General features: G+C 67.4%; 105 protein-coding genes, 2 tRNA genes, 7 pseudogenes and 2 CRISPR repeat arrays. Of the genes and pseudogenes, 48 read left to right on the forward strand and 66 right to left on the reverse strand.

Going from position 1 to position 114,945, the window contains the following annotated elements; genetic code table 11:
- From VS93_RS03965 to VS93_RS28875, 6 genes are all read right to left on the reverse strand, one after another.
- A partial coding sequence (locus tag VS93_RS03965; RefSeq protein WP_046468724.1) for a beta-ketoacyl [acyl carrier protein] synthase domain-containing protein occupies positions 1 to 1,390 on the reverse strand: 1,390 nt, incomplete at its 3' end.
- Positions 1,387 to 2,091 (reverse strand): class I SAM-dependent methyltransferase, encoded by a 705-nt coding sequence (locus tag VS93_RS26655; RefSeq protein ID WP_052745506.1) that lies wholly within the window; start codon positions 2,089 to 2,091, stop codon positions 1,387 to 1,389. The genes VS93_RS03965 and VS93_RS26655, both read right to left, overlap by 4 nt.
- Before the next feature lie 154 nt (positions 2,092 to 2,245).
- Entirely contained in the window at positions 2,246 to 3,505 is a 1,260-nt protein-coding gene (locus tag VS93_RS03975; protein WP_046468658.1) for a styrene monooxygenase/indole monooxygenase family protein, read from the reverse strand.
- Between the two features lie 2 nt (positions 3,506 to 3,507).
- A complete protein-coding gene (locus VS93_RS03980) occupies positions 3,508 to 4,434 on the reverse strand; it encodes a DUF742 domain-containing protein (RefSeq protein ID WP_082126604.1) in 927 nt (308 codons plus the stop codon).
- Complete coding sequence (locus tag VS93_RS03985) at positions 4,428 to 4,853, reverse strand: roadblock/LC7 domain-containing protein (protein WP_046468660.1); 426 nt, start codon at positions 4,851 to 4,853, stop codon at positions 4,428 to 4,430. The genes VS93_RS03980 and VS93_RS03985 overlap by 7 nt, the downstream gene beginning before the upstream one ends.
- A gap of 278 nt (positions 4,854 to 5,131) precedes the next feature.
- Positions 5,132 to 5,332 carry a hypothetical protein gene (locus VS93_RS28875; RefSeq protein ID WP_156184662.1) on the reverse strand — a complete coding sequence of 67 codons (201 nt, stop codon included), beginning with the start codon at positions 5,330 to 5,332 and terminating at the stop codon, positions 5,132 to 5,134.
- 231 nt (positions 5,333 to 5,563) lie between these two features.
- Here VS93_RS28875 and VS93_RS03990 point away from each other — a divergent pair, with 231 nt between their 5' ends.
- On the forward strand, positions 5,564 to 6,574 hold the full coding sequence (locus VS93_RS03990; protein WP_052745507.1) for a hypothetical protein: 1,011 nt from the start codon (positions 5,564 to 5,566) through the stop codon (positions 6,572 to 6,574).
- A complete protein-coding gene (locus VS93_RS27635) occupies positions 6,571 to 7,422 on the forward strand; it encodes an NAD(P)-dependent oxidoreductase (protein ID WP_082126605.1) in 852 nt (283 codons plus the stop codon). Before VS93_RS03990 ends, VS93_RS27635 begins: the two co-directional genes overlap by 4 nt.
- A gap of 287 nt (positions 7,423 to 7,709) precedes the next feature.
- Here VS93_RS27635 and VS93_RS03995 read toward each other — a convergent pair whose 3' ends face one another.
- Complete coding sequence (locus VS93_RS03995) at positions 7,710 to 8,111, reverse strand: roadblock/LC7 domain-containing protein (protein WP_046468661.1); 402 nt, start codon at positions 8,109 to 8,111, stop codon at positions 7,710 to 7,712.
- A complete protein-coding gene (locus VS93_RS04000; protein WP_052745508.1) occupies positions 8,108 to 8,473 on the reverse strand; it encodes a hypothetical protein in 366 nt (121 codons plus the stop codon). The genes VS93_RS03995 and VS93_RS04000 overlap by 4 nt, the downstream gene beginning before the upstream one ends.
- 1,432 nt (positions 8,474 to 9,905) lie before the next feature.
- Here VS93_RS04000 and VS93_RS04005 point away from each other — a divergent pair.
- Positions 9,906 to 10,316, forward strand: a complete 411-nt coding sequence (locus VS93_RS04005) for a hypothetical protein (RefSeq protein ID WP_046468662.1) — start codon at positions 9,906 to 9,908, stop codon at positions 10,314 to 10,316.
- Between the two features lie 187 nt (positions 10,317 to 10,503).
- A CRISPR array of direct repeats spans positions 10,504 to 12,976; the repeat unit is 29 nt; unit sequence GGACTCACCCCCGCGTAGGCGGGGAGCAC.
- Positions 12,977 to 13,004: 28 nt separating this feature from the next.
- On the opposite strand, the gene cas2e is transcribed toward VS93_RS04005, so the two are convergent.
- From cas2e to VS93_RS04090, 17 genes and pseudogenes are all read right to left on the reverse strand, one after another.
- Positions 13,005 to 13,325, reverse strand: coding sequence for a type I-E CRISPR-associated endoribonuclease Cas2e (cas2e, locus tag VS93_RS04010; RefSeq protein WP_046468663.1), 321 nt, complete (start codon positions 13,323 to 13,325; stop codon positions 13,005 to 13,007).
- Positions 13,325 to 14,281 (reverse strand): type I-E CRISPR-associated endonuclease Cas1e, encoded by a 957-nt coding sequence (cas1e, locus tag VS93_RS04015; protein WP_046468664.1) that lies wholly within the window; start codon positions 14,279 to 14,281, stop codon positions 13,325 to 13,327. Before cas1e ends, cas2e begins: the two co-directional genes overlap by 1 nt.
- 3 nt (positions 14,282 to 14,284) lie before the next feature.
- Positions 14,285 to 14,926 (reverse strand): type I-E CRISPR-associated protein Cas6/Cse3/CasE, encoded by a 642-nt coding sequence (gene cas6e / locus VS93_RS04020; RefSeq protein ID WP_052745509.1) that lies wholly within the window; start codon positions 14,924 to 14,926, stop codon positions 14,285 to 14,287.
- Entirely contained in the window at positions 14,923 to 15,666 is a 744-nt protein-coding gene (gene cas5e / locus VS93_RS04025) for a type I-E CRISPR-associated protein Cas5/CasD (RefSeq protein WP_046468665.1), read from the reverse strand. Before cas5e ends, cas6e begins: the two co-directional genes overlap by 4 nt.
- A complete protein-coding gene (gene cas7e / locus VS93_RS04030; protein ID WP_052745510.1) occupies positions 15,663 to 16,937 on the reverse strand; it encodes a type I-E CRISPR-associated protein Cas7/Cse4/CasC in 1,275 nt (424 codons plus the stop codon). The genes cas5e and cas7e overlap by 4 nt, the downstream gene beginning before the upstream one ends.
- A gap of 45 nt (positions 16,938 to 16,982) precedes the next feature.
- Positions 16,983 to 17,561 (reverse strand): type I-E CRISPR-associated protein Cse2/CasB, encoded by a 579-nt coding sequence (locus VS93_RS04035; protein WP_162231634.1) that lies wholly within the window; start codon positions 17,559 to 17,561, stop codon positions 16,983 to 16,985.
- Positions 17,562 to 17,619: 58 nt separating this feature from the next.
- Entirely contained in the window at positions 17,620 to 19,275 is a 1,656-nt protein-coding gene (gene casA / locus VS93_RS04040) for a type I-E CRISPR-associated protein Cse1/CasA (RefSeq protein WP_052745511.1), read from the reverse strand.
- 9 nt (positions 19,276 to 19,284) lie between these two features.
- Positions 19,285 to 20,010, reverse strand: a complete 726-nt coding sequence (locus VS93_RS29660) for a hypothetical protein (protein WP_236700336.1) — start codon at positions 20,008 to 20,010, stop codon at positions 19,285 to 19,287.
- A gap of 149 nt (positions 20,011 to 20,159) precedes the next feature.
- A pseudogene (locus VS93_RS30990) lies at positions 20,160 to 20,609 on the reverse strand (hypothetical protein); the annotation flags it as partial.
- 1,089 nt (positions 20,610 to 21,698) lie between these two features.
- A complete protein-coding gene (locus tag VS93_RS33235) occupies positions 21,699 to 22,331 on the reverse strand; it encodes a CRISPR-associated endonuclease Cas3'' (RefSeq protein WP_156184664.1) in 633 nt (210 codons plus the stop codon).
- A 181-nt stretch (positions 22,332 to 22,512) separates the two neighbouring features.
- A CRISPR array of direct repeats spans positions 22,513 to 24,435; the repeat unit is 29 nt; unit sequence GAACTCCCCGCCTGCGCGGGGGTGAGTCC.
- Between the two features lie 178 nt (positions 24,436 to 24,613).
- Positions 24,614 to 25,003, reverse strand: coding sequence for a hypothetical protein (locus VS93_RS04060; RefSeq protein WP_046468670.1), 390 nt, complete (start codon positions 25,001 to 25,003; stop codon positions 24,614 to 24,616).
- The gene (locus VS93_RS26660; protein WP_052745512.1) at positions 25,000 to 25,584 is read right to left on the reverse strand and encodes a hypothetical protein; all 585 of its coding nucleotides are present in this window, start codon (positions 25,582 to 25,584) and stop codon (positions 25,000 to 25,002) included. The genes VS93_RS04060 and VS93_RS26660 overlap by 4 nt, the downstream gene beginning before the upstream one ends.
- 146 nt (positions 25,585 to 25,730) lie before the next feature.
- Complete coding sequence (locus VS93_RS04070) at positions 25,731 to 26,339, reverse strand: hypothetical protein (protein WP_046468671.1); 609 nt, start codon at positions 26,337 to 26,339, stop codon at positions 25,731 to 25,733.
- A 92-nt stretch (positions 26,340 to 26,431) separates the two neighbouring features.
- Positions 26,432 to 27,226: a hypothetical protein gene (locus tag VS93_RS04075; protein WP_046468672.1), complete on the reverse strand. Its 795-nt coding sequence runs from the start codon at positions 27,224 to 27,226 to the stop codon at positions 26,432 to 26,434.
- 220 nt (positions 27,227 to 27,446) lie between these two features.
- Positions 27,447 to 27,938, reverse strand: a complete 492-nt coding sequence (locus tag VS93_RS04080; RefSeq protein WP_052745513.1) for an N-6 DNA methylase — start codon at positions 27,936 to 27,938, stop codon at positions 27,447 to 27,449.
- Positions 27,887 to 28,309, reverse strand: a complete 423-nt coding sequence (locus VS93_RS29665) for a hypothetical protein (RefSeq protein ID WP_046468673.1) — start codon at positions 28,307 to 28,309, stop codon at positions 27,887 to 27,889. Before VS93_RS29665 ends, VS93_RS04080 begins: the two co-directional genes overlap by 52 nt.
- Positions 28,310 to 28,642: 333 nt before the next feature.
- Entirely contained in the window at positions 28,643 to 29,059 is a 417-nt protein-coding gene (locus tag VS93_RS04090) for a hypothetical protein (RefSeq protein WP_046468674.1), read from the reverse strand.
- A 154-nt stretch (positions 29,060 to 29,213) separates the two neighbouring features.
- On the opposite strand from VS93_RS04090, the pseudogene VS93_RS30995 reads away from it, so the two are divergent.
- The 8 genes and pseudogenes from VS93_RS30995 to VS93_RS26680 all read left to right on the forward strand — a co-directional run.
- A pseudogene (locus tag VS93_RS30995) lies at positions 29,214 to 29,912 on the forward strand (ADP-ribosylglycohydrolase family protein); the annotation flags it as partial.
- Positions 29,876 to 30,076 (forward strand): annotated as a pseudogene (locus VS93_RS33240) (hypothetical protein); the annotation flags it as partial. The pseudogenes VS93_RS30995 and VS93_RS33240, both read left to right, overlap by 37 nt.
- Positions 30,077 to 30,196: 120 nt before the next feature.
- A complete protein-coding gene (locus VS93_RS31000) occupies positions 30,197 to 30,805 on the forward strand; it encodes a protein-tyrosine phosphatase family protein (protein ID WP_236700339.1) in 609 nt (202 codons plus the stop codon).
- Between the two features lie 219 nt (positions 30,806 to 31,024).
- Positions 31,025 to 31,858 (forward strand): hypothetical protein, encoded by an 834-nt coding sequence (locus tag VS93_RS04105; RefSeq protein ID WP_156184666.1) that lies wholly within the window; start codon positions 31,025 to 31,027, stop codon positions 31,856 to 31,858.
- 1,041 nt (positions 31,859 to 32,899) lie between these two features.
- Positions 32,900 to 34,831: a hypothetical protein gene (locus VS93_RS04110; RefSeq protein WP_156184667.1), complete on the forward strand. Its 1,932-nt coding sequence runs from the start codon at positions 32,900 to 32,902 to the stop codon at positions 34,829 to 34,831.
- Between the two features lie 57 nt (positions 34,832 to 34,888).
- Positions 34,889 to 35,623: a hypothetical protein gene (locus VS93_RS26670; protein WP_156184668.1), complete on the forward strand. Its 735-nt coding sequence runs from the start codon at positions 34,889 to 34,891 to the stop codon at positions 35,621 to 35,623.
- An 80-nt stretch (positions 35,624 to 35,703) separates the two neighbouring features.
- Positions 35,704 to 36,153 (forward strand): hypothetical protein, encoded by a 450-nt coding sequence (locus VS93_RS26675; RefSeq protein ID WP_052745515.1) that lies wholly within the window; start codon positions 35,704 to 35,706, stop codon positions 36,151 to 36,153.
- Between the two features lie 74 nt (positions 36,154 to 36,227).
- On the forward strand, positions 36,228 to 36,452 hold the full coding sequence (locus VS93_RS26680; RefSeq protein ID WP_156184669.1) for a hypothetical protein: 225 nt from the start codon (positions 36,228 to 36,230) through the stop codon (positions 36,450 to 36,452).
- A gap of 275 nt (positions 36,453 to 36,727) precedes the next feature.
- Here VS93_RS26680 and VS93_RS04120 read toward each other — a convergent pair whose 3' ends face one another.
- Complete coding sequence (locus VS93_RS04120) at positions 36,728 to 37,192, reverse strand: helix-turn-helix transcriptional regulator (RefSeq protein WP_046468678.1); 465 nt, start codon at positions 37,190 to 37,192, stop codon at positions 36,728 to 36,730.
- 1,144 nt (positions 37,193 to 38,336) lie between these two features.
- Here VS93_RS04120 and VS93_RS04125 point away from each other — a divergent pair.
- The gene (locus VS93_RS04125; protein WP_052745518.1) at positions 38,337 to 38,576 is read left to right on the forward strand and encodes a helix-turn-helix domain-containing protein; all 240 of its coding nucleotides are present in this window, start codon (positions 38,337 to 38,339) and stop codon (positions 38,574 to 38,576) included.
- Between the two features lie 171 nt (positions 38,577 to 38,747).
- On the opposite strand, the gene VS93_RS04130 is transcribed toward VS93_RS04125, so the two are convergent.
- From VS93_RS04130 to dnaA, 10 genes are all read right to left on the reverse strand, one after another.
- Positions 38,748 to 38,821: transfer RNA gene (locus VS93_RS04130), tRNA-Ile, on the reverse strand.
- 190 nt (positions 38,822 to 39,011) lie between these two features.
- Positions 39,012 to 39,362, reverse strand: coding sequence for a DUF3566 domain-containing protein (locus tag VS93_RS31005; protein ID WP_236700333.1), 351 nt, complete (start codon positions 39,360 to 39,362; stop codon positions 39,012 to 39,014).
- Between the two features lie 2 nt (positions 39,363 to 39,364).
- Positions 39,365 to 39,634 carry a hypothetical protein gene (locus VS93_RS31010; protein WP_046468680.1) on the reverse strand — a complete coding sequence of 90 codons (270 nt, stop codon included), beginning with the start codon at positions 39,632 to 39,634 and terminating at the stop codon, positions 39,365 to 39,367.
- 175 nt (positions 39,635 to 39,809) lie between these two features.
- Positions 39,810 to 42,371, reverse strand: a complete 2,562-nt coding sequence (gene gyrA / locus VS93_RS04145) for a DNA gyrase subunit A (protein WP_046468681.1) — start codon at positions 42,369 to 42,371, stop codon at positions 39,810 to 39,812.
- Positions 42,372 to 42,426: 55 nt separating this feature from the next.
- Positions 42,427 to 44,364: a DNA topoisomerase (ATP-hydrolyzing) subunit B gene (gene gyrB / locus VS93_RS04150; protein ID WP_082126608.1), complete on the reverse strand. Its 1,938-nt coding sequence runs from the start codon at positions 44,362 to 44,364 to the stop codon at positions 42,427 to 42,429.
- Positions 44,365 to 44,674: 310 nt separating this feature from the next.
- Positions 44,675 to 45,163, reverse strand: a complete 489-nt coding sequence (locus tag VS93_RS04155) for a DUF721 domain-containing protein (protein ID WP_046468682.1) — start codon at positions 45,161 to 45,163, stop codon at positions 44,675 to 44,677.
- Positions 45,156 to 46,289 (reverse strand): DNA replication/repair protein RecF, encoded by a 1,134-nt coding sequence (gene recF / locus VS93_RS04160; protein WP_046468683.1) that lies wholly within the window; start codon positions 46,287 to 46,289, stop codon positions 45,156 to 45,158. The genes VS93_RS04155 and recF overlap by 8 nt, the downstream gene beginning before the upstream one ends.
- 159 nt (positions 46,290 to 46,448) lie before the next feature.
- On the reverse strand, positions 46,449 to 47,354 hold the full coding sequence (gnd, locus tag VS93_RS04165; RefSeq protein ID WP_046468684.1) for a phosphogluconate dehydrogenase (NAD(+)-dependent, decarboxylating): 906 nt from the start codon (positions 47,352 to 47,354) through the stop codon (positions 46,449 to 46,451).
- A gap of 52 nt (positions 47,355 to 47,406) precedes the next feature.
- Positions 47,407 to 48,546, reverse strand: coding sequence for a DNA polymerase III subunit beta (gene dnaN / locus VS93_RS04170; protein WP_046468685.1), 1,140 nt, complete (start codon positions 48,544 to 48,546; stop codon positions 47,407 to 47,409).
- 628 nt (positions 48,547 to 49,174) lie between these two features.
- Entirely contained in the window at positions 49,175 to 51,313 is a 2,139-nt protein-coding gene (gene dnaA / locus VS93_RS04175; RefSeq protein ID WP_082126610.1) for a chromosomal replication initiator protein DnaA, read from the reverse strand.
- A 790-nt stretch (positions 51,314 to 52,103) separates the two neighbouring features.
- Here dnaA and rpmH point away from each other — a divergent pair.
- The 8 genes and pseudogenes from rpmH (at position 52,104) to VS93_RS04200 (ending at position 57,671) form a co-directional block, all read left to right on the forward strand.
- Complete coding sequence (gene rpmH, locus VS93_RS27650) at positions 52,104 to 52,247, forward strand: 50S ribosomal protein L34 (protein ID WP_082126611.1); 144 nt, start codon at positions 52,104 to 52,106, stop codon at positions 52,245 to 52,247.
- A gap of 81 nt (positions 52,248 to 52,328) precedes the next feature.
- Entirely contained in the window at positions 52,329 to 52,769 is a 441-nt protein-coding gene (gene rnpA / locus VS93_RS04180) for a ribonuclease P protein component (protein WP_046468686.1), read from the forward strand.
- A complete protein-coding gene (gene yidD / locus VS93_RS27655; RefSeq protein ID WP_082126612.1) occupies positions 52,766 to 53,083 on the forward strand; it encodes a membrane protein insertion efficiency factor YidD in 318 nt (105 codons plus the stop codon). The genes rnpA and yidD overlap by 4 nt, the downstream gene beginning before the upstream one ends.
- Positions 53,084 to 53,114: 31 nt before the next feature.
- Positions 53,115 to 54,062 (forward strand): membrane protein insertase YidC, encoded by a 948-nt coding sequence (gene yidC, locus VS93_RS04185; protein ID WP_046468687.1) that lies wholly within the window; start codon positions 53,115 to 53,117, stop codon positions 54,060 to 54,062.
- A 165-nt stretch (positions 54,063 to 54,227) separates the two neighbouring features.
- Positions 54,228 to 54,737: a Jag family protein gene (locus VS93_RS04190; RefSeq protein ID WP_046468735.1), complete on the forward strand. Its 510-nt coding sequence runs from the start codon at positions 54,228 to 54,230 to the stop codon at positions 54,735 to 54,737.
- 196 nt (positions 54,738 to 54,933) lie between these two features.
- Positions 54,934 to 55,649, forward strand: a pseudogene (gene rsmG / locus VS93_RS27660) (16S rRNA (guanine(527)-N(7))-methyltransferase RsmG).
- Between the two features lie 233 nt (positions 55,650 to 55,882).
- Entirely contained in the window at positions 55,883 to 56,713 is an 831-nt protein-coding gene (locus VS93_RS04195) for a ParA family protein (RefSeq protein ID WP_046468736.1), read from the forward strand.
- A gap of 25 nt (positions 56,714 to 56,738) precedes the next feature.
- Positions 56,739 to 57,671 (forward strand): ParB/RepB/Spo0J family partition protein, encoded by a 933-nt coding sequence (locus VS93_RS04200; protein ID WP_046468688.1) that lies wholly within the window; start codon positions 56,739 to 56,741, stop codon positions 57,669 to 57,671.
- 304 nt (positions 57,672 to 57,975) lie between these two features.
- Here the strand turns inward: VS93_RS04200 and trxA are convergent, their stop codons facing one another.
- From trxA to VS93_RS04240, 8 genes are all read right to left on the reverse strand, one after another.
- On the reverse strand, positions 57,976 to 58,299 hold the full coding sequence (trxA, locus tag VS93_RS04205; RefSeq protein ID WP_046468689.1) for a thioredoxin: 324 nt from the start codon (positions 58,297 to 58,299) through the stop codon (positions 57,976 to 57,978).
- 82 nt (positions 58,300 to 58,381) lie between these two features.
- Positions 58,382 to 59,314, reverse strand: a complete 933-nt coding sequence (gene trxB / locus VS93_RS04210; RefSeq protein ID WP_046468690.1) for a thioredoxin-disulfide reductase — start codon at positions 59,312 to 59,314, stop codon at positions 58,382 to 58,384.
- Between the two features lie 185 nt (positions 59,315 to 59,499).
- Positions 59,500 to 60,396 (reverse strand): anti-sigma factor family protein, encoded by an 897-nt coding sequence (locus tag VS93_RS04215; RefSeq protein WP_156184670.1) that lies wholly within the window; start codon positions 60,394 to 60,396, stop codon positions 59,500 to 59,502.
- Entirely contained in the window at positions 60,393 to 61,013 is a 621-nt protein-coding gene (sigM, locus tag VS93_RS04220) for an RNA polymerase sigma factor SigM (RefSeq protein ID WP_046468737.1), read from the reverse strand. The genes VS93_RS04215 and sigM overlap by 4 nt, the downstream gene beginning before the upstream one ends.
- Before the next feature lie 8 nt (positions 61,014 to 61,021).
- Positions 61,022 to 62,554 carry a protein kinase family protein gene (locus VS93_RS04225; RefSeq protein ID WP_046468692.1) on the reverse strand — a complete coding sequence of 511 codons (1,533 nt, stop codon included), beginning with the start codon at positions 62,552 to 62,554 and terminating at the stop codon, positions 61,022 to 61,024.
- A gap of 258 nt (positions 62,555 to 62,812) precedes the next feature.
- Complete coding sequence (gene murJ / locus VS93_RS04230) at positions 62,813 to 64,648, reverse strand: murein biosynthesis integral membrane protein MurJ (protein ID WP_046468693.1); 1,836 nt, start codon at positions 64,646 to 64,648, stop codon at positions 62,813 to 62,815.
- A gap of 156 nt (positions 64,649 to 64,804) precedes the next feature.
- Positions 64,805 to 66,541, reverse strand: a complete 1,737-nt coding sequence (gene murJ, locus VS93_RS04235) for a murein biosynthesis integral membrane protein MurJ (protein ID WP_082126614.1) — start codon at positions 66,539 to 66,541, stop codon at positions 64,805 to 64,807.
- 41 nt (positions 66,542 to 66,582) lie between these two features.
- Positions 66,583 to 68,931: a DUF6049 family protein gene (locus VS93_RS04240; RefSeq protein ID WP_082126615.1), complete on the reverse strand. Its 2,349-nt coding sequence runs from the start codon at positions 68,929 to 68,931 to the stop codon at positions 66,583 to 66,585.
- Between the two features lie 632 nt (positions 68,932 to 69,563).
- Here VS93_RS04240 and VS93_RS04245 point away from each other — a divergent pair.
- Positions 69,564 to 70,954, forward strand: a pseudogene (locus tag VS93_RS04245) (CCA tRNA nucleotidyltransferase).
- Between the two features lie 28 nt (positions 70,955 to 70,982).
- On the opposite strand, the gene VS93_RS04250 reads toward VS93_RS04245, so the two are convergent.
- From VS93_RS04250 to VS93_RS04260, 3 genes are all read right to left on the reverse strand, one after another.
- Positions 70,983 to 72,278 carry an MFS transporter gene (locus VS93_RS04250; protein ID WP_046468695.1) on the reverse strand — a complete coding sequence of 432 codons (1,296 nt, stop codon included), beginning with the start codon at positions 72,276 to 72,278 and terminating at the stop codon, positions 70,983 to 70,985.
- 181 nt (positions 72,279 to 72,459) lie between these two features.
- On the reverse strand, positions 72,460 to 73,539 hold the full coding sequence (locus tag VS93_RS04255; protein ID WP_173434252.1) for an inositol-3-phosphate synthase: 1,080 nt from the start codon (positions 73,537 to 73,539) through the stop codon (positions 72,460 to 72,462).
- Between the two features lie 86 nt (positions 73,540 to 73,625).
- Positions 73,626 to 74,252 carry a PadR family transcriptional regulator gene (locus tag VS93_RS04260; RefSeq protein ID WP_082126616.1) on the reverse strand — a complete coding sequence of 209 codons (627 nt, stop codon included), beginning with the start codon at positions 74,250 to 74,252 and terminating at the stop codon, positions 73,626 to 73,628.
- An 873-nt stretch (positions 74,253 to 75,125) separates the two neighbouring features.
- Between VS93_RS04260 and VS93_RS04265 the strand changes: the two genes are divergently transcribed.
- The 8 genes from VS93_RS04265 (at position 75,126) to VS93_RS04295 (ending at position 81,866) form a co-directional block, all read left to right on the forward strand.
- Positions 75,126 to 77,666, forward strand: coding sequence for a transglycosylase domain-containing protein (locus VS93_RS04265; RefSeq protein WP_046468696.1), 2,541 nt, complete (start codon positions 75,126 to 75,128; stop codon positions 77,664 to 77,666).
- A 36-nt stretch (positions 77,667 to 77,702) separates the two neighbouring features.
- Positions 77,703 to 78,482 (forward strand): glycosyltransferase 87 family protein, encoded by a 780-nt coding sequence (locus tag VS93_RS31015; protein ID WP_236700338.1) that lies wholly within the window; start codon positions 77,703 to 77,705, stop codon positions 78,480 to 78,482.
- Complete coding sequence (locus VS93_RS31020; protein WP_052745520.1) at positions 78,479 to 79,054, forward strand: hypothetical protein; 576 nt, start codon at positions 78,479 to 78,481, stop codon at positions 79,052 to 79,054. The genes VS93_RS31015 and VS93_RS31020 overlap by 4 nt, the downstream gene beginning before the upstream one ends.
- Before the next feature lie 137 nt (positions 79,055 to 79,191).
- Positions 79,192 to 79,482, forward strand: a complete 291-nt coding sequence (gene rpsF, locus VS93_RS04275; RefSeq protein ID WP_046468697.1) for a 30S ribosomal protein S6 — start codon at positions 79,192 to 79,194, stop codon at positions 79,480 to 79,482.
- A 62-nt stretch (positions 79,483 to 79,544) separates the two neighbouring features.
- Complete coding sequence (locus VS93_RS04280) at positions 79,545 to 80,105, forward strand: single-stranded DNA-binding protein (protein ID WP_046468698.1); 561 nt, start codon at positions 79,545 to 79,547, stop codon at positions 80,103 to 80,105.
- A gap of 76 nt (positions 80,106 to 80,181) precedes the next feature.
- Entirely contained in the window at positions 80,182 to 80,418 is a 237-nt protein-coding gene (gene rpsR, locus VS93_RS04285) for a 30S ribosomal protein S18 (protein WP_046468699.1), read from the forward strand.
- Positions 80,419 to 80,444: 26 nt separating this feature from the next.
- Entirely contained in the window at positions 80,445 to 80,891 is a 447-nt protein-coding gene (rplI, locus tag VS93_RS04290; protein ID WP_046468700.1) for a 50S ribosomal protein L9, read from the forward strand.
- 180 nt (positions 80,892 to 81,071) lie between these two features.
- Complete coding sequence (locus VS93_RS04295) at positions 81,072 to 81,866, forward strand: peptidoglycan recognition protein family protein (RefSeq protein ID WP_046468701.1); 795 nt, start codon at positions 81,072 to 81,074, stop codon at positions 81,864 to 81,866.
- A gap of 8 nt (positions 81,867 to 81,874) precedes the next feature.
- On the opposite strand, the pseudogene VS93_RS04300 reads toward VS93_RS04295, so the two are convergent.
- Positions 81,875 to 83,226 (reverse strand): annotated as a pseudogene (locus tag VS93_RS04300) (MATE family efflux transporter).
- Positions 83,227 to 83,553: 327 nt separating this feature from the next.
- Between VS93_RS04300 and dnaB the strand changes: the two are divergent.
- Entirely contained in the window at positions 83,554 to 86,757 is a 3,204-nt protein-coding gene (dnaB, locus tag VS93_RS04305) for a replicative DNA helicase (protein WP_173434253.1), read from the forward strand.
- Positions 86,643 to 87,428, forward strand: a complete 786-nt coding sequence (locus VS93_RS30000) for a DnaB-like helicase C-terminal domain-containing protein (protein WP_338022670.1) — start codon at positions 86,643 to 86,645, stop codon at positions 87,426 to 87,428. Before dnaB ends, VS93_RS30000 begins: the two co-directional genes overlap by 115 nt.
- A 119-nt stretch (positions 87,429 to 87,547) precedes the next feature.
- On the opposite strand, the gene VS93_RS31025 is transcribed toward VS93_RS30000, so the two are convergent.
- A complete protein-coding gene (locus VS93_RS31025) occupies positions 87,548 to 87,691 on the reverse strand; it encodes a hypothetical protein (protein ID WP_236700335.1) in 144 nt (47 codons plus the stop codon).
- 312 nt (positions 87,692 to 88,003) lie between these two features.
- Here VS93_RS31025 and VS93_RS04310 point away from each other — a divergent pair, with 312 nt between their 5' ends.
- Positions 88,004 to 88,195 (forward strand): hypothetical protein, encoded by a 192-nt coding sequence (locus tag VS93_RS04310; RefSeq protein WP_046468702.1) that lies wholly within the window; start codon positions 88,004 to 88,006, stop codon positions 88,193 to 88,195.
- Between the two features lie 75 nt (positions 88,196 to 88,270).
- On the opposite strand, the gene VS93_RS04315 is transcribed toward VS93_RS04310, so the two are convergent.
- The 3 genes and pseudogenes from VS93_RS04315 to upp all read right to left on the reverse strand — a co-directional run bounded on the left by VS93_RS04315 (position 88,271) and on the right by upp (position 90,406).
- Positions 88,271 to 88,786 carry a PH domain-containing protein gene (locus tag VS93_RS04315; protein WP_046468703.1) on the reverse strand — a complete coding sequence of 172 codons (516 nt, stop codon included), beginning with the start codon at positions 88,784 to 88,786 and terminating at the stop codon, positions 88,271 to 88,273.
- A 319-nt stretch (positions 88,787 to 89,105) separates the two neighbouring features.
- A complete protein-coding gene (locus VS93_RS04320; RefSeq protein WP_046468704.1) occupies positions 89,106 to 89,330 on the reverse strand; it encodes a three-helix bundle dimerization domain-containing protein in 225 nt (74 codons plus the stop codon).
- Positions 89,331 to 89,753: 423 nt separating this feature from the next.
- Positions 89,754 to 90,406, reverse strand: a pseudogene (upp, locus tag VS93_RS04325) (uracil phosphoribosyltransferase).
- Between the two features lie 332 nt (positions 90,407 to 90,738).
- On the opposite strand from upp, the gene VS93_RS04330 reads away from it, so the two are divergent.
- The 6 genes from VS93_RS04330 to VS93_RS04355 all read left to right on the forward strand — a co-directional run bounded on the left by VS93_RS04330 (position 90,739) and on the right by VS93_RS04355 (position 95,532).
- Positions 90,739 to 91,242: a tRNA adenosine deaminase-associated protein gene (locus VS93_RS04330; protein WP_046468705.1), complete on the forward strand. Its 504-nt coding sequence runs from the start codon at positions 90,739 to 90,741 to the stop codon at positions 91,240 to 91,242.
- A gap of 80 nt (positions 91,243 to 91,322) precedes the next feature.
- Positions 91,323 to 91,823 (forward strand): tRNA adenosine deaminase-associated protein, encoded by a 501-nt coding sequence (locus VS93_RS04335; protein ID WP_046468706.1) that lies wholly within the window; start codon positions 91,323 to 91,325, stop codon positions 91,821 to 91,823.
- Entirely contained in the window at positions 91,820 to 92,317 is a 498-nt protein-coding gene (locus VS93_RS04340; RefSeq protein WP_046468707.1) for a nucleoside deaminase, read from the forward strand. Before VS93_RS04335 ends, VS93_RS04340 begins: the two co-directional genes overlap by 4 nt.
- 10 nt (positions 92,318 to 92,327) lie before the next feature.
- Positions 92,328 to 92,415 (forward strand) — tRNA-Ser (locus VS93_RS04345).
- A gap of 1,634 nt (positions 92,416 to 94,049) precedes the next feature.
- The gene (locus tag VS93_RS04350) at positions 94,050 to 94,802 is read left to right on the forward strand and encodes a class I SAM-dependent methyltransferase (RefSeq protein WP_162231639.1); all 753 of its coding nucleotides are present in this window, start codon (positions 94,050 to 94,052) and stop codon (positions 94,800 to 94,802) included.
- Positions 94,795 to 95,532, forward strand: coding sequence for a LuxR C-terminal-related transcriptional regulator (locus tag VS93_RS04355; protein WP_052745521.1), 738 nt, complete (start codon positions 94,795 to 94,797; stop codon positions 95,530 to 95,532). The genes VS93_RS04350 and VS93_RS04355 overlap by 8 nt, the downstream gene beginning before the upstream one ends.
- 36 nt (positions 95,533 to 95,568) lie before the next feature.
- On the opposite strand, the gene VS93_RS04360 is transcribed toward VS93_RS04355, so the two are convergent.
- Genes VS93_RS04360 through VS93_RS04380 form a run of 5 tightly spaced genes read right to left on the reverse strand, consistent with a single transcriptional unit; the run spans position 95,569 to position 100,354 of the window.
- Positions 95,569 to 96,285, reverse strand: coding sequence for a CPBP family glutamic-type intramembrane protease (locus VS93_RS04360; RefSeq protein WP_046468709.1), 717 nt, complete (start codon positions 96,283 to 96,285; stop codon positions 95,569 to 95,571).
- Complete coding sequence (locus tag VS93_RS04365) at positions 96,286 to 97,113, reverse strand: SagB/ThcOx family dehydrogenase (RefSeq protein WP_046468710.1); 828 nt, start codon at positions 97,111 to 97,113, stop codon at positions 96,286 to 96,288.
- Between the two features lie 15 nt (positions 97,114 to 97,128).
- Positions 97,129 to 98,520 carry a YcaO-like family protein gene (locus VS93_RS04370; RefSeq protein WP_046468711.1) on the reverse strand — a complete coding sequence of 464 codons (1,392 nt, stop codon included), beginning with the start codon at positions 98,518 to 98,520 and terminating at the stop codon, positions 97,129 to 97,131.
- The gene (locus VS93_RS04375) at positions 98,517 to 99,566 is read right to left on the reverse strand and encodes a TOMM precursor leader peptide-binding protein (protein ID WP_046468712.1); all 1,050 of its coding nucleotides are present in this window, start codon (positions 99,564 to 99,566) and stop codon (positions 98,517 to 98,519) included. Before VS93_RS04375 ends, VS93_RS04370 begins: the two co-directional genes overlap by 4 nt.
- Positions 99,563 to 100,354, reverse strand: coding sequence for a Rossmann-fold NAD(P)-binding domain-containing protein (locus tag VS93_RS04380; RefSeq protein WP_046468713.1), 792 nt, complete (start codon positions 100,352 to 100,354; stop codon positions 99,563 to 99,565). The genes VS93_RS04375 and VS93_RS04380 overlap by 4 nt, the downstream gene beginning before the upstream one ends.
- A 330-nt stretch (positions 100,355 to 100,684) precedes the next feature.
- Here VS93_RS04380 and VS93_RS30005 point away from each other — a divergent pair, with 330 nt between their 5' ends.
- Both VS93_RS30005 and VS93_RS04385 read left to right on the forward strand, forming a co-directional pair.
- Positions 100,685 to 100,822, forward strand: a complete 138-nt coding sequence (locus VS93_RS30005; RefSeq protein WP_173434255.1) for a hypothetical protein — start codon at positions 100,685 to 100,687, stop codon at positions 100,820 to 100,822.
- Between the two features lie 96 nt (positions 100,823 to 100,918).
- Complete coding sequence (locus VS93_RS04385) at positions 100,919 to 101,743, forward strand: O-methyltransferase (protein WP_046468742.1); 825 nt, start codon at positions 100,919 to 100,921, stop codon at positions 101,741 to 101,743.
- Between the two features lie 13 nt (positions 101,744 to 101,756).
- Here VS93_RS04385 and VS93_RS04390 read toward each other — a convergent pair whose 3' ends face one another.
- A complete protein-coding gene (locus VS93_RS04390) occupies positions 101,757 to 102,389 on the reverse strand; it encodes a response regulator (protein ID WP_046468714.1) in 633 nt (210 codons plus the stop codon).
- Complete coding sequence (locus VS93_RS26695) at positions 102,386 to 103,552, reverse strand: sensor histidine kinase (protein ID WP_052745522.1); 1,167 nt, start codon at positions 103,550 to 103,552, stop codon at positions 102,386 to 102,388. Before VS93_RS26695 ends, VS93_RS04390 begins: the two co-directional genes overlap by 4 nt.
- 118 nt (positions 103,553 to 103,670) lie before the next feature.
- Between VS93_RS26695 and VS93_RS04400 the strand changes: the two genes are divergently transcribed.
- The 4 genes from VS93_RS04400 to VS93_RS04415 all read left to right on the forward strand — a co-directional run bounded on the left by VS93_RS04400 (position 103,671) and on the right by VS93_RS04415 (position 106,859).
- On the forward strand, positions 103,671 to 104,627 hold the full coding sequence (locus VS93_RS04400; protein ID WP_201776549.1) for an ABC transporter ATP-binding protein: 957 nt from the start codon (positions 103,671 to 103,673) through the stop codon (positions 104,625 to 104,627).
- Positions 104,624 to 105,430 (forward strand): ABC transporter permease, encoded by an 807-nt coding sequence (locus tag VS93_RS04405; RefSeq protein WP_046468715.1) that lies wholly within the window; start codon positions 104,624 to 104,626, stop codon positions 105,428 to 105,430. Before VS93_RS04400 ends, VS93_RS04405 begins: the two co-directional genes overlap by 4 nt.
- 91 nt (positions 105,431 to 105,521) lie before the next feature.
- Entirely contained in the window at positions 105,522 to 105,725 is a 204-nt protein-coding gene (locus tag VS93_RS04410) for a hypothetical protein (RefSeq protein WP_046468716.1), read from the forward strand.
- Between the two features lie 387 nt (positions 105,726 to 106,112).
- Positions 106,113 to 106,859, forward strand: coding sequence for a DUF3558 domain-containing protein (locus VS93_RS04415; RefSeq protein ID WP_046468717.1), 747 nt, complete (start codon positions 106,113 to 106,115; stop codon positions 106,857 to 106,859).
- Between the two features lie 27 nt (positions 106,860 to 106,886).
- Here VS93_RS04415 and VS93_RS04420 read toward each other — a convergent pair whose 3' ends face one another.
- The 6 genes from VS93_RS04420 to VS93_RS31030 form a co-directional block, all read right to left on the reverse strand.
- The gene (locus tag VS93_RS04420; protein WP_046468718.1) at positions 106,887 to 109,055 is read right to left on the reverse strand and encodes an ATP-binding protein; all 2,169 of its coding nucleotides are present in this window, start codon (positions 109,053 to 109,055) and stop codon (positions 106,887 to 106,889) included.
- Between the two features lie 9 nt (positions 109,056 to 109,064).
- The gene (locus tag VS93_RS04425; protein WP_052745523.1) at positions 109,065 to 109,640 is read right to left on the reverse strand and encodes a DUF6879 family protein; all 576 of its coding nucleotides are present in this window, start codon (positions 109,638 to 109,640) and stop codon (positions 109,065 to 109,067) included.
- Positions 109,640 to 109,858 carry a hypothetical protein gene (locus tag VS93_RS04430; RefSeq protein ID WP_046468719.1) on the reverse strand — a complete coding sequence of 73 codons (219 nt, stop codon included), beginning with the start codon at positions 109,856 to 109,858 and terminating at the stop codon, positions 109,640 to 109,642. The genes VS93_RS04425 and VS93_RS04430 overlap by 1 nt, the downstream gene beginning before the upstream one ends.
- 86 nt (positions 109,859 to 109,944) lie before the next feature.
- The gene (locus VS93_RS30015) at positions 109,945 to 110,106 is read right to left on the reverse strand and encodes a hypothetical protein (protein WP_173434256.1); all 162 of its coding nucleotides are present in this window, start codon (positions 110,104 to 110,106) and stop codon (positions 109,945 to 109,947) included.
- A gap of 180 nt (positions 110,107 to 110,286) precedes the next feature.
- Positions 110,287 to 110,553, reverse strand: a complete 267-nt coding sequence (locus VS93_RS04435; protein ID WP_046468720.1) for a hypothetical protein — start codon at positions 110,551 to 110,553, stop codon at positions 110,287 to 110,289.
- Positions 110,554 to 110,769, reverse strand: a complete 216-nt coding sequence (locus VS93_RS31030) for a hypothetical protein (RefSeq protein WP_052745524.1) — start codon at positions 110,767 to 110,769, stop codon at positions 110,554 to 110,556.
- 399 nt (positions 110,770 to 111,168) lie between these two features.
- On the opposite strand from VS93_RS31030, the gene VS93_RS33245 reads away from it, so the two are divergent.
- The 3 genes from VS93_RS33245 to VS93_RS04450 are packed head-to-tail and all read left to right on the forward strand — an operon-like array spanning position 111,169 to position 112,150.
- On the forward strand, positions 111,169 to 111,324 hold the full coding sequence (locus VS93_RS33245) for a helix-turn-helix domain-containing protein (protein WP_156184672.1): 156 nt from the start codon (positions 111,169 to 111,171) through the stop codon (positions 111,322 to 111,324).
- An 18-nt stretch (positions 111,325 to 111,342) separates the two neighbouring features.
- Positions 111,343 to 111,987 (forward strand): DUF5753 domain-containing protein, encoded by a 645-nt coding sequence (locus VS93_RS04445; RefSeq protein ID WP_269082800.1) that lies wholly within the window; start codon positions 111,343 to 111,345, stop codon positions 111,985 to 111,987.
- Positions 111,971 to 112,150 (forward strand): DUF397 domain-containing protein, encoded by a 180-nt coding sequence (locus tag VS93_RS04450; RefSeq protein ID WP_046468721.1) that lies wholly within the window; start codon positions 111,971 to 111,973, stop codon positions 112,148 to 112,150. Before VS93_RS04445 ends, VS93_RS04450 begins: the two co-directional genes overlap by 17 nt.
- A 77-nt stretch (positions 112,151 to 112,227) precedes the next feature.
- Here the strand turns inward: VS93_RS04450 and VS93_RS04455 are convergent, their stop codons facing one another.
- On the reverse strand, positions 112,228 to 113,544 hold the full coding sequence (locus tag VS93_RS04455) for an ABC transporter substrate-binding protein (protein ID WP_046468722.1): 1,317 nt from the start codon (positions 113,542 to 113,544) through the stop codon (positions 112,228 to 112,230).
- 715 nt (positions 113,545 to 114,259) lie between these two features.
- Between VS93_RS04455 and VS93_RS04460 the strand changes: the two genes are divergently transcribed.
- Entirely contained in the window at positions 114,260 to 114,811 is a 552-nt protein-coding gene (locus VS93_RS04460; RefSeq protein WP_394298790.1) for a GNAT family N-acetyltransferase, read from the forward strand.
- Positions 114,812 to 114,945 lie beyond the last annotated feature (134 nt).

Genomic DNA, 114,945 nt, shown 5'->3' on the forward strand with positions numbered 1-114,945 from the left:
CCGAGGCCCAGGCGTCGGCGGTGGTGGCCAGCTCGGATTGTCCGGCCGCGGAGATCGGGACCAGCTGCGCCCCTGCCCCGGGCGCGGCAGGCTCGCCCGCGGCTTCAAGTGGGGGCGGGGGTTCGGCGAGGATGGCGTGGGCGTTGGTTCCGGAGAACCCGACCGCGCTCACCGCCGCCAGGCGCGGCTGGCCGTCCTGGCCGGCGGGCCAGGGCACCGACTGGGTGGGCACCCGCAGCGCGCCGTTGTCGTGGAGTTGGGGCATCGGCCTGGTATGGCCCGCGGTGGGCGGGATCGTCTCGTTCTGCAGGGCCAGCACAGTGGCGATCAGAGAGGCCAGTCCGGCGGCGCCTTCCAGGTGGCCCACATTGGATTTGACCGACCCCAGCCACACCGGCTGCTGCGCCGATCCGGCGCGGCCCAGGACTGCGTCCAGGGCGGCGCGTTCAGCGTTGTCCCCGGAGCGGGTGCCGGTGCCATGGGTTTGGACGTAGTCCACCGCAGCGGGGTCGATTCCGGCCTCGGTGTAGACGCGGCGCAGCAGTTCGGCTTGGGCGCGGTGCGAGGGCGCCCCCACCCCGCCTGGGGAGGCGCCGTCGTTGTTAGTGGCGCTGGCCAGGACACAGGCCCGCACCGGGGCGCCCGCCCGATGGGCATCACTCAGGCGCTGCAGGATCACCACCGCGGCGCCCTCGCCGCGTATGAACCCGTCGGCGTCGGCGGCGAACGGGCGGGTGCGGCCGGTGGGGGACAGGGCACCGGAGTTGCGGAACATACGGGTGTGGGTGTCCAGCACCAGCGCGTTGGCGCCGCCCACGACCGCCAGATCGACCTCGCCCAAGCGCAGTGCCTGGCAGGCGCGGTGCAGTGCGACCAGCGAGGCCGAACACGCGGTGTCGACCAGCTCCGAGGGTCCGCGCAGATCAAAGGCCCGCGAGATGCGGCCGGGGGCCATGGACGGCAGCGCCGCTGCGGTGTCGACCATGGTCATCGCCGCAGAGCCCGCGCCCAGGTGGGTAATGGCCTGGTCCAGGAAAGACGAACCCCACCACACCCCGGTGCGGCTGCCGCGCAGCGTTGACGGGGCGATGCCGGCGTGCTGCAGCGCTTCATCAACCAGCTCGGGCCCCCACCGCTGCTGGGGGTCCAACGCCGCTGCCTCCTCGGCGGTGAGAGCGAAGTGGGCATGGTCGAACCCGGTCAAGACGTCGTCGCTGAGGATGCCGGCGGGCAGGATCGCCGACCGGGGATGCTCAGGCGCGGCATCGGTGATCACATCGCGCCCGTGAAACAGCACCTCCCAGAACTCTTTCGGGCTCGTGATGTTGCCGGGCAGGCGGCAGGCCATCCCCACCACCGCCACCGCATCGCTGCAGGCCACGGCGCTCATTTGGTCACCACCCACACCGCCACGCAACCGAACACGCGCACCTCGACCCGGGTGGCGCCGAAAGGTTCAGCCAACAGCGCGCGCAACTTTTCGACGGAATCGGTGGCGTTGAAAAACACCCCAGAAGCGTTGTAGTGCTCGATCAGCCTGCGTGCGCGCCCGGTGACGTGCACCCCGGCGCCGTGGCAGACGATGGTGCAACCGATGAAACGCCCGCCGGTTTTGAGCACACGGTGGGCTTGGGCGACCAGCGGCGCCAGCTCGGCCATGCTGGCGCGCTTGATGGCGTGCAGCGTCATGAAGCACCCCACCGAGTCCACGCTGGCCTCAGCGATGCTGTCCCAGGGGTTCACCGCGTTCTGCGCATGCTCAACCAGGTTGAACCGGCCGCGCAGCCGGCGGGCTGTAAGGCTCATGCAGGCGGGGTTGACGTCGAGGAGGTGCAGGGTGCGCAGTGGGCTCCAAGACGGCAGCCGGGCCGGGAAGTAGCCATTACCAACCCCGACCTCCACGTGCTCCTCACCGGCGTGTGCGGCCAAGAGGGTGTGCAGCAGGCCGTTGGGCACCCCCCACACACACGGGTGGCGCCACCAGATCACCTGCGGGGTGTAGCGCAGCCGCATCGTCAGGTAGGTGTAGAGGCTGGGGTTGGCGCCGTTTGCAGCCGTGGGGGGCGAGGAGGAGACGGACTTCGCGGACATGGTGAACCTCATCTCGGCGCACGAGAACCAACTGGGGGTGGAGTGGTCACGGGATTCGCAGACGGTTCATCGAAAGGCACTGCTCCCCCGTGGTGCCTCCGCTGGCGACACAAGCGGGAGACACCACGGGGAGCGCAACGCAGGGGTGCGAGGGCTAGGCGGCAGTGACCTCAGCGAGGTAGGCGCGGGCCTTGCCGGGGTCATAGAGCCAGTTGGCGAAGTCGGAAGGGTCATCGAAATCATCGATCCAGCGCTGCTGGATCCGCGGATACTTCGGCGCGGCCTGGGCCAGCTCCAGGTAATGGGGTTCGGCGCTGCCGTCCCAGAAGCGGTCGATCATGGTGGAAAACGCCGAGGAGTGAATGCCATAGAGGCTCCAGAACCGGTGGTAGGTCTGTTCCATCCAGGCCCGGTCGAAGGGCCGCATGCCGTGTTTGACGATTGCCTCGAAGTAGATCTCGGCGCAGCGTGTGGAGTTGCCCCAGCCTTGGCAGCTGACCGGGTCCGAGGTCAGCACGGCATCGGCCATCCCCAGCACGAGCCCGCCCGAGGGCAGGACACCGACCGGGGTGCGCGCCACCGGGTCGATGCGCTTCATCAGGGTCGCCGGTCCCTCGACAAGCTCAGCTTGTCGGCACATCTCAGCGAAATCGGGCACGTGTTCGTCCAGGCGGGCGCGGATGCGCCTCCACACCTCCTTATCGGGCTGCACCGCGCGCGTGTCTTGTGCGGAGAAGCAGTCGAACGAGGAGCCAGGGCGCCCGGCCATCATCACACTGGTCACGGCCCCGACCGTTGTCAGCACCGGGATCAGATACACCTCTCCCGCCGGTGAGGAGGTCGCGCGGATCCGATTCTTCAGACCGGTGACGCCCTCCACGAACGCCTGGGCATAGCAGCGCGTGCGGGCACCGGCCGAACGTGAGGGGTCGGCCTCGAAGAGGTGGCCCAGTTCGCTGTCGCCCGAGGCGACCACGATCAGGTCATACATGCCGGCCCTGGCCATGTAGTCCAGGTCTTCGGTGGTGAAAGCGGCGGTGACCGCTTGCCCTTGGTCCACATCGCAGTACCAGGCCAACCAATCGGCGATTTTTACACTGCGGTCAATCGAGAGTCCCGGGCCGCGACTCCAGTCGGCGGCGATGTCCACCGCGTGTGCCCCCGGGGGACGCAGCGACAACTCGACTCCTTTAAGTTCGGGTGCTTGCGAGCGCCATGCGAACGAGAGCAGGCCGGCCTTCTCCTCCATCGCGCGGGTAAGCGGAAACGACATCTGGGTAATGGCCGGTCGGCCATCACGGATCTCCTCAGGGGTGTGGCCCCCCACCAGCCGCACGTGATAGCCGGCCTGGCGCAGGCAGTGGGCCAGATACATCCCGGACTGCCCGGTGCCCACGATCAAAATGTTGCGCACCTTTAGGGCCCTTCGTTCACGGGTTCACCGGCACGGTCGAGCATCTGATCGAGCACAGCCCGCAGCACACCGATGGCCGAATCGCTGTCGCGGCTCTGCCACCCCACCACCGGGATCGCCGCATCAAGACCTGCGACCTGGCGGACTACCTCGGTCGTTGCGCCCCCGCCGCGCCCCTCGTGCAGAGCCGCCACAGCGGGCAGGTCACGCTGCTGGATGTAGGAAACGGCCTGTGCGCAGGCCGCGGGTCGGTGCGCGTCGATGAGGATCACCGCGCCCGCGGCCTCACGCACCAGGTCATCCCAGATCACCTCGCAGAATGGCCCCGCGATGCTCACCAGGTGCACCAGCGCCGAAGCACCGGCCAGGAAGCGGGCCCCATAGCCCACCGTCACCGTGGCCAGGATCTTGGATCCCTGCGCATCCGTGGTGATCATCAGCTCCTCTGAGCGCACCGCAGGCGCGTGTGCGGCCGCCGTGATGAAGGAACACTGGTGTGCGCTGGCCCCACCGACAAGGAAGACCTTCACCGACGGTGCTTCCACCGGCGCTTCAGGCGGTGCTACCGACCCCTCAAGGGCGCTGATCATCCGTTGCAGCATGGCCGGATCAGCGTGCTCGGGACGCCCGTCGGGCTCCACACGCACCAGCCCGGCATCGCATAGATCGCTCAAGAACAGCTTGACCGCGGCCCGCGGCGTCGTCAGCTGGCTGGCGATATCCACCACCCGCAGCCGCTGGCCATGCGCGCTGGCCGCGCGGCACAGGTCATAAATCTGCACGGCCCGCTCATCGAGGTCCGGCGAGGGCTTGACCTTGGCATCACTGACCTCCACCGGGTAGTGCTCCAGCAGCGACGCTCCTCTGTACTGCTCTGTGGAGGCCGCTGTGGATGGGGACGTTACGCAATCAGCATGGGCGTTCAGCATCGGGCTTCCTCGTTGCGAAGTAGTTCCGTGCGCAGCTGGGGGGTCAATGCGTGTGCGACGCTGTCGATCAGCAGGCTCATCTGGTGCCCGATGATCTTCATGTCGGCCTCGGGCGCGGTCAGTACAGCCAGGGACGAGCCACCACTGACGGACATCACCACCAGATGTCCTTGGCGCATGCGCAGCAGGAGTTGCTCCACCTCGCCCTTGGCGAACATCTGGGCCGTGCTTACCGACAGGCTCTGCAACCCGCTGACGATCGCTGAAAGCTGCTCGCCATGCTCACGTACCTCGTCTGAGGAGGCCATCAGCACGCCATCGGAGGAGACGACGATGGCCTGGCGCACTCCCGATGTCGCATCCGCGAACCTGCTGATCAGCCAGGTGAAATCCTCGGCGTTGCGCACCGGCGTATGCATGCTCGTGTACTTCCTTCGAACGGCGGTAGCTCACAGGAGCCGTGAGATCGAACCCGGTTGAGCGTCGCACCAACAAGAGTTCGTATGGGAACAGCGTGGAATCCCAGCAACGCGTGTCTCTAGTGGGAGTTTCTTTCGCCCTCCCTGGAGCCAATGACCGACTTCGCGGACGGATGCTTTCCGGGGTGGGGAAGAAAAGTTTCCGTCGCGCCTGACCCGCCCTGATCGCCTGCTACGCCGTTACCGTGGGAGTGATGGCGTCCTTGGAAGGTGGACACCTAATGCCCTCTGATGTCGCTCCCCACGGCATCCAGTGCGCTCTTGACCTGCGAGAAGCCTGGCTGGCCGAACACGGTCCCCGAAGCGACCTGCATCAACTGGCCGAACAGATACACACCCATTGCGGCCACGCCCGCTTCAAGGCCCTGCGGCTCGCCCACGGGTGGCGTCGTGTCGAAGACGCCGTCACTGAATTCCACGCCTGGACCGAGGTGCAAGGATTAAGTCGCACCGGGATGGACGTGCGTAGTTGGCGCAACTGGGAAGCAGGAAGCCGCCCCGGCCCCAGCTACCTCGATCTCCTCTCGAGGTTCCTATCCAGCAACGCTGTGTGGATGGGGTTTGCTCCCGACTATTCAGCGGGAGCGGCGCCGCCCGCAAGATCGCTCGCCACTGCTGACTCGGCTACAGCTTTAAGCCCGGAGGAACTCGTGGCCTCCTGCGCCATTGAGGCGGCGCGCCGCGGCGCCCAGCTGGACACACCGGTCGGCGCCTACACCATCGACGAGCTCACCGCAGCGATGTATGAGGTCGCCGACGCCTACCCCTACAGCCCGGTCCTGCCGTCTTTGCTGCGCGCACGAGAACTGCGCGATCAAGCCTGGCGACTGCAGGAGCGCTGCCAGCGTCCCAACCAGCTCAGGGATCTCCACCACATCGCCGGATGGTTGTGCGCCATCCTCGCCAACGCCTCGTTCGACCTCGGCAGCACGGCCTCAGCACAGACCCACGCCCGTGTAGCTGACCTGCACGGTGAACTCATCGACGACCACGGACTGCGTGCCTGGGTGGCCGGTCTCCACGCACTCATCGCTTACTGGGACGGACGCCCCCACGACTGTGTCGCCTACGCCGAATCCGCACGCCGATTCCACCCCACCCGCGGGACCACGCTGGTGCGTGCCGCCAGCATCCACGCCCGAGGGCTCGCGTTGCTCCGCCGCCACGATGACGTCGACGCCGCACTGCACGAGGCCGAACGCCTCAGAGACAACGCAGGCGAAGACCTCCCAGGAGTGATCGCCTTCCCCCACGCCAAGCAGCTCTACTGGGCCTCCTCAGCCCATCTGGGTTTGGGTCTCTCCGAACGCGCTCAGGCAGCCGAGAACGCAGCCGCTAGTGCGATCACCCTCTACGAGGCCGACCCGCCCCAGCTGCGCCGCGACGGCGAACTCGGCCACGCCCGCCTGGACTATGTCACTGCCCGTCTCGCAGGCGACGAGTTCGACGGCATCGCCGAGGAGGTCAACACGGTGCTGGTCAGCATGCGCCAGCGGCGCATCGAAAGCGTCATGCGGCGACTGCGCCAACTCACAACGGTTCTACAGAAACCAGCGTTGCGCTCCAATCGGCACCTGCGCGAGGTACACGAGGCCATCGATGCCGACCTGCGCTATTCCCCGCCCATCGCCGCCCTGCCGACCGGAGACACCGCCCTATGAGCACACCCACCGTTGCGATCCTGCACCCGGGCCGGATGGGGACCGCCATCGCACGCCAGATCGACAGCGCCTCCACAAAACTGTGGTGCCCCCAAGGGCGCAGCCCAGCCACACACCACCGCGCCAATGGTGCCGGTCTTGAACCTCTGGGCCTCAACGAACTTGCTGCGGCTAGTGACATCGTGATCTCACTGGTGCCCCCAGCAGCGGCCGAAGACACCGCGCACGCCCTCTTGGCCGAAGGCTTCACCGGGCTCTACGTCGAGGCCAACGCGATCCGCCCACACCGCGCCCACGCTCTGGCCGAGATGACCCGCAAAGCAGGCGCGGACTTCGTCGACGCCTGTGTGATTGGCCCGCCACCAGCACCGAACACCCAGACAACACGCTTCTACCTGGCTGGCGACCGCCAGCTCTGCAACCAGGTCACCGCGTTGCTTCCCACCGGAGCCCCCCAGATCCACTATCTGGGAGCCGAGGACGGTCAGGCCTCCGCGCTCAAAACGGCCCAAGGTATCGCGCAAAAAGCGACACGCATCGTGAGTATTCTCGCTCATGCCCTGGCTACTAACTACGGGGTCACCGACGAGCTAGCCAGTCTCACCAGCACCTGGCCCCACCCCGCCTCCGAACCCGAGAAATTCCCCAGCGTAGCGGCGCGAGCCTGGCGCTGGGAATCAGAGTTCCACGACATCAGCCAGGCCCTACACGAAGCAGGACTCCCACCAGGGATCACCACCGAAATCATCACCCTTCTTCGGAAATGGGAAAATCTTAAGGATGATGACAACACAGGCTTAGATGAAGTCATTTCCCAAATGATAGATATCGGCAATTCTAATCCTTGATGGTGTCACTTGTCGGTAGTTTTTGACATAATCGACGGACCTCATCCGTCAACACGGTTTCGCTGAGCTGGACCGATTCCATGAGGTAATTGTCTAGTTCTGCGGGCAGTGATTCTTTCCCCAGTGCGGCGATATCGACGATGGTGCGAAGCCTATGCTCGGTGTCAGTGTCGATTCGTGCGCGGCATTCGTGGCGGGTGAGGATGTGCGGGCAACGCTAGGTGTCCTCACGGGTGCTCACCAGGCCCCTCCCCGCCGTGGACCGCGGCGGTAACGCGTTCACGCAACTATCCGCGCAACTGTGGAATGAGCACGTGGCCGGCGTTTTCCACCAGCCGCGCCACCTGATGGCCCACGATCTTCCCCTCGGCCTCGGCGGAGGTCAGTGCTGCCAGTACCGACCCGTCACTGACCGGCGTGATGAACAGGCGTCCGCGCCCTAACTGCATGATCACCTGCTCGGGCTCGCCCTGGCCAACCACACGCGCGGTTCCCCCGGCCAGGCTCTGGAACCCACTCACGATCGCGGCGAGCTGCTCGGCTTGCTCGCGTGATCCTTCCCGGGAGGTGAGCACTAGGCCGTCGGTGGAGACCACGAGAGCCTGCACCACACCGGGCACGTCCTCGACGAAGTTCGAGACCAGCCAGGCGAATTCGTCTGCCTCGGTTACTTGAGCAAGCGCGGTCATAGCTGCCATACGTCGTAGCGTGCTGCGACGTCGTCGGGGCCGATGTGGCGTTTTCCGGGGTGCGTGGCGGTGTTGAGCACTCGGACGTGCTTGTCGAGCGGCTGGTAGTAGTCGCGGCTGAGGGAGAAAATCCACGCAGGCCGACTGTGACGGCGGGCGCGGCTGATCAGGGTGGCGATCACGTCGTCGGCCTCGGCGGTATCGATCTCGACCCAGGCCAGGCCGTAGAGGTCGAGCCCGCGCTGGACGATAGGGATCGCCTCCAGCTCCTTGCGGGCGTCGTCATCGAGCACCCCGGTGGCCTTGTAGTCAGCGTCGACCTCCTGGCGTTCGGCCGAACTGTGCTCGCCGTCGAAGACCACGATGACCTCGGGACCGTGGGCAGCTCGTCGCGGATCGCGACCCGCAGCAGGGCGAAGAACCCGAAGAGGGCGATGAGATCATGGGGCTTGTCCCGCGAGCGGATCTCAGCCGGGAACCCAAAGGCCGCCCTCCAGAGCAGGTTGTGACCATCGACCAGCAACAACGGAGCTTGAGGCATCACCGCACCGCCTTTGCGAACCATTCGGCGACTGTGGTGGGCCGGAAGTCCCGCGATCGGTAGTACGCAGCCCTGGACAGGTGCCGGTAGCCTACCGGCTCCCCCAGCACCTCCTAGGGAGTTTCCAGAGGGCGTGCTCCCCGCCTGAGGTGAACACGCCACGTCGCCGGCCAAGGGGCTGCGCCGACGAGGAAGGAAGGTGGTCGATGTCGAAGCAGACCACGGGCGTGCCCACGGACACGGTCTCCATCGCAACCAGGCCGAAGGACTCACGCGGGGAGGGCGGGACCTCACCTCGCCGGAGGGCACTATCCCATACTCCAAGGCCCGCAGGAAGTCCTCGTCGAGCTGTATCGCTTCGAGGTCGCCCCCAGCGGGGAGCAGGGACTGCTCGGTCAGGCGGCGGCGCCCACTCGACCGGGTCGACGAGCTCGTGATCAGGTGCGTCCCAGGGTCGATCGGATAGGACTCACCCCCGCGTAGGCGGGGAGTAGGTCGTGTCACTTGGTCCAATTTAGAACCGAACTGACTCACCTCCGCATAGGCGGAGAGGTATGTCGATCGTGTTAGGCGACCTTAAGTGTATGGCGCTCTTCTCGGCCTGTGTTGCTGTTGTAGTCCACTCTGCTGAGAGCGCAGTCCCGTCCGGACAGGGGTAGCAGCTTCGAGTGTGGGCTCCCTATACCAGACACTCCGCCGAAGGTTGAGTATTCCATCTAGAAAGACGTGGCCGGAAGCGGCCTCAGAGCGAAAACCAGCGCTGACCTGGATTAACGACGGCGTTAAGCCTGAGCTCTCCCAAGAGAAGCCTTTAGAATCGAACGTTATGCGCGAGATCTGGATTGAGAGCGCCCGGCCAGCGAACCGGGGTATGGCATGTGCTGGTTCCAGAGGAAAGCGCAGGAGGGCAAGGTCCCTTCGACCGCCTAGCTGGAACCCTGGTTTGCGCCGTGGTGTGGGCAGGGGACGAGCGAGTGAGCGCGTTGGTGCCGGCGTGGGGCAGGACGGGTCCACGAACGTCGGTAGCAGCCGAAGTCGCCACCGCTAGATGGAGAGAAGGCGAGGTCAAGCTCAAGCAAGGACGCGAAAAAAGCCATCCGCCAGGCACACGCCGATGACTGGACACAGACCGAGATCGCGAAGGCAACCGACCTGACCCGAGAAAACAGTGCGTCTCGGCCCCACCCCGGAGGCCGCTGAAGCGGTTCGGAAGGCTCAACACCGCAACACGAAGAATTATAGGAGCCCAGCGAATGACTCACCTGCGCCTCGATGGCGTGGAGACTTACGCGCAACTGCGCGCCATCGTGGCCGACCGCGGCGGCTACGGCGTCACCGAAATGGTGCATCTGCGTGACCTGACCGGGAAGCAGCGCCTCAAGAGGCTCGTGTGCGAGAAAATTGCGGATTCGCTCTACAAGCATGGCATTGGGCACGTACCTGCCGACCTTCCAAGGTACCAGGATGCCGAGGTCCGGCTTTACCTGCGCGAGACCCTGATCGGAGGGATGATCGATGCGGTCCTGTTCCCGGACGAAGAGGGCGACGAGGTGCTAATCCATGCTGCGGCGGCTGAGAAAGCGGCGTGGGATGCACGGGAGAGGTTGCGCAAGATCAAAGAGATCGTCGACGCCGACGGGGAGGCCCGGGCTGAGCGCGGGTGAGATCGTGGAGTTTCTAAGAGCGCGGCTGGACGAGGATGAGCAGGTGGCAGCCGAGAGCCTGGACGTGAACGTACTCGTCGACAGGGTAGGCGGAACCGAGCCGCCCCGATGGGCCCAGGCTGGCGTCGGACTCACCCCGCGTGGACGGGGCACTCAGGTCGTAGGCGACATCGAGGTCGTAGCCGTTGGACTCACCCCCGCGTAGGCGGGGAGCACCGCACGGCCGACCACGTTGTCGGAATGAGTGGTGGACTCACCCCCGCGTAGGCGGGGAGCACGGCTACCTCAAGAAGGACGACGACGGATCGGACTCACCCCCGCGTAGGCGGGGAGCACCTCGGCGCCCTGCGCGATGGCCGCGAGATCCGGGACTCACCCCCGCGTAGGCGGGGAGCACTCGCCTGCACTTCGGGCACGCCCGATGAAGTTGTGACTCACCCCCGCGTAGGCGGGGAGCACGGATACTTCGCCTTATAAGCGAGAGGTCGCGGGGACTCACCCCCGCGTAGGCGGAGAGCACACCTCCGGCGGGGTGAGCTCGTAGGAGTAGGAGGACTCACCCCCGCGTAGGCGGGGAGCACGGCACGCGCCGGTACCCGCTTACCCCAGCCGTGGACTCACCCCCGCGTAGGCGGGGAGCACCGGACAGATCGCCGGGTACGCCGTCGCCGCGGGGGACTCACCCCCGCGTAGGCGGGGAGCACGGTCCTGGGCGGGGTGGCCCAGGGCCCCTTTCTGACTCACCCCCGCGTAGGCGGGGAGCACGAGGCGAATGCCACCGTCCAGGAGATGGTGGCGGACTCACCCCCGCGTAGGCGGGGAGCACCTCGAACGCTTCGGAGATAGCGATGTCGAGGCGGACTCACCCCCGCGTAGGCGGGGAGCACTCGTAGGTCGCCGCCTTCAACACCTCGGCGAGGGACTCACCCCCGCGTAGGCGGGGAGCACGGCCCGGACGCCTGCAGCGAGATCCACACGTCGGACTCACCCCCGCGTAGGCGGGGAGCACCGGATCTCCAGCGGCAGCTCCAGCACGTCCACGGACTCACCCCCGCGTAGGCGGGGAGCACGCCGAGCGGGAAGGGGTCTCAAAGGGGGGTCCGGACTCACCCCCGCGTAGGCGGGGAGCACCCGCACCATCTACCGGATGATCGCCGCCGGTGAAGACTCACCCCCGCGTAGGCGGGGAGCACCACCCTCGCCGTCACCGCGGTGTCGGGGGATTGGGACTCACCCCCGCGTAGGCGGGGAGCACATGCCGTTGTCGCCGGCCACGTCCTCAATGACGGACTCACCCCCGCGTAGGCGGGGAGCACAGGTACGCGCGTTCTCGCTGCGCCGGTAGGAGGGACTCACCCCCGCGTAGGCGGGGAGCACCCCGGGAGGTCCCCACCGGCGAGACGTATATCGGACTCACCCCCGCGTAGGCGGGGAGCACAGGGATTGCAGCGAGATCGGGTAGGTGCGCGCGGACTCACCCCCGCGTAGGCGGGGAGCACCGCGGCACCGAGTACCCCAACGGCACGATCGTGGACTCACCCCCGCGTAGGCGGGGAGCACTTTGGCCAGGTCAGCGAAGTACTCACCATCGAAGGACTCACCCCCGCGTAGGCGGGGAGCACGACTGCTTGACGAACACCCGGCAGTTCAGCGTGGACTCACCCCCGCGTAGGCGGGGAGCACCGCCCGATCCCGGGCACCCGGTCAGCGACCTTGGACTCACCCCCGCGTAGGCGGGGAGCACATGGTCGCCCCTATAGCGGCACCTCCAGTGAAGGACTCACCCCCGCGTAGGCGGGGAGCACTCCTCTTGACCGTCACACGATGGCTCGCCCATGGACTCACCCCCGCGTAGGCGGGGAGCACAGTGAACTGGATCCCATGGATTACGACCATTTGGACTCACCCCCGCGTAGGCGGGGAGCACCTTCCAGGAACTCCACGATGGTCATGAGGCCAGGACTCACCCCCGCGTAGGCGGGGAGCACTGCGCCCGGTGGGCGCCCTGGTGGTGCCGCTGGGACTCACCCCCGCGTAGGCGGGGAGCACCCGCACCACGACCTGCAGCGGCTGCGCGAGATGGACTCACCCCCGCGTAGGCGGGGAGCACGAGTCCGGTGGTGCGTGGCCGTGGTCGCAGGCGGACTCACCCCCGCGTAGGCGGGGAGCACGATGGATTCCCCAGCGGGCCCTTCCGGTCCACGGACTCACCCCCGCGTAGGCGGGGAGCACGTGTTCACTGTCGCCCCGAGCCGGCCCATGACCGACTCACCCCCGCGTAGGCGGGGAGCACTGGCCTTTACGCCACTTCAAGGCGGTCACGGGGGACTCACCCCCGCGTAGGCGGGGAGCACCCTGCTGGCCGGTGAGGTGCAGCCGAGCAGCGGAGACTCACCCCCGCGTAGGCGGGGAGCACATACCACCACCCTTTGAGGAACCCCCGGTTGGGGACTCACCCCCGCGTAGGCGGGGAGCACGAAGGAGGCGTGCGGCCACTCCTCGCCTTTTCGGACTCACCCCCGCGTAGGCGGGGAGCACCCCACGACGTCGGCGCTTCGCAAAAGGGGTGCGGACTCACCCCCGCGTAGGCGGGGAGCACGTTTGGTTCCACTCCGGGGCGGCGATTTCCTTGGACTCACCCCCGCGTAGGCGGGGAGCACCCTTCGCGATCAGCGCCAATGCGGCACGTTATAGATTTTTGACCTCTTCTAGTGTCTCCTTCGGCCAGCCGATCAACGTCAGACCATCGATCGTCCGGGGAGTGCGGCTGCCCTCGCCGTACGTCAGTACGCGGTAGCCCTGCTCGGTGTCGGCGCCATGCACCATGACCGCCCAGCCCTCCTGAGCGTCGATGGCTTCTCGCAGGCCCGCCCACAGGTGCTCGCGCACCCTTCTGGTCAGGGTGCCCACATAAACTCCGGGCGCCGGCTCCAGCATCCAGCGGGTCAACGCGCCGCGCGTGCCATCGGCGATCGCGGTCGTGGAGATGACACAGAATCCGCCAGCCATTACCGGTCTGCCTCCGTGGCGTAGTTGACGCCCGATGGCAGTTCCCCGTCGGGATCCCAGAGGTTGATCACGTCTGGGGGGCCTGGACTATCCGAGCTGGGCAGATCCAGCACCTGGTAGATATCGGAGACCATTCGCGGGATCAGGCGCAGCAGCCGGAATTCCTCACGCAGGCTCAGACGTGCCGCGCGTTCAGGGTCGGTGCTCTTGTGCAGTGAGAATGCTAGGGGAACCGTCGTCTCAGCCTTGTACAGGTCGGCGATGTCGAGAGCGAATGCCCGCTGCTGGCCATGGTGGAGTATGCCCAGCGCGGGCGAGGCCCCCAGGCTGAGGATCACTGAGGTGGCGATCCCGTACAGTGCCTGATTTCCCGAGGTCAGCGCCTTGTTCACGGGGTCCTGTGCGTCGAAGTCCGCCGGGTCGTAGCTTCGTTTGAAGCGTGGGATTCGGTGCTGCTGCGCCAGCGTCCGGTACAGCACCTTCATTCGGCGTCCTTCCAGGCCCCGGAGCTTGTCCAAGGTCAACCCCTCGGGCAGTGGTTCGGAGAAGCGCATGGTGAACAGCCGCTTGGCGGCGGCCAGGCGGCGTTCGGTGTCGGATACCACTTCCACTTGGCGGTCCAGTAAGCGGGTGCTGGTGCTGTCGTTGAGGAAGGCCGAATAGCAGCGCACTCCGCCGTCGCCGACGTGGACGATGACCGCGCCGTCGCTGGTGAGCCTTTTTACCGCTGCGTGTGTGGTGCTGGTGCCCGGGCCCAGGAGTACGCAACCGATGCCAGCGGTGGGTAGGTAGACACGTTCCTCTTCGCCGTCGTCGAATTCCACCAGTGCGCAGACACCGTTACGGTCTGCTTTGATCTGCACCGTGTCCAGGTAGAGAAAACCGAGGCGGTCGGCCACCCGGGGTAGGGCTACGGCGGTCGGCGCGCCCAGGGTTTTGGGGAGGCGGCGGGCCATGCCTCACCGCCGCGCGGGAACGACGGAGAGCAGCCCGAGCCCGTAGGCACGCCCGCGGCCGATGCCTTCGACGATCGCGGATGTTAAGCGCTGCTGGTCGGTGACCTCGGCCACCCCGTCGAACTGGATGCCGTGGTTGAGCAGCCGGTCGTTGTCGCCGTGTCGGCGGACATCAGAGCCGAAGGCGTAGCGGCTGCTGTCCAGTGTTACCGGGGCCAACCCCGCGTCATGGGCCTTGCGCCGCCACCAGTCGTTGGCCTGGTCGCCGTAGAGGGCTTTGCGTGTGCCTCGCTTTTTTGGGTTTTCGGGGTCGCGCACCGCTTTGGTGGGGTTGGCCGCGATCCGGTAGTACACGGGTGTTCCCTCGGTCAGGTGTTCGAACAATGGAAGCAGCGAGCGGCTACGCGCGCTGGGGAACGCCGAGAGGTCGGGGGCAATCTGTGATTGCACCAGCAACTGCAGTGCGCAGTCGTCGGGCTCGACCCGGTAGAGCGCACCGGCCTGGCGACGGGGTTGCGGGCCGAGCCCGTCAGGAAACATCCTCATCAGTTTTTTGTGCAGGGCTGAGGCGGTGTAGCGAAGGTGCTCGCTCTGGGGGCCGGTCAGCGTGGTGTGGGTGAGCCAGAGTTGGGCGGGCAGGGTCAACGCTCCTCCTCGATGGCTTTCGCGATCGTGGCGTAGCCGTGCATGCCGGTGCCCGCACTCCCCTTGGCGGGCGGGTCGATGGGCAGTTCTACGGCTCCTCGTGTCAAAAAGGCGCGGTTATGTGGACTGCGCGCCACGGGCACGTCGTTGATGCGAACGTCGGGGGCACCGCGTTCCTCGGGAGGGACGTCGTGAAGGGCGGTGATCTCCCACATGCCCACCTCGCGGGGTGAGAGGTATAGCGGCGTGGTTTGGGCCATCCGCAGCGGGGTGGAGGTGCCGGTGCCCAGCAGTATTGGCAGCGCTGGTGGGCAGCCACGCCGGCCGAGGTAGGGTGCCCAGCGCGGGACGCGCAGCGCCTGGGCTAGTTCGTCCACCAGGGGGGAGGGGCCAGCGAGGAAGGCGGTGAAGGCTGCGTCAGCCAGGTAGGCGCGACGGGTGATGACGGCGCTCTTGCGGCGTTTGCGTTCGGCGGTGACCATCTGTTCTTCAGAGGAGCGGCCTCCGCCCACGGTGTGGTAGTCGGTGAGCACCCGCCCTGGGCGGTCGCGGCGCACCAGCAGCTCCAGACTCGCCCACTGCTCGGGCAGCGGTTGGTGGCGCTCGATGCCGCGGGCCGCGGCGAGCAGCCCCAAGATGCCTGAGCGCGTGGGGTAGGGGTAGGTGTCGCGCTCATCGAATGTGGAGCGGACCCCCCATGACTGCAAGGGGCCGGTCAGCAGTAGCGCCAGGGTCGTCACTGGTAAGCCCCCGCCACGGTGTGCTCGGTGACGGCGGCGGCGAGGTCGGGAAGCGGCAACCGGTCGCCAAAGCCTGCTGCGTCCTTGTCTACTCCTTGAGCGATCTGGTCGGCGCTGATGGTGGCGGCGTGGGCGTGCCACACGCGCCCGGTGGGGCCGAAGAAGTTCTCTACCTCGGTGACGTGCTGGCCCAGTGCCTTCAGGCTGGCCGGCAGGTGGCCCCCGACCCCTGGTTGTACCGCGCCCTCGAAGGCCGCTGCCAGGCTGACCGGGTGATCGGAGCGCATTGAGGCATACACCAGGGCCGGTGGGGTGTGCGGGGCGGTGGAGGTCCGCTTGCCCGAGGGAACCGCCAGCGCGAAAGCGCGTAGGAAGAGCCCGGCGAGCTCGGCTGCGGCCCGGATGCCGTCCGCATTTTGAGCCATGTATGCGGCGAGGTCGCCCAGGTCCAGGGTGGCGTAGCGGTAGAAGACCCCGCTGGCGTACTCGGCGGTGCCCAAATGGGCGCTGCCGCTGCTCTCCTTTCCGGTGAGCAGGTCATCCACCGCGGTGAAGTAGTCGACCTCGAACTTGGCCTCGTGGGTGGTGAAGGCGTGGGCGACTTGGGAGGCGCCGTCGATGCGGCCTTCGGGGAGGGCGGCGATCATCCGCCCGAACAGCGCCAGCCCGGCGCCGGTGCACTCTTTGAGGACTTTGAGCAGCTCCTTCTGCCACTTTTTGTCCTTACGGCCGTGGACGGTAGGCAGTTCCTCGCCTTCGGGGGCAGAGTCGGCGGCGCGCTGGTAGTCCTCGCGGTGGGCCTCGGCCAGGTCAGCCAGGCGGGGAATGTCGCTGTCGTTCAGGTAGAGCAGGACGTTGGTGAGCAGTTTGGAGGCTTCGTCCTCCTCTGCGGTGTGTTTCTTGCGGGGCTGCTTGCGCCCGCCGTCCTCTTCTGCCTCTGCCTCGGCCTCGTCGTCCTTGTCATCAAGCATGGTGAACAGGTCGCGGGCGGCGATCTGGGCGGTGCGCTCGGGCCAGCCGCGGTGTTGCAACTCCTCGGCGATCTGTTCGCCGTGCGCCCGGGACCTCGATCCGAAATCCCAGTCGGCGCCGTTGGTCAGCTCCTGCAGCTTCGTGCGTGTGGCGCGTTTGTAGCACTGGCTGGAGACCCGCATCCGGGTGGCCCCGCCATAGGAGAGTTCTTTGGGCGCGCCCATGTCGTCACGGTTGAGGTTGGCGAACGGGACGGCCTGGACGATGTGCAGGTCGAGAAAGCGCGGCGTGGCAGGCATATCGGTCCTTCACTTCCTAGGTGGTGGGTGGGAGGGAGATCGGGCTCAAGCCCTGGTGCTGCGCCACGGTGGCCGGCGCAGGTAGGACTCCTGCCAGCGTCGGGCGACGGCGTCAGGGGCGCGCAGGCGGTGCTCGATGTCGATCGCCAGTTGCGACCATTCCGGCAGGGGGCTCTGCTGGCCGTGCAGGTAGGACAGGACCGTGAACAGGTGGCGGGGCAACCGGTCGCGGTCGCTTCGGCACAGCTGCAGCAGCCGCTTCTCCCGGGGCGTCATCTTGTCCGGGCTGCTACCGCCCGGTGTTTTGCCGTCCTTGCGGTCGGCTTCGGCCAGCGCCAAGCCCAGGTCCAGGCGGGGGCGGCGGGGGGTATCGGAGGCTTGCCTGCGGTGGCGTTCCCACCGCTCGGCCAGTGTCGTGGACTTAGGGAAGTGGGCCATCAGCCCCGCGGTCAGCAGCAGCGTCTCGCGGACCCTGCGCCAGTTGAGCAGGTCGGCGTAATCCGCGCCCTCGTTGTGGGCCCACCGCAGGATGTGCCGGTTGGCCGCCAGCGCCTGGTCGGGGCCCTTGCGCACGGCCGGGCGCAGGTCGGAGCGCACGCCGCCGTACTCCAGCAACGAAGCCATATGGTGAGTGAACGCCTTGAACATGGGTGTGCGCTGTTGCCAAAGCGAGGGGCCGGTTTCAGAGGTCATCGCTGCCTTCCGGGCTGCGTGCGGATACGGGCCAGGGGCGGTGTTTGATGATCGAGCGGTGCAGCATGAAGTCCTGCCGCGAGGGCGGGTGGGGGGAGCCGTTTCCCTCGTGCGCGTTCCCAGTGACCTCGTCGTAGACGGTGAGGGTGAGCCCGCGTGCGGCGACCCGCCCGTGGTGCTCCTGCGTTGGGTCGTTGGGTTCGGCGGCGCCCAGGTCCGCGGCCAAACGGTCGCCGAACACCTTTTCGGCGCGTTCCCAGAAACGGGCAGCCCCGCGCGAGGGCCAGGCTTGGTTCAGCTTCTCTCGCGGGCCGCTGCGAACGCCGTTGCGCCACGCGGAGCGCAGCCGGGCCTTGAGTAGTTCGCACTCCTTGGCCAGCAGGGCCAGCAGCCGCCGCGCGGCCGCGGCGTTCTCCTCCTCCCGGAGGCGCTCTATGAGCACTGGGGGCACGGCCGACAGCCACCAGGTGTGGTCAGTCGTCATGGGGTCCTGAGAAAACCCGACCGCGGTGATTCCCGCCGGGCCGGGCTGCTCGCCGCCCAGATGCAGGCGCTCCTCCACAAACCGCGGCGGGCGGTAGGCGCTCGCCGCGACGTGCCGACCCGAGGCACCATCGGCGGTCTCGGGAAGCAGCGCGTCCAAATCGCGCCAGAGCGCCCGGGACGGGTTGGCGCGACGCTGGGTGCCCTTGCTGCGTTCGTAGCTGAGGAACGGGTTTTCCCTCTTCAGCCCAGGCCAGGGCTTGCGGTAGGCCCAGGTGCGGTAGGCATCGACCACGTGCCCGCCCTCGCCTGGCACCAGCAGCAGGGCATGGGTGTGCACCGCCGTCAGCAGCGCGCACATCCCTCCGGGCGGGGAGGGAGGAGCATCGGGGTCGGGCAGCTCCTCCTGCTCCCACGGGCACAGGTCAGGGCCGGGGCGAGAGGCCGGGTCGGGGATAGCCGGGTTCGGTGGAACCAGCGACAACAGGAGCGAGGTGAACAGCGACGCTCCGCTGGGGAAGTAGGTGATCGTGTTGCGCAGCATCCCGGCCTTGGAACTGGACGAGCGTGTGCCGCCGACCGTGCGCGCGGTGATCTGGCCCGCCGCCCCGTAGTACCACTGCACGATCAACCACCACGCGGCCTCCTCAAAGGCGATCGCGCCCTGGTTGGAGGCGTGGTGGCGGGTCCACCAGGTCGCCGCGTTGTCTCCGGTGGGACGGCCCAACACGAACTTGTTGATCCCCGAGGTCTCCGCTTCCTCAACAAGGCGGGGATCCTGCAGGAACGGCCGCTGGCCGAACAGGCAAAAGCGTCCCTCGGGCACCCGGGCGAAGTAGCGCTCCACAGGGGTGGCCCCCTCACTGGGCGGCGGCTCGCCGGACAACCCGGGCGGGCAGGAGGCAAACGTGCCGTGGGTGAGCCAAAGGTCCCGCCGGCGGCGCCATTCGGCCACCCCCTCTTGGCGGTCCAGCCCGGTGATGCGGTAGGCCAGCGCGGTGAGGATGTGCCACAGCCCCGCATACCCCGGCGGCAGAGGCGCCTCGATGCCGCTGAGCCGGTGCGCGGTGCTCAGCAGATCGGCCAGTCCCGTCTGCGCCACGTCTCCGTCCAGGGTCCGCGCACGAATCCACGGGCGCTTCGCCAGGTCGAAACAATCCATTCACTCTCCTTAGCGAGGGCTGGAGCTCAACGGCGCGGTGAACAAGCCGTAATCGGGGCTGAACGCCACCCTGTGACGCTGCGGCATCGTCGAGGGCCAATAGCCCGCGCTGTCGCCGACACCGGGAATGACCGTCGGCTCGACAGCATCGCGGAAGGGTACGACAAGGACGTTGCCAAGCGTCGGGTGGTCGGCGAACCAGTCGGGGGGATCGACGGCCACCGCCTCCTGCCAGCCGGCCGGCCGCACGGGGATGCTGTGCTCCATCACGGTTCGCACCGCCGCGGGGCTGGGGCGAGCACCCGCCGGGGGTGCCTCCGGCAGGCGGGCGGTACCGTGCGGGTGCAGGTGAAACGCCCCGTCGCGCCGCCAGACGGGAAGCAGGCGCAGCGTGTCCACGCCCAGCCGGGTCGCCAAGATCCCCTCGACGTCGGTGTCGGCCTCGGTCAACCGGTGCAGGTCTCCGCGGGACAGGTCACGCCCGGGAGTGGGAATGATCGCCTGGTCGCCCCGGCTCGCGCTCACGCTCTCCTCGGCCCACCACGACATCAACGCCTTCTCGAAGGCGCCGTCCACAGTGCCGAGGAGGCACAGGTCGGGCTCGGCGTCCTCGACGAGGCCTTGGACGTCGCCGGGGACGTCGATCGTTCGGGTCCGTTCCCCTTCGCCGAGCGCCTCCGCGGAGGTGCGCAGCGCACGCCATGTCTGAACAAGGGCGGCATGCGGGTAGGGCACGGCCTCGGCCGGGATGCTTGATCCTCCTCGATGTCGGCGAGTACGTGCACGGTCCAGTTCCGCCATGGCGGTGGGACCTGTGCACTGGCCCGGTGCCGGTGGGCCCGCCCGGCCCGCTGCAGCAGAAGGGAGGCGGGGGCCAGTTCACTGAGCACCACGTCGAAATCCCAGTCCAGGGACTGCTCGGCCACCTGCGTGGCCACGACCACGCACCGATGCGGGCGCTTGGGCCGCTCAGGCGGATCCTTCTCGCCGCGCTTTCCAAACAGCGCCTCCAGGTCCTCGGTGCGCTGCTCGCGGTCTGTGCCGCGCATGCGGGCGTGCAGCAGGTGGATCGCACAGCCGTCTGTCGCCTCGGCGCGCAACAGGGCGGCCAGGACCTGGGCGGTCGTCACCGTATTGACGATCACCAGCGCGCACCCGCTCCCCTGCCCCGTGCCGGCCGAATCGAAGATGGGGGTCAAGATGTCCCGGCAGAGTTGGGCCAGCCATCTCCCTCGCTCGACCAGGTCGCGGCGTTGGCCGGCCGGGAGGGTGTAGGCGTGGGTGGTCACGGTGAGCCGGGTCGATTTTTCGGGGGATGAGGCCCGCACCGTCATCGCCCCGGTCGCGGAGTCGTAGTAGCACCAACGGATAGGGGGGAGTGAGAGGGTCCGCGTCTTCGCTGCGGCGAGAGTTGTCGACCTCTGTGTGGCCCACGATCGAGCCCCGCCGGTAGGCCTCTAGGTACTCGCGCGCCATCCCCGCCGGCAGGGTCGCCGACAGCAGCACCACCGGCACACCAAAGGCCCCCAGCCACGTGAGCACCGTGCGCAGCAGCACACGCATGTAGACGTCATAGGCGTGGCATTCGTCGATGACGACGACCTTGCCGAACAGCCCCGACAACCGAAACGGCTGATGCCACCCCGGAAGCGCGGCAGCGAGCAGCTGGTCGATCGTCGCCACCGCCAAGGGGGCATGCAGGCGCAATAACTTGTGGGTGTCCCGGTCAGAAAGGCCAAAGCGCGCCTCGAACGGTTCGGCATGTTCCTCACTGGCCACCGGGCCCAACGCGCACGCCTCGATGCCGGTGTCCAGCAGAGAGGTGTCGGCGGGATCGCCATAGAGATCGCGGAGAACACGGTCGGCTTCGTCGGAAAAGGCCGCCATCGAATGCAAAAGCTCCACGGTGGCACCCCGGCCCAGCAGCGGGGCCAGGTCCCCCACCGTGCGCCCGAACATGGCATTCGTGGTGGCCATGGTCGGCAGGCAAAACATCAAGCCCAAATCGCGCCCAAGGCGCCGGCGAAAGACCTGCAGGGCTTCTTGGGCGACTTCGGTCTTACCCCCACCCGTGCGCTCGGTGACGATGAGCAGCCCAGGACCGGTCACTTGCTTGTCCAGCTCGGAACAGATCGAGAGCTGAACCCCGCGAGGCGAGTAAGGGTAGCGCTCAGTGAAAGCGGCGTTCCGCAACCGCAGAGGGGTAAGCCCGAGGCGCCGCAGCTCGGCGCGTGCGGCCTCAACACCGGATGCGAGGAAGACAGCGGCGGATTCGGGCGTCCACTCGGGCGGCAGGTGAGGGCGCCGATGCCGTTCGATGAACGCAGCCTGCGAGACGATCCAGTCTGCGAAGGGCACCAAGCCGCAGGCAGCAACCGCGGCAAGCACGTTATCAACGGGATCGGGCAGGAGCCGGGGACGGCTCAGGGCCTGCCACACAAGTTCGGCAAAGTCGCGGCGAACGCTACCCAATCCGCAGCGCCATCGCGGGCTTCCTCCAACGCGGTACGCGCCTCGGCCCTGCTCATTGCCGAGGTGATTCGACCGTGGTGGGCGCCGATCACCAACCCGATGAACTGCCGAAGCTCCTCAGCCTCGGACTTCCCCAGCGGTTGTGTTGAGCCGGACAGCATCGCAGGCCACTCCTCCAGCACGGCGCTCGCCTGCCCCGGACGGGCATGCCCGGTCGCAGCACCCCCTGCAGAGGGAGGAGCGGCCCTCCACATGCACCTCCAGGTACCAAGATCCCGAGCGGCGAAACCAGTGGTCGCTTTCCCCAGGTCATGAAGAGCCGCAAGCAACGCCAAGCACGTAGCACCGTCAGCCCCCAGCCCACGCAATGCAGCACGCGGAAGAACCGGAGAATCGAACGCCTCAAGCGCAAGGATGCAACCGGCCGAGTCAAGCAGATGCGCGATCAGCGGATAGGCACCGTTGGGCAACCGCTCCGCAGATTTTCCCCACACCCAGCCAATATCCACCGGGCGCTCCCTTGACCCAGATCCCGCAGAGGAAGGCCCTGGACGGGAGGCAGGCGGAAGACGGCGGTAGCTCATGGGACTAGTCTGAAGAGCGGCATGGATGACCTCGCATGTTTCACGAACAATGGCCGGTTTAGGCCACAAGTCGAAAACTGCTGCAGTTCCGGGCGCTTCAATCCGGAGGCAACCATCCCCAATGAGCAGCAAGCAAAGGTTAACTTTCAATAACACGCCACGTTTTTGCAGCTGAGAAAGGGAACTCCCCGCCTGCGCGGGGGTGAGTCCTGCGGGGCGTCCCCTCTCTGACCGGCTGTGACGAACTCCCCGCCTGCGCGGGGGTGAGTCCCTGCGCCACCACAGTCCCGCGCCGGCTCAACAGAACTCCCCGCCTGCGCGGGGGTGAGTCCCCCCACCCGGCCTCGACGAGGACGGGGACGGCGAACTCCCCGCCTGCGCGGGGGTGAGTCCAGTCCTTCTTCTTCGAGCTTGAGCGCGGCTTTGAACTCCCCGCCTGCGCGGGGGTGAGTCCATCACCATCGAATCCGACCTCGCCGAAGACACGAACTCCCCGCCTGCGCGGGGGTGAGTCCCCCCCGTCGAGAGGACCACCCCCCGTGGCGTAGAACTCCCCGCCTGCGCGGGGGTGAGTCCGTGATGCTGCAGGACCAGGGCGCCGGGAAGGGGAACTCCCCGCCTGCGCGGGGGTGAGTCCGCGGTCGGCCTCAGTCCACCCGCCGGGGGGTTGAACTCCCCGCCTGCGCGGGGGTGAGTCCTTGCGGGCAGACAGGGTGACGATGTCGTTGGCGAACTCCCCGCCTGCGCGGGGGTGAGTCCGACTGGAAACCGCCCCGGTGGCTGCCGCGCCGGAACTCCCCGCCTGCGCGGGGGTGAGTCCAGACACGCCCCGGTGCAACGGGACCGAGCAGCGAACTCCCCGCCTGCGCGGGGGTGAGTCCATGCCCCGGAACATGCCCGCGACCGGGGCAGAGAACTCCCCGCCTGCGCGGGGGTGAGTCCGCGCGCACCACCTTGCAACGATGCGGTCGCATGAACTCCCCGCCTGCGCGGGGGTGAGTCCGTCGGGGACGGTCAGCGCGAGCAGGATAGCCAGAACTCCCCGCCTGCGCGGGGGTGAGTCCGAGCTTCTGACGCTTCCCTCCTGCGACGCCTGGAACTCCCCGCCTGCGCGGGGGTGAGTCCGGCGCCGAGATGTGGGACTGGGCGTAGTCCAGGAACTCCCCGCCTGCGCGGGGGTGAGTCGAACGGCACCGCGCAGGACGGCCCGACCACCGCGAACTCCCCGCCTGCGCGGGGGTGAGTCCACGTGCTGCAGGCAGGGCCCTACGGGGCGGTGGAACTCCCCGCCTGCGCGGGGGTGAGTCACATGGCCCTCAGGTAGTGCTCGGACCCGGCCACGAACTCCCCGCCTGCGCGGGGGTGAGTCCTGGGCCAGGCCCAGGCCGAGGCCGAGCGGGTCGAACTCCCCGCCTGCGCGGGGGTGAGTCCGGTTATATGCCTGTGACCTGATCATTCCTCCGAGAACTCCCCGCCTGCGCGGGGGTGAGTCCTGCACTCTCACCCGGTGCGGCCCCTCGACGACGAACTCCCCGCCTGCGCGGGGGTGAGTCCGCAGGTATCTCTACGAGCCCCACGCCCCCGCGGAACTCCCCGCCTGCGCGGGGGTGAGTCCTCCGACAGATGCCCGCAAGATCGGAGCCCGCAGAACTCCCCGCCTGCGCGGGGGTGAGTCCCCGGATTCGAGCACCTGCACCTGTACCGCGACGAACTCCCCGCCTGCGCGGGGGTGAGTCTGGAGAGTGGACCCCTACCTCACCACGACCGGGCGAACTCCCCGCCTGCGCGGGGGTGAGTCCACCTTGTCTTTCCAGAAGTTCAGCGCGCCGCTGAACTCCCCGCCTGCGCGGGGGTGAGTCCCCCATGGACACCGCCACCCCGCATGACCTGGCGAACTCCCCGCCTGCGCGGGGGTGAGTCCACGTACTGGCACGTCCACCACGCCTCGTTGCTGAACTCCCCGCCTGCGCGGGGGTGAGTCCGTTCCTCGCTGGCGATTCACGAGCGGGGTGTCGAACTCCCCGCCTACGCGGGGGTGAGTCCGCGCCCGACAGTCCGGCATGAGCGGACCACGGGAACTCCCCGCCTGCGCGGGGGTGAGCCCCTGCGGGTCAATGGGTCGGGTCTGCTCGGGTTTCGATGAGCGTTTCGGTCATAACCTTCTCCGCTCATCCCGCGTTGCACGCGGGCTTCGTGCGCACATCCACGTTGAGCACATACACACTGGGTAGAACCGACCAGTTGCCCCATCCTCGATTCCGGGACGGTAACGTACGGCGGTTCTACGAAACCCGCGTCGCCGGGGTGCTGTCGATGCCGCACATGCGTGCGTGCAACAGGCTGGCCTGGGGAGTCGGGCAGTCCAGATGAGGTCGGATACACCAATGCTTGCCGACGAAGGTGACTCCGCCGGGCGTGAACGCCAGGGCCGCCAGCCCGCGCGCCAGCATGGTGTAGGCCGCGGCGCAGTGACGGCCTCCATAGAGCAGGTCATCGCCGTGTTCGGCTACCCAGGCGGCGCTTTGGCCGGCCAACTCCCTTCGCTCGTGGTCGGTAAGGCCGGCGATCTTTCGCATTGCGATGGGAACGGCCATGTGCAGGGTGGTGACCAGCACCGCCAGGTTGCGGGGCGGATCGGCGGAGTCCGTCGGAGAAGAGACATGCGTGGTCATCGCCGTTCCTCGGTCCTGCGCTGTGCGGCTTGGATGCTGGGCTCACAGCAAATGTCGATGTGGGTGGTGGGAACGGCGTAGCGGCAAGCGATCTCGTGGATGGTGGCGGCGCGGTCATCAGGGATCAGTTGTCGCTGGTCGATGTCGAGGGTGTCCTGTTCCAGAGTCATCGGCAGCATCAGCCGTGATAGCGGTGCGGCGATGCCCAGGCGCTGCATCCACAGCTCTCCGAGCACGGTGCGCCCCGAGCCGATGCCGAGTTCTCGGCCGGTGCGGTGGCGGTGTATCTCCTTGGCTGTCTGCCACAGTGCGGTGGCGATACCGGCGCGTCGAACGCCGGGCTCGACATAGAGCATCGTCACCACGTCGAGTTGTTCGCTCCAGCGCAGGCTTCCGTAGAGTAGTGCGCGGTCGAAAGCGGCTTCGGCCTCCTCGGTGAACGCGACGATCTGGCCAGCCTGGATGCCGAGGGGATTGCGTGGTGCAACGGCGATGAGGTCGCGAACGGTGCTGTGTGCGCCGGAGTCGGCGGGTTGTTCATCGAAGAGGTAGCCGAGTGGCATGATCAGGTTCTTGGGCATGTCTCCCCCTGCGGTGTGGTGCTGTGTCCGGGATCGGGTGGTCGAGTTCGACGCTGGCGTGTAGCGGCTGAGCCGTTCCTCACGTGAGACGAGACGGGGGATCAGCGGTGAGGAATCCAAGGACGCCGGGTCACTGGTAGGTCGGGCTAGCGGAGCGCGGGAGCTCGCCCGGTCAGCCATTCGGGCGCCGGAACGAGCTGCAGGGGCCTGGGCACAGCCATGTAGAAGTCCAAGACGCCGAGATGGGCCTGCGGGTCGCCCAAGGGAAACCACACGGAGACCGGCTGCGGTTCGTCGGAAGGCGCTTCTTGGACCTTTACGGCCCGGCGCTCACCCAGGTCGTATTCACGACAGATGAAGACGAACGCGCGGTCGTGCAGGTCGACGAGTCGCGGACAGACGCGCATCGCAAACGCCAAGCACCGGGGATGGGTGGGAGGTTCTGCGACATGGGCTTGGGGGGTGCAGCCGGTGAAAACGCAGGTGCTGGTGGGTTTGATGGGGGTGCCGCACACGCCGCACCGGCGTTCCAGCATTGCGCGTCGCTGGCGTAGAGGGCACTGCTCACCGAAGCGGGGACTGCCTTCGCCGAGCGTGCAGTCGCAGGTGATCGTTGGCCCGGTGGTCGGGTGGTGGATGATGCGCTCTTCGCCGCTGGTCCACGGGGTGGTCCAGGGCACCGGCATGCCGCCGCGGGTGTGCGGCAGGCGGTTGACGCGGGGCGGGACGGGGATGTCGCGGTAGTGCTGGGGCACAGGAGTTCTCCAGCGGATGTGGTCGACGCATCGGGAAGCGGGTGTTGGGCAAGGGAAGGACATGGCGGCGGGCGTCCCCGTGCGAGGGGCGGCTAGCTTTGGTCGAAATCGCCCAGCAGGGCGGCGGTGCGCTCGTGGTGAGCTTCCTCCAGCCACGTCTGGTCGTCGTCGCTGATCCCGATGACGGCGCTGCGGTCGATGCCCCACAGCACGCAGTTGGTGGCGAGCACGGCGGCGGCCAGTTCATCGATCACGCGGAGTTGCCAGGTGAGGCTGGCGGGATCGATCCCGCGCTGGCGCAGACGGGTGGCGATGTGCATGATGCGGGTGCCGCTCCACACCTGGAGAAGCGTCAGGGTGGCTCCCGGGTGCAGGGCGGCGATGCGCTGGGCGTCCAACGCGGGTGCCTGGGAGAGCAGCGGGTCGGTGCCCATCGCATACACCTGTGCGTAGAGGCTGTGCAGGATGTGTCCCAGCGCATCGACAGTGCTTCGTGCGTTGGCGTCGTCGATGAGCTCGGGAAGGCCGGCCTCGATGCAGGCGGCGGCGACGCTGCGGGCACCTGCAGCCAAGGGCCGCCCTATCGTGGGGGAGATCCCGGGCATCCATTCGCTCAAGCACGTCCAGCGTGGGGAGAGCTCGGGCCAGAGGTCGGTGCTCAAGCCCCAACGCGCCCACAACTCGTTGATGAACTCCGGGGTGGGCAACTGGGGAAGTGACTCCTCGAGAACCCGTTCGGGTTTGTCTTCCTGGGGCACGGTGCGCAGCAGGCAGATTGAGGCCGCCACGCTCATCGGGACTTCGAAGCGGGAAGGCCCATATGTCTTGTCCCAGGCCTGGGTGATTGCGGTGGCGATGTGGCGGGCGTGCTGCTGAGGGGTGGTCATCGGAGTGACCTCTCTGTGGTTCGTGGGGCGGTCATCGCAGGGAGGGATCAACGCACGAGTCGCCGGGCGGCGCGGGTTGATCGGGGCAGGGCTTTCGTTTGCAGGCGTTGAGCACGCCTCGGGGTGCTGTGGCCAGGAGCGGCTGTCCGTCCTCGCTTGTTTCATCCGCTCATCGGATGTAAGTGCTTGCATAAGGTCGGATTTCTGCGGCGGCGGGGCGCTATGCGGCGGTGGCGTAGGTGAACAGGTCCTGGACAGCGCGCAGGATCTGCAGGTTCGACGCGGCGTCGCGGGCGCGGATTCCCAGGGCCCGCTCGTGCAGCGCCCGGGCAATCCAGTCCTCGCGCAGGGCGTCACCGCAGCCGATGAGCACGTTGGTTCCCAAGCCCCACCGGTGGGCCTGGACGGCCGTGCAGGCAGCGAGGACTGGATCGATGTCACAGGCGACCCAGGTCATGGACGCCGGATCGTTGCCGCGTTGGCGTAGGACCTCGGCGGTGGCGAGCAGCATGCCTCCGGCTCCGGCCGTGGGCTCACAGAAGCTCGTCCCTGGTTCGACCTGCGTGTCCCCGAGCAGGAGTTCGGCGTGCAGGCGGGCGACGTCGGCGGGGGTGAAGAACTGCCCGTCGCGGTCCCGGGTCTTCTTGGGACGCAACGCCATCACCAGCGGGCCGAGTACGTCGATGTGTGTGAGGTGGCCGTTGATAGCCATGTCCACCAGCCGCTCCTGGCCGCTGCTTCCGTGACAGCGGCGATGCCGTCTCGTTCGTTCGCATAGAGCGTGTCGTTCTGGGTCCACTCCAGTAGCGGGAGAACGCGATACATCAGGTCCGGTCGGGCCCGGCAGAAGGCCGTCCAGATTTCGGTGATGCATCCGGCGACCTCGGTGCTGTCAGCGCTCATGAGTCGCTGGTCCGGGTCGGGGCCATCAGGGGCGGCTTTGTCGATGAGGGTGAGTGCGGCGACGACGCTGAGGGGGATGGTGCTCGGCCCAGCGAACTGGGCCCGCCATGCCTTGTCGACACGCTCGGCAAGCTGGACGATCCGTCTATTGGCCTGCCAGTCGAAGGAGTCATGTGACACGTTGACCTCCGTTTTGATTGCTTATTGGAATTATTATTTTAAGTAGTCATCGGTTGTCAAGCCGAGGCCCGCGCCTTGGGGTGGCACTCACCCCCGCGGGCGTCATCCCCTCGCTTCCGTGGGACTGAGGGAGGGGAACGTGGAAGACAGGGCGAGTTGCAGGAGTGGCTTCTTGTCCGCATACAGCGGTGAACTCGCGCCTCTGTGGGGCTGGTGGCACGACCGGAGGGGATGGTCAGGCTGCTTAACACCCCCTGCCTGAAGGTGTCTGCCCTGGCGGGAGCAGACACTTCAGGCAGGGGAACGGCTTTCTATCCCGCTGCGTATCGCGCGTTAGTCGAGAAGGCCGGGCTTGTCTGGAGTGCCCTGGTAGGCCATGGGCGCCTCCGGCGACTCGGGAGACGGCTGCTCGTCACGTGCGCCGGGTTCGGTGGGGGTGTGCCACCGCTGGAGTGCCTCGAAGTAGCGCAGGCAGGCGTGGGCGAGTTCCCGCGCGAAGTCGAGGTCCTGAGCCGATACGCACTCTGGAGTGCTGACGCTGACGTGGGCATGGAGTGCCCCCTGGTCGATCGCCAGGATCGGCGCTCGGTCGGGGTAGACGAAGCACTCCGCGCTGGGCTGCGCAGAGTCAGACTCGCTTGCCTGGCCTGAGTGGAAAGAAACGCTCACCACCGGGTCGAGCCCTCTCTGCGAGATGGTCAGCATCGCGAACGACTGTGGCGACGGAGCCGAAACCTGCTGGTCAGACACGGGTTCACCTTCCCCTTGGGGTCCTGGATGCAAGGGGTAAGCGCGCTACCGCACGACTTGTGACACCAAAAATAAATATTGATAAGCAACTTATCGAACTCTATATTGGTGGCTGTCCCCCTCAACCCCGATGTAAGGACTTATGACTATGACGATGTCCCTGGCCCGTGACGCGGGCCGGTTCTGGTCCGACCGCACAGCCGGCGTGCTGCTGGGAGCGGCCTGCGGCGACGCTCTGGGCGTGCCTTATGAGTTCAGCCGCCGACTGGCCGATACCGAGACCCCCGAGATGATCGGGGGAGGGCTGGGCCCGTATGCGCCTGGCGAGTACTCCGATGACACGCAGATGGCGGTGTGCCTGGCCCAAGCCGCCCTTGAGCACACCGACATGGGCAGCGGGCCCGCACGTCAACAGGTGGCCGAGGCGTGGCTGCGCTGGCGCCGCGAGGGAGCCAGCGACATCGGGGCGCAGACCTCGAGCGTGCTGTCGGCCGCCGAGCACGCCGGCGGAACCATCCTGGTGGCCGCCACGATGTTTGAGGCCTCATGGAAGCGCTACCAGGCTGGGGCGCCAAGCGCGGGCAACGGGTCGTTGATGCGCACGGCCCCTCTCGCGCTGGCCTACCTGGACGACCCGGAAGGGCTTGCCGACATCGCCGCGATGTACAGCGCCCTCACCCACGCCGACCCGCTTGCCGGCGAGGCGTGCGTGCTGTGGTGCGAAGGAGTCCGCCACGCCGTGATGCACGGCGACTTCACCGGCGTCCAGGCGGGCCTGCGGCTGCTGGAGGAGGACCGGCGCGCCCAGTGGCAGGCGTGGCTGGACGAAGCCGAAACCAAACCACCGCACGCCTTTTCTCCCAACGGCTTCGTCGTCTCAGCCTGCAGGCAGCTTGGTCAGCGATCACCCGCACACCCATCCCCCCGAACCGCCCCGGGGAGGGAAGTTTCGCTGCCGATCACTTCCGGCTCGCCCTTGAGGCCGCGGTACGTGCCGGAAACGACACCGACACCGTGGCCGCGATCGCGGGCGCGCTGCTCGGCGCCCGCTGGGGCGCATCCGCAGTTCCCTGGCACTACCACAGGGCAGTGCACGGTTGGCCCGGGTACCGCGCACGCGAGCTGATGGCTCTGGGCGTGCGTATCGCCGGAGGCGCCGACCAGCAGGGCTGGCCCACCGCGGCCCGCCACCCGCGCCTCGTCGATGCCAGGAGCCCCTTCTCGGCGACACACCCCCATGATGACGGGGTCGTGCTGGGCAATCTGGCACTGGCCGATGCGTGGAGCACCGATGTTGACGCGGTGGTATCGCTCTGCCGGGTCGGGGCTGCCGACTTCGCAGAAGTGCCCCGACGCGACCATGTGCACATCTGGCTCATTGATGCCCCAGGCACCAACGCCCACGTCCACTATGCGCTGGACCAGGCCGCCCGCGCAGTGGCCGGACTGCGCGCCGAAGGCAAACGGGTGCTCCTGCACTGCGCCGCCGGACGAAGCCGAACCCCCACAGCGGCTGCCCGCTACTCGACCCTGACCCAAGCAATCCCACCGTCTGAGGCGTTGAAGGACGTCATGGCGGCCATCACCCCCAACCGGCCCGCGCCGAGCCCCGAGCTCGAGAGTGTCCTGTACCACCTCAGCGGCGAGCCCGCCCCCGCACAGCTCGAGCCCCTCTACAAGGCACCCCGGATGGGGGTGCGGCACAATCAGAACCCGAGTAAGCCCGAGCCCTTGTTCGAGGAGTAGGGAGAGGATGTGTCGCGCAGTCAGCGACGCCTAGACGAGCGAGTCCGGGCAGCTCTGCCGCCCGAACTCGACGCCTGCCTCGATCGGGTACACCCCCCACCGGAAGGACGACCCAGAGGGCCTTCGGACCGGAAGAAGGCCCCAGAGACGCTCCTCGAAGGAGAACAGGAGCTCCAACGCCACCTCCAGGACCGCCCGGAGAGCACCCAACGCGCCTACATGGCCGACTGGCGCCGCTGGTGCGCCTGGTGCGAACGGAACCAAAGAAGCCCGCTGCCAGCGCATGCCGCCGACGTGGCCCTCTACCTCGCCTCCGCCTCGGTGCAGGACCCAACGACCGGCCAACCCGCCCCCTCCACCATCGAGCGCTGGAGCGCAGCGATTGCCGCCGCGCACACCGCGCGCGGCCTTCCCACGCCCACGACCCAGGAACCAGCCGCGGCCGTCCTTGCTGCCTTGCGGCGGCGGGCGAACAGCGGCCGTCGGCTGCTCACCCGAGCACTCAACGATGACGAATTCACCCGGCTCCTCGGCGTCCTTCCCCTCGACACCTGGCCACAAGCCGCGATCCGCCGGCGCGACCGCCTCATCCTGACCCTCGGCCGCGCCACCGGCCTGCCCCCCGACGCTTTCCTCGGCCTGAGTGTCAACAGCATCAGCCAACAGAGCGAGTCCACGCTTGGCGTGGCCACCGACGCGGAGAACCTCCTGCTGAAGCTCGAGGAAGCGCCGGTAGGTCTTGCTTGGGAATCCTTCCTCCAGTGGAGGACGCTGCTGGACCTGGCTGACTCTGTTGGAACAAGCGGCCTGCGACAACTGGCCGCCAACGGCGACCTAGAAGCACTCCTCGCCCAAGAGCCGGACCCGAGTAAGCCACCCGAGCAGCGGCCGGATGCGGCGGCATGGCTTTTCAGAAGCGTGCGTCGCGGAGGAGCCATCCAGCAAGAACGCCCGCACAGCTCGCTGGTCATGCGGATAGTTCAGAAGTACGCACACGATGCCGAACTGGACAGCGACGGCCTCAACGCCTTTTCTCTTCGGCCACCCAGCTGAGTACCGAGGACATGGCCGTCACCACCCGCACCGACTGCGTCGCACTTACGCCGCCGAAACCAGCCATGAGGGAAGGCATTCAGACAGTCGCAATATCTGACGTCGCCAGAGCGCTCTGGCGACGCGGAGAGTGCCGCCATGGTCGAGGACTTCTTCGAGCAGTGACCAGAGCCCAGCAGTTACCCGCCGGTCAGTTGGTATCTGGTGACACGGTCCTTGGCTGCGCCCCGTGCCGCGGTAGATCGAACACTAAGCGTCGGTTTTCCGTGGAAACTACCGGGACCTCCTGGGGCGCGAACAGCTCGGTGAACATCATCTGCGGTCGCCCCTGTTCCGGAGGATGCGGGCCGTTCTGCCAGGGCCTCGTCAATCATCTGTCACGGGCCGCACGGCCCCTGGCGCGTGCGTGGCGGAAAGAAATTAACAGGGGAATCTGCACAGTCCGAAACAACCGGATTAAACTCACCCGAAATACACGCATAGGTGGCCACGAAATCACGACTTCCACGTTCATGTCGGCGGTGAGAGAACACCACCCACATCCGATGATGAGACCTCTTGTCACCGTCGCCAGATTCGTCTTTAGGACCAGGTGGTCCACGCCCAACCGGACCATATGCCCATCCGATGAATCCGGTGAGGGATGCCTGGCGCATCCCGCTGACGTGGCACTGCCAGCGAAAAGGGACTCCGGGCAACCAGACAAGAATCGCGTTCGACAACAAACAACGGTAATCACACCGCCGAGAACACCGAACCCAACCGGAAGATTATGTTCAGACTCCAAGATCAGACCCTCTTAATTGACGGGAAATATGCCATGTCTGATAACTTCGGATTCGCTGCGTGAATGAACGCAAGACGGTTATTCCTGGACTGTGCCTGATCGGATCCCCCTCCCCCTTGACCTCGCGGGCACTCACGGCGACCTCGCGAACGCCACCTACCGCGCGAGCCGTGACCGGTCTTCCCAGCGCGACGACCGAGACGGGGAACGGCGGGCGTCGGGAGCATGCGGGGGCTGCGGAGGGGCTGGTGTCTATGACGACGACAGGACGGGTTCTTGGCCGCGAGGAGGCGAACCGCGCCCTGGCCAGATACGCCGAGCGGGCGGGGCAGGGGAAGCGACCACCCATCCTCGTGTTCACTGGGACGGGAGGCAGCGGCAAGACCGCGGTGCTGCGGATGCTCGGCGAGCGGATCGACCAGATTGTCCCCTATGCCCGGGTCAACCTCGCCACCACCGGTCAGCAGGACGGCATGGCGCAGCTGCTCTCCGCCCTGGCCTACGGGCTCGGCCGCAGGTGCCCCGGTTACGGGCGGTTGCGCTTCCCTCGCCTGGTGATCGGTCGCCTGGCGATGGAGGAGAGCATCGACTTCACCGATCCCGCCGTCGCCAGCCAGAAGATGGTCGACCGGATACGTCGGCACCGCGGGCTCGACAAGCTCTGGAAGGTCACCCGCGAGTTGGCCGGCGATCTCATCGGACTTATGGGGGTTTCGCAGGAACTGGGCACACTGCTGGGTCGGATCCTCGGTCTCGTTGCCGAGTTCCCGGGGGCACCGACGCGAGCGAATTCCCTGCTGCTGGGGGCAGCCTACCGCTGGTACGGGCACCGGGACCAAAGGCTGGCCAACACGCCGATTGATGTTCTCACCGACCTGAACCGCTACGCGCGCAACCTTGAGGACGAGGTGAGCCGCCGCTACGTCGAGGAGCTGCTGGTGGACGCGTTCCTCGCCGACCTGCGCGAGGCGTTCCAGCGAGGAACCCGCAGCCAACCAGGAATGTATGGCGCGGTCGTCCTGCTGGACAACGCCGACACCGAACTCGGCCAGGGCTTTCTCGATCACTTTGTGCGGGCGCGGAGCCGGGCCGCGGCGCTCGGCCTGCCGGCCGAGCCGCTGGCCGTGGCCGTAAGCAGCCAGCGGCAGCTCTCCGGTCCCGTCAACACCTACTTCACCCACCACTGCCTGCGCGATCTGACTCTCGACGAGGTCGATGTGCTCGCCCGTGCGGAGCTGCCCAGCGGTGTCGACCACCGCGCCTGCCACATGGTCCATCAGCTCACTGGCGGCCACCCGGGCGCGACGGTGCTCGTGCTGGCCACGCTCGCCGCCTGGCCCTCTGCCGCACAAAGCGGGATCGGCGCTCTCCTGGCGCACGGGGTCCCGGGCAGCGGCGCGCCTGATACGCCGTCGCCGGATGTGACCGTGGAGGCACAGCTGCTCAAACGGCTGCTTACCGGTGTTCCGGAGCTTCCCGATTCCCTCGGCCCCAGCGAGAACCTCATCGAGGCACTGACCATCGCAGCGATCGCCCGCACCCGGGAGGACATCCAGCGGATGCTGGCCGACCACGCCGATGATGCGCTGATCGATGCCACGACCGTCCACAACGTGGGGCTGTGGCACGAGGGGGAGGTTTCCGGAGGGCGGGGCCTGCTGCGCTGGCTACTGCTGCGCCGTGCCCTCGCCCGCGAGGGCGAGCACCTTCTAGAGCTGTATCGCGGACTCAGCGAGCACTGCCGCAAGAACGAGGAGACCGGGAATACTGAGGAGACCATCGGCCGGCTGTACCATGCGCTGTGCGCCGGTGACCTCACCCAGGTCGCCGGCCGGCTGGACTATCACCTGCCCGGACACGACCTCGACCGGCCCTGGGTCGAGGTGCTGCGCGCGGTGGCTACTGCACCCCGGCTGACCTCTGATGGCCAGACGCACGAACCGCACGACCTCCTCACCGACCTGACCCGTTCGATGACCCAGGGGGGATCGCGCCGCATGGCCAGCGTGGCCCGTGTGGTGGCGGGCGTGTGGATCGCCTCCGATCCCCGCACCGGACCCAACCGCAACGATCTGCACACCCTGGTCGCCAACGACCTCCGGCGGCTCGCCCCCGAGGCGGACCGGCCGGCCGACCTGGTCCGCGAGGCGCAGAGGCACGACCAGCTGGCGCGGCTGTGGTCCTAACCGACCGGCGGGCGACACGCGTATCACCACCTTCGAAGCGACGACGAGGAGGAAACTGTGCCAGAGGACGAGCAGGGATGGCGCCCGCCACGGCAGGGGGGCGCGACCAGCGCGGCACCGCAGCCGGGCGGCATGCACACACCGGCCCCGGTGCTGAGGCGGCGCCGCCGGATGCGGCTTTTGGCCTGGGGCGCGGTTCTTGCGGCGCTGATCCTGCTCGCGGGCGGCCTGTGGTGGGCCATCCCCCCGCTGCGGTGCGGGGACCTGACCAACGGCGTCCGCCGGGTGGACGGTGAGTGTGTCGGGGTGACCGACGGCTCCTTCGTCTTCGACCCGGCCTTCCGTGAGGTCCAAGAGGACATCGTCGCCGAGAACGCCTGGGCCGCAAAGAAGGCCGCCGAAGAGGACGTCCCGTTGGTCAAGGTCGCGCTGCTGGCCACCCTCACCCCGACCGACAGCAGCGCGATGACCCACGAGCAGGTTCTGGGCGCGCTCGAAGGCGCCTATGTCGCCCTGCACCGGGCCAACCACACGCCGGAGCTGCGCGATTCCCGCCCGTTCGTCCAGCTCTACCTCGCTAACGAGGGCAGCCGGCAGCAGCAGTGGGAGATCCCGGTGAACCAGATCACGGGCATGACCGACGACGACGTCCCCTTGGTCGCGGTGTTCGGACAGTCGATCAGCACCGACCGCACCGAGCAGGCCGCCCGCCGCCTCTCCCAAGCCGAGATCCCAGTCATCACCGGCTCGACGACCGCTGACAGCCTCGACCACGACAACATCGAAGGCTGATCCGCACCGCGCCGAACAACACCGACTTCGCCACCGCCCTGGACCGCTACGTCGACGACCACAACGACCTAGACACGGCGATGATGGTGTTCGACCGCGTGAAGGCCGACATCTTCGTGAGCTCGCTGCGTGACGCCTACCAGGAAAAGCTCGGTGAGGACCACATCGACTTCCCCGACCAGCCGTTCGCCGGTGACACGATCAAGGAGGGCGGCGTGGACGTCTTCTACCCGATCACCCAGAACATCTGTGACGCACAACCGGACATGGTGCTCTTCGCCGGACGCGCCCGCGACCTGCGGGTGTTCCTGGAAGCGCTGAGCGAGCGAAGCTGCCGCAACGACCCCATCTCGGTGCTGTACGGCGAGGTGGGCCTGTTCCCCTGGACCGACGACGAGACCATGACCCTGCTCGAGATCGGCAACATCACCCTGCTGAGCGCCGCCGGCACCGACCCCCGCTGGGCGCGAAACGAAGTACCAGCCCAGAGGGATTCACCGAGTTCCACTCCTCCTACCGCAAGCTGGTAAGCGACGACCCGGCGAAGCTGGACAACGGCTACGCCATCACCTACCACGATGCCCTGGCCATCACGGTGAGCGCCGTGCGCATCACCGACCCGTGGGCGCTGGTCCCGCCCGCGCCCAAGGACATCCGCGATCACCTACTCCTCCTCAACAGTGAGAACGAGGTCACCGCGGCGAGCGGCACGCTGAGCTTCACCGAGAACCGCAGCGGTAACCCCGGCGGGAAGCACATCCCAGTGCTCGCCCTCCCCGACTCCTCAGACTCCACCAGCGGCAAGCCCTACATCACCCCCCACACCTGATCCGGCGCGGGGCTAGCAGACCAGTCCAGGTACTGGCGGAATCCCCATCGCTGGCCAGCGAGACGGGTCATCAGGTCGCGCAGCATAGTCATCCAACGGCCCCAACACCAAAGGACACGTACAACGAGCGGTCATGGCACCATCCCTCTCCCCGTCCCTCTACATGCCAACCGGCTTCGATTGTCAACAAGGGGGTCTGTAGGTGCTGGACGCGATCGTGTGTGGCCATTTCGAATTGCACAGGTGCTAAATTCTCCCGGCGTAGCGAAAAAGCTTTAAGACGCTGGCTCCTCCGTAGTGCTCACTTCCCGTCGACGAATGTCATGGCCGTGAGCTTCGATGACCTCATCAACTGAGACCCCCAAGACACGGGCGAGGTCTTCGGCGTCGGCGCGTCGCAGCCGACGCACCCGCCCCTGCTCGAGCTTTTGGTAGGTGGACAGGGTCAGATCGGAGTCCAGGCGCTCAAGCACGTCCTTCTGCGACAGGCCAGCCAAGGACCGAAGCACGCTCAATCCGCGGCCGCTCTCGTCCAGGAAATCCTTGGGGCGGCACCCAAGGACACGGGAAAGATCGCGCAGCACCGGCGGGGGAGGGGCGGCCCGCGAGTGTTCGTAGTTCGCGATCGTTGACCGCGAGACCCGCATTCGTTTGGCCAACTCCTGCTGCGTCATCCCACTCCTTTCGCGGGCTACTCGCAGCACGTTCGGGTCCCAGCCGGGCACTCCGCCCTTTGCCATGTCTCTCCCGTTTCACCCAGTCGCCGCCTCCATCGACTATGCCGCACATCGGGAGGTGAACAGGTCAGGGGTGTGGACACCACCTGTGTTTACTTAACAGAACTATTCCAATAAGCTGCCTTTGCTGTGGGGTCGAGCTTCAAAAGGCCCAAAGTCGGCCGCCGTCCAAGACCTCACCCGCCGGCCAAGACCGTCGACGGCATCCCTCTGCATCCGCGTTTTACAGGAGATCATTCCCATGACCCCATCCCATGGTTCGCCACGGACCGATGGTGGTCCGCACCGGACCACCGCAGACCAGGCCATCGGTCAGATCCATGCCCTGCTCACTCAGGCCGGCTTGTCCGGCATGCTGATGGGCCACCGCCAAGGTGTTTCCGTGCTCTCCGTCAACAGCGAGCTCACCATCTGGGCCTACAGCGGGCGGATAACCTGGCGCCACAGCAACACCGACCGCCACGCCCCGGTCTCCATCCACCCCCTCGAAGACGCTGAGGGAGCGGCACAAAGAATCCTCGAACACCTAGGGCGAAAGCCCGCCTCAGACGAAGCCGGGCACTCGCCTCAGGTTGAGGAGGCAGGTGCGGAGAACAACCGTCCATCGCAACGAATCGATTGGCGTCGGCCCGTAGGGCGCTGGGCGCCGCGGCAAGGCAAAACGAGACCCCTGGAGGAGACGGCACTGACCGCCGCGCCAGCCAACATCCACCCCGCAAGCGACTCTCAAGGTGCTGCCCGTCAGCTTCTCCCCCACCTTGGCTTGGATGATGAGCACGGGGAGGAAGAACTCTCGAAGAACGAGTCGAGCGCGCGTGAGGAATCGCGTATTCATCCACAATCGCACCTCGCACCGACAACAGGTGGGCGGCGTGAGCAGCCCGCTGCCACTCGATCGAGGTTCTTCTGGCCAGGTTTACCTGGGACAGCTACTGACATTAAGACGGCTGAGCTCGTCACGAGCCGGCTGCCGGAGCCTCTTCCTTCTTGTGCGCGAGGAACTCGAACCGGACATGCCTCGGCGCAGAGGAGTGAAGTCCATGAATCTCAAGCAGCCAGGCCCCCGCAGCGGCATCCCATCAACAGCCAGCCAACTCAAGCAGCATGATCATCTCTGCTGGGTGCTCCTTCGTCGAAGGAGCCGCGGATGAGGCCACTGACCATCACCGAACTCTACGCGCTTCCTGCAGCGGTGGACCTGATGACGGCGGCACAGGCGTTGAACATGGGACGGACCACCGCCTATGAGCTGGCGAAGAACGGTCAGTTCCCATGCAAGCTCATCCGCTACGGCGATACCTACCGCGTCCCGGCAGCGGAGATCCTGCGACTACTGAACGTTCCCATCCCGAGCAAAGAAACGCCGACAGCAACGGAAGTCGAATGACGAGCCACGCACCCAACAGCGAATCCTTGATCCGTCTGATGCCGCCTGGACACGTCCTTGCCCGTGGCATGAAAGACATGACCGTGTCATCCTCACGGTCAAACGACGGTCAAGCCTCTGAGCTCCTAACCCTCAACCCCGAAATCCGAGGCTCTGACCTGCGTGAATGGGTGGGCGTACCAGGACTTGAACCTGGGGCCTCATCCTTATCAGGGATGCGCTCTAACCGTCTGAGCTATACGCCCTCGTTCCGGTGGAACTCTACCGTATGCGGCGATCCGGAGCGAACCGGTTCACCTGGGCGGTGGAGGGAACCGAACTCCTCTTCCGCTCCTAGTCTAACGTGCTCCGGCCGCCGCGCGGGCCTGTACGGGGTACGTCCGGACGGGTACCGGTCCGGCTCCACCGCCGGGAGCCGGACCGGAGGGGACGGGCTTATTCGGACTCGCTGAGGGTGATGTCGATCCCGCCCACGAGGTCGGCCGCGAGGTTGTAGAGCATCGAGGCGACCGTGGCCAGCGCGGTGATCAGGATGATGTTCAAGGCTCCGACGAGGCCGGTGTAGCCGAGGACCCGAGCGGGGGAGAACCAGGTCTCCGGATCGACCTGCAGCTCTTCGTCCTCGCTTTCGGTGAGTGAGGTGATCAGCTCGGTCAACGCGTCGAAAACGCCGAGGGTTGACAGGATCGTGTAGATCACTGCGATCGCGACGAACAGGACGATGAAGCAGACGAGGGAGACGACGAAGCTGAACTTCATCACCGACCACGGCTCTACCCGGCTCACCGTCAGGTGGGCCTTGCGGGTGGCTTCGTAGCCTTGACCGCTGTGGGCTGCTGCTCCTGCGGTTGCTGCGGCGCCGTCATCGCCGGCACTCCCCCCTGCTTGGCTTTGGCCGCTTCGGGGGCCTCCGCGTCGCTTTCGGGCGTGTCGTCGAGCGGTTCGCCGCTTTCGGTCGACGTAGCGGCGGCGTCGACCGCTTCCGCTTCTGTGCCGTTGTCGCTGTCGGCTGCGGCCGACTCCTGAGGAGCGGAGTCCCCTTGCTTACTGTCAGACATAGCCACGTTACCGCTGAACTCTCCAGTGACGAGTGAAAACCGGACCAAGGAGATGGGGGGCGCCCTCCACCGCGCGGAGCGGGGGAGAGGGTGGAGCCAAGCCTACGGTCTGGTGGCAGGTCGAGGGCAACAGCGCGGGGCGGCACCCCGCGACTCCCGCCCTCCACGCTCCCGCTCAGGCCTCCGAGACCGGAGAGTCCTCGACACTCTCCGAGAGGGCCTCTTCGGTGTCCTCCTCGCCGACCTCGGTTTCGGCGTTCCGGGCGATCGCCACCACATAGTTCCCGTTGTCGAGGTTCATCAGCCGGACGCCCATGGTGGCACGTCCGGACCGCTTGACCTCAGCGCAGCGGGTCCGGATGATACCGCCGTTCACGGTGATCGCGAAGACCTCGTCATCCTCGGGCGAGACCATAACCGCGCCGACGAGCTTTCCACGCGCCTCGACGACCTTCGCGGTGAGCACCCCCTTGCCGCCCCGGTTCTGCACCGGGTACTGGTCGGCCGGGGTCCGTTTGGCGTAGCCTCCCTCAGTGGCCACGAGGACGTCCATCGGCCCGTCGACCTCCCGGATCACGTCCATGCTGAGGAGGTAGTCGCCCTCCAGGAAACGCATCCCGATGACGCCGCTGGTGGCGCGTCCCATTGGGCGGAGCGACTCGTCGGAGGCGGGGAACCGGATCGCTTGGGCGTCGCTGCTGATAAGCAGCAGGTCGTCGGTGGGGAAGACCAGCCGCGCGGCGATCAGCTCGTCGTCCTCGCGCAGGTTGATCGCGATGATGCCCGCCGCCCGCGGAGAGTCGAACTCCTCCAGCCGCGACTTCTTCACCAGGCCCTCGCGCGTGGCCAGCACCAGGTACGGCGCCGCGTTATAATCGCGCAACGCCATGACCTCGGCGATCTCTTCGTCGGGTTGGAAGGGCAGGATGTTCGCCACATGCTGACCGCGGGCGTCGCGCGCGGCCTCGGGGAGCTCGTAGGCCTTCGTGCGGTACACGCGTCCCTTGTTCGTGAAGAACAGGATCCAGTTGTGCGTCGTGGTCACGAAGAAGTGCTGGACGATATCGTCCTGCTTGAGCTGGGCCCCGCGCACGCCCTTCCCGCCGCGCTTCTGCGCCCGGTAGCTGTCGATCCGCGTGCGCTTGGCGTAGCCGCCGCGGGAGATCGTGACCGCGACGTCCTCTTCGGCGATGAAGTCCTCCATGCGCATATCACCCTCGGACGGGATGATGTGCGTGCGGCGCTCGTCGCCGTACTTCTGGACGAGTTCGGACAGCTCGTCCCGGACGATGCTCCGCTGCCGCGCCGGCGAGGCCAGGATGTCGTTGTAGTCGTCGATCTGCGCCATCAGCTCGTCGTACTCGTCGGTGAGCTGGCGGCGCTCCAGGGCGGCGAGCTTGCGCAGCTGCATGTCGAGGATCGCGCGGGCCTGGACGTCGTCGATCTCCAGCAGCTCCATGAGGCCGGTCTTGGCCGCTTCCGCGGAAGCGCTGCCCCGGATGAGCGCGATGACCTCGTCGATCCGATCGATCGCCTTGAGCAGCGCGCGCAGGATGTGGGCGCGTTCCTCGGCCTTGCGCAGCAGGTAGCGCGTGCGCCGCACGATCACCGTGATCTGGTGGTCGACCCAGTGGCGGATCATCTGGTCCAGGCGGAGCGTCCGGGGCACCCCGTCGACCAGGGCGAGCATGTTGGCGCCGAAGGTCTCCTGCAGCTGGGTGTGCTTGTACAGGTTGTTCAGCACGACCTTCGCCACGGCGTCGCGTTTGAGGACGATGACCAGGCGCTGCCCGGTGCGGCCGCTGCTCTCGTCCTTGACGTCGGCGATGCCGTTGACCTTGCCGTCCTTGACGAGCTCGGCGATCTTCAGTGCGAGATTGTCCGGGTTGACCTGGTAGGGCAGCTCAGTGACGACCAGGCACTGACGTCCCCGGGTGTCCTCCTCGACCTCCACGACGGCGCGCATGGTGATGGAGCCGCGACCGGTGCGGTAGGCCTCCTCGATCCCGCGTTTGCCGACGATCAGGCCCTTGGTGGGGAAGTCCGGCCCCTTGATCCGCGCGATCAGCGCGTCGAGCAGCTCCTCATCCGACGTCTCGGGGTGGTCGAGGAACCAGGCGACGCCGTCGGCGACCTCGCGGAGGTTGTGCGGCGGGATGTTGGTGGCCATGCCGACCGCGATCCCGGCGGAACCGTTGACCAGCAGGTTCGGGAAGCGCGCCGGCAGCACCACGGGCTCGTTGGAGCGGCCGTCGTAGTTGGGCCGGAAATCGACGGTCTCTTTGTCGATATCGCGCAGCATCTCCATGGCCAGCGGCGCGAGTTTGCACTCGGTGTACCGCATGGCCGCCGCGGGGTCGTTGCCGGGCGAACCGAAGTTGCCATTGCCGTCGACCAGGGGCATCCGCATGGACCAGCTCTGCGCGAGCCGCACCAGGGTGTCGTAGATCGCGCTGTCGCCGTGCGGGTGGTAGTTACCCATGACGTCGCCGACGACGCGGGCGCACTTGAAGTACCCGCGGTCGGGCCGGTACCCGCCGTCGTACATCGCGTAGAGGACGCGCTGGTGGACGGGTTTGAGCCCATCGCGGACATCGGGCAGGGCCCGCCCGACGATGACGGACATCGCGTAGTCGAGGTAGCTGCGCTGCATCTCGACTTGGATGTCAACGGGCTCCACCCGGTGGGCGCGAGGGTCGGTCTCCTCCGGAAGATCCGGGGTATTCGCATCCGTCACTGGATGTCGATCCTTTTCTACCTGGGTCGTTCGCTGCCGTCGGGGTGCCCGGGAATCAGATGTCCAGGAAGCGGACGTCCCGTGCGTTGCGCTGGATGAAGGAACGCCGCGACTCGACGTCCTCGCCCATGAGCACGCTGAACATCTCGTCGGCCTGCGCGGCATCATCCAGCGTGACCTGCATGAGCACGCGCCGCGCCGGGTCCATGGTGGTGTCCCAGAGCTCTGTCGCGTTCATCTCGCCCAACCCCTTGAAACGCTGGACGAGGTCACGGGGGCGCGGATCCCGCTTGCCCGCGGCGAGACCCGCGGCGATGAACTCGTCGCGTTCCCGGTCGGAGAAGGCGTAATCGGCGTCGCTCCCGCGCTGGTCCCATTTGATCTTGTAGAGCGGGGGGTGGGCCAAGTAGACGTACCCGGCTTCGATCAGCGGCTTCATGAACCGGAACAGCAGGGTGAGCAGGAGGGTGCGGATGTGCTGACCGTCGACGTCGGCGTCGGCCATGAGGATGATCTTGTGGTACCGGAGCTTCTCGATGTCGAAGTCGTCGTGGACCCCGGTGCCCAAGGCGGTGATGATCGCCTGGACCTCGTTGTTCTTCAGGATCCGGTCGATCCGCGACTTCTCGACGTTCAGGATCTTGCCCCGGATCGGCAGGATCGCCTGGTAATGGGGGTCGCGCCCGCCCTTGGCGGATCCGCCCGCGGAGTCGCCCTCGACGATGTAGACCTCAGAGTGCTCCGGGTCGGTCGACTGGCAGTCCGACAGCTTCCCCGGGAGCGAGGTGGACTCCAGCAGCGTCTTGCGCCGGGTGAGGTCGCGGGCCTGGCGGGCCGCGATGCGGGCGCGGGCGGCCTGGCTGGCCTTGGTGACGACGTCCTTGGCTTCACCGGGGTTGCGCTCGAACCAGTCGCGCAGGTGCTCGTTGGTCACCCGCTGCACGAACGACTTGGCCTCGGTGTTGCCCAGTTTGGTCTTGGTCTGGCCCTCGAACTGCGGGTCGGCCAGCTTGACCGAGATGATCGCGGTGAGGCCTTCGCGGATGTCGTCGCCGGTGAGGTTGTCCTCCTTGTCCCGCAGCAGCCGCTGGTCGCGCGCGTAGCGGTTGACAAGGGTGGTGAGGGCCGAGCGGAACCCCTCTTCGTGTGTACCGCCCTCCGCGGTGTTGATGGTGTTCGCGAAGGTGTGCACGGAGGAGGTGTAGGACTGGTTCCACTGCATGGCGATCTCGACCGAGAGCCCGTCGCCCTCCTCCTCGAAATCGATGATGGAGGCGTGCGCCGGGTCCTTGGTCGCGTTTAGATGCCGGACGAAGTCCGAGAGACCCTCTTCGTAGTGGTAGGTGTGCACGGCGGGGGAGTCGCCGGTGAACTCGGGACGCTCGTCGCGGATGGTGATCGACAGCCCCTTGTTCAGGAACGCCATCTCCTGCATCCGCCGGGCCAGCGTCTCGAAACTGTAGGTGGTGGTCTCGAAGATGCCCTCGTCGGCCCAGAACGTGGTCTGGGTCCCGGTCTCCCCGGTCTCCTCGCCCTTGGCGAGGTCGGCCACGGGGCGGGTCATCTGGTAGTTCTGCCGCCAGACGTAGCCGTCGCGCCGGATCTCCACCTCCATCCGCGAGGACAGCGCGTTGACGACGGAGACCCCGACCCCGTGCAGACCGCCGGAGACCGCGTAGGACTTGCCGTCGAACTTACCGCCCGCGTGCAGGGTGGTAAGGACGACTTCGACGGCCGGACGCTTTTCTACCGGGTGCAGGTCGACCGGAATACCGCGGCCGTTGTCGGCGACGCGGACACCGCCGTCGGCCATCAAGATCACCTCGATGGCATTGGCGTGGCCCGCAAGAGCTTCGTCAACGGAGTTGTCGACCACCTCGTAAACCAAGTGGTGCAAGCCCCGCTCACCGGTGGAACCGATGTACATGCCGGGGCGTTTACGTACCGCCTCGAGCCCCTCAAGAACCGTGATCGATCGAGCGTCGTAGGCCAAGTGTGAACACCCTCCTGATGGGGACGCTGCATGCCGCCATCGACTCTTGGGGCGAGCTTTACCGGCGGAAGCGTCCGAAGAACCATCTTCATGATACCGCGCGTGGCACCTGAAAGTGGCATCCACGGCCCTGTGCCGCCCGACAGCGAACGCGCAGGACGGGAGCCGACTCCCTACACGCACCCGACCCCGCGATCAATTCCCCGCGCCCTTCAGTGGCCGCTGCGGGGGTGTGGAACGTGATGCGCCGGTAAGCGCATGGTGATCCTGTAGTCACCAAGATGTCATGTCCGTATCCCCGCCGGGGAACTCAGCCGGCCCTACGCGGTCCTGGGCCGCGCCCGCGGCTGGGCCCCTGCACCTTGATGCTGCGTACCGTGCCGTCTCCGAGTTCCTCGTTGAGCCTCCGCAGCAGGTCGCGCAGCATCGCGCGCGCGTGCGCCGCCATACTCGCGGAGTCCGCGGCGATGACCAGTTCGCCTTCCTCGTAGGAGACGGGCCGCAGGTGCTGGGCGTTGAACTCGCCGACGATCTCGGTCCACCGGCCGAAGACGCCGCCCACCGCCACCTGCTCCTGCCAGCCGTGCTCGACCAGCCAGGCGCGTACCGCGTCGCCGAACATCTGGGGTTCGTTCCGGGACCGGAGCCGGCCACGGCGCATACGCCGGGGAGGGCCATCGGGGGAGGCGCCGCGCTCCTTGGCCGCGGCCTTCGCCTGGGCGAGGGCCTGGCGGGCCAGATCCACACCGGTCGGTCCGGATTCCTCCCCCCCAGCCTGTGGATGACTTCGGTCACTCACGTTCCACACCCCCCTCGTGCACCCGGAAACGGGTTCCCTGCAGCTCGTCCGGAACATCGGCGGCGACCGCCGCACTCACCAGGACCTGTTCGGCGTGGCGGACGTGCCCGGCCAGCCGACGCCGACGTCCCGCGTCGAGTTCGGCGAAAACATCGTCGAGGATCAGCACCGGATCGTCGCCGTCAGCGCGGAGCAGCTCGAACCCGGCCAGCCGCAGGGACAGCGCGTAGGACCACGCCTCGCCCTGACTCGCGTACCCCTTCGCCGGAAGGTCATCGAGATACAGCCGGAGATCGTCACGGTGCGGACCGACCAGGCTGATTCCGCGCTGTAGTTCCTGCTCGCGGGACTCGCGCAGCGCCGAATGGAGTACGTCCACAAGCTGGGGAGACCCGGTTGGGACATGCGCGGCGTCATCGGGAACGGCCGAGCAGCGGTACTGCAGGACCGGCGGTCCCCCTACCGAGGTCAGTTCGGCATAGGACTTGGCGACCAATGGCTGCAACTCCGCCACCAGAGCCAGCCGACCTGCGATCAGTTCGGCGCCGGCCTCGGCGAGATGCTCGTCCCATACATCCAGGGTCGACAAATCGGCATCACGTCGCTTGGCCAGCCCGGCCGAGGCCGACTTCAACAGGGCGTTGCGCTGCTTGAGGACACGTTCGTAGTCGGAACGCACACCCGCGAACCGGGGTGAGCGGGCGACCAGCAAGTCGTCCAGGAAGCGGCGACGCTCCCCGGGATCCCCCTTCACCAGCGAGAGGTCCTCCGGGGCGAACAGGACCGTACGCAGAACGCCCAGGACTTCGCGGGGACGCGTGGCGGGCGCCCGGTTGAGACGCGCGCGATTGGCCTTGCCCGGATTGATCTCCAACTCAATGACCGCCTGGCGGTCGCCTTTGACGACGGCCGCTCGGATAATCGCGCGTTCAGCGCCCTTGCGCACGAGAGGAGCATCGTTGGCCACCCGGTGACTGCCGAGGGAGGCGACGTATCCGATGGCTTCGACGAGGTTGGTCTTCCCCTGGCCATTGGCCCCGACGAACGTACTGATTCCCGGCTCCAGCTCCAGATGCACTTGAGGATAGGAGCGGTAGTCGGCCAGTTGCAGGTGCGATACGTACATCTGGCCTCTCTCTTCGACTGCGCGACGGTCGTGGTCGTCTGGTTTCAGTTTCACGTGAAACGACGACCATTTCTGCGGACGAACGACCCCAGCGACCCTGGATCGGCTCATGGGAGACGATACTGCCGCGAAACGGATGGATCCCGGAGGCTGCTGGGTTCAGTCTCCGGCAGCCTGGTCGGCGCCGGTTTCAGTCCCGGTGACGGCGTGTCCGCCGAACTGGTGGCGCAGGGCCGCGACCACCTTCATGGCGGGGCTGTCCTCTTGGCGCGAAGCGAAGCGGGAGAACAGAGCGGCCGTGATGACCGGAGCCGGAACGGCATTGTCAAGCGCGGCTTGCACGGTCCACCGGCCTTCACCGGAGTCCTCGGCATAGCCGTGCAGCCCCTTGAGTTCAGGGTCTTCCCGAAGGGCCCGGACCAGGAGATCCAGCAGCCAGGACCGCACGACCGTGCCTTCCCGCCAACTGTCGAACGTGCCCGGGATGTCGTCGACGATGTCCGAGGCGGCCATGAGCTCATACCCCTCGGCGAGCGCCTGCATCATCCCGTACTCGACGCCGTTGTGGACCATCTTCACGAAGTGTCCCGCGCCGACCGCTCCCGCGTGCACATAACCGCCGCCGGTGTCAGGGGCGAGGGCTTCGAAGATCGGGGCGGCGCGGGCGACATCCTCGGCCGTACCGCCGACCATGATGCCGTAGCCGTTCTGCCGCCCCCAGACACCGCCGCTGACACCGGCGTCAACATAGGCGATCCCGCGTTCCCGGAGCTGCTCGACCCGCTGGCGATCGTCCTCATAGTGGGTGTTGCCGCCGTCGATGACAAGGTCGCCGGGGTCCAGGAGCGGGGCGAGGTCGCGGATGGATCCGGCGGTGGGCTCTCCGGCCGGGAGCATCAACCAGACGACGCGAGGGGCCTCAAGGCGGTCGACCAGCTCGGTGAGGCTCGCCACGTCCCGGCGCTCGGGACTGAGGGCGAACCCCACGACTTCGTGTCCCTTGTCACGCAGCCGTCCGGCCATGTTCCAGCCCATTTTTCCGAGGCCGATCAGACCCAGTTGCATGCTCATGCTCCCCCTGTGCCGCCTCTATGGACATGTGCGCAAGCCGAGTCGGTCAGCTCGAAAGCCGGACCGGCATGATCAGGTACCGGTAGTCGGCGGTGGCCGCCTCGTCGGCGGGCTTACCGGTAATGATCGCGGGCTTCGTCGACGTCGTGAACTGCAGCCGGGCGATGTCGGAGTCGATCGCGTTGAGCCCGTCGAGCAGGAACGCGGAGTTGAAGGCGATCTGGATCTCGTCGCCGTCCAGGGAGGCGTCGAGGACTTCGACGGCCTGGGCCTCGTCGCCGGTGCCGGCTTCCAGGACCAGGCGATCGTCGCTGAAGGCGAGGCGCAGCGGGGTGTTCCGCTCGGCGACGAGGGAGACGCGCTTGACCGCCTCCATGAACTCGGCCTTCTGCACCTCGGCAACGGAGCTGAACGAGTCGGGAAGCAGTGCCCGGTACTTGGGGAACTCGCCGTCGAGCAGGCGAGTGGTGGTACGGCGGCCGCCTCCCTCGAAACCGATCATGCCCTCGCCGCTCTCGGTTTCCGAGAGTGCGATGGACACCTCGGCCCCACCGGTCAGGGACTTCGCGGTCTCGGCGAGCGTCTTGGCCGGGACCAGGGCGACCGCGGACAGCCCGGAGTTCTCGGGGCTCCAGCTCAGCTCGCGCACGGCCAGGCGGTACCGGTCGGTGGAGGCCAGTGTGACGGTGTCGCCCTCGATCTCCACACGGACGCCTGTGAGCATCGGCAGTGTGTCGTCGCGCCCGGCCGCCACGGCGACCTGGCTCACCGCGGCGGCGAAGACATCGCTGCCGACTGATCCGGTGACCCGCGGCATCTCGGGCAGGGTGGGGTAGTCCTCCACAGGCAGGGTCAGCAGTGTGAACTTCGCGCTGCCGCAGGAGACGACGACCTTGCCGGCGTCCGCACTGATCTCCACGGTCTGTGGAGGAAGGTTGCGGGTGATCTCGGCGAGGAGGCGGCCCGATACCAACGTGGTGCCGGGGTCCTCGGCGTCGATGTCCACCGAGACCTGCGCGGAGACCTCGTAGTCGAAACTGGACAGCTTCAGCTTCTGCCCGCTTTCGCCCTCGCTCGCGTCCAGCAGGATTCCGGCCAGGACGGGGACCGAAGGCCGGACCGGCAGTGCACGAGCGGTCCAGGCAACGGCGTCGGCAAGTACGTCGCGTTCGACCCGGAACTTCACTATCCGACTCACTTTCTGCGAAGAGACCTACGGACCCCTGCGGATGGCGGCGCGCTGCGCTGTCCTCTCGGTCACCCGGCGGAAGCTCCCGGGACACCTCCGGGGCCCGGCACCGTACCGGGATACATCAGGGGGCAGGGTTCACACCGTACCCCGATCCGGCCCTTGGCGCTGCCCCACCACACCTGATCGTCGCCGACTGATTCGGCTCCCGGAGAGGGCGAACGGTCCGTCCACAGATTGGGCGCGAAGCTGAGTGAGAAGCCATGTGGGGTCTTAAAGGTGGCGTCGTAGTAGTAGGGGGTGTGGACAGTGTGGACAACCCCTCTTCCCGCAGGTGACTCCGGAATTCTTTTCCACCGAGGCTGTGGGCGGTCGCTGGGGAAAAGTGCGACGACTGTGGATGTGCCGGCCGGCCCCACACGTCGTCCACGGGTTGTCCACCGGTTATCCACGGACCGCCCACAGGGGAGGGACGGCGATGCTTCGACGGCCGGTGGATCCACCCACAGCTTGTCCCCAGCAGGCCCCCGGTTCCCCACAGGAAAACGGCGGTTATCCGCAGGAGGAGCGGGGTTTTCCACGGGGTGTCCACAGAATGAGTGCCCGGCTGGGGACAGAAGACGTTTCAAATGTTGCGCGATTGCTGCTTGATCCGGTTGGTGAGCTCGGTTACCTGGTTGTAGATCGAGCGTCTCTCGGCCATGAGGGACCGGATCTTGCGGTCGGCGTGCATGACGGTGGTGTGGTCCCTGCCACCGAACTGCTGTCCGATCTTGGGGAGAGAGAGGTCGGTGAGTTCCCGGCAGAGGTACATGGCGATCTGCCTCGCTGTGACCAGGACCCGCGAGCGCGAGGTTCCGCAAAGGTCCTCGGTGCTGAGCCCGAAGTACGACGCGGTCTGAGCCATGATCGCCGAAGCGGTGATCTCCGGTCCTTCGTCGTTGGGGATCAGGTCCTTCAGCACGATGCCGGTGAGGTGCAGGTCTACCGATTGCCGATTGAGGCTCGCGAATGCGGTGACCCGGATGAGGGCCCCTTCGAGCTCGCGGATGTTGGTGGCGATCTTGCTGGCGATGAACTCCAGGACCTCCGGTGGAGCGGCGAGGCCTTCCTGGGCGGCCTTCTTCCGCAGGATCGCGATCCGGGTCTCCAGTTCCGGAGGCTGGACGTCGGTGATCAGGCCCCACTCGAAGCGGTTGCGCAGCCGGTCCTCCAGTGTGTTGAGCTGTTTGGGGGGCCGGTCACTGGAGACCACGATCTGCTTGTTGGAGTTGTGCAGCGTGTTGAAGGTGTGGAAGAACTCCTCCTGAGTCTGCTCCTTGTTCTCCAGGAACTGGATGTCGTCGACCAGGAGGACGTCGATGTCGCGGTAGCGGCGCCGGAAGCCGTCGGCCTTCCCGTCGCGGATGGAGTTGATGAACTCGTTGGTGAACTCCTCGGAGCTCACGTAGCGCACCCGGGCGCCGTCGTAGAGGCGCTGGGTGTAGTGGCCGATGGCGTGCAGCAGGTGGGTTTTCCCCAGGCCCGATCCGCCGTAGATGAACAAGGGGTTGTACGCCTTGGCGGGCGCCTCGGCGACGGCGACCGCGGCCGCGTGGGCGAACCGGTTGCTGGACCCGATGACGAAGGTGTCGAACGTGTATTTGGGGTTCAGCCGCGCCGGCTCGGCCGAGGTGTGCGGTTGGTTGCCGCCCGTGGTGTCGGGAGCGCTGGGCAGGGGAGGGGGCGGTACCTGGCCGGAATCGTCGTCCGACTGGAGCGGGATGTTGCCTGTCCGGTCGTCGGCCCCGTCGTTGCCGCGGGGCGCCGAGTCCGGAGCCTCCGGTGCCTGTTCGTACGGGAGGTGAGTCTCCTCCCGGGCGGGTGTCTCCCAGTTGTTGGGAGCGCCCCACTGATTGGGCTCCTCCCAACCCGCGTGGTGCTGCTCCTGGGGCCGCTGCTGTCCCGGCGGACCGTACTCTCCGTGCCCGGGAACGGTTCCGTAGGCCCCGTAGTCCTCGGAGCGCCTCGCCCTGCTGTCGGCAGGCGAAGCGAGCAGGTCCTCGCCGTGGCCGGGGGGAGAGGCATACGGAGGGGCGGTGTGTCCATAGGACTGTGAACGGTGCGGGGGGCGCGGCTGGGGGTGGGCCGGGCCGGACTCGTGGGGGGATGCCTCCCTCTCCCCACGCTGTTCAGGGGAAGGGAAGCGGTCACGTGCGCCGGAGCCCTCGGATGGGCGCTCGGCGGGACCGGGGTACCCCGCGTGTCCGAAATGGCCATCGGGCAGTGCCTCGGAGGTGGCCGGAGGGCCGGGGATGTCCTCGCGTGCGACAGGGAGCTGGGGAGAGCCTTCCTTCGGCGGCTGAGCGCCGGGAGGCGCTGGGTCGGATCCGTGCCGCGGTGTCTCCTGGCCGGCGGGTACTCCTGGCCGGTTTCCCTGCATAAGCGGCTGGCCGCCCGGTGCGGGGGGCGCAGGACCGTAGCCCGCCGTCGGCGCGGTGCCGGGGGGCATGGGCTGGACCGCTGTCGGATCGACGGTGACCGCCACACGGATCTCCCGGCCCAGCTCGGCTGACAGTGCCTGGCTGATGGCCGGGCGGAGCCGGGTTTCGAGGATCTCCTTCGCGAATTCGTTGGGTGCGGCGAGCAGAGCTGTGTCCTCGATCAGGCCCAGGGGGCGGGTCTGCGGAAGCCATGCCCGTTGCTGCGGGGGCAGCGCGCTGTTATCGAGGCTGTCCAGCACGCTCGTCCACACCATTGCGAGGTTGACCTGTGCCTCAGACACGGTGACCTGCCATGGTTCGTCCCCTTCTCACGGTGTTCTGCTGCGGTCGGCCGGCGCCGCGTGGTCGCTGGTGTCAGACGACTCATTCTCTCGGCTGCACCGGTCGTTCTGGGCCGGACCGGCCCCTGGGGTGCCCCTCGGGGCCGATGCGCTCAACGAACGATGTTCTGTGGGTAACTAAGCGTGTGTCTGTGGACTAGCTGTGTACGATTTCGCCGCGCGTTCGCGCCGCGGAGCCGGTGGAGCGGCTCCGCACTTCCACAGTGGACCGAAGTTCATCCACATGTTGTGCACAGCCTCTCAGATTCCGGCGGGGACCGAAGAGTTATCCACAATCCCCAGATCAAAGGGTGTGATCGCTAGTTGTCTCGATGGTTGTGCCGGGGCAGGGGTAGTCGCACGAGGAGCGGTGTCCCCCTCTGAGGTTATCCACAGCTTAGGGATGGCTGGGGAAGACGCACGGCTTGTGAATAACGTGGTGTCCACAGGAGGCGGATCTGTGGACTGCGGTCCTCGTAGCTGCTGGTAACGTGTCTGGCCGATTTGACCGGCGTCCTGACAAGCCGTATCTTCCCTTATACTTGCGACGGTATCTTTGTGTGCGAAGGTCGTGGTGCCGCGATCGCAAGGTCGGTGGGTGGAGAATCCGCCGTAGGGCGCGGACCTCTCGACGAAGTCAACGAAGCGCCAATCCCTGAGGAAGGAACCGGCGGACAGGCCGGCCAGCCAAGGGGACCTCCTGCCTGTCGGGCGGGAGAGGAAGTCAATCACACGCCCCTGGAGCCCAGCAGTGAGCAAGCGTACGTTTCAGCCGAACAACCGGCGTCGCGCGAAGGTCCACGGTTTCCGGCTGCGCATGCGCACCCGTGCCGGGCGCGCGGTCATTGCTTCGCGCCGGAAGAAGGGGCGCGTACGGCTGACCGTGAGCCAGTAGTCGCCACGCGTCGAACGATACGGTGGGCCGGTCTGCCGCTTGCGGCGGCCGGTCTTCTTATTGTGTCCGAGGACCCATCCCATGTTGTCGCCCAAGAACCGTATGCGGCGCAGTGCCGACTTCGGGCTCGTCATGCGTAAAGGACGCCGCGGCAGCCGGGAGGCCTTGGGAGTCGCCTACCTGGCGCCGCCCTCCGGAACCGGCGGGGAGTCCCCCGGCCCACCGAAGGTGGGATTCGTCGTGAGCAAGGCTGTCGGGGGCGCGGTGACACGCAAGCGGGTTCAGCGCCGCCTCCGCCACCTCATGCGCGAGCGGCTGCCTCTTCTGCCTGAAGGTAGCCTGCTAGTAGTGCGGGCCAAACCCTTGGCCGCGTCCCAAGAACACGACGCGCTGGCCGCGCAGCTCGAGGGTGCACTGGCCACGGCGATGAGCTCCCGCACGAAGGCGACACGCCGCCCCTGGGGGCGAGAAGCCGACGCATCCAACGGCGCGCGGGCCAGCGGGGAGCGGACGGGCTCATGATCGACGGCAGACCGAATCCGGTAGCGCGGCTGCTGATCCTGCCTATCAGGGGTTATCAGCGGTTCATCAGCCCTCTGTTCCCGCCAGTCTGCCGTTTCTATCCCTCATGCAGCGCATACGCGGTGCAGGCGCTCCAGGAGCATGGCGCGCTGCGAGGACTATGGCTTGCGGTCCGGAGAATCGCCCGGTGTCATCCGTTTCACCCGGGAGGGCTCGACCCGGTACCACCGCGCAAGGGCGTACGCGCGCAAAGAGCGAACGACGCGGGCCACGGGAACGGGGGCGACGTCGCTCCCGGCCCAACAGGCCTGTAGCTGAACTGGAGCAAAAAGAGGGAGTTCGCCGGTGCTGGACTGGCTATACAACATCGTCGGCTGGGTGCTGATCCACATCCACTCCGGCCTGACGTTCCTTGGGCTGAACCCGGACAGTGGGTGGGCGTGGGGCCTGTCCATCGTCGCTCTGACCATCCTAATGCGGCTGATCATGGTTCCGCTGTTCGTGAAGCAGATGCACACGCAGCGGAAGATGCAGGAAATGCAGCCGCAGATGATGAAGGTGCGGGAGCGCTACAAGAACGACAAGCAGCGCCAGCAGCAAGAGATGATGAAGCTCTATCAGGAGAGCGGCACCAACCCCGTCATGGGCTGCCTCCCTCTGCTGCTGCAGATGCCGGTCTTCTTCGCGCTGTTCAACGTGCTGCGCAACGTGGCCGAGGGAAGGGCGCGCTACGGATTCACCGAGGATCTCGTGGAGAGCGCCCAGAACGCGCAGATCTTCCACGCTCCGCTGGCCGCCCAGTTCACCAGCTCAGCGCAGGAGCTCGCGCAGTACAACGCGGACCCTGTCATGGCCAGGATCGTCATCGCCATCGCCTGCGTGATCATGGGAGCGACGACCTTCCTGACCATGCGGCAGAGCATCAAGCGGAGCACGGCCCAGATGCCGGACAACCCGATGATGCAGACCCAGAAGATCATGATGTACCTCGCCCCGGCCTTCGGTCTGTTCGGCCTGGCCATGCCGATCGGTGTGCTCATCTACTGGGTCAGCTCGAACATCTGGACCATGGGTCAGCAGCACTTCCTGTACCGGAAGCACCCCGTTCCGTCCCCCGGCGAACCCGTCTCCACTGCGGCGAAGGATGCGAGCCCGAACGGGTCGGCCAAGGGATTCCTGGGTAAGCGCAAGGAACAGGAATCCGAGCCTGAACCGGCTGAAGAGCCTAAGATCGAGCGTAAGCAGCCGAAGAAACAATCGCGTGCGAAGCGCACTGGTGGGAAGAAGCGCTAGCCGCGGCGGCGGCACAATGGGGAATCAGGGGCCATACGGGCCGGATCGCGCAGGCGAGAATCAGCCCCGGAAGCGTGGAGCCGGCCGGATCGCGATTAAAGGAGACAGCTCGCTGTGAGCAACGGCAACACCGAGAACGCGGAGGAGAACCGCGGCAGCGTGGCGGTGGCGGACGAGCCGGGGCAGGACGAAGCCACGGAACCCGGTATCGACGTTGAGACGCTGGAAAGGGAAGGCGATATCGCGGCCGACTACATCGAAGGGCTGCTGGATATCGCCGACTTCGATGGCGACATCGATATGGACGTCGAAGGGGACCGCGCCAAAGTCTCGGTCGTGGGAACCACCCTGGAGGAACTCGTCGGCGACAAAGGGGAGGTGCTTGAGGCGCTGCAGGAGCTGACACGGCTGGCGGTGCACCGCAAGACCGGAACCCGGAGTCGGCTGATGCTCGACATCGGTGGGTACCGGGATTCGCGTCGCAAGGCGCTCAGCCGGATCGGCGCTGAGGTCGCCGACGAGGTGAAGCGGAAGGGCGAAGTGAAACCGATGGCGCCGATGACCCCGTTCGAACGGAAGGTGGTGCACGACGCCATCGCCTCGGCCGGACTGCGCAGTGAGTCGGAAGGTGAAGAGCCAAACCGTTATGTGGTGGTGTACCCCGCCGACCACTGATGGTTTCACGTGAAACACCCGGCGCCTCCCACACGTAGGATCGTGGGGGGCGCTTTTATTGTTCGGCCCCGGACTCCCCTACCGAGTACGTCTGTAGGCGGGCTGCGCGCTGCTCAACTCAGGCGTGATCTTCTCGACGTCGCTGTCGAGATGTCGATGTGTCGATGAGCGAACGAAGAGACCAAGGTGGTGACTGATGACCTCGGGCGCTGGCGGGCGTGTGGCGCCGCCCGAGCACGCGCATGCGCTGTTCGGTGATGCCCTACCCAGGATGGCCCGGTACGCTGATCTCCTTGCGGATGCCGGGGTAGTGCGCGGCTGATCGGTCCAAGAGAGGTGCCTCGGTTGTGGGAACGGCACTTGATGAACTGTGCTGTTGTTGAGGAGTTGATCCCCGAGGGTGCCGAAGTCGTTGACGTCGGAGCCGGAGCGGGTCTTCCCGGTGTGGTGCTCGGTGTCATGCGACCGGATCTCTCTATAGTCCTCCTTGAACCTCTTCTCCGTCGGACGGTCTTTCTGCGAGAGTGCGTTGAGACTCTCGGCCTGAAGAACGTGACCGTGCATCGGGGACGAGCCGAAGAGATGAGGAAGGAACTGCGTGCAGACGTTGTCACGGCTCGCGCAGTCGCTCCTCTGACTCGCCTCGCAAGGTGGGTACTTCCTCTGCTCCGTAAGGATGGCATCCTGCTCGCGCTCAAGGGAGAGCAAGCGGAGAGTGAGTTGGAGGAAGCGCGCGCAGATTTGTACGCACAACGCCCATGCGTTGCCAATGTTGTTCGGGTTGGCCACGGTAAGGTCGAACCGGCTACGACGGTCGTTCGCGTCAGGGTCACATCCGAGAGCGGCCAGCTCACTCCGTCCAGGTCGAGACGTACGCCGGGCGGCAGAAAGAAGCGTGGACGGAAGAGGTGAACTCATTCGTGCCCCAGAACCAGTTCGATGGCACCCATGTTTCACGTGAAACAGATCTGGTGTTCAGCCCGGGAGACACTCCGGAGCCAGGAGCCCCACGTGAAACGCCCTCCTGGGAAGACCAGTCGTGGCACGCCGCCGATGTTTCACGTGAAACGGATTTCGACGCAGAGGACCACCCCTCTGCCGACGTGGAGCTTGATACGCCGATCGCGCGCGCGGCACGCGCGGCCATGTCGGGACGAGGCTCCGGCGATGATTCGTGGCCGCGCCCCGCTGAGTGTCGGGTGCTGAGTGTCGCCAATCAGAAGGGTGGGGTCGGTAAGACGACCACCACGGTGAACCTCGCCGCTTCACTGGCCATGCACGGAAACCGGGTCCTCGTCGTGGACCTCGACCCTCAAGGGAATGCCTCCACGGCATTGGGGATCGAGAAGGAAGAGACCTCCCGATCCATCTACCACTGCCTGGTGGAAGACGCGGAAATCCGCGATCTGGCGCAGTCGGTTCCTGATATCCCGAACCTGTGGTGCGTGCCGGCCACGATCGACCTGGCAGGGGCGGAGATCGAACTCGTGTCCCTGGTCGCCCGAGAGTCCCGACTCAAGCGCGCGTTCTCAGCCTTCGACAGCAGCGAACTGGACTACATCCTCGTCGACTGTCCGCCATCCCTCGGACTGCTGACCGTCAACGCGATGGTCGCGTGCGATGAGGTGCTGATTCCGATCCAGTGCGAGTACTACGCGCTCGAAGGACTCGGCCAGCTGCTGCGCAACGTCGAGCTGGTGAAGTCGCATCTCAACCCGTCGCTGGAGATCTCCACCATCGTGCTCACCATGTACGACGGTCGGACCAGGTTGGCTTCACAGGTCGCAGATGAGGTACGCCAGCACTTCGGGGATCTGGTACTCAAGACATTGGTGCCTCGGAGCGTTCGCGTCTCGGAAGCGCCGAGCTACGGACAGTCCGTCATGACCTATGACCCCGGTTCCACTGGGGCGGTGGCCTATATGGAAGCGGCCCGCGAAATGGCTCATCGGGCGAAGACGGGCGTCGGTAACTGACCATGGGACGTGAAGGGAGACGTCGGTGAGCCAGCAGCGGCGCGGTCTAGGGAAAGGCCTGGGGGCTCTCATTCCGCAGGGGCCGGCGACGGTCGATGTGGAACAGATAGCCCCCACGGACGGGGAAGCCCCTCCTCCAGCCCTTGATGGCGCTTATTTGGAGGAGATCGAGGTCGGTGCGGTGACTCCGAACCCGCGCCAGCCTCGCCAGCACTTCGACGAAGAGCAGTTGGAGGAGCTGAAAGCCTCGATCGCCGAAGTCGGCCTGTTGCAACCCATCGTTGTGCGCAAGCTCGGCGATGGGCGCTACGAGCTGATCATGGGGGAGCGTCGTTGGCGGGCCAGTATGGAGGCCGGCCTGGAGCATATCCCCGCCATCGTGCGCGACACCGGCGACGATGCTATGCTCCGCGATGCGCTGCTGGAGAACCTGCACCGCCAGCAGCTCAACCCCCTGGAGGAGGCTGCGGCGTATCAGCAGCTCTTGGACGACTTCGGTGCGACACACGACGAACTCGCAAAGCGCATTGGCCGCTCGCGTCCGCACATCACCAACACGCTGCGATTGCTGAATCTGTCGCCGGCGGTGCAGCGCCGGGTGGCCGCGGGAGTGCTCAGTGCCGGCCATGCGCGTGCGCTGCTCTCGGTGGACGATATGGAGACCCAGGAGCGGCTGGCGCGACGCATTGTCGAGGAAGGACTGTCGGTCCGGGCGCTGGAGGAGATCATCACGCTGGGGGAGACGGACGGCAAGCCTTCCAGCCAGCGCCGCGCACCGGTTTCGCGGGAGACACCGCCGGAGATCGAGGAAATGGCGAGCCGCCTCTCGGACGCCTTCGATACCCGGGTAAAGGTCAACATGGGGCAGAAGAAGGGCAAGATCGTTGTGGAGTTCGCGACGAGGGAGGATCTTGAGCGCATCATCGCCGCCATGGATCCCGTGTCGAGAGAGAACTAACGGCAGCGGTCGCCATGTCGACATGACCGTATATCGGTCGGGCGCTACACCCCCTTGGCACACAGGGGCAGGGACCAAGCCCCGTCTCCGGGGAACACCACCGGATCCGGCCAAGCTCGTGGTCTGACCCGAGGCACAGCCCCAGCTGTCCGCAACACCGGGCCTGCTCTCAGACGAAGCGGGAACCGGCTCTACAAGGCAAGAGGCTCCCGACATGCGAATGGTCCCCGAGGACGTCCTCGGGGACCATTCGCATGTGCTCTACGGTTTCACGTGAAACAAGGATGCGAGGCAGGGACCGCGCTCAGATGTATTCCTGCAGGTCCTCCAGCAGCTTCCGCTTGGGCTTGGCGCCCATGATCTGCTTGACGACCTCGCCATCCTTGAAGAGATTCATCGTCGGGATCTGCATGACCCCGTACTCACGCGGCACGTTCGGCTGCTGGTCGATGTTGAGCTTCACGATCTCGATCTTGTCGCCGTGCTCGTCGGCGATCTCTTCAAGAATCGGGGCGATCTGGCGGCACGGGCCGCACCATTCGGCCCAGAAGTCGACCAGCACCGGCTTGTCATTCTTCAGGACGTCGGTCTCGAAGCTGGCGTCGGTGACTTCCTTGAGCTTCGCCATATGAATACTCCTCGTGAATGAGACTCGGGCATATAGTCGGCCCTCCCGGTGTCTCCGCTAGAGGACCGTGACGATATGAGCGTCAGTTCCCCTGCTCGGCGAGGTACCGTTCGGCATCCAGAGAGGCGGCACAGCCGGTGCCGGCGGCGGTGACGGCCTGCCGGTAGACGTGATCCACGACATCGCCGCAGGCGAACACGCCGGGGATGTTGGTCTTGGTCGTGGGGGCGTCGACCGTGATGTACCCCTCCTCGTCCAGGTCGAGCTGGCTCTCGAATAGCTCGACCCGCGGGTCATGACCGATCGCGATGAACAGGCCGGTGATGTCGAGTTTGCTTTCCTCGCCGGTCTGGGTGTTGCGCAGCTGGACCCCAGTGACCTTGTTGTCGCCCAGGACCTCGGTTACCTCGGTGTTCCAGAGGAACCGGATCTTGTCGTTGTCGAACGCGCGCTCCTGCATGATCTTGCTGGCGCGCAGCTCCCCGCGGCGGTGGATCACGGTGACCGAACGCGCGAAGCGGGTGAGGAAGGTGGCCTCTTCCATCGCGGTGTCGCCGCCGCCGACCACCGCGATGTCCTGCTCCCGGAAGAAGAAACCGTCGCAGGTGGCGCACCACGATGTGCCGCGTCCGGAGAACTCCTCCTCGCCGGGGACACCGAGCTTGCGGTATCCGGAACCCGTGGCGACGATCACGGTACGGGCATAGTGAGTCTCGTTGCCGACCTTGACGACTTTCGGAGTCGCTTTCAGGTCGACCTCGGTGACGTCGTCTGGCACGAGTTCGGAGCCAAACCGTTCAGCCTGCTTCCGGAGGTTGTCCATGAGGTCGGGCCCCATGATGCCGTCAGGAAAACCGGGGAAGTTCTCCACATCGGTGGTGTTCATCAACGCGCCACCGGCGGTGATCGAGCCTTCGAACACGAGCGGCCGGAGTTCGGCACGCGCCGCGTAAATAGCCGCGGTGTAACCCGCGGGGCCAGACCCGATGATGATCACGTTACGGACGTCGCTCACGCTCGTCGGCCCTTCGGTAACTCGGGCGGCCACTCAGAGAGTGACCCGCTGGGGAGGTCGTTCACTACCAACAGATGGTAGGCGTCCGCCATTCCCAACCAGTGCTGACGCTCGTCAAGGGGCGTTTGACCTGGTTTTCCGTCCTTGCCGTGGTGAGTCGGGGCTCTTCTACCGGGAGCGGTTGGCTACGGTCCGGCGACCGTGGTCTCGGCCAGAACGGAGTCCTCAGCCGGTCCTGTGCCGGCGCACCGCGGCGAAACGACCACGACGTCGAACTCGTCCTTCGGCTCGGAACCGTAGTACATCACCCAGGCGTCCTCAGCGGCGCCGCCTCCGCTCGGTTGGAAGGATCCGACGTCGATCAGCGCGGGCTGCTGTCCACCGTTGGTGCTCCCGAGCTTGTGAACGCACGAGGAGACGTCGGACGGGGCCTCCGAGGGGGTTGGGTGGGACGAACCCTTCCGCTCCTCTGCGTCGCTCTCAGGGGCGCCGGGGAGGGCGTCGGGGAGGGCGACGGGGGAAACGGAACCGAGAACCTCCGAGGCCTGGGTGTCGAGTTCCTCCTCTGTGTACTCGACGTCGCTGTTCAGCATCACGGGCCGATAGGCGAGGGCGGTATCGGGGTTCTCGTCCTTCTCCGCTTCCTCATAAGTCGCCCCGACCGGCTCATCCTGGAAGAACATTCCCTGCACGATGGCGCCGGCACCGCCGATCACGAAGATGGCCGCTGCGGCGGCGACGAGATAGGGCATCCAGTGTTTGGGCCCCTTGGGCCGATGAAGCGGGAGAGGAGCACCTCCTCCGGAGCCGCCGTCCGACCGCGGGGGCTCCGGGCCCGAAGGCCGCTCATGGCGGTGTTGGACCTCGGCCTGCACGGCATCCTCGATGCGCGCGGCGACATCAGCGGGAAGTGGGGGGGCCGGTACCTCCCCCAGTGTCCGTGACACAGCGGCCAGGGCGTTGAGCTGTTCACCGCACTCGTCGCATCCGGCCAGGTGCTCCTGGACGGAGCCCTCCTCGTCCGGATCCAGCAGGCCTTCGGCCGACAAGGCGAGGATCTCCGCGTCCACGTGAGACGTCACGATCTCCGGTCACCTCCTCTCGGGGATGTGACGTCCCGGGAGTCCTCAGGGTTCCTGAGATGAGCGAGATATGGCAGAAGCCTGGCGCGTCCGCGGGCGCAGCGGCTCTTGACGGTACCTGAGGCGATTTCCAGTATCTCGGCGGCCTCGTCGACGCGGTATCCCAGCATGTCGACGAGGATAAGAGCGAGACGCTGCTCCGGCGGCAGGTTCTCCAGGGCCGCCTGCACGTCCAGGGAGGAGTCGCTGCGGCCGGTGGGGTCGGGAGTCGTTCCCTTGGTGCGCTCGTTGGAGAGCACATCGAGGGTGGCGTCGTCGGTGGGAACAGAGGGGCGTACCAGCTTGCGGCGCATCCGGTCGTGGCAGGCGTTGATGACGATGCGGTGCAGCCAGGTGCTGACCTGCGCGTCCCCGCGGAAGCGGTGCGCTCCGCGGAAAGCCGAGAGGAAGGCATCCTGGAGAGCGTCGGATGCCTCCTCCGGGTCGCCCAGAACACGGACGGCGACAGCCCACATCCGCTCACGGTGCCGTTTGACCAGCTCGTTGAAGGCTTGGTCATCACCTTGAGCGTGTCTGGACAACAGCTCCTTGTCGGGGAGCTCCTGAACTGCGTCCATCACCGTGTTCACATTTTCCCGCGCAGCTCGACCTCATGGATTGTTCCTCGGTGTTCACCTTCGTCGGGCAGTTGAGTGAACCAGATCACCACATACTGTCCTTCGACCGGATCAGCCAGCTTAACGTTAGTTTCTCCGCTGGCCTGCTCGGCCTCTCCCGAAGTGGCCAGCGCACCCGGCTCGGGTTCGTCTCCGACGAGGATCTCCAGGTTCGCGGGGCCGGCGTTCCCCAGGTTCAGGTCGACCTCGTGCAGCTCGGCGGGTTCGCCCAGGTCAACGAGGATGCCGACCCCCTCCTTGAGGTTGCCGAACTCGGCGCTGTTGTAGCGCTGGGTGTTCCAGTGTGTGGAGGCGTCGCCGTCGAAGGCGTTCGGGATCCGGTCGTTGTGTTCCTCGCCACTGCCCCCTGGGTCGAAGCTCTCGGTGTTCTGCGGTTCGAGCGTGTCCAGGTCCTCGTCCGGTTCGACCGCTGCCTCTTGGTTTCCGGTGCCGTCGGCGCCGGTGCCGTCGGAGTCGCCGCCTCCTCCTCCGATGTTGCTGCCGACGACCCAGGCTCCGGCGACCACACCGACGAACAGGACGAGGGCGGCCGCGCCGATCAGGGCCTGGCGGAGGCCCGGGGAACGCGCGGCGCCTTTCTCGCTCTTCTTCGGAGGGTGGCTTTCCTGTGGGCGAGGGGGGCTCGGAGGGCGCGGGGGCGTGACGATGCCGAACTCACCGCTGCGGCGGGAGGTGCCGTGTTCCGGCGGAGGGGCGTTCGCCGGGGTCGCCGGAAGTGGCACCATGCGCGGGACGTCGGCCAGGGCTTCGGCGACCTCTCGGGAGCTGGCCAGCGGTGCCTGGTTCCCGGTGTCGCGGAACACGGCACGGTTAACTATCTCGTCGAGCTTCGGCGGGATCCCGGACCGGACCTGACTGGGCCGACACGGGCGGCCGGAATCGGTGGGGGCCGCGGGAAGGCCGCTCTGCTCGCTGTCGGGCCAGTGGCCCGTGAGCGCCGCATAGAGAAGCTTGCCGAGGCCTTGGGCGTCAGCGGCCGCGGGGTCGGGGGCGGAGACACCGCGCAGGGCGGCATCGACTCCGACGCCTGTCACCTTGACCGCACCGCCGACACTCCACATGAGCTTGTTAGGGGTGAGATAAAGGTGGAAAAGGCCGGTGGCGTTGGCCGCCGAGAGCGCCTCGGCCGCCTCCGCGACAAGCCCGGCCGCGCGCTCGGGTTCGAGCGGCCCCTTCGCGAGCAGTTCGGCCAGCGACTGGCCGACAACCCATTCCTCCACCACGTAGGGGGTAGGGCCGGAGTCGTCGGCGTCGAAGACCTGCGTGACACGGGAGTCCGACACACGGCTGGTAGCCCGGGAGGCGTGCACGACCTCGGTCGTACGGGGGAAACCGTCGGCGAATGTCCAGACCGCGACGGGGCGGGCGAGCGTTTCGTCGGTCGCTTTCCAGAACGTCGCCCCTCCGGTGTCGCTCACCGGTTCTTCCAGCCGGTAGCGACCGGCGAGGCGTGCTCCTGGCTCAATCATGAAGGTGCTCATGCCGGGAGTGATGGACGCGACGACCAGCCATCAATGAAACGGGGGCGTTGCGCCCACCCTGAGAGTCACAGATGCATCCGGCCACGTCGCCTGTCCCTGACCTCCCTTCAGGCAGCTCAGACAAACACGGGTGTTGCGGCAGAGGACTGCTGCTCCATGCTAGGACGCCTGGAAACTGTCTCCGGAGGACAATCACACCTGGCTCGGCACACATAGAGGCCCTTTCAGTGGTTACGCGCTGTCATGTCTTGCCGGTGATCAGCGGCGCAGTAAACGGTTCCGAACCATATCCAAGAAGGTTGTGACTTCAGTCACTCCGGCGCGCCTGGCTACGAGGATGAAGAGCGCGCCGCCGATCAGGCCACCCACGATGATGGCGAGCAGCGGTGGCAGCACGGTCCCCGGCATCAGCCCGAAAGTAAGGATCATTGCCACGCCGAAAATAGCGCTGGGGATCGCGGCCAGATGCAGTTTGACCAATGTCAGCAGTACCCGGCGCCCGTCCAGACCGTTCAGGCGCCGGCTCAGCAGCCGCCAGGCCAGTAGTGAGCCCACCACGTAGTACAAGCCGTAGGCGATGGGGAGCAGGATGACGACGAGGCGCGGCGGTACGAGGAACAGCAGGCTCACCGCGAGCACAGCATGGGTGAGTTCAGCGGGGATCGCGATGAGCGAGGGGGTCCGGGTGTCCCCGAGCGCGTAGAAGACGCGCTGCTGCAACTGGAACAGCGTGAACGGGATCAGCATGATCGAGAAGGCCATCAGGATCATCCCGATGCGCTGCGCGTCCTCCACCGATGTGCTGCCACGCGCATAGATCAGCACGCAGAACGGGATGCCGAAGACCACCATCGCGATCGAGATCGGCGCGATGAGCACGGACGCCAGCCGGAACCCGCGGGAGAAGTCCGAACGCACCAGGTCCTTGCGCCCGTCGGTGACATGCTCGCTCATACGGGGTAGCAGAGCGGTGATGACCGAGACCGCGATGACCGCGTAGGGAAGCTGGTACAGCATCGAGGCGTACTGGTACGCGGTGATGCCGGTCCCTGCGGCCGACCCTCCCGCTTCGGCGGCGCGCACACCTGCCCGCGTGGCGACGTTCGTGGTGACCAGGAGCCCGGCCTGCACGATGCCGATGTAGAGCATCATCCAGGAGGCGGTCCGCGCGGCCTCGCCCAGGCCGGAGCCGCGCAGGTCCAGCCGCGGCCGCCAGTGGAATCCGGCCTTCCACAGCGCCCAGAGCAGCACGGCACACTGCAGGACCTGGCCTGCTGCCGTTCCGGCGCCGAGGAGGGCCAGGCTGTCCTCGGTGACGCTCTCCGGGGTGCTTCCGGGACCCGCGACCGCAAGGAAGAGTATGCCGACGCCGATGATGATCAGATTGTTCAGGATCGGCGCCCACATGGGAGCGGCGAAGTGGTTCCGGCTGTTCAGCATGGCGCTGGCGATGCCGCTCGCCCCGACGAAGAAGATCTGGGCGAGCAGGAACCGCGCCAGGTACACCGAGGCCTCGTGCTGTGCGGTGGTGAACTCACCGGCGTACAGCCGGATGAGCCACTCCGCGACGAGGATGCCCACTGCGGTGATCAGGACCAGCACGAGCAGCATGGTGGTGAACAGCCGCTGCTCGGTGGCGACTCCCCCGTCGGCGTCCTGCTTCTTCCGTTTCACCAGGAACGGGACGAAGACACTGGCGAGCAGGCCGCCGATGAGCAGGTTGTAGACGGCGTAGGGCACCATGTTCGCCGTCTGGTAGGCGTCGCCGAGGAGGTGCGTGCCCAGCGCGGCGGCGAGTACGACCGTCCGGAGGAAACCCGTGGCCCGGGAGCACACCGTTCCGAGCGCCATGATCGCGCTGGAACGCATGAGATTCGGCGGAGCCGCGTGGGCGGCCCCGCCGATCTCGTCGCCTTCCTCGCCTGCGCGGTCGGCCGTACCGAGGTCCCCGAAGTCTTTCGGATCGTGGTCGGTTACCAGACCGGACTCGGGTTCCGTGGAAGGGTCGGTGCGCTCGACCTCGTCGAGCACCTCCTCGGGCAGGGGGAACCGGCTCTGGGGCCTTTCCTGGCTGTCGGGGTGATCGTTCGGCACCGTTGGCGGATCTTCCTGTTCAAGGGGCGCCGTGCTCACGGGGGCAGGGACAAGACGACGGCTACCGGGAGAGGACTGACGGGGGCAGTGCCGCTGACACCGGGATCGGTGGAAGAGGTGAGCACGCGGCGGTTGTGCCTCCGATGAGGCAGCGGGTCACCGCCTCAGTCGGGAGCGTATGAGACCCAGCGCAGCGTTGAGCTCCTCAATCCGCAACAGCCGGGCGAAGAGCAGGAACAGCAGCGCGCCGACCACACAGCCGGTGACGGGAGCGCCGATGTTGGTGGCCAACCCCTCACCGAACCGCGCCACGAAGAACCAGAGAACGCCGATACCAGCGACGACACTCGGAACCGCGGCCAGGTGCAGCCGCAACAATGTTGCAAGGATGCGGCGTCCGTCAAGCCCGCCGAGACGGCGGCTGAGGATCACACCCGCGATGGACAGGCCGGAGGCGAACGAAAGCATGAAGCCGGCGGCGACGCCCACGACGACCAGGTTCGGCGGGAGCACGAAGAAAGCGGTGAAGGCGAGCACCCCGTGCACCGCGACGTTGGCGATGCTGATGAGAGCGGGGGTCCGGGTGTCGCCCATGGCGAAGAACACCCGCAGCATCAGCTGGAAGACGGTGAACGGCACCAGGCCGAGAGACATCACCGCGAGAACGGTGCCGACGTTCTGCGCGTCGGCGACGGAGGTACTGCCCCGCGCGAACACCAGAACGGACAACTGGATCGAGTACATGGCCATCGCCAGGGCGACCGGTGCCAGGAGCAGCGCCGAGATGCGCAGGGTACTGGAGAATCCGGCGCGCACCTCGTCCCAGCGCTCATCGGCGGCGTGTCCGCTCATCCGCGGCAGCAGAACGGTGATCAGCGAGACCGCGATGATCGCGTAGGGGAGCTGGAACAGCTGGTAGGCGTAGTTGTAGGCGGTGATGCCCGCGCCGACGTTGTGCCCTTCCTCCAGACTCGCGACGTTCGCGGCGTTGGCGAGGTTGGTGGTGATGAGCAGGCCCAGCTGGGTCATCAGGGTGTAGAGGAGCATCCACCCGGCGCTGCGCAGCGCTTCACCCAGGCCGGAGCCGCGCAGGTCCAGCCGGGGCCGCCAGCGGAATCCGGAACGCCACAGCGAGAACACCAGGACAGCGGTCTGCAGCACCATGCCCAGCGTGGTGCCGAGCCCGAGCAGGGTGAGCTCGCCCTGCGACACGGTCTCGGGGGTGTGGCCGGGGCCGGCCACCCACAGGAACAGCCCGCCCACCGCGATGATCACCAGGTTGTTCAGAACGGGGGCCCACACCGGGGCACCGAACTTGTCGCGGGTGTTCAGCATCGCGCTGATCAGGCCGCTCAACCCGATGAAGAAGATCTGGGCGAGCAGGAAGCGGGCCAGGTACACCGAGACGTCGGACTGGACCGGGGTGAACCTGCTGGCGTAGAGGCTGATCAGCAGCTCGGCGAAGAGGATCGCCGCCAGGGTGATCCCGAGCAGCAGCACGATCGCGCCCGTGACCAGTCGGTTCTCGGTCTTCACCCCGCCATCGGCGTCGCGCTTGCGGCGCTTGACCAGGAACGGGATGATCACGCTCACCATCAGGCCGCCGATGAGCAGGTCGTTGATGATGAACGGGATGGTCTGGGCGGTGTTGTAGGCGTCGCCGAGGAGGTGTGTGCCCAGCGCCGCCGCGAGCACGACCACCTTGATGAAGCCGGTCACCCGCGACACCATCGTGCCGGCGGCCATGACCATGCTGGAGCGCATCATGCCGTCAGAGGACCCCGATTCACCTCCGGAATCCACGGGCTCCTCAGGACCGCCCGGATCACCGGGGCCACCCGTGCGAGTGGAGCTGGGGGTCTCTTCACTGCCGTTCGTGGTCTCGGTCGCCACCGGAAATCGGCTCCCTCTAGATCGATCAGGTTCGGGGCCCGTCAGTGTTCTCGCTCCTGGTTCTCTCCGGCGGCGGGATCCTCGGGCGCGGCGCCGGAGTCGTCCGGCTGATCGCCGGATGGGCCACTGTCATTGTCCTGCATGGCATCTGGTGTGCTGTCATGTCCGCCCGTGCCGGACGGCGGATCGGCCTCGGACTGCGAAGCGCCCTCCGCCGACGTGCGCGTGCGGGCCCACCTGCGCAGCGCCCGCGGTGCGAGCACTATGACCAGTACGAGGGCGCCGCTCGCGCTGATGATCAGGGCTTGGGCGCCCATCCCCGTGGCGTTCACCGGGATCGGCGTCTCCTCGACGGAGACCGGCTCGCCATCGGCGTTGTGGAGGCTCATGTGCAGCACGGTGCGGCCGTTGACCCGGGCGGTGAGCGGTACGTACACGGTCGTCTTCCCGCCCGGCCCGATCTCCATGGAGTCCTGGTACTCGCCGATACTCAGCCGCTCGGAGTTGGAGGAGAACATCGACAGGTGGACGGAGACCGGTTCGTCCTCCAGGTCGTTGGCGACCAGGACCCCGATGGTGCCGGTCTTGCTGGCCAGTGTCACCGGCTCGGATTCGATGATCCGGACCTTGCCCCTGGTGTCGGTGACCGACTGGTCGAGGAGGGACCGGGTCTGGTTGCCCAGCGCCTCCTTGTCGCGCCACGCAGCGGATTCCAGGCGCAGGATCGCGGGGCGGAACGGGTCGCTGTCCTCGGTCAGGATGCTGTTGAACAGCCGGACCTCGCGTCGGACCTCCTTGACCTGCTCCAGGTACGGGCTGCTGAGCTCGTCCTCGGCGGCGGCCCCCGTGTAGGTGAGCCCGTGGCGTTCCGGCTCGGCGTCGGAGGCGGCCTCGACGTCCTCGAAAGCGACCGGTTCCAGCCACGGCAGGTCCTCTGAGGACTGCAGGACGTCCTGAGCCAGCTCAGGGGCGGGATCCCAGCCGGAGGGGGGGGAGGCGACGATCGTGCGGTCGGCGCCGGCCTGCTCCGCGGAGATCAGCGCCGTCTCGGCCGCGAACCGCTGCTGGGCGAGTGCGGCGTCGCCCGGCCCGCGGCCGGCCTTGCCGAGAACGCGGGTCAGTCGGCTGTCGGCCACCAGCGCGGTGGCGGAACCGTCGTCTCCGTTCGGAAGCTCGACCTGAGCGGTCGGGGTGTGGCCGACCCAGTCCTGGCCGGGCATCGCGGCGTCGCGAAGGAGGAACCGCTCGGCGCCGTGCTCGGTGAAGAAGTCCTGAGTGTCCTCGTTCATGACGCCGTCTGGGGGCAGAGCGACCTCCGGATCGGCAGGGCGCTCCAGAACACGCTGGACGACCTCGTCCCCGAGGAACATCGCCGCTTCGGCGTCGCTCTCCAGGTCGTTGCGGAGCAGGGCCGCGATGTCGGGAGAGGCGTAGGGGGTGGAGATGACGGGCTGGTCGCCGATGATCGTCCGCGCCTGCTCCAGCCATGCCGCCGCGTCGGGGTTGGGTTCGTAGGTTTTGGCGGTCGGCTGCGACTCCGCCGGCACAGCGAGCGGGTCCTCGAGAACGTGGTACGAATCGGTGGTGAGGCGCTCGATGTCGCTCAGCAACCCGGGGTCCACGGCCCAGGTGAGCGGGACGCGATCACCTGCGTCCGCGTCATCGGCCTGCCGGGCGTCCTCGTCCCCGGTGCCGTTCTGGGGCGACGAGGGCAGTTCGGGCGGCTCCAGCGCCACTTCGCCGTTCTGGGCCCCCACGGCCAGCAGCCGGTTGAGCCGCCCCTCGGGCCGCAGTTCGTTCGTGAGGTCCTCTCCGAGGTAGGTGTCGTCGTCAGCGCGCTGGGGATGGTTCATGAGCGGCCAGACCCAGGCGATGTCGACGGGGTCGGAGCCCTTGCCGTCGCCTTGGTAGGGCAGGAACGTGTACTGGATGCCCAAGCCGTCGCCGGAGCCGTCCACGGCGTCGATGGCCATGGGGTACACGCCGAAGCCGTCGAGGTCGAGATCCTCCGCGTCGGCCTCCAGTTCGAACCCGACGGCATCCCCCGGATGCAGCGGATCGTCCAGTCCGACGCTCTGTCCGGTCTTCGGCGGCTGGGCCTCCGCGCCTTCGGCGTAGCCGTCGAGCTCCGAGCGGTCGCTGACAGCGTAGGGGGAGTAGCGCAACCTCACCGTGACGTCCTCGATTACGTCGTCGGTGGTGTTCGTGACTCGCCCGGTGACCGTGAGCGTGCTGTCCTCGTCGACCGCGCGCGGCGTGATCTCCTCGACGATCACGGGCTCGTCGTCGGAGGAGGCGTTCGCGGGTGAGGAGACCCCCGCTGCCTGGACAGGAAGGAACACGGTCAGTGCCGGGGCCAGAAAGACGGCCGTGGTCACGACCGTGGTCAAATGAGCAATTCGACGCACGCCAGAAGGTTTTCCGAGTCGAGTTGACGGTGGTCGACGCCAGTACTGCATAACGAACTACACCGTGCCCTCCGGGCGGACCACCGGGCGTCCGGAGGTGGCGGCAACACAAGGGAGGCCCAAGGAAACCGCCGTGCACGAGCGCCGAAGCGCGGTACCGGCGCTCTTCAGCCGGACATCTCTGCTGATTGGGCGGCACAGCGCATGGCGGTCTCGGAGGGGCGGGAGCCGGATGCACTGGCCGGATCCGACGATACCGTCTTGGAGGTCCGCTCCCGAAGCATTCTCCGTCCGGTTGGGGTGGGAGACCCGGTTTGCGGCCGGGAGCGCGTGTCGCGGCGCGCCGCGGCCCCCGTTGGGGCGGGCAGCGTGGGGAGCGCCGATGGCCTGTCGATCCGGCGCTTTGCCGACAGGTCCACGAGGCGATCCGCCGCCTCACGCGATGGTTCCGGCGCGGCGCGGTCGATTCGCACCATGTGGGAACGAGACCTACGCTCTGGGGTGTGCCGAATACTGCGCTTCCAGGTGAATCTCCCCGTCCAGGTCCGAAAAACGAGTCGGTGACGGCTACCGCAACGGAGCTGACGAGGGAGCAGCAGGCCGCGATCGGCGGCATGTTCTACTCGATCGAGACGATCGCGGACGAGCTCGGGGAGCGGTTCCTGGTCGGCGGCCACGAACTGGCGATCGTGGGCGGCCCTGTGCGCGATGCCCTGCTGGGCCGTGAGGTACACGACCTGGACCTCACCACCGACGCGTCCCGCAGCGCATCCTCGAGCTGGTCAAGGGGTGGGCCGACGCCGTGTGGACCGTCGGCATCGAGTTCGGCACGGTCGGGTTGCGCAAGAACGGCCTGCAGTTGGAGATCACCACCTACCGCAGCGAGTCGTACCAGCCGAAGTCCCGCAAGCCTGAGGTCCACTACGGCACCTCCCTGGAGGAGGACCTGGTGCGGCGGGACTTCACGGTGAACGCCATGGCGGTGCACCTGCCCGGCCGCGAGTTCGCCGACCCGTTCGGCGGGCTGGCCGATCTGAGCGCGCAGCGGCTGCGCACCCCGGGCACACCCGAGGACTCGTTCAGCGACGATCCGCTGCGCATAATGCGGGCCGTGCGATTCGCGGCACAGCTTGGTTTCACGATGGCTCCCGAGGTCAGAGAGGCGGTCTCCGGTATGGCCGAACGCCTTGGGATCGTCTCCGCTGAGCGTATCCGCGACGAGCTGGTCAAACTCATGCTCAGCGCCAACCCGCGCACCGGTGTCGAGCAGATGGTGGAGCTCGGTGTGGCGCAGCACGTGCTGCCGGAGATCCCCAAGCTGCGTCTGGAGATCGACGAGCACCATCGGCACAAAGACGTCTACGAGCACTCCCTGACAGTGCTCGATCAGGCGATCGAGCTTGAGAAGAAGCGCGGACTGGAGCCCGATCTGGTGCTGCGGCTGGCCGCGCTGCTGCACGACATCGGCAAGCCCAAGACCCGCTCCTACGAGCCCGGCGGCCGCGTCACGTTCCACCACCACGAGGTCGTCGGGGCCTCGATGACCCGGAGCCGGCTCGGCGCGCTGCGCTTCTCCAAGGACACCGTCGCCGATATCAGCAAGCTCGTCGCGCTCCATCTGCGGTTTCACGGCTACGGCAAGGGAGAGTGGACCGACTCCGCCGTGCGCCGCTACGCGCGCGACGCCGGGCACCTGCTGGAGCGCCTGCACATACTCACCAGGGCCGACTGCACCACGCGCAACCGCCGCAAGGCCGCGGCCCTGGCACGCGCCTACGACGACATCGAACGCCGGATCGAACGGCTCGCCGAGGAGGAGGAGCTCAACAGGATCCGTCCCGACCTGGATGGCAACGAGATCCAGAAGATCCTCGGAATCAGCCCCGGTCCGATGGTCGGCAAGGCGTGGCGGTACCTGCTGGAGCTCCGGCTGGAACACGGCCCTATGAGCAAGGACGACGCGGCGAATGAGCTGCGCAGGTGGGCCGAGGAGCACAGCGACTGACGGGCCCGACCCGCTCTGTCAGTGGCGGTCACCGGGGCTGCGGCTCCCCGGTCGCCGAAAGGGCGCGGGAACGTATGGTCCAGGCCGCGCTCATCAGGGCGAGCCCCGCCGCCATGGCCAGGAGGACGCTCGCACTCACGCCTGATGGCGGGACCACGACGGTGGAGAGCCCCGCCCCAGCGACGAAGAGGCCGTTGAAGAGCATGTCGTAGACGGTGAAGACGCGGCCGCGGAAGGCGTCGTCGACATGTCGCTGAACCAACGTGTCGACGGAGACCTTCACCCCCTGTGACACGACGCCCACGGCGAAGGCCGCGGCGGGGAACAGGCCGGAGGAGAACGGCAGTCCGAACAGCAGCAGAGCCGCGCTTCCGGAGCCGAGCAGCGTGGCGATCCAGGTGCTGGCGGTCATCCGCTGCGTCGCCCACGGCGTGGCGATCGCCCCGGCGAGGAAACCGGCAGCGGAGGCGCCCAGCGCTGCCGAGAACCCGGCGAAGCCGGCGACCCCGCCTTCGGTGAAGGTGTTGTTGTACAGCAGCAGGGTCATCAGCGTGCAGATACCGAAAACGAAGCGGAGTCCGCCGATCGTCGCCAGGGCGTATCGGGCCGGGCGGCGCTCCCAGACGTGCCGCACGCCATCGGCCAGCCCGGCGGCGACGTTGCGCACCGCCGCCCGCATCTCGGGGGGCTCGCGACCCAGGTCCGGTCCGAGTTCCCGGCGCCGCAGCGCCAGTGAGGCCCCGGCCGCCGCGGCGAACCCCGCGCCGGCCGCGAGCAGGACGGCGGGGGTGCCCATGGCGCTGTCTCCCGTGAGCAGCCGCAGTCCGGCTCCAGCTCCGGCGCCCGCGAAGCTTGCGAACGTCCCCGAGGTGGGCGTGACGGCGTTCGCCATCATCAGTGTCTCCCGGGGCACGACGTGCGGCAGTGAGGCTCCCAAGGCCGCCAGGAAGAAGCGGTTGACGCTCAGCACGCACAGTGCGGCCGCGAAGAAGAGGACCCCGTCGGAGCTCACGGCGACGAGCGCGGCGGTGATCATTGCCAGGGCCGCTTTGCTCAGGGAGGAGAACAGCAGCACCTGCCGGCGCGGCCACCGGTCGATGAAGACCCCGGCGAAGGGGCCGACAAGGGAGAAGGGCAGCAGCAGGATGGCGAACGCCGCGGCCACCTCACCGGCCGTGGAGTGCTGCTCGGGGGTGAAGAAGATGTAGCCGGCCAGCCCTGCCTGGTAGACCCCATCGGCGAACTGGGAGAGGAGTCGCGTACCGAACAGGCGACGGAAGCGCGATCCCTGAAGCACAGCGCGAAGATCGCCGAAGAAGGACACCTGGCAAGACTACGGGGATGTTCCACGTGAAACGTCTCCCCTTCCGCGACGGCCGACGGTGAACACGCGGTGCCGCCCGCCCGCCGGGCACAGCCGCCGGAGGGCCGGATACGGGAATGGGGCCGCTCGGGGGCGACCCCATACGCCGACAACTCGCCGTATCGCTGTGTCGATATGCCGCTCAGCGCTCGATCTCGCCCGTGATGAAGCGTTCGACGAGGTCGTGGGCTTCGCTGTCGCTGTACTGTTCCGGCGGGGACTTCATGAAGTAGGAGGAGGCGGACAGGATCGGCCCGCCGACACCGCGGTCCTTGGCGATCTTGGCGGCCCGGATGGCATCGATGATGATCCCGGCGGAATTCGGGGAGTCCCACACTTCCAGCTTGTACTCCAGGTTCACCGGAGCGTCACCGAAGGCGCGGCCTTCGAGCCGGATGTAGGCCCACTTGCGGTCGTCCAGCCACGGCACGTGGTCGGAAGGGCCGATGTGCACGGATCCGGCCTTGAGTTCGTGTGGAATCTGAGAGGTGACCGACTGGGTCTTGGAGACCTTCTTCGAGTGCAGCCGCTCGCGCTCCAGCATGTTCATGAAGTCCATGTTGCCGCCGAAGTTCAGCTGGTAGGTCCGGTCCACGACGACGCCGCGGTCCTCGAACAGCTTGGACAGCACGCGGTGCGTGATGGTCGCGCCGATCTGCGACTTGATGTCGTCGCCCACGATCGGCAGGCCGGCCTCGGTGAACTTGGCCGCCCATTCGGGATCGGAGGCGATGAAGACGGGGAGGGCGTTGACGAAGGCGACGCCCGCGTCGATGGCGCACTGCGCGTAGAACTCGTCGGCCTCCTCGGAGCCCACCGGAAGATAGGAGACCAGGACGTCGGCTTTGGCGGTCTTGAGCGCGGCCACGACGTCGACGGCGTCCTCGGCGGACTCTTCGATGGTCTCCTGGTAGTACTTGCCCAAGCCGTCGAACGTGGGGCCGCGCTGTACGGTCACACCGGTCGGTTCGACGTCGCAGATCTTGATCGTGTTGTTCTCGCTCGCCCCGATCGCGTCGGCGAGGTCGTGTCCGACCTTCTTGGCGTCGACGTCGAACGCCGTGACGAACTCCACGTCCCGCACGTGGTACGGGCCGAACTGTACGTGCATGAGGCCGGGAACCCGGGTTTCTGGGGCGGCGTCTTTGTAGTAGTGAACGCCCTGGACGAGCGACGCCGCACAGTTGCCGACGCCCACGACGGCTACGCGTACCGAACCCATTGGTCCTTGCTCCTTCTCATCTGCTGACTCGGATTCCACGGCGCTCCAGGCTGATGCCGCGCCGCACGGCGACAGGAGGCCGCCGTTCACATCTGTTGGTCTGTGGCTGACGGATCGCCTCGCAGGGGCGGGGCACTACCGCTGATATTCGCATCGGCGACGCCCGCGTTCTCTGCGCGACGCCGCTCTTGCTTGATGAGGTCTTCGAGCCAGTCGACCTCGCGCTCGACGGACTCGACGCGATGCCGGTGCAGTTCGTAGATGTAGGGATCACCGCGCTCAGTGGCACGCGCCACGCGCTCACGGAGGAAGTCGAGCCGTTCGAGAAGCCGGTGGCGCCTGCCGCGGAGGATGCGCATTCGCACCTCGGTCCGGGTACGGCCGAACAGGGTGAAGTGCACGCCGAAGCATTCGTCGTCCGTGGCCGCCGGTGTGCTTTCGGACAGGAGCGCGCGCAGGCGTTCGCGGCCCTCAGAGGTGAGCTGGTACACGATGCGCGACCGCCATCCCGCGGCGCCCTCCTGGGGCGAACCGGAGACCAGATCCAGGCGCAGCATCTCCTTCAGGCAGGGGTAGAGGGAGCCATAGGAGAACGCGCGGAAGGCTCCCAGCTCGGAGTTGAGGCGTTTACGCAGCTCGTATCCGTGCATGGGGCTCTCCTCAAGGTGGCCGAGGATGGCGAGCTCAAGCACCCTTGTTCTGCGCGGCCTCATCCGGAACCCCCTTGTTCGCCCCGTCTCCGGTGTCAGCCGCGGAGGCGCCGACTCTGTACCTGGCCGGATGTCCGGCTGAGAAGAACGTGAGCGTCCGCGTGCTTTATCCGATTATGAGGATATCGCTTTGATATAAATAGCGACTCCACGGGGACCGGCCGGGACTCCCGCTCACCCCGGAAGATGTTGGATTCCCAACATTCCGCGGGAGCGTCAGGTGAACGGAGAGGGACGGGATAAGCGCCTCTGAGCTGGTAAAACTCGGCTCTGTGCGAACTTGTGCGGATCCTGGCCCCACGCCGGTGAAGAGAGGTCGTACCCTGGACTGCCAGGCGCAACCGGTAGCCGAATGTGATCAACGAAGTCGCATCGGCCAGTACGCTCGCGGCTGGGTTGTGCTATATGGTGCCGTCGCTTTACCGTGACACTTGCTTGACGAGTGAACGCCCCCGCTGTCACTCGCGTGTCAAGGTCCGAACCCCATGCGGTACCGGAGTGAACGGCCCGTAAGTGTTTCAGTAGCGACCGAGGAGATAGGAGTGGCGACACGGCCGCCCTAGTCGGCGGTTCCCCCGATGGTGTGCTCCATACACGCGGTCCGTGGTCATGGATCGCCGTGCTCGCCAAGGTGTCGTGCCCCGAGTTTTCGTCACGGTAGGCCATCGACGGGAGGAAGCAGCGGACCACGCCTTCGGCACGCCGGGAAAAACCTTACGCCCCCGTAAGGCGTGCAAGTCGGCGAACCCCGGCGGATACCCCCTGAATCAGCCGGATCCTTGTGGTTCGGTAGCCGAAATCGTTTCCCCTGGGGAAGCTTTGCGCCCCCCACCCAGTCGATAGGCCGATCGGCCGTATTACAGCAAACGAGGACGCGTGAGTACCGAAAGACGACGGAGCGCCGGCGGTCGGCGCCGGGCCACTGGCCCCGCCGGGGACGAACGCACTGCCGGTCGCCGCAGGCCGAGAGAGGACGACGAGGGCGGCTTCTGGGACGATGGGCCCGAGCGCAGCCCCCGCCGCTCCAGGGACGATCACGACCACGAGCGCCCGCAGCGGCGCCATACCGACGCCGCCCGCTCAGGTGCGGCGGCGGAGGGCGGTCGGCGCCGGGCCGAGGGCGAGGGAGGCGGCACGCGCCGCGCAGCCGCCCACGGCGCGCGTTCCGAAGGAGCGCGCCGTGCGCCCGGGGGCCGCGGTGGTGGAGGGCGGCGCCGTCCGCCGTCCCGCGAGGGCGAACACGACGACCGCGGGCCGTTCAAACGCTTTCTCTCCAAGGCGTGGAAGCCCGCTCTCGTCACGTGCGGGCTGCTCTTCATCGCCGGCGTGGCGATCTTCGGAGTGCTGTACGCCAAGACGCCGAACCCGGACGAGCTGGACGAGCAAGCCCAGGCCCAGTTGGCCTCGACGAGTATCCAGTTCGCCGACGGTTCGGAGGCGGTCACCACGGGTGAGCTCAACCGGGTCCCGGTGACCCCGGAGGACATCCCCCAGTCCGTGATCAACGGCGTGCTCGGGTCGGAGCAGCGCAACTTCTACGAGGAACCCGGCATCTCGATCACCGGCACCATGCGCGCGGTGCTGACGGGCGGCCAGGCCGGCGGCGGTTCCACCATCACCCAGCAGATGGCCCGGAACTACTATGGCGGGCTCTCCCAGGAGCGCTCGTACGTGCGCAAGCTCAATGAGATCCTGATCTCGATCAAGGTGGGGCAGCAGCTCCAGCCCGACGACATCCTCACGCAGTACCTCAACACCATCTACTTCGGCCGCGATGCCTACGGGGTGCAGGCGGCGGCGCAGGCGTACTTCGACAAGGACGTCAGCGAGCTCGACGAGGCCGAAGGCGCGTTCATCGGCGCGATCATCCAGCAGCCGAGCAACTTCCAGAACGTGGAAGCCGGCTCCGAGCTGGAGGAGATCCTCCATGAGCGGTGGGAGTACGCCGTCGGCGGCATGGTCGAGATGCACAACGACAATCCGGAACTTGGTATCCCCCAGGCCGAGGCCGACAAGCTGGAGTTCCCGGAGACCATCGCGTACGAGCCGGGCGAGAGCCTCACCGGGTACAAGGGCTACATCAAGACCGCGGTCGAGAACGAGCTCGAGGAGCGCTACGACCTCGCGCCCGAGGAGGTCGCCACCAACGGCTACCGGGTGACGACCTCGCTCGACGAGAACCTCATGAATGACGCGCAGGACGCCTTCGCGGAGACGCTGCCCGACATGCCCGAGGAGACCCTGATGGGTCTGGCCGCCGTCGACCCGAGGACCGGGGAGATCCGGGCGTTCAACGGCGGTGCCGACTTCACGTCGCAGGCGAACAACTCGCTGACCCACCGCGCCCAGGCCGGATCGGCGTTCAAAGCGCATGTGCTGGCGACCGGCCTCGAGCAGGGTATCGGTCTGCGGAGCACCTTCGACGGCGACTCCCCGCAGCAGTTCCCCGGCGTCGAAGGGGAGATCCAGAACAACGAGAACAAGTCGTACGGAGAGGTCGACCTCATCGAGTCGACCGCCAATTCGATCAACACCAGCTACGTGGAACTGGCCACCCAGGTGACGCCCCAAGCGGTGGTGGAGACCGCGAAGAGGAGCGGCATCGAGGAGAAGCAGTTCGAGACCGCGGCGCTGGGGCCGAACATCGCACTGGGCACCTACCAGCTCACCGCGCTCGACCAGGCCGCCGCGTATGCCACCTTCGCCAACGAGGGTGTGCACATGCCGCAGCACATGGTCACCGAGGTCCTGGACGCCAACGGCCAGGAGATCGAGCCCAACGACGCCCAACAGCTGGAGCAGGGCGAGACCGCGTTCAGCCCGGATGTCGCGGCCGACGCCACCCACGCCATGACCCAGGTGGTCGAGAACGGCGGTGGTAAGAACGCAGCTCTGAGCGACGGCCGTCCGGTGGCGGGCAAGACCGGTACCTCCAACGACGCCAAGTCGGCCTGGTTCGTGGGCTACACCCCGCAGCTGTCCACCGCGGTCAGCCTGAGTCGCGCCGACGGCGAGCAGCTGGTGATCCCCGGCGTCAACGACGTGTTCGGCGGTACTACCTCGGCCCGGATCTGGAAGGCCTTCATGGACGAGGCCATGGAGGGCGAGGAGGTCGAGCAGTTCCCCGAACCCGCGTTCGTCGGAAGCGATCAGGACTTCCGGCCGGAGCCCTCGCCGACTCCCGAGCCCTCGGACGAGCCGTCGGAGGAACCGTCGGAGGAGCCGTCGGAGGAACCGAGCCCGACCATCACGCCGAGCCCGCCGTCCGACGAGTGCAACCCCTTCTTCGACCCCGAATGCGAGGAGGAGGAAGAAGAGGAGGAGAGTCCCGGCAACGGCAACGGTAACGGCAACGGACGCCCGGACGAGAACGAGGACGAGGACGGCGGTTTCTTCCCGTCGTCTCGTAGAGAGTGACGGGCCGTTCGGCCCTGGAGGAGTGATGTGACCTCCATGTCCGGCAACCCCGGACGGGTGCGTGCCGGCGACGATCTCGTCGCCGGCACGCGGCGTATAACGGAGCCTATGAAGACGCCCTGGGGCGAGCTCACCGTCGTGGCATTTGCCGGAGCGGTCCTCGGCTACCTGGTGAAGGTCCCCTGCCGGTTCGGCGGCGGGTGGATGTACGGGACGCAGTACGAGTACGGCTGCTACAGCGACGTCTTCCCCCTGTACTACCGCGACGGCCTGGACACCGGCACCGTCCCCTACCTCGACCAGCCGGTCGAGTACCCGGTACTCACCGGCGGCCTGATGCATCTCGTCGCGCGCGCGGTCTCCTGGCTGCCCGATACGGATTCCCGGGCACTCGGCTACTTCGACCTCACCGCGGCCGTGCTGGCGGCGGCCCTGGTGATCGTGGTACTGGGAACCGGGCACCTGGTGGGGCGCGGCGGGATACGCCCCGGCGGGCGGCCCTTCGACCGGCGGGCGGCCCTTCTCGCGGGCGGCTTCGTCGCCCTGGCGCCCGCCGCCTTCCTCACGGCCTACATCAACTGGGACCTGCTTGCCGTCATGCTGATGACCGGCGGGCTCGTTTGCTACGCGCACGGGCGGCAGTGGCTCGGCGGCGGGCTGATAGGCCTGGCGGTCGCCGCCAAGTTCTACCCGTTCCTTTTCTTCGGCCCGCTGTTCGTGCTGGTACTGCGGAGGCTTCTGGCAGGGAGGGCGGCATCTCTCCCGGGGATCTCCTCCGCCCGCTGGCCGGTGCCGCTGCCGCGTGGACCGCGGTGAACCTTCCCGTCTACCTCGCGGCGCCCGAGGGATGGGCCATGTTCTTCGAGTTCAGTCAGGAGCGCGGTGCCGACTGGGGGTCGGTCTACTACATCCTGGCCGGGTTCGGGCTGATCGATACGGCGGACCCGGACCTCATCAACCTCGTGGGAACGCTCGCCCTGGCAGCGGCGTGCGCGGGCATCGCGGCCTTGGGGCTGTTCGCGCGCCGCGGACCTTCGCCGGAGCAGATGGTGTTCCTGACCGTGGCGGCGTTTTTGATCACCAACAAGGTGTGGTCACCCCAGTTCGTGCTGTGGCTGCTGCCGCTGGCTGTACTGGCGTTCCCGAGGATCGTGCCTTCCGGGCCCGCCGTCGCCCTCTACGGCCTGTGGCAGTTGGCCGAGGTCGGTTACTTCTTCGGCATCTGGCAGCATCTGCGCTATGTCGGCCTGCTGGGCGTGGGGGCGGCCCCCGCGGGGCTCGACTTCGCGGCCTACGCGTTCGTGGCGTTGGGGCGGTTGTTCTCGCTGCTCATGGTGTGTGCTCTTGTGGCTGTGGACAGCCTGCGCAACGGCGATTCGCGGGCTTGACGGCTGGTAACCTTGACAATCGTCTGGCTCTAGAGCCCCTGTGCCGCCGGCCGAACCGGCTCCGAAGAAAAGGGGCTCTTGCCCTCCTGCCGTGGAAAGGCCATGGCCGCAGCAGTCCAGAGGAGGTATGCACGTTCATGCGTCGCTACGAAGTAATGGTCATCCTCGACCCCAGCCTTGACGAGCGCACGGTGTCCCCGTCGCTGGAGCAGTTCCTGGGTGTCGTCCGCAACGACGGCGGCTCGGTAGAGAAGGTCGACGTCTGGGGCAAGCGTCGCCTCGCGTACGAGATCGACAAGAACTCCGAGGGCATCTACGCGGTGATCGACCTCACGGCCACGCCCGAGACGGTCAAGGAACTGGACCGTCAGTTCCACATCGCCGAAGCCGTCCTGCGCACCAAGGTCCTCCGTCCTGAGGTGCACTGACGCTTCCCGCGTCGGCCGCCCACGTATCTGCCTGATTCCGACTACTCAACCCGGAGCCGACCATGGCAGGCGAAACCCAGATCACGCTCGTCGGCAACCTCGTCGACGACCCGGAACTGCGATTCACCCCAAGCGGGGCCGCGGTCGCGAACTTCCGTGTGGCCTCCACCCCGCGCTACTTCGATCGCCAGAGCGGTGAGTGGCGCGATGGCGAGGCCATGTTTCTCAGCTGCTCTGTCTGGCGCCAGTACGCGGAGAACGTGGCCGAGAGCCTGACCCGCGGCATGCGCGTCATCGTGCAGGGCAGGCTCAAGCAGCGTTCGTTCGAGACCAAAGAGGGCGAGAAACGCACGGTCTTCGAAATCGATGTCGACGAGGTCGGTCCCGCTCTGCGCAGTGCCACCGCGAAGGTGACCAAGGTGCAGCGGCAAGGGGGCGGTTTCGGCGGCGGTCCCCAGCAGGGCGGTGGTCCTCAGCAGGGCGGCGGCTACGGCAACCAGGGTGGTGGCTACGGCGGCCCTCAGGGGGGCCGCTCCGGTCCGCCCGCCGACGACCCGTGGGCGACCAGCGGTGGCGGCGGTGGTTTCGGGGGCGGAGGATTCTCCGACGAGCCGCCGTTCTGACTTCGCGAGTCCGACCAATCTGACCGAATTGACCATCCCCGGGTGATCCGGGGCTCTTAACTCAAGGAGCACCACGATGGCGAAGCCGGCAGCGCGCAAGCCGAAGAAGAAGGTTTGCCTGTTCTGTCAGGAGAAGTTGTCCTACATCGACTACAAGGACACGACCCTGCTGCGGAAGTTCATCTCCGACCGCGGCAAGATCCGCGCGCGCCGGGTGACCGGCAACTGCACGCGGCACCAGCGCGACGTCGCCACGGCGATCAAGAGTGCCCGTGAGATGGCACTGCTGCCCTACACCAGCACCGCTCGCTAACGGGGAAGTCCGAGGGAGGTTTAATCGTGAAGCTGATCATGACCCAGGAGGTCAGTGGCCTCGGTGCCCCGGGCGACGTCGTTGAGGTGCGCGACGGCTACGGTCGCAACTACCTGCTGCCCCGCGGGTTCGCCATCCGGTGGACGCGCGGCGGCCAGAAACAGATCGATCAGATCCGGCGCGCCCGCGACGCTCGTGACATCCGCAGCCTGGACGAGGCCAAGCAGATCGCCAACCGGATCCATGGCCTGAACGTCAAGCTGACCCAGCGCGCCGGCACGGGTGGCCGGCTGTTCGGTTCCGTGACGGCGTCCGATGTCGCAGAGGCCGTCAAGGCCGCAGACGGCCCGGCGATCGACAAGCGCCGGGTGGAGATCCGTAACCCGATCAAGTCCGTGGGCGACCACAAGGTCGAGGTCCGCCTGCATCCCGAGGTCTCGGCGACGATCTCGCTGGAGGTCGTCGGCGCGTAGTCCCGGTTTTCCAGAGCAGACGGGCCCGCCCCTGACAGGGGCGGGCCCGTCTGTACTATTCGGGCGGCTACTGCGGTGTGTGGTGAGACACGCCCGATTACTTAGAGTCGTTCCTTTATTACTATTTGCAACTTATCTTTTCCAGTGGGACTGCTACTCCACCGGAAGGATGAGGCTGGTATGTCCACGCATGATCGACCTGTGATGCCCGGATACATGAGCCGACGGACGATTCTCCGCGGAGCCGCTTTCGCAGCCGGCGGTGTGCTCCTGGGAAGCGCGATCGAGGTGGGGGGCGCGCAGACGGCCCTGGCCTCCTCCGAACCCCAGGTCTACGCCCGTGCTTACTGGGGAGCCAGGAGTCCCAGGAGGTCAGCACAGGTGCTCGGCAGCGGCCCCAGTTACATCGTTGTGCACCACACCTTCACCGCCAACACCAACGACCACTCCGTGAACCACGCAACGGCGCTGTCGAGGGCGATCCAGAGGTACCACATGGACGTCAACGGCTGGGACGACATAGGCCAGCAGCTCACGATCAGCCGCGGCGGGCACATCCTGGAGGGGCGCAACACCTCGCTGGCCTCCATCCGCAACGGTCAGCACGCTGTGGGGGCGCATACCGCCAACCACAACGGCCACACCGTCGGCATCGAGAACGAGGGCACCTACACCTGGGCGTCGCCGCCGCAGAGCCTGATGGACGCCCTCGTCAGCACCTGCGTCTGGCTGTGTTCGGCCTACGACCTCGACCCGGGGGCGGCCATTGTGGGACACCGCGACTTCAATCCGACGAACTGCCCCGGTGACCAGCTCTACTCGATGCTCCCGCAGCTGCGCAGGGATGTCAGTGCGCGACTCCGTTCGAGCCAGGCGGCCGAGCCCAAGAAGGAAGCCCCGGAGGAGCGGCCCACGTACCCTGATCTTCCGGAGAGGGAGCGGGAAACGGAGCACTACCACGGGCCGGCGGCCTGACGCGCGGTTCACGGGCGCGTGGCTCCCACGACGAGCCACGCGTTTCCGCGAGCGCGTAGTCCCAGTGTCAGGCCGCGCGCGGCGATCCAGACGGTGAACGCCAACCAGAGCCCCACCAGCCCGAAGTCCGATCCGTCAGGGGTCGTCCACAGTACGAGCAGGGCGCAGGGCAGGAAGGCCAGCATCGTCCACAGGCCGGCCCAGGCAAGGTAGCGCTGATCGCCGGCACCCATGAGAATGCCGTCGAGCACCATGACGATGCCGCTGAGCGGCTGCATGAGCGCCACCACGACCAGCGCCGACGAGATCAGGCCGGCCACCCGGGGGTCGGAGGTGAACGGGAGCGCGGCCCACGGCAGCACCGTGAACACCAGGACGGTGAACGCCAGGCCGATCATGACGCCCCACTCCGCCATCCGCCGGGTGGCCGCCCGGGTGCCGGGCACATCGGAGGCACCCAGGTAGCGGCCGATGATGGCCTGCCCGGCAATGGCTATGGCGTCCATCGCGAACACCAGCAGCGTCCACATCTGGAACGCGACCTGGTGCGCCGCGATCTCATGGTCCCCAAGGCGGGTGGCCACCGCCGTGGTCACCAGCGCCACGATCCGCATCGAGACGGTACGCAGGAACAACGCGAATCCGGCACCGGCCGCGGATCTCAGGCCGGCGATGCTCGGGGCAGGCGACACCCCGTGCCGCCGCGCCGACCGGCCGACCATGACCACGTAGACGGCAGCGCCGGCGGTCTGGGCGATGACCGTGGCCCAGGCCGATCCGCCGATTCCCATGTCCAGGACGAGAACGAGCGTTACGCACAGTGCGGCGTTGCCGATGTAGGAGGCAACGGCCACGGCGAGCGGGGTCTTGGCGTCCTGCAGGCCGCGCAGCACCCCGGTACCCGCCATGATGACGAGCAGGGCGGGAGTGCTCAGCAGGCTGATGCGCAGGTAGACGAGGGCCTGCGGTGCGACCTCGGGCGACGCGCCGAGAATGCTGATCAGCATGGTGCCAGCGGCCACCCTGCGAGGATCGCACCGATCCCGAGGAGGGCGGCCAGCCACAGCCCGTCGGTCCCGTTCCGCACACCCCCCGCGATGTCGCCCGCACCGTACTTCCGGGCCACCGCAGCGGTGGTGCCGTAGGCCAGGAAGATGCAGACGGCCGCGAACGTCATCAGGAGCTGGCCGGCCACACCCAGCCCGCCGAGCGCCGCCGTGCCCAGGGTGCCTACGACAGCGGAGTCGGTCAGCAGGAACAGCGGTTCAGCGATGAGCGCGAAGAACGTGGGGATGGCGAGCCGGAAGATCTCGTGGTCATGGCCGTGCCGGAAGGGGGGCGCCGAGAGCAGAGGAGGCATGATCTTGCTACGATATCGTACAGAGGTTCGAATGAGGTGTGGGGTCCACAGTGCATCCACCAGGGTTGTGGATAACTTGTGGAAACCTGGGCGCAAACTTTCTTTCACCCACAGCCGGTGTACAACGTTTTTGCAGTTCAAGTCGGGTTTTTAGGGCTGTGTAGATAGTTATCCACAGGCGTTGTGCACAAGCTATCCGCAGAAACGGTGGATTCGTCCACAAGATATCCGCAGTTCCATCCACAGGCTGCTTTGCACCATGGTCCGGGGAGTGGCGAGAATCCAACCCAGGGGGTGCTATGCAACCGTGTGTGCAGGGGGGAATCCGTGAGCGTTACTGAACGTCCGCCGGAAGAGGGCGGCTACGAACGCACACCTCCGCATGACATCATGGCCGAGCAGAGCGTCCTCGGCGGCATGCTGCTGTCCAAAGAGGCGATCACCCAGGTTGTGGAGATCGTGCGGTCGGTCGATTTCTACCGGCCGGCGCACCAGACCGTTTTCGACGCCGTTGTCGACCTCTTCTCCCGCGGCGAGCCGGTCGACGCCATCTCCGTCAACGCCGAGCTCACCAAGCGCGGCGAGATCACCCGCGTCGGCGGCGCCCCTTACCTACACACCCTCACCGAGTCGATCCCCACCGCGGCCAACGCCGGATACTATGCCCGCATCGTCGCCGACCGGGCGGTGCTGCGCCGCCTTGTGGAGGCGGGAACCCGGATCGCCCAGATCGGCTATTCCGGCGACGGAGAAGTGGACGACCTCGTCGACCACGCCCAAGCCGAGATCTTCCGCGTCGCCGAGAAACGCACGGCCGAGGACTACCTCGCTCTGAGCGACATCATGCCGGGCGCCCTCGACGAGATCGAGGCCATCTCCGCGCACGACGGTTCCATGACCGGAGTCCCCACCGGCTTCACCGACTTCGACCAGTTGTCCAACGGACTCCACCCCGGACAGATGGTGATCATCGCGGCCCGGCCGGCGGTGGGCAAAGCCCTGGCTCTCGATACGCCATTGCCGACCCCCAGTGGGTGGACGACGATGGGGGAGGTCAAGGTCGGCTCCGAACTGATCGCGGCCGATGGTTCGCCGACCAGGGTGGTCGCCACGAGTGACGTGATGAACGACCGCCCGTGTTACGAGATCACCTTCGACGATGGAAGCAGGGTCGTCGCGGACGCCGAGCACCAGTGGCTGACCGATACTCGGGCTTCCCGGAAGTCCGCGCAGGCCGTGGCCGCCGACTATGAACGTTACCGCAACCAGCGGACGTTCCCCGAGGTTCGGACGACCCGGGAGATCGCGCGGACCTTACGGTGCGATACCGCCGACAAACGGCTGAACCACTCCGTTGTGAACGCCGATCCGCTGGAACTCTCCGACAGAGAGCTCACCGTACCTCCCTACTTCCTCGGCGCCTGGCTTGGCGATGGCCACTCGACCGCCGCGTGTATCACCACTGCCGATCCCGAACTGCTTCTGCATATCGAAGCCGAGGATCTGGTCACCAGGCCTGTGGGGTCGACGGAGACGACCTACGGGATCTTCCTGCCGGATGAGGGCCGTGAACCCTCGGGGCCTCGGGAGTGTGTGGTCTGCGGTAAGAGCTTCACGCCGAAACTTCCGCACGTGCGGGGTTGTGGACAATCGTGTGGAGGCGAAGCGCGTTTCGTGTCCGAGCCCGTCCCGCAAACGGCTTGTGTCGATTGCGGTCGCCCCCCCTTCGGGCAGTCGCGCTGTCGCGTCTGCGTCGATGACCACGGAAGTCTTCAGGGAATGCTCCGTGAGATCGGTGTGCTGGGCGATAAGCACATCCCTGCCGAGTACCTTCGGTCTTCCGTCACGCAGCGCAGGGCGCTCCTCGCGGGCCTCCTCGACACGGATGGGACGATCAACGCGAACGGATCCATCCGGTTCGCTGTGACGAATGAACGGCTGGCGCGGGACTTCCGCGAGCTGCTCCACGGCCTGGGCTACCGCTCGGGGATGTCGGCGAAGCGGGTAAAAGGACGTAGCGCACCATCTTCCATGCGCTACACGATCACCTTCGGATCGGAGGAAGACCTCTTCCGGCTGCACCGAAAGAAGTCGATCCACAAGGAGCGGAGTAGAGGCCGAAGCCATCGGAGGATCGGTTCCCGCTTCATCACGGCGGTGCGTCCCGTGAAGAGTGCCCCTGTTCGGTGCGTTCAGATCGACCATCCGAGTCATCTGTACCTTGCCACCCGGTCGATGATCCCGACGCACAACTCCACCCTGGCCCTGGACTTCGCCCGGGCCGCTTCGATCAAGAACCAGCTGACCAGCGTCATCTTCAGTCTGGAGATGGGGCGCAACGAGATCGTCATGCGGCTGCTGTCGGCCGAGGCGCGGGTGCCGCTGCACACGATGCGGTCGGGGCTGATGACCGATGACGACTGGGCGCGGCTGGCGCGCCGGATGGGGGAGGTCGCGAGCGCACCGTTGTTCATCGACGACTCCCCGAACATGTCGATGATGGAGATCCGAGCCAAGTGCCGGAGGCTGAAGCAGCAGCACGACCTCCAGCTCATCATCGTCGACTACCTGCAGCTGATGAGCGCGTCCGGCCGGGTCGAGAGCCGCCAGCAGGAGGTCTCCGAGATGTCTCGCTCCCTCAAGCTGCTCGCCAAGGAGCTGGACGTCCCCGTCATCGCGCTCTCCCAGCTCAACCGCGGTCCCGAGCAGAGGACGGACAAGAAGCCCCAGGTCAGCGATCTACGTGAATCGGGGTGTCTGACGGCGGAGACAGGTGTCCTCCGGGCCGACACCGGCACCGAGACCACCATGGGCGAGTTGTTCGCGAGCGGCGAGCGGAGCATCCCCGTGTGGTCGCTCGACGAGCGGCTGCGTCTTGTCCCGCGCACCATGACCCACGTCTTCTCCAGTGGGGCCAAGGAGACCTTCCGGCTGCGCCTGCGCTCCGGCCGCGAGGTGACCGCGTCGGCGAACCACCCCTTCTGCGGCTACGATGGCTGGAAGCCGCTAGAAGAACTCGCACCAGGTGACCGGATCGCGGTCCCGCGGCATGTGCCCGCGCCGGAGAAGGTCACCACGTGGCCCGACTCCGAGGTGATCCTGCTCGCCCACCTCCTCGGCGACGGCTCGTCCGTGAAACGGCGGCCGATCCGCTATACGAGTGCCGACGAGGAGAACCTCGCGGCGGTCACCGAAGCGGCACGGCATTTCGGGATCACCGCCGTACGCGACGACTCCGGGACCGCACTGCGGCTGCTCGACCCCCACTGCCTCGCGCGCGGCGGGCGCAGCTCCGTCGCCGCGTGGCTCGACGGACTGGGGCTGCTCGGCCCGCCCGACTGCGAGAGGTTCGTGCCCGGCGACGTGTTCGCGTTCTCCCGACGGCAGGCGGCCCTGTTCCTGAGGCACCTGTGTCCGTGGGCGGATGCGTCCGATGGGACGCGGCGACCGGTCAGGCACGCGTCCACTACGCCTCCACCAGCCGGCGTCTCGTGGACGACGCAGCGCGCCTGCTCCTGCGCTTCAACGTGATGACCCGTGTCAGAACGGTCCGGAAAGGGCGGCACCGCGTTGGCTACCGCCTCCTCGTCCACGGCGCCGACAACCAGCAGCGGTTCCTGGAGGAGATCGGGGCCCGCGGGACGCGCGCCACCGGGGTCGAGCGGTGCCTGGCCGAGCTGCGCGGCGGGCAGGGCGGCACGCATCCCGACACCGCTCCCGTCCAGATGTGGGAACACGTGCGGCACACACTCACCGAGCGCGACACGGCGCATGGCGGGTCCGCGGCCACCGTGGAGACACGGTCCCGCGGGAGCGCGGTGCGGGAACGCGTTCCCGGCCGGGCGGGGCTCGGCCGCGTCGCCGAACTGCTCGACGACGCCGATATGGATATGCTCGCGACCAACGACGTCTTCTGGGACGAGATCGCCGAGATCGAGCCGCTCGGCGTCCAAGAGGTCTTCGACGCGACCGTCCTGGAAAGCCACAACTTCGTCGCGAACGGGATAAGCGTCCACAACTCGATCGAGCAGGACGCCGACATGGTCATCCTGCTCTACCGGGAGGACGTGCATGAGAAGGAGTCCCCGCGGGCCGGCGAGGCCGATCTGATCGTGGCCAAGCACCGCAACGGTCCCACCGCCACGGTGACCGTCGCGTTCCAGGGGCACTACAGCCGTTTTGTCGACATGGCGCCAGGGTGATTCGTCCACGCGCTGTTCGGGCCGGAGCGTCGAAAAGCCCGTGCCGCGGCGTACACACGTGAGGAGGGGCGTCCGCAGACCGCGGACGCCCCTCCTCACGTGGTGTCATATCGCTCTGTTCAAGAACTCCAGCGCGCCTCGGGGCGGGTCCGGCCATTCTGGTCGGTGACCAGGACCCAGCTCAGTGTCGGGCGGTCGGAGGACGGGGCGGCCTCCGGTGAGCGGCGTGGCTGCGGCATCGCGTCGTCCAGGGAACTGCGCACGCGGCCCGATGCGCGACGGATCGCGGACGGGCGGGAGCGGCTGGACGCCGCAGCGGAACGCTTGGTCTGCGATGCCGTGCCTCTCACCTTTCGAGTCATGGCAACCCCCGTTGTTCGTCTAGCAGAGAACCATAGTTAACCTTCCGTTCACCGTAAAGTCAATCTGGATTCGCCCGGCTGTGAGCGCTTCCTCTCCCGCATGCTGGGCGAACGCACACAAAAATCGCCCGCCTCCCGGCGAGCGCTGTGCGGGACGGCGACCGCGGTCAGCCCGCTCCGATCGCCCGTCCTGCGTAGTCGGGGGCGGGCTCAGTGAGCGGCACCGATCCGGTCGGCGACCTCGCAGGGGAACGGGATGGCCCGGCGTTCCCGCTGATCGTGATCCTCAGCGTGGTCGTCCTGTCCCTGGTGCGCCGGCTCCGCGGGCACGAGGGCGCCGGAGCCGGGAGCGACCCGGCGGAAGAGCGCGCACCGAGGGCCGCAACCGACAGCGGCAGGCCCTGAGTACGCGGGCCGGCAGCCGTACGGGCCGCGTGGGGCCGCCCAGATCTCCGGACGACCCCACGCGTATACCCGGTACTAGGAGTTGTCGGGGAAGATCAGCCCGACGACCTCAAGGTAGAGCTGTTCCGGGTAGGGAACGAAGTGGATTCTGCTGAGTGCCTGGTCCTGACCCGCTGACTCCATGATGAAAGTCCCGTAGCCAAGGAAGCGGCCGAGGATGGAACGCTCGAACCGCATGTCCGTGACCTTGCTGAGCGGCATCATGTTGACCTGGCGGGTGATCAGACCGGTCGTGAGGAGCAGTCGCGCCGAGGTGATGACGAAATAGTCCACCGACCACTCGGCCACACGCCACACGAACCACACCAGGACCAGAAGCCACACCCACCAGATGACTGCCAGAGCCGCTGCGTTGCTGGCCAGCGCGGTGTTGCTCAGGAAGCCGGCGAATATGAGGGCGCCGAGCACCGCTGAAACGGGGCCCATGAGCACAGCGGGATGCCGCCTGATGGTGACGACATCCTGCTCATGCGGCAGCAGGTAGCGATTGACCGACGCAGGCGCCCGGTTTGTCGGTGCTACGAGCTTCATAGCTGCACAGCCTTTACGGCATCAGAGCGTTGACGAAGCGGGAGAGGGATTCGGCGCCGGCCATGAGTCCTCCCAGGCCGGCCTCGATAACCCCTGCGGCGCTTTCGGGTTGTGTGAGTAGATAAAACGCTACGAAGCAATGAGGCATACCCCAGCCATTTTTTCAGCTTCGCCATGACCGTCTCCCGAACGAATGCAGCTGACCCACCAACCCATGTTGATTGTTACACCGACCCTCACGCGCGTAAAGCCGGAGGCGCCCTCTCGGCGTGGCGTCCGATGAAATCGAGTGTGTGGTTCTGGTCACGCTCCGGAACGGTCAGCGGCGTTCCGCGAGAGCCATAGCGAGTACCTGCAGGTGCTGCCGTGCGATGCGTTCGACGAGGTCTGGTGTGGCCCGGCCGGTGACGTCCTGGGCGCCGTGCCGGGCGGCGTCCACGCATTTGGTCACGGTGGCACGCGGGTGGACCTCGGCGAATTCGGTGCTCAGGCGGTCGATGAGGGCGGCGAACTCCCGGTGCGGGGTTTCGGTCTTCTCAGGCATCTCACTCCTCGGGAGGGGAAGGGTGATTCGCTGGTGTTCCGTACCCGCGGCTGGACGCCGCGCGAGTGCTGGTGGGGACGGGGGCAAAGGGGTCGAGCTGTGCGGGGCCGCTTGCCGGTCGTAGCGGCGTCGCTGGGGCCGTCACCCCTGGTGAAACACCTGCCTCGTTTTCGGTTGGTCGGGGCGCCCGAATGTAGGGGCAGCCTCCAACTAGGATCACCCTAATGTGTTACGTCTCTATCTCGATATGAATTCGTCTACTGCGGTCCGCGTCGTCCTCTGAGGGGCCGCGCAGGCTCTCGCGAGCCGGGGCGCGGTCGCATGCCCCTTCAGTTCCCCGATTTCGGACATCCATTCACGATGATCGGAAAAGATATTGAGACGGCGTTCGACCGTGACGGATCAGGAGCGGAAAATTGCAGGTCAGAGACTTCCGTAGAGCCGGTCACCGGCATCACCGAGACCCGGGAGGATGAATCCGTGCTCGTCCAGCCGCTCATCGACGGCAGCGGTGACGACGCGCAGCGTCGCGCCGTGATCGGCGTCCAGGGTTTCGGTCAGTTTCCTCTCGACCGCCTCCAGCCCCTCGGGCGCGGCCAGCAAGCAGATCGCGGTGATGTGGTCGGCCCCTCGGTCGACCAGCATCTTCAGCGCGGCGGCCAGCGTTCCGCCGGTGGCGAGCATCGGGTCGAGAACGTAGCACTGCCGACCGGAGAGGTTCCGCGGAAGGCGGTCGGCGTAGGTCGCGGGCTGCAGGGTGCGCTCATCGCGGGCCATGCCGAGGAAACCGACCTCGGCCGTCGGCAGCAGCCGGGTCATGCCGTCGAGCATCCCCAGGCCTGCGCGCAGGATCGGCACCACCAACGGGGTGGGGCGCGTTAGCTGGGCGCCTTTCGTGGCCATCAGCGGAGTCTCGACCGTGACATCGGCCACCCTTACATCGCGGGTGGCTCATAGGTGAGGAGGGTGACCAGCTCGTCGGTGAGTCGGCGGAACGTCGGGGAATCGGTGCGGGTGTCGCGCAGAGTCGTGAGCTTGTGTGCGACGAGCGGGTGGTCGACGATCAGGGTTTCCATTGCATACTCCGGACGAGCTGGGAAAACGAGGGAGCCGGCGCCCGAGTCTAGCGGCGTGACCGGCCTGCCTCGGATGAGCGGCCAGGGACGAAACGAACGGCACCGGGAAGTGTTTCGGCTCTGCTTTAGGAGACGAATCGGAGTCAACTTCGCAATCGCGTTCTGTCCGGAACCTCGTTTCCGTTCTAATAGGACGTGTGAGCGCGGACTTCTATCACGGAGACAGCCCCGTTGGGGGAGGCCCTGTCGTTGGCGAGGGTGGTCGTTACGATGACGCCGTCACAGGCGATCTGCGATCCTGGCCGCATCAAGGCCAGCCGGGTGGGGTGACGATGACGGGACTCGAACAGAGCGACGACGGCTCCGGTGACTTCGCGGCCGTCGCCTACCGGGAGGAGGACTACTGGGATGTCGACCTTCTTCCCGTAGCGTTGACGGAGGATCTCAAGGGCCTGCTGCACGCACTGCGGCAGCAGCCCAGTATCAGTGGTGCGATCGGCCTGGTCTCGGTGGGCGACGACTTCTTCATCCTCGCCCGCGTCTACGGCCGCGACAATGTCAGCCTTTTCCTCTCTGACGTCACCGCCTCCGTCGACTGGCCGGTGGCCCGCCAGGTACTGGAGTTCCTGGAGATCGACCAGCCCCACGAAGACGACCTGGACCAGGTGCTCCCCGCGGGTGACCTGTCGATCCTCGCCGACCTCGGGCTGGACGAGATGGAGCTCGGCGCGCTTGCGGGCGACCTCGACCTCTACCCCGACGAGGTGCTGGCCAGCATCTCCGAACGACTGGGATTCCAGCAGGGGTTCCAGCGTGCGCTCGACGGGATGGGGTAGGGAATTCTCCGGCCTGGTCTCATGATCAGCGCCGCGGCCTCCACCTGGCCACCCCGCTAGAGAGGACGGGAGAACGCACGGTGTCGATCTTCGCAGTGGTCTTTTTCCGCTCCGCGGACACGTGGGTGGGGATCGAGGTCGACCTGACAGAGTCCGAGAGCATCGACGATGTCGCCGATCTCATGCGCGACGTGGCGGGGACCCATGGGGCCGATGCCTCCGAGGGGACCATGCTGCTGCTCATAGAGGCAGACGACGAGTGGTTCGGGGTCGTCCGCGTCGACGACCACGCCGATCCGCAGGTGTTCCTCTCCGACGCGCGTGTGGTGCGCGAGCATCCGCTTGCGGCACTGCTGCTCGAAAGCGGCGAGATCGAACCTCCGGAGCAGCAGGAGGAGGGGACCGGCCAGAAGCCCTATCCCGATCCCGGGGGCACGGCCGAGCTCCTGAGTGACATCGGCACCTCCGAACAGGACTTGCTCTCCCTGACCCTGAGCGAGGGCACCCTGCCCGGGGACGTGCTCTCCATCATCGCCGCCCGTGCCGGCTTCGCCGACTACCTGGACTCGCTGCGGATATGACAGAGGCGCGCCCGGGCACGCGAGAGGAGATCGACGCGGCGCTGCGGCTGGCGCTCGCCGAGAGCGAGCGCACGCACACGAGCGAGGACGTGCCCGTGGGGGCCGTGGTGTTGGATCCCGGAGGCCGGGTGATCGGAGCGGGCCACAACGAGCGGGAGGCCACCGGCGATCCCACTGCCCACGCCGAGATCGTCGCGCTACGCGCGGCGGCGCGGAACAAGGGAGAGTGGCGGCTCAGCGGCTGTACGCTCGCCGTCACCCTCGAACCCTGCACGATGTGCGCGGGCGCGAGCGTGCTGGCCCGGGTGGCCCGGTTGATCTACGGCGCGCGCGACCCGAAGGCAGGTGCGGCGGGTTCGCTGTGGGACGTGCTCCGCGACCGGCGGCTGAACCACCGCCCTGAGGTGATCCCTCCTGACCTGGTGAGCCCGGACCTGGCGTCGAGATGCGGGGACGTACTCGCCGAGTTCTTCTCACATCGACGTTTCCGGTAGAGTTGCCCTCGGTGGAGTCGCCTAGTGGCCGATGGCGCTCGCCTCGAAAGCGAGTGTAGGGAGACCTACCGTGGGTTCGAATCCCACCTCCACCGCCATCAAAGGGCGTTCACGCAGGTGAACGCCCTTTTTCGTGGGCGGAGGAGTCGGCCGCCGTCTTCCGTGGCGCATTCATCGCACACGGGAATCGGCGGTCGGCTTTTCGGTCGTCCCGGCCAGAGCTCCCAGCCGCTCCGGGAAGCAGGTGCCCGTAGGTATCCGGGGTCATGGTCGCCGTGGAGCACAGAGCGCCCCCTGGACGGCCTCTCACGTTCCTCTCGGCGGATCGCCGGGAACGCGGTGCGGTCGCGGCGGATCAGGGGCGGTTCCATGCGTGCCCGCGAGGCCAACCCTTGGCGAGGTGTCCATATCCGGCCACCTCGCCCCCTTGATAAGTCCGTTAATTAGTCAAGGATCGTATTCCGCCGTACGGGCCGCCGCTCGATCGACGTCGATTTTCGCTCCGCGGCAGCTCTGCGAGATTTTCGATGGCCGGAGCTGATCCGTCGAAACTCTGGCTCTCGCTATCTCCCGTATCCCTATCGCGATCGAGGTGGCGCAATATGTTTTTAATTCTTCTCGGAAGTGCGTTGGGGATGGCGGCGACTTCGCTGGGAAAGGATCACCGGCGGCCGGGAGACCGTGTTCACTTCCCGTCCGCCGGCACGGGAGCGATTCTTGTCAACCTCTCGAATGAAGGAGAGGAATGCGAAGAGGACGACGCTCTTTTCCCGCGGCCGTTGGGGGCGGCTCCGTGCGGTCGGCCGGGTCGCGGGAATGGCGGCCGTGATGGAGTGCGACCTGGGGATCACCGCCTCCGCGGAGGCCGGAGAACGGACCGCCCGGAAGGGCGGTTCCCCTTCCGGGCGGCGGTTCCACCGGTCGGACGGCCCCTTTCGGTCGTCAGGGGAGGGGAAGCCCGAAGAAACGTCCACCCGCCCTGCGATAACCGGAAGCTCCGCGCTCGCGGGGAGCCGCCGGGACCGTGTTGCGTTGTCCGGCAGGGAAAATCCGCGGCCACGTCGGAGGGCCCGACCGGCCGTGTCCCCGACCGCCGGCCGGTCCGCCGCGGTCGGGGAGCTGAACCGGCCGTCCAGGAAAGGGCCGCCGTATTTCCAGTCAAGGGCTGTTATTATCGTGGTCTTTCGGGCGGACCGGAGAATATCCGAAAGCGTTTGTGTCTTTCTGTGCCCTCGAATGTCGGCTTTGCTTGGCGGTGCCATACTCTTGTACTCGGTGGTAACATTCTCTTTGCGGCCAGAGTCCAACCTAGGGGGCACTGAAGGCGGGGTGGTGGGGTCGTGCAGGGCTCTGAACTGGAATATCAATGATCATTCGCGAGATGCGCGGTAACCACTTCCGGTGAGTCCGGGATCCGATCCGTGTGGATCGGTGCCCCCTGGTCGAAGTACTGTAGCCGGATTGGCGCCGTATCCCCGCGTGAATTAAGGATCGGTGCTCATTTGAGCGCCCCCGGTCGGTTGGATTGAAGAACCAATGATTCTTGTCATATCAGTTGAGGTTGCTTCCCCCGTTGGGGAGCGTCTCCCTCCTGTGTCCGACTAAGCGACGTTAGTGGATGATCATGGGAGAAGAAATCGCTACCAAAGATTCGGTTTCTCAAAGGATCGCGGCCGGCGCGCATGCACGTGAGCGTGCGAGGGGATGGTTCAAATATCCGGTACGCAGTCGGGTGAGCTCTCGTTACGACGAGCGGGAGACGGCCACGTCACGTTCCCTGTGCCTGGAAGTCGGCCTGGCCCTGTGCGGACGCCCTCCCAGCCGCTTGCTTGACGTGGGATGCGGAGGCGGTGCCCTGCTTGAGCGTGCCAGGGAGGTCCTTCCTGAGGCGGAACTGGCGGGCGTCGATCCAGTGGAGCCCGCCATAGCGGCGGCCGAGCGCAGGTTCGGCGGCGACCCGGGAATTCTGCTCAGCGTCATGGCGGCCGAGGACCTCGCACGCCAGAAGGACCGGTTCGGACACTTCGACCTGATCCTGGTGCACTTGAGCCTGGCCCTGTGGAACGACCCGCTCCAGGGGCTCACCCGGCTTACCGAAATGCTCGCCCCCGGGGGGACCTGCTACGTGGTCGACCTCCTCCGGCCGGAGTCCTGGGACGGGAAGACGATCCCGGAGGGCATGGGAGCGGCGGACGAGGAGGAACGGGACTATCTGAGAGACCAGCTCGCGGCCTCGCTGGCGATGGAGGAGTTCCGGGGGATCGCGGACGAGACCGCGCGCCGGACCGGGACACGCGCCGAGGTACGGCGGGGCGGGCTCGGCGGTCATCCGCCGGGGTCGGCCGAGGCGGGCAGGATCTGGGCCGGATCACCGCGGATCGCCGGGCTTCTCGCCTCCCGCGGTGCCGCGCTCGCCGGAAGCAGTCAGATCGACAGCGTGGCACATCTGGTGATCACGAATCCTGGAGGTCGCCGCGATGCTTGAGAGAAGAAAGCGCGCCACCGTCGTTGTCGCCGACCCGCACCCCCTCATCGTGGCCGGCCTGCGGGCCGTGATCGAGGAGGACGACGCGATCGAGGTCGCCGGCGTCTCCTGCGACGTGGGCAGTACGGTCCAGCAGGTCAGCCGGACGAATCCCGACCTCGTGCTCATCGAGTTCGGGATGCTCGACGAGGGCGCCGAAGCACTCACGTCGATGGCGGACGAGCGCGGCAAACGGGCGACCGTTGTCGCCCTGTCGGACCATCCCGAGAAGGTCGTGGCCGCGCTCAAGGCCGGCGCCCAGGGGTTCCTGCTGAAGAACAGTCCGCTCGAGGACGTCATCGTGACGATCTGGAAGGCGCTCAACGGCTCCGTCCCGGTGTCGCCGCAGTCGCTCCCGTACCTGGTTTCCGAGGTGCGGAACCCGGCCGACGGTTCCGCCCTTTCGCAGCGGGAGCGCGAGGTTCTGCAGCTCGTCGCCGAGGGACTGTCCAACGCCAAGATCGCCGACATGCTCTTCGTGTCGGAGGCGACCATCAAGACCCACGTCCAGCGCACGTTCCGGAAGCTGGGGGTGCACGATCGCGCGTCGGCGGTCGCGAAAGGGATCGCCAACGGCATTCTCGCCGTGCGCCGCGACGGGGGGCGTGCGCACGGCGGTTCGACGAGGCCGCAGCAGAACCTGGTCTCCGGCCGGCCGACGGCGCGCCCGCCGCTGGAGAAGAGCCGCTGAGCCTCCGGCCGTTCCGCCGGCCGCCTCGGTCCGGCATCAGTCCCACCGGCTCGGCGCGACCGGCGGCGCGTCCTCTGCGCTCTCTCCGGTGGGGCGCTCACCCCGCGGCCGAGAGGAGGGGCGGCGGGTTCCCCGCTGAGCCGGGGCGAACCACTCCAGCGTCAGGTTGTGCGAGACGTGTGCGCACGTCGCCGCTGCCAGCCCGCCGGCCGCGGCGCACGCGGTCATCGCCAGCGACATGACGCCGAGGTACGGCAGTGCCCGCGCTCCGCTCTTCGGTACGTGCAGCCCCAGGAAAGCCAGCAGGCACAGGGCCAGGGCCAGAGGGATCGGCACCCCGACCCCGTGCAGCGCGGCCGGCCCCGATATCCGCCACAGTGCTTCCTCTCCCAGCGCGCAGGCCGCCAGCCGCGTGTGCCCGGCGGTCCCTGATGGTGCGGGGCGGCGCCGAAGCCGCTTGCCGGAGAGCAGCGCACCCGCAAGGGGAAGGAGGACGCCAACAGCGGCGGATGCCGCGATGACGGCGGCGGTCCACGGCCACGCGAAAGGGCCTTTCCACGCTGCGCCCCCCGCGGTGGCGGCCGCCAGGGCCGCGGCGCTGAGCACGATCGTGGCCCGGTCATAGGTCCGCAGCGGGTCGCGCGGAGGGAACACGCGCATCGACCAGGGGACAGCGGCATGCGCGGCGAGCACGACGAGGACGGCGACCGCCGGGGCGGCCGCCGTCCCCTCCCACAGGCCCGCGGTGCCCATCTACGGGGAGCCGTCGCCCGGTGGCCCGATCAGCGTGGCGTAGACCGGGGCCTCGTTCACGCCGTCGTAGTCCATGTTCGCCGTGAAGTCGTCGTCCAGGAAACCGCCGATCGGTCTGGTCGCCAACCCGTAGGCGGTCCCGAGCAGCAGGATGTTCTGCTGCAGGTGCCCGGCCTCGACCAGGCAGAAGCGCAGCGCCCGCTGGCCGTACTTGAAACGGGAGCGCCAGAAGGACGCGCCGATCACCAGTATCGCGGTCGCGTCCCGCGCCATTTCCGGCTGCAGGGTCGCCAGGTGCAGGGTCTCGTGGTCGACCTCGCGCATCCAGGTGAGCCCGTGGCGGAACGCGTCGTAGTGGTACAGGCCCGGCCGCAGGCCCCCCGCGCGCTGCACGATCACGTACAGATCCAGCGGGTAGAGCGCACCGCCCGAGGGGACGGGGCGCAGTGGCCACCCGTTCACCAGGCGCACACGGTAGGAGCGTTCGAGTATCCCCGACAGTGTCGGCAGGGGGAGCTCGCCCGGTCCGAAGTCCTCCGAGCTGCGCCGCGCGTCGATGACCTCGGCGAAGTCCCGGGAGAGCGGTTCGGGGTCGGGCAGCGGGAGTATCTCGCGGCTGGGGTTGCTGCGAGCGGCCCGCTGGGTCAGCAGCTGGAGTTCCTCCGACTGGTCCAACGCGAGCCCACCGGGGACATCCCAGCTCAGGGCGCGTAGATGGAGTTTCGACGCCTCGAAGTAGCATTCCGCCGGATCGTCGGGCGGCGGCGGGCCGTCGCCGTATACGGCGTCGATCAGGTTGGCGCCGTGCAGGTTCTCTGTCTCAGGCATGGGCGTGCTCCCCGATCAGGGATAGGGATGTGGGAAGGGGTTCAGTTCGTCGTCGCGCAGCGGGCGCTCCAGGAGGCCGAGTTCCACGGGGCGGCGGCGGAGACGCTCCGGCCCGATGAACCGGGCGTGGTAGGAGGAGTCCAACGGCACCAGCGCCGGAGCGAACACCCGGGCGACGACGAGACCGGCGTCGTAGATGTCCGGGCTCGTGGCGTCGGCGAGGTAGACCGCCACGTCCTGTTCGCCGAGCCGGTCGAGTACCGCGCGGGCCAGCGGGCGGGGGCGGTCGTCGGGCAGCCGGGGCAGTTCGGCCACCGCGAGCCGTTCCGCGCTCGCGTCGAGGAACCCGGTCTCGTGTTCCAGGCCCGGCCCCGCGTAGAGCCGGACGTGGTCGTCGAACTTGTGGACCTGTTCGGCGAAGTCGGTGTCGGGCGGCAGCAGGTTGCCCTCGCGCTGTTCGGCGCGCATCCACACGCGTGTCTGGAACGCCTCGATCACCGACTTGACGATGGCGCGCTGCGCTGTTCCGGCGGCGGCGCCCCCGACCGCCAGGGGCGCGATCTCGTTCACCCGGTTGCGCACCACTGTCAGCACCGACGGAACACCGCAGAAGGAGCTCAGGTCGACCAGCGAGACGTCGAGGCCGGAGGGGCGCACGTGGCGGTCGAAGAACGCCTTCGTCCCGGGATCGCTGTCGGGGTCGATCAGCGGCATGCTCAGCCGGTTGTGCCAGACCGTGCTGAACCCGTCGCGTTCGACCAGTTCGAGCAGGCCCGAGCAGAGCGCCTCGTCCCAGGTGCAGCCGGCGGCCAGCCCGTTGCTCGTGCTGTTGGCGATCTTCTGGCCCGTCTCGCGGTGCGGCCCCGAGAGGAACACCAGTGCCGCGGGCAGCCAGGTCGGGGTGCCGCTGCGCAGGTCGATCCCCTGGACCCAGCTGATCTCGGTGTCCCTGGTGAAGCGGACGAAGGGGAACCGCGGGTCGGCGTACTGGGTGTCGGTGAACAGCCGCACCTGCTCCGGCGCGATCGCGGCCTCTCCCCGGGCGGTGAGGTCCGCCCACGAGGAGCGCGCGACGTGTTCCGCGGGCCAGTACACGGCGCTGTAGCGTTCGGCGGTCTCGGCGATGGCCGAGAGGGTCGCGGAGCGTTCGTCGAGCGAGCCGCCGCCGCTCGCCTGGGCGCACGGTTCCCCGACCAGGTACTCCGACTGGCAGGCCCGCGCGCCGACGGCGAAGGCGAAGACGTCGTCGACGTCGTGCATCTGCCGGTAGAGGCGGGTCGTGATGCCGACGACCCCGGAGTTCAGCGGGCGCAGGAGCCGCTCCGACCGCTCGGCCGGCGTCCACGGAGGGCCGTCCCCCGCGGGCAGACCCGCCCAGTCCCGGGAGGCGAGGGATGGTGCCGTCATTTCCCCTCCCCGTTCCCCGCGTCGTCGTGGGTGTGCAGCGGGATCCCCGACTGCGGGTGGAACCAGATCATCGGGTAACCGCGGTCGCGGGCCGGCGAGCAGGTGGGGCACCGCGGCACGCGGAACAACCGGTGCGCGTCGAGCCGTATCCCGTCGCTGGTCATCTCCAGCGTGTGCAGGCCGCCCGGTGCGGCCAGCCCCGCATTGGTGTCGGTGAGACCGAACCACTCGACGACACGCTCGACGACCAGGCCCACCTGCATGGTGGTCAGTCCCGGCCACAGCGCCGCGCGCTCGCCCCCGCTGGAGACCGGACGCGCCGCGACGATGTCGGCGATGACGCCGCGGTCGGGGAACGACGCGGCCCTGCGCAGTTGGTAGCAGGTGAAGCAGGCCGACTCCTGAGGCAGCGTCCACGGGCCGACGAGCGCCCGGCGGCCGTCGAAGGGGACGACGGGCAGCCAGGTGCGCCGCCCCTTGACCGCCTCCTCGTTCCACTCCTCCAGCAGCGGGTCGCGGTCGGTCTCCCCGACGACCACGACGACATCGCGCGTCGGGTCGTTCGTCGGCGGGACGTCGGCGCGGTCCGCGGCCGCGCGGACGGTGACCCCCGCCTCCGCCAGCCCGCGGGAGATCCTCTCGGCGAGAGCGCCCTTGCCCAGCACCACGGCCAGGGACCGGTCCATGCGGTCCTGGACGGTGCGCAGGGGGACGTTGCGCAGCACACGCAGCCACATGCCGGTGGCGGCGGGGGAGACCTCGGAGAGGTCGGTGGCGGCGTCGTCGCGCTGCAGCAGGCCCGCGTCGACGAGCTGGTTCAGCACCGACTCCAGGGCCAGCAGCCGCGCCTCGTCGGTGTCCGCGCCGACGTCGAGGGCGGTCCTGCCGTCGGAGAGGACGGTCAGCAGCGCCTCGGTGAAGGCGGGCAGCCGACCGCCCGCGAGCTTCGCCGTATGGTCGCCGTGCCTGATCAGCACGGCGTCCTCGGTGACTTCGACCCTGACACCGGGGTTGACGCCAACAGTGAGATCGGTCTGGGTGCTCATGGTCTTCCTTCTTCGGTCGGGAGCGCCGGCTCGGGAGCGCCGGCCGCGGGGGTGGCGACAGCCGCGGCGGCGCGCGCAACACATGTGCTGACCGGGCGGGGAGGCCGCCCCAGGGCGCGTTCGACGGTCGGGGAGAGCGGATGCGCGGTACCGGCCCAGTGCTGGTGGTGCGGAACCCGCAGGGCCGTGTCGAGGCTCCAGCCGACCGTCGCGGAGAGCGCCTCCACCAGGTGAGCGGGGTCCAGCGGGTGGTACTCGGCCTTCCGGTCGAGCGAGTCCGCCAGCATTCCGACGAGGTCGCCCACCCGGACGGGTTCGGCCCCGGTGAGCTGGTAGGCCCGGCCCCGCCGGCGGTCCGGGGCGGCGACGGCCTCCCGGATCACGTCCAGGACGTCCTCGAACGCCAGCCAGGGAACCGGGTTGTCCCCGAAGCAGCCGTAGACGGTGGAGAACTCGGTGATCTGGCGGGCGACCTGCACCAGATCGAGGTCGAGGGGCGCGCGCCGGAGGACGCACCAGTCGTCGCGCCCTTCGACCGCGGCGGTTTCGGCGCGGGAGACCTCCGCGAGGTAGGGGTCGTCCGTCCCCGCCTTGTCGACCCCGAGCGCCGAGATCACAATGAGCGGCAGCCGGGGCGCCAGGGGATACCGGCAGGCTTCACCGTGCGCCGCGGGGGTGAGGGAGCCGACGTCGACCAGCGCGGCGTCGGCTTCGGCGGGGTCGTGCACCACGGACACGCCGGGGGCTTCGTGCAGCGCCGGCGGCAGGGTCGGTCGACCGCCGATCACCAGAAGCCGAATCGTGTTTGTTCTTTCTGGTTCGCTCACACGTGGAATACTCGCAGTTTCCCGTCTGCGGCGCGGACATCTGTGTTGCTGATTCTGCTTGTCCTTCGATATGCCGATATCGGTTTCATCCCCGCGGAGTCCGGGACGGAGAATTCGCCGACGCTACAGTTCTGTACTGCCGGTACGCGGCGTGGAGAATCGTTTTGTCACCCGATCGGTCGACATCGAGATTCCTCCCGTGTGCTCCCTTGTAGCCGACCGCCGATTCGACGAACCTCAACTGCGGCGGATACACGGGTGTCCGTTGCAACCATCTAGCAAGGAGACCGCATGGCTAACGTTCTCGAGACCCTGGGTGAGGTCAGCGAGGTCGAGCTGTCCTTCCACGGCGAGGAGTCGAGCTACTTCGAGCCGACCGCCGCGCGCTGCAGCTCCTCCAGCACCTGCACCTGCTGCTGCACGGGCTAGTTTCCCCGGCTCCGGAACCGTGTGGAAGGCGATTCCGGAGCCGCTTCTTTCCTCCTCGCGCTCTACCTACGGGAGTCGACCATGACGAACAGCCGGATGAGCAGCACAGATGTGGTCCGCTCCACACCGCACGTCGCCCTCGAACTGACGTGGGTCAGCGATGACTACCTGGGGCGGCTCCACCCCGACCTGCGCCGGTTCGCGGTGCGCCGGCTCGTCGACGACACGGTCGCCGACCTGGAGGAACTGCACGCGCAGGCGGAGCACACCGTCAAGGGCGAGCGCCGCGACGGGATCGTGGAGGATCTCACCGGTGCTGCCGTCCGGCGGGACGGCGACCAGCTCGTCATCTCCGGCCAGCAGGTCATGCAGGACTGGGAGCGCCCCTTGATGGCCGAGCTCAGCCGGATCGCCGCACGGTCCCACGGGGATGTGCTGGAGGTCGGTTTCGGAATGGGGATTTCGGCCGGCCTGCTGCAGCAGGAAGGGGTGCGATCGCACACGATCATCGAAAGCAACCCGGAAGTCGCCGAAGCCGCCCGGAAGTGGAAAAGCGAACACCCCGACAGTGATATCCGCATTGTCGAAGGACGCTGGCAGGATGTCATAGAAACACTGGGCGAATTCGACGGTGTCCTGTTCGACACCTACCCGGCGAACGAGCGCGAGTACGAACAGTACGTTGTCCGGGACGCCGCCTATATCCAGCATTTCCTTCCCTCGGCGGCGGCGCATATGCGGCCCGGCGCGGTTCTCAGCTACTACACGATGGAGATCGACTCGCTGAGTCGGCGGCACCAGCGGGCCCTTCTCGGCTATTTCCGCAGCATAGAACTGAGCGTCGTCTCCGGACTGGCCCCGCCGCCGGACTGCACGTACTGGTGGGCCGACTCCATGGCGGCCGTCGCCGCTGTCCGGTAGTCGGCCGTCGCCGTCAGCGTTCGGGCAGCCGGATGAGCCCTCTCGACAGTGCGGCGGTGGTCGCCCCGGTCCGGTCCGAGACACCGAGTTTGCCGAAGATGTTGAGCAGGTGGCTCTTGACCGTGGATTCGCTGATCCCCAGGCGGCGGCCGATGCGCGCGTTCGTGTACCCCTGCGCCACCAGGTCGAGGATCTGTAGTTCCCGCTGGGTCAGCAGGGGCGCGGGCGGGGAGGACCGCCTGCGCGCCAGCTTCTGCGCGACCGCCGGCGTCATGACCGACCGGCCGGCGGCGCCGGCCCGGACCGCCGCCGTGAGCTCCTCCAGTGAGGTGTTCTTCAGCAGGTAGCCGATGGCGCCCGCCTCGATCGCGCCGACGATGTCCTCGTCCTCGTCGTAGGTGGTGAGCACGATCACGTTGCATTCGGGGTTCGCCGCCACGATGCGGCGGGTGGCCTCGATGCCGTTCTCCCCCGGCATCCGCAGGTCCATCAGCACGACGTCCGGGGCGAGGGCCGAAGCCGCCGAGACCGCCGCCGTCCCGTCCCCGGCCTGTCCGACGACCTCGATGTCGTCCTCCACCGAGAGCAGGGCGACGATCCCCTCCCGCACCACACTGTGGTCGTCGACCACCAGGATCCGTATCACTGCGCCACGCTCACCGTCACGCTGGTGCCCATTCCCGGACGACTGCACAGTTCGACCCTTCCCTCCAGTTCCGCCAAGCGGTCGCGCATGCCCGTGAGCCCCAGCCCACCACCGTCGACCCTGGACGGGTCGAATCCCACACCATCGTCGCGCACGGTGAGAACGACCTGTTCGGGGCGGTAGTCCAGGGTGATCGACACGTGTTCGGCCTGCGAGTGCTTGCGTACGTTGGCCACCGACTCCTGGGCGGCGCGCAGCAGGGCCACCTCCTGGACCGTGGTGAGGGTGCGGGGCGCACCGCGCACCGCTACGTCGGTCCGCTGCTCCCACAGTCCTTCGGCCAGGTTGCGCAGGGCGTTGGGAAGAGAGGACTCCGGCCGGCCCGCGACCCCCTCCATCGCCAGCGCACGCGCCTGGGTGTGGTTCTCGGCCGCGGTCCTGCGGGCCAGTTCGAGATGGTGCCGGGCCCTCTCGGGCTCCTTGTCCAGTTTGGCCTGCGCCGCCTCGACGAGCATCCGGACGCTCGTGAACCCCTGGGCCAGGGTGTCGTGGATGTCGCGGGCGAGGCGCTGGCGCTCCGCGAGGGCACCGCGTTCGTGGTTGACCTCCGCGAGCTGCGACTGGGTCTCCTCCAACCGCAGCAGCAGCTCCTTGCGCTCGTGCGACTCGGCCACCACCCGTGCGACCCACCATCCCAGCCCGAGGCTGTAGGCCGCGGCCGTCGCGGCGAACGCGGCCCGCACCAGGAGCCCCGGCCCGTCCGGGAGCGTGAGGATCCCGATGCTCCCGAAGGCCGCGAAGAGGCCCGAGGAGAGGTGCCCCCTGCGCTTGGGAGCCACCGAATAGACCAGCATCGAGATCGGGGCGGCACCGATCCACACCGTGGGCGCCAGAGCCAGCGCCGCGCACCACAGCAGCACGAGCACGAGGAGTGGGCCGTCGCCGCACTCGTCGCCGCGGGCGAGCCGCAGGGCGAGGAACCCGAAGCAGGCCAGCGCGAGCCCCACCGCGGCGCACGCGAGGACGAGGCGCGGTGTCCCCGAAGGCGGGAACAGTGCCAGCGAGCCGGCCGACAGCACGGCGGTGAACCCCCAGAGGAGCATCCACCCCAGGGGAGGGAACCGCCACGCGTCGGAACCGAGCCTGGAACCGGGGTCGTCCACTCGTCCTCCTTCGAACCGGCCACGCCATTATCGACCGGAGGCGGCCGGCTCCCCCTCCACCGATCGTCTGATTCCCCCTCCTCCTGTCGGTGGTGCCGCGGGGAAGGGGGAGAGCCGGATGCTGGTCGGCATGGACCCAACGACATCTTCGCCGCCTCCCCCTGCGGTCGCCGCCGCGGACGTCGTCGTCCGGCGCGGCGGTGTGACAGTGCTCGACGGTGTCGGGCTCGCGGTCAGACCAGGGGAGGTCGTGGCCCTGCTCGGCCCGAACGGAGCCGGCAAGACCACGTTCGTGGAATGCCTGGAGGGCTACCAGAGGCCGGACACGGGGCGGATCGACGTACTCGGCCGGAATCCGTGGCGGGCACCCGCCGCATGGCGGGCGCGGATCGGGGCCGTGCTGCAGGACTGCCGCATCGACTCCGAGCTCAGTGTCGCCGAGATCGTGACCATGACCCGCGGCTACTACCCCGACGCGCTGACAACACAGGACGCCCTCGACCTCGTCGGGTTGGCGCCCCTGGCCAAGCGCAGGGTGAGCCGGCTGTCCGGCGGGGAGCGCAGGCGGCTGGAGATCGCGCTGGCCCTGATCGGCAGGCCGGACTTCGTCGTGCTCGACGAACCGACGACGGGTTTCGACCCCGAGGCGCGGCGGTCCCTGTGGAAGGTGCTGGCCGGGCTGCGGCGCGCGGGGACCACCATGCTCCTCACCACCCACCTGCTCGACGAGGTGGAGGAGCTCGCCGACCGCGTGGTGCTCCTGGTGCGCGGGAGGGTGCACCGGACCGGAACCGTGGAGGAGCTGCGGTCGACCTCGGGGCTTCCCGACCGTGTCGGGTGCGTCGCACCGGAGATGGACTCCGCCCCGGACCTGCCGTCGGTGCTGGAGTCCTGGCGCGACCGGGACAACGGGCGCTGGACCTTCACCACGAACGAGCCCGGACGCACCGTCCAGGAACTGCAGGAGTACGCGAACGAGCGGCGGATCGGTCTCGTGGACGTCACCGTCCGATCGCCCTCGTTCGAGGACGTCTACCTTGACCTGCTGGCCCACCGGGAGGAGGCTTCCCCATGAGCCCAGCGTCGGCGAACCGCACCGAAGGCGCGTCGCGGGCGGGGCGAGCGCAGCCGCCCGGCGCTCTGCCCACCTTCGCGCACCAGATCCGCTACGACCTGCTGTCCCAGGTCCGCAACCCCGCGGCGATGTTCTTCTCGTTGGGACTGCCGCTGATCTTCCTCGTCACGTTCACCCTGATCGGGGGCGACTGGGCGGAGACGGCCGGCTACTACACCCCGGCGACCATGACGATCGCGATCGTCACCGGCACCATGACCAACCTCGCCATCACACTGAGCTACCTGCGTGAGTACGGTCAGCTCAAGCGGCTGCAGCTCCTTCCCGTTCCGCGCTCGGCCCTGCTGGGCAGCCGGATGGCGGCCGCGTGCGTGCTCGCGCTGGCCGGCGTCGCCGTGGTGGCCGTGTTCTCGGCCGCCGTCTACGACACCACCCCGGAGCAGCCGGGCCGGCTGGCGGCGGCGATCCTGCTGCTCGGCGTCGCCGGCAGCGTCCTCGGGGTGGCCCTGACCGCCGTGATCCCCAGCGAGAACGCGGCCAGTCCCATCGCCAACGCCCTCGTGCTGCCCCTGCTGATGATCTCCGGGGGGTTCTTCCCGCTGGACGGGGCACCGGAGTGGGTCCGCACCGTCTCCTCGCTGCTTCCGCTGGAACCGGGGCTCTCCGCGGCGGTCGACGCCTACCGGGGCGCCTGCTCCTGGTCCGACATCGGATACGCGGCCCTCGTCACAGGGGCGTGGACCGCCGCCACCGCGGCACTGGGTGTCCGGTTCTTCTCGTGGACCCCGCGCCACCGGCGCTAACACGCGCCGCGCGGCAGGCACCGGCACAGCACGACCCGGACCGTTCGGACGGTCCCGCGGAGCCCGTAACGACAAGGAGGAACTGAGAACGATGACGAACACCGAGCGCGGTTCCGGACCGCTGGACATGCTGTTCGGCGCCGGGATCACCCTGTTCATGAGCCTTCTCGGAGCGGGCGCCGCCTACGCCGCTTCGCAGAGCCTCGCCATCGCCGGTGCGGCGTTCCTGGTAGGGGTGCTCATCGGCGGTGTGATCTACGCGATGGTCGCCTTCGGGGGTGCGAAGCGCCGATGAGTCCTAGCAAGCCGCCGGCGTGCTGACCACGGGTCCTGGTGGCGACGCTCATGGTCGGTACAGCGCACCCGGGAGGGGGCTCGCGGTGGCCTCTTCCGGTCGCGGGAACGCCTGTGCGGCAGGGGCCGGCGATGTGCGACGGATGAGATGCTTTTCTGGTCGGGACCGTTTCGGGAAGGGCGCCATGGACCACGAGCATCCCCCTCACAGCCGGGGCCCTACGGGCCGCAGAGGCCCGCCGTCCCGCCGGGACCGCACGGGCCGCCGTCTCAGGGGCCACCGCCCCCGCCCGGCGGCCCGCCGCCGCAGGGGCCTCCGTTCCCGCCTCAGGGGTTCCCGCCGCCCGGCCCACCTCCCTACGGGCCCGGTGGTCCCGCGGGGCCCGGCATGCCCTTCGGCCCGCCGCCGCCACCGCCGAAGAAGCGGACCGGGCTGTGGATCGGCCTCGCGGCCGGCGGCGCCTTCCTGGCGCTCGTCCTCGCCGGTGGTGTGTTCCTGTGGGCGGGCCCCTTCAGCGGCGGGGAGGAGAGCGGTGGGAATTCCCCCGCCGAGTCCGCCCGCGGCGGCGAGGAGGAGGACGAAGGCAGCGGGCAGGAGGAGGCGGCGGAGCCCGATGTCGGCGACCCCCCGCACGCGCTCCCCGACGACCCGTGCGCGGCGCTCACCTCGGCGCAGCGCAGCGAACTCGACGCCCAGGGCGACGAGGAGGCGGCCGAGGAGGGCATGACCGGGTGCTCCTGGTCGGTGCTCGTCGACGGCTCGATCGGCGGGCACCTGGACGTGGTGTACCTGGAGCCGTTCCCCGACTCGGGCGGGGGCGAGGCGGGGGCCGAGGAGGTCTTCGACTTCAATGTCGAGTACGCCGTCGAGAGCGAGGACGGCACGCGCGAGGTGAGCGTCGAGCGGGAGCAGCCCCTCGACCTGGGCGACGAGAGCCTCCTGGTCCACGCGATCGAGGAGTTCAACGGGGACGGCGAGGAGTTCTCCGCCGTCAGCGCGCTGATCCGGCAGGACGACATGAACATCAGGGTCGTGCTGCTGACCCCGGACGACCTGACGGCGCCGCAGGACGCCGACACCCTCGACGACCTCATGACGGACCTGGGCCGCGAGGCGATCAACAACATCGGCTGAGCCGTCTGCCGCGTCTCGCGGGCACGGTCAAGGCAGGCGGTTGATGGCCGCCTCGACGTCGTCGGCTCTGGGGTCGTCGACCGACCACAGGATGTCCAGGGCGGCGCCGAGGCGGCTGCGCGCCTGCCCGGTCTCGCCCATGGCGGCGTACGCCTCACCCGTTCCGATGAGCGCGACGGCTTCGCTGTCGAGGTCGTCCACCTCGCGGAAGACCGCGATGGCGGTTTGGTACTCCTCGACGGCCTCGGCGTGGCGGCCCGACGACGCCAGTGCGGCGGCCAGGAAGCACCGGGCCCAGGCCACGGTCCAGGTGTCCTCAATGTCGGTGAAGATGCCGATCGCGGTTCGGCAGTTCTCCAGCGCGATGCCGAAGTGTCCGAGTGCCCGTTCACACTCGACAAGGCTCAGCAGGGCCATGCCCTCGCCGCGCCGTTCCCCGGCCCTGCGGAACGCGTCGATGGCCTGCTGGAGGAGTACCGGAGCGTCGTCCTCCTGCTCCCGGCGCAGCTCACCGAGCTGGCGCAGCGCGAACCCCTCGATCCAGCCGTCGCCCACCTCCCGGGCCGCCTCCAGCGCCGCCGTGTAGTGCTCCAGGGCTTCTTCGGTGTCGCCGAGCAGCCATTCGGCGTCGGCGAGGCCGAGGAGGTTGTAAGCCTCCCCGTAGCGGTTCCCCAACGTACGGGCCGCTTCGAGCCCGACCAGGTTGATCTCGCGCCACTCGTGCCAGTGCCGGTGGCGTTCGAAGAGCCCGTAGACCGCAGCGGGCAGCCGCCACGCGAGTTCGTACAGTCCGTGGTCGAGCGCGGCCCGTATCGATCTGACGATGGTGGCGCGCTCCTGGGCGAACCACGCGAGAGCGGCCTTCGGGGTGTCGAATGTCAGGGGATTCGCGGGCGGTTCGCCGGCGGGGTCCTCGACGGTACGGGAGTTCGGCTGCACCAACAGCACCGCGTTGCGCGCGCTCGCCAGGTACCAGCCGGTGAGCAGGCGCAGTACCTCGGCCGTACGCTCGGGTGCCTCCTCGGCGTGGAAACGCTCGGCCGCGTACACCCGCAGCAGGTCGTGCAACCGGTAGCGGTCGTGCCCGACCCGCTGCACCAGGTTCGCCGCGGTGAGCTGGTCGAGCAGTGGGCGTGCCCGACGCAGCGGCAAACCCACCGCGGCGGCGCAGGCCGCCGCGCCGAACTCCGTCCCCGGGTGCACGCCGAGACCGCGGAACAGCCGCGCCGCCTCGGGAGGCAGCGCGGTGTAGGAGGCGGAGAAGACCGCCCGGACGTTGCTCAGTTCGTCGCCGGTGGTGCCCAGCGCATCAAGCCGCTCGTCTTCGGCGGCCAGTTCGGCGACGACGTGGCTGAGCGGGGTGTCGGGGCGGTCGATCAGCCGTTCGGCGAGGATGCGCAGCGCCAACGGTAGGTGGGCGCAGTGGGCGACGAGGTCGCGCGCCGCCTCGGGTTCGGCGTCGAGCCGCCGCCCGCCGAGGTGTGCCCGCAGCAGGGCGAGCGATTCTTCGGTGGAGAGCGTGTCCAGGGCCATCCGCCGCGCCCCTTCGCGCGCCACGAGGCCGGGCAGGGTGCTGCGGCTGGTGACCAGGACCAGGCAGGTGGGCGAGGCCGGCAATAAGGGGCGCACCTGTTCGGCGGAGGTGGCGTCGTCGATGACGATGAGCATGTGTTTCCGGTCGAGCCGGGACCGGTAGAGGGCCGCCCTGCCGTCGAGGTCATCGGGGATGCGCTCGGGTGGGACGTCGAGCGCGCGCAGCAGGGAGTCGAGGGCACTGGACGCGTCCAGGCGGGGACCGGGGCCGTGGCCGCGCATATTGACGTACAGGTCGCCGTCGGCGTACCGGGAGCGGACCCGGTGCGCCCAGTGCACGGCCAGCGCGGTCTTGCCGATGCCGGGGGCGCCGCCGATCGCGGAGATGACGACCGCGTCGCCGGACTTGCCGACCGAGCCGTCCCCGGACGTCGGCAACAGCGCGTCGAGCCGGGCAAGCTCGGCACCTCGGTTGACGAACCCCGAGACCGCCATCGGAAGCTGCCGGGGTACGGGCGCATCCGCGGATGCCGCCGCCGTGACGTGCACGTCTCCATGGATGGCCCCGCTCTGCACGACGGCGCCCGCGCTCCCCTGGACGTCGTTCCGGGTGCTGCCCCTGTTGGTGGAATTGCTTGGAGACTCGCCGCTGCCGCTTGTCATCCTCACCTTTCAGCGACGACGCATGTACGCATCGAACTGGGCATCGTATTCGGTGAACGGGACCGACAGATGTATCGCACGGTCCCGCCACACGTTGGCCGCCACGACCCACTCCGGATCGTCGATCAGCTCGGTGGTCAGTAGCGAACCGTCGTCGGCGTAGTTCATCCACAGCATTTGGTGGGAGTCGAACAGCCAGTAGTCCAGGTGTGGCAGCCCACTGGGCCAGTCGCCTTCCTCCGCGGGAAGGATGCGGATGTTCTCCCCAGCGGCGACGTTACGACGGTAGCCGTGCGCGCACTCGAAGCGCACATAGTCCGACAAGGGCTCGGTGACCACGTGGACCCGGTCATACCGCCGCCCCGCGGCGATCCCCGACCGGACTTCTTCTCCCCATTCAGTATCGCTCAGAGTGGGCGGAAGACTCTGCTGCTCATCAGCGATAAACCGCCGGAAATCCTCATTTTCATAGTCGGCGGCATAGATTTGTAGAGTTTCCAATCGGAATGCCGTGTAACGGAATTCGGCGAACAGTTGCTCGACTTCATCCCAGGTGATGGGGCGGCCTTTAGGATTCTCGCTCACTACGCTCCGTTCTGCTTATACTGTTCCACCGCCCGGAGGAGGATATCCGGATCGATCCGCACGGCCGTTTCGCCTGGAAGGGTGTTCTGTAGAGCGGACTTGGAAGCGCCAGTGAGTTCGGGTCCCTGAACGATAAGTTCACCAGTGTCGGACAGGTAGACAGACGGGCAAGCCTTATCCTGGGACTTTCCGTCTTTGGCGAGCAACGTGAGCTTCATGTTTCTCCTGTTCAACAAACAGTGGAGAATATTTGACTCACGGTAACACGAATGCCCGCGGCCTCCCATGGGCTGTCCGGATTCGGCTACTCCGTAATGTAACGTTCCCTGACATTGGAAACGGCTTCGTCGTCGTTCTCTTTCGAGGCGCGGACCAGACGCTTCAGGTCAGCGGCGAAGAGCGCGTCTCGCACGCTCTCCGGCTGTCGCTCTGCCGTGTCGCGTTCCGGGCGCTCGTCGGCGGTCATACGACCTCCTCATCGGGAAAGCCGTCGCGGAGTCGGCGTACTGCCATTGACCGTAGTCGCATGGACCTCTCCTGTCATGGGTGGGCTTGCCGTGTGCTGATCTTGACGAAACCGGTCCTTAGCGCGGCGCTGGAGGGCCGGTTTCGTCAAGATCGCCGTTGGGTGGGCGGGCGGATGGGGTTACGGGTGGTCCCAACTGTGGCCGGAGGGGTCCAGGTGCGGCCCGTCGTGGTGGGTCGGCCGCACGCACGGCAGGCGGTGTCGCCGCTGGGGCTCGGGAGGGCTCTGCTCGCAGGCGTCCCCGAGCCATTCGGCGAGCTGGGACAGGAGCGCGAGTGAGGTCTCACGGACGGTGGACAGCCAGTAGGCGCGGTCCTGGGTGCTCGCGGCGATGTCGTCGGCCATCTGGCGCAGCCACCGGGCCTCGTCGGGGGTGAGGTCGAGCATTCAGACCACCCCGCCGTCCGCCGCCCCGGCCATGGGGGCGGCGATATAGGGCCGGACGTGCGGCGGCGGGGCGAACTCGGCGAGCGCGAAGTCCAGCGCCTCCAGGTCGCTGGCGGCCAGAACGATCCCTTCGGCCACGCGGTTGTGCGCCTGGAACGGTGCGGCCTGCCCGGACCCGTAGGTGAGCCGCCATCGGGCGCGGTGCCGCGCGTGCACCTCGCAGAACCGGCCATAGTCCGGCGGGACCGCGGGCTGGGGGAGGACGTAGGGGCGGGGACGGGCCCGTACGCCGGAGAGGCTCCGGAAGCGGAGCGCCCCGAGCGTGCCGAGGGGGCGGCCCGGGCCGCAACAGGAGGTAGGGCAGTGCGGCGCTCGGGAAGAGCAGCGCGCCCACCAACCCGAGAACGCGCGGGATAAGCTCGGACATGTCATCAGCTCCTTGGGGTTAGCTGGTGGCCATGCCCCGGGGCCGGTGCTAGCGGCCGCCGGGGTCTTTTCGTGTCTTTCCTTTTCCGAGAATGACGGCGTCCTCCGCCACCTTCCAGTGGCGATACATTTTTGGCTCTTCTTGCCTTATCCGTCGCGATTCGGCTCCGCAGATGGAAATCTGTCTTCATGGCGAACCAGGATCGGTCGCGCTGGAGCCAGTTCGGCGCGGAGGTACAGCGTCTACGTGCCTCATCAGGCATGACGCAACGGCAACTGGCGGGCAGGCTCACCATGCACTACACGATGATCGGGAAGCTCGAACGAGCGGAAAGAACCCCATAACGGGAACAAGCGGAAGAATTGGACACTGCCCTGGAGGCAGGCGGGTCATTTACTCGTCTATGGCAGGAGTTAACCAATCAGCGATACGTTCCCGACTGGTTCAAGGACGCGCTGTTGCTGGAGCAGCGCGCGACCGAGATCAAGGCGTATGAGTCCATCCGGATTCCCGGACTGCTGAAGACCGAGGACTACGCGCGAGTGCTGGTCAGAGAGCGTAAGGTCACGGCGCCCTCCGATGAGGTCGAGCAGGTCGTCAAGACGCGCATTAAGCGGCTCCCGCTCATCCGGGGGAACAGCCCGTTCCTCTGGTTCGTGATCAAGGAGTCGGCTCTCTGGGCCGTTGTGGGGGGCGAGACGGTCATGCGGGACCAATTCCGGCATATCCTCACCCTTGTGGAAGAGGGCGTCATACGGGTGCAGATCCTGCCGGAATCGCGCGCGAGTATCGGCATGTGCGAACCATTCCGGGTGATGGCGCTGAGCGCGACCCAGTCGGTCGGGTACCTGGAGAACGCTCAGGGCGGCGAGGTGGTTGACGCCCCGGAGCGGGTGAACGAGCTGTCCACCCTCTTCGGACTGCTCATCTCAGAGGCCCACTCGCCCTCTGCTTCCGCTGCCCTCGTCAAGGAGATAAACGGTGATCGCTATGGAGATGTGGACTAAGAGCAGCTACAGCGGTGGCAACGGCGGTGACTGCGTCGAGGTCGCGAACTCGCCGGAGCTGGTGAAGATCCGTGACACCCGGAACCGCGAGGCCGGTTATCTGGCGGTTCCGGTGGCCGAGTGGTCCGCGTTCCTCGCTGACGTGAAGGACGGCCGACTCTAACCGCACGAGTTCCGCCTCCCGAGTGAGGGTCCGGTGCGCCGGCCCCCGGATCCCTGCTGGCCCGGCGCACCGTTGTGTCAGGAACCGTCGTGGAAGTCGGCTTCCTCGGGGTCGGGACGGTCGATCTCGGCCGGCTCGATCTCCCCGCCGTCGCGGTCGGTCGCCATCGGTTCCTGCAGCATCTCGGGCGGTGCACCGGCCCGGTACTCGTTCACGAAGGCGCCCGCGAAGCCGCCGCGGTTCTCCTCGGAGGACTCGAACGGCACCAGCCCCGGACCGGACCAGTCCCCGGCGTGCAGGGCGTCGATCAGGCCCTGGCGGGTCAGGTCCTCCCCGGCGGCCTTGAGCACCTGGGAGAAGATGACGGCCTGGGCCATCCCGTACACGTGCGTGTTGGTGAGGTCGCCCTCGCCGTACTCCTCGTAGACCTCGGCGAAGAACTCGGACCAGGGGTCGTCCACCATCTCGACCTGCGGCAGGTAGTTGGTGCTCAGCAGGCCGTCCAGAAATGCCTCGGGGCGGACCTCCTCGGCGGCGGTGCCCGCGGTGAACTCCTCCAGAAGCGGCTTGAGGATCTCGGTGTCCCCGCCGATGCTGCTGACCATCCAGGTGGGGTCGTAGTCGATGCTCGCGGCCTCGACCAGCGCCAGTGCCATGAAGGGGGCATGGCAGGAACAGACGACCACATCCGCCCCGGACTTCTTCAGCTCCGCGATCTGGGAGCTGATGTCGGTGAGATCGGACGCGTAGTCCTCTCGGGCCACGACGTCGTCGATCAGGTACTGGTCGAGGCCGGCCTGGGAGTCCGTCCCCACATCGCCGTTCTGGTAGAAGTAGCCGATGTCGGCGTCGGGGAAGTTCTCGGCGATGTATTTGCCCTGGATCTTGGCTTCCTTGCTGTAGTCCGCCTGGTATCCGTAGGTCAGCGGGTACTCCCGGGGCGAGTTCCACATGAAGGCGCCCGAGGAGACGAAGAGGTCGGGCACCCCCTCCTCATTGAGGAAGTTGATGACCGTTTCGTGGGTGCTCGTTCCAAGAGCACCGACCATCGCGAAGATCTCGTCCTCAAGGACCAGCTTCTGGGTCGCCTCGACGGTGCGCGCGGGATCGTAGGCGTCGTCCTCGACGACATAGTTGATCTCGCGGCCGTTGACGCCTCCGTTGTCGTTGACGAAGTCGAACACCGCGCCGGCCCCCTCGGACACCTGGATGAAGCCGGACGCGGCGGGCCCGGTGAGGGGCTGATGGGTTCCGATGGTGACGGAGTCGTCGGTGACACCGGGCGCGACGTTCAGGTCCACGGCCTCCTCCTCCACGGGTTCCTCCGGGCCGCCACAGGCGGCCGTGAGGAGCGCGATGGCGATTACCGCGGCCGATCGTGTCGTGGTTTTCATGGTTGCCCCCGTGTGATGGTCGGATGTGTCCTGCGGTCGGAAGCGCAGGCGGGTGTACAGGCTGTGGAGTGTTCTGGGTCCTGCCGGACGGGAACGGTGAGGAAAGGCGCGACTGGGGTGTTCGCGGCCCGGTCGCCGGGGTCGGGGGCGGGGCCTGGACGGTGCACCGGGGCTCGCGGTCAGCTAGGGCGATCGCCCCTGGCCGCGATCCCGGCTCGGTGAGCGGGAGAGCCCACGGACCTTGCCGAAAGCGGCGGGGCGGTTCCCGCCGCGGACGGCACTGGGCCGCGGGCCGTCGGCGCGGTCCTACCGTGGAACGGGCGGTGTCTTCGGGAGGTTCGAGGGGGTTCCGCGTGGAGTGGGCGGCGAGCGTGCGGTGCCGTGCTCTTCCGGTCGCTCCGTCCGGCACAGGAGGAGATACCGGAGAGCGCGCTTTTACCGGGGTCGATCAGGTCAACAGTGGACCGCCGTGGCTCCTGGGCTCTGGCACCGCTGGGTGCGGTCAGGCCGCTGGGTCTCACTGCCACCCCCTTTGCCGTGAGTAAGCGATTCGTCACACCTGTGGCATGTGTCACTTATCGTGAGTCACGACGGAATCGTACATACTGACCGGTAGGTAATGACAAGGGGGTGCGGGTGACCACCGCAAAGCGCCAAGGAGCGGGGACCGCACTGCGCTCTTCCCGCGCATGGAGGGCCCCTTTAGCGCCGGAGGATAAGGAGGACGGTCGCTGTGGCCGAGGTGCGCACCGCCCACACCGCTGACCTGGATGCCGGCACTCTCAACGCGGCGCGGGTCCTTCTCGGCGGCGCTTTCGCCGGAGAGTTCACCGACCACGACTGGGAGCACTGCCTGGGCGGGGTGCACGCCCTGGTGTGGGAAGGGGCCGAGCTGGTCGGGCACGGCTCGGTGGTCCAACGGCGGCTGCTGCATCAGGGGCGGGCGCTGCGCGCCGGCTACGTGGAGGGTGTGGGAGTGCGCGCGGACCGGCGCCGGCGCGGGTACGGCTCGGCCGTGCTGGGCGAGCTGGAGAGGGTGGTGCGCGGCGCCTACGACCTGGGCGCGCTGAGCAGCACCGAGGAGGCCACCGCCTTCTACGCGGCGCGCGGGTGGGCGCTGTGGCGGGGACCGTCATCGGCGCTGACTCCGGCCGGCGTCACCCGCACCGAGGACGACGACGGCGGCATCTACGTCCTTCCGGTGTCGCTCCCGCTGGAGCCGTCCGACGAGCTCACCTGCGACTGGCGCGACGGCGACCTCTGGTAGGCGGCCGGGACCGGACACGGCGGAAGGCCCCGGCCGCGTACCCGGCCGTGCTCCCCGCGCATGCGGGGATGGTCCCCGCCCCGGTGCTCTCATACCGGGTTACGCGCAGGACATCTGGAGAGGCGCTTAGAGCT

It is taken from the genome of Allosalinactinospora lopnorensis (assembly GCF_000981225.1).
Lineage (GTDB): Bacteria > Actinomycetota > Actinomycetes > Streptosporangiales > Streptosporangiaceae > Allosalinactinospora > Allosalinactinospora lopnorensis.

Coding starts and splice junctions, on each gene's coding strand:
- rnpA (WP_046468686.1), top strand. CDS start 52,329: ATGTTGTCGCCCAAGAACCGTATGCGGCGCAGTGCCGACTTCGGGCTC.
- VS93_RS04255 (WP_173434252.1), bottom strand. CDS start 73,539: ATGGGTTCGGTACGCGTAGCCGTCGTGGGCGTCGGCAACTGTGCGGCG.
- VS93_RS04035 (WP_162231634.1), bottom strand. CDS start 17,561: ATGGCTTCGTTGCTGGAGTACGGCGGCGTGCGCTCCGACCTGCGCCCG.
- rpsR (WP_046468699.1), top strand. CDS start 80,182: ATGGCGAAGCCGGCAGCGCGCAAGCCGAAGAAGAAGGTTTGCCTGTTC.
- VS93_RS04280 (WP_046468698.1), top strand. CDS start 79,545: ATGGCAGGCGAAACCCAGATCACGCTCGTCGGCAACCTCGTCGACGAC.
- VS93_RS04075 (WP_046468672.1), bottom strand. CDS start 27,226: ATGACCACCCCTCAGCAGCACGCCCGCCACATCGCCACCGCAATCACC.
- VS93_RS04400 (WP_201776549.1), top strand. CDS start 103,671: ATGCTGGTCGGCATGGACCCAACGACATCTTCGCCGCCTCCCCCTGCG.
- VS93_RS04360 (WP_046468709.1), bottom strand. CDS start 96,285: ATGGGCACCGCGGGCCTGTGGGAGGGGACGGCGGCCGCCCCGGCGGTC.
- VS93_RS04340 (WP_046468707.1), top strand. CDS start 91,820: ATGACAGAGGCGCGCCCGGGCACGCGAGAGGAGATCGACGCGGCGCTG.
- VS93_RS04365 (WP_046468710.1), bottom strand. CDS start 97,113: ATGCCTGAGACAGAGAACCTGCACGGCGCCAACCTGATCGACGCCGTA.
- VS93_RS04370 (WP_046468711.1), bottom strand. CDS start 98,520: ATGACGGCACCATCCCTCGCCTCCCGGGACTGGGCGGGTCTGCCCGCG.
- VS93_RS04450 (WP_046468721.1), top strand. CDS start 111,971: ATGGAGATGTGGACTAAGAGCAGCTACAGCGGTGGCAACGGCGGTGAC.
- VS93_RS03995 (WP_046468661.1), bottom strand. CDS start 8,111: ATGACCGCGCTTGCTCAAGTAACCGAGGCAGACGAATTCGCCTGGCTG.
- VS93_RS04295 (WP_046468701.1), top strand. CDS start 81,072: ATGTCCACGCATGATCGACCTGTGATGCCCGGATACATGAGCCGACGG.
- gnd (WP_046468684.1), bottom strand. CDS start 47,354: ATGCAACTGGGTCTGATCGGCCTCGGAAAAATGGGCTGGAACATGGCC.
- cas7e (WP_052745510.1), bottom strand. CDS start 16,937: ATGCCTGCCACGCCGCGCTTTCTCGACCTGCACATCGTCCAGGCCGTC.
- VS93_RS04315 (WP_046468703.1), bottom strand. CDS start 88,786: ATGAAGCTCGTAGCACCGACAAACCGGGCGCCTGCGTCGGTCAATCGC.
- cas1e (WP_046468664.1), bottom strand. CDS start 14,281: ATGGCCCGCCGCCTCCCCAAAACCCTGGGCGCGCCGACCGCCGTAGCC.
- VS93_RS31010 (WP_046468680.1), bottom strand. CDS start 39,634: ATGTCTGACAGTAAGCAAGGGGACTCCGCTCCTCAGGAGTCGGCCGCA.
- VS93_RS26675 (WP_052745515.1), top strand. CDS start 35,704: ATGATGGTGTTCGACCGCGTGAAGGCCGACATCTTCGTGAGCTCGCTG.
- VS93_RS04125 (WP_052745518.1), top strand. CDS start 38,337: ATGAGGCCACTGACCATCACCGAACTCTACGCGCTTCCTGCAGCGGTG.
- VS93_RS04385 (WP_046468742.1), top strand. CDS start 100,919: ATGAGCAGCACAGATGTGGTCCGCTCCACACCGCACGTCGCCCTCGAA.
- VS93_RS04320 (WP_046468704.1), bottom strand. CDS start 89,330: ATGCCTGAGAAGACCGAAACCCCGCACCGGGAGTTCGCCGCCCTCATC.
- VS93_RS26655 (WP_052745506.1), bottom strand. CDS start 2,091: ATGTCCGCGAAGTCCGTCTCCTCCTCGCCCCCCACGGCTGCAAACGGC.
- VS93_RS03985 (WP_046468660.1), bottom strand. CDS start 4,853: ATGCATACGCCGGTGCGCAACGCCGAGGATTTCACCTGGCTGATCAGC.
- VS93_RS31015 (WP_236700338.1), top strand. CDS start 77,703: ATGTCCGGCAACCCCGGACGGGTGCGTGCCGGCGACGATCTCGTCGCC.
- VS93_RS04415 (WP_046468717.1), top strand. CDS start 106,113: ATGCCCTTCGGCCCGCCGCCGCCACCGCCGAAGAAGCGGACCGGGCTG.
- VS93_RS30005 (WP_173434255.1), top strand. CDS start 100,685: ATGGCTAACGTTCTCGAGACCCTGGGTGAGGTCAGCGAGGTCGAGCTG.
- VS93_RS04260 (WP_082126616.1), bottom strand. CDS start 74,252: ATGAGGCCGCGCAGAACAAGGGTGCTTGAGCTCGCCATCCTCGGCCAC.
- VS93_RS04080 (WP_052745513.1), bottom strand. CDS start 27,938: ATGGCTATCAACGGCCACCTCACACACATCGACGTACTCGGCCCGCTG.
- VS93_RS04060 (WP_046468670.1), bottom strand. CDS start 25,003: ATGACCACGCATGTCTCTTCTCCGACGGACTCCGCCGATCCGCCCCGC.
- VS93_RS04005 (WP_046468662.1), top strand. CDS start 9,906: ATGACTCACCTGCGCCTCGATGGCGTGGAGACTTACGCGCAACTGCGC.
- VS93_RS04430 (WP_046468719.1), bottom strand. CDS start 109,858: ATGAAGCTCACGTTGCTCGCCAAAGACGGAAAGTCCCAGGATAAGGCT.
- VS93_RS26660 (WP_052745512.1), bottom strand. CDS start 25,584: ATGCCCAAGAACCTGATCATGCCACTCGGCTACCTCTTCGATGAACAA.
- VS93_RS30015 (WP_173434256.1), bottom strand. CDS start 110,106: ATGACCGCCGACGAGCGCCCGGAACGCGACACGGCAGAGCGACAGCCG.
- VS93_RS04330 (WP_046468705.1), top strand. CDS start 90,739: ATGACGGGACTCGAACAGAGCGACGACGGCTCCGGTGACTTCGCGGCC.
- VS93_RS04375 (WP_046468712.1), bottom strand. CDS start 99,566: ATGAGCACCCAGACCGATCTCACTGTTGGCGTCAACCCCGGTGTCAGG.
- yidD (WP_082126612.1), top strand. CDS start 52,766: ATGATCGACGGCAGACCGAATCCGGTAGCGCGGCTGCTGATCCTGCCT.
- rpsF (WP_046468697.1), top strand. CDS start 79,192: ATGCGTCGCTACGAAGTAATGGTCATCCTCGACCCCAGCCTTGACGAG.
- VS93_RS33245 (WP_156184672.1), top strand. CDS start 111,169: ATGGCGAACCAGGATCGGTCGCGCTGGAGCCAGTTCGGCGCGGAGGTA.
- VS93_RS27635 (WP_082126605.1), top strand. CDS start 6,571: ATGAGCACACCCACCGTTGCGATCCTGCACCCGGGCCGGATGGGGACC.
- VS93_RS04225 (WP_046468692.1), bottom strand. CDS start 62,554: ATGAGCACCTTCATGATTGAGCCAGGAGCACGCCTCGCCGGTCGCTAC.
- trxA (WP_046468689.1), bottom strand. CDS start 58,299: ATGGCGAAGCTCAAGGAAGTCACCGACGCCAGCTTCGAGACCGACGTC.
- VS93_RS04455 (WP_046468722.1), bottom strand. CDS start 113,544: ATGAAAACCACGACACGATCGGCCGCGGTAATCGCCATCGCGCTCCTC.
- VS93_RS04435 (WP_046468720.1), bottom strand. CDS start 110,553: ATGCTCGACCTCACCCCCGACGAGGCCCGGTGGCTGCGCCAGATGGCC.
- recF (WP_046468683.1), bottom strand. CDS start 46,289: ATGTACGTATCGCACCTGCAACTGGCCGACTACCGCTCCTATCCTCAA.
- VS93_RS04110 (WP_156184667.1), top strand. CDS start 32,900: ATGACGACGACAGGACGGGTTCTTGGCCGCGAGGAGGCGAACCGCGCC.
- VS93_RS04420 (WP_046468718.1), bottom strand. CDS start 109,055: ATGACAAGCGGCAGCGGCGAGTCTCCAAGCAATTCCACCAACAGGGGC.
- sigM (WP_046468737.1), bottom strand. CDS start 61,013: ATGGACGCAGTTCAGGAGCTCCCCGACAAGGAGCTGTTGTCCAGACAC.
- VS93_RS04355 (WP_052745521.1), top strand. CDS start 94,795: ATGCTTGAGAGAAGAAAGCGCGCCACCGTCGTTGTCGCCGACCCGCAC.
- VS93_RS03980 (WP_082126604.1), bottom strand. CDS start 4,434: ATGCTGAACGCCCATGCTGATTGCGTAACGTCCCCATCCACAGCGGCC.
- VS93_RS04410 (WP_046468716.1), top strand. CDS start 105,522: ATGACGAACACCGAGCGCGGTTCCGGACCGCTGGACATGCTGTTCGGC.
- VS93_RS33235 (WP_156184664.1), bottom strand. CDS start 22,331: ATGAGCTACCGCCGTCTTCCGCCTGCCTCCCGTCCAGGGCCTTCCTCT.
- cas2e (WP_046468663.1), bottom strand. CDS start 13,325: ATGGCTGGCGGATTCTGTGTCATCTCCACGACCGCGATCGCCGATGGC.
- casA (WP_052745511.1), bottom strand. CDS start 19,275: ATGGATTGTTTCGACCTGGCGAAGCGCCCGTGGATTCGTGCGCGGACC.
- VS93_RS04120 (WP_046468678.1), bottom strand. CDS start 37,192: ATGGCAAAGGGCGGAGTGCCCGGCTGGGACCCGAACGTGCTGCGAGTA.
- VS93_RS04405 (WP_046468715.1), top strand. CDS start 104,624: ATGAGCCCAGCGTCGGCGAACCGCACCGAAGGCGCGTCGCGGGCGGGG.
- VS93_RS04105 (WP_156184666.1), top strand. CDS start 31,025: ATGGCCGACTGGCGCCGCTGGTGCGCCTGGTGCGAACGGAACCAAAGA.
- VS93_RS04195 (WP_046468736.1), top strand. CDS start 55,883: ATGTCGGGACGAGGCTCCGGCGATGATTCGTGGCCGCGCCCCGCTGAG.